The organism is Bartonella sp. AA18HLJMS, from assembly GCF_042197245.1.
In the GTDB taxonomy this organism is placed as follows: Bacteria; Pseudomonadota; Alphaproteobacteria; order Rhizobiales; family Rhizobiaceae; genus Bartonella.
In genome coordinates, this window is sequence record NZ_JBHIRP010000003.1 from 1 (window position 1) to 115,343 (window position 115,343).

85 protein-coding genes, 6 tRNA genes and 3 pseudogenes (1 of these 94 running past the window's edge) are annotated in these 115,343 nt (G+C 36.6%); 45 read left to right on the forward strand and 49 right to left on the reverse strand.

Going from position 1 to position 115,343, the window contains the following annotated elements:
• The 3 genes and pseudogenes from ACFINW_RS02945 to ACFINW_RS02955 all read left to right on the forward strand — a co-directional run.
• On the forward strand, positions 1-237 hold a 237-nt coding region (locus tag ACFINW_RS02945; RefSeq protein WP_375673780.1), incomplete at its 5' end, for a hypothetical protein.
• A gap of 543 nt (positions 238-780) precedes the next feature.
• Positions 781-1,089: pseudogene (locus tag ACFINW_RS02950) on the forward strand (hypothetical protein); the annotation flags it as partial.
• Between the two features lie 326 nt (positions 1,090-1,415).
• A complete protein-coding gene (locus ACFINW_RS02955; protein WP_375640362.1) occupies positions 1,416-2,438 on the forward strand; it encodes a tyrosine-type recombinase/integrase in 1,023 nt (340 codons plus the stop codon).
• Between the two features lie 352 nt (positions 2,439-2,790).
• On the opposite strand, the gene ACFINW_RS02960 is transcribed toward ACFINW_RS02955, so the two are convergent.
• The 4 genes from ACFINW_RS02960 to folE form a co-directional block, all read right to left on the reverse strand.
• Complete coding sequence (locus tag ACFINW_RS02960; protein WP_015856440.1) at positions 2,791-3,297, reverse strand: hypothetical protein; 507 nt, start codon at positions 3,295-3,297, stop codon at positions 2,791-2,793.
• 137 nt (positions 3,298-3,434) lie between these two features.
• Entirely contained in the window at positions 3,435-4,607 is a 1,173-nt protein-coding gene (locus ACFINW_RS02965) for an alpha/beta hydrolase (protein WP_375607121.1), read from the reverse strand.
• 192 nt (positions 4,608-4,799) lie between these two features.
• Positions 4,800-4,884: transfer RNA gene (locus ACFINW_RS02970), tRNA-Leu, on the reverse strand.
• A gap of 137 nt (positions 4,885-5,021) precedes the next feature.
• Positions 5,022-5,633, reverse strand: coding sequence for a GTP cyclohydrolase I FolE (gene folE, locus ACFINW_RS02975; protein ID WP_375640367.1), 612 nt, complete (start codon positions 5,631-5,633; stop codon positions 5,022-5,024).
• Between the two features lie 125 nt (positions 5,634-5,758).
• Here folE and ACFINW_RS02980 point away from each other — a divergent pair, with 125 nt between their 5' ends.
• From ACFINW_RS02980 to thrS, 3 genes are all read left to right on the forward strand, one after another.
• Positions 5,759-6,187, forward strand: coding sequence for an iron-sulfur cluster assembly scaffold protein (locus ACFINW_RS02980; RefSeq protein ID WP_375621296.1), 429 nt, complete (start codon positions 5,759-5,761; stop codon positions 6,185-6,187).
• On the forward strand, positions 6,188-6,538 hold the full coding sequence (gene yidD, locus ACFINW_RS02985; RefSeq protein ID WP_375607118.1) for a membrane protein insertion efficiency factor YidD: 351 nt from the start codon (positions 6,188-6,190) through the stop codon (positions 6,536-6,538).
• Between the two features lie 111 nt (positions 6,539-6,649).
• Positions 6,650-8,626 carry a threonine--tRNA ligase gene (gene thrS, locus ACFINW_RS02990; RefSeq protein ID WP_375640371.1) on the forward strand — a complete coding sequence of 659 codons (1,977 nt, stop codon included), beginning with the start codon at positions 6,650-6,652 and terminating at the stop codon, positions 8,624-8,626.
• A gap of 1,034 nt (positions 8,627-9,660) precedes the next feature.
• On the opposite strand, the gene ACFINW_RS02995 is transcribed toward thrS, so the two are convergent.
• From ACFINW_RS02995 to ACFINW_RS03015, 5 genes are all read right to left on the reverse strand, one after another.
• Positions 9,661-10,164 (reverse strand): MerR family transcriptional regulator, encoded by a 504-nt coding sequence (locus ACFINW_RS02995; RefSeq protein WP_375621298.1) that lies wholly within the window; start codon positions 10,162-10,164, stop codon positions 9,661-9,663.
• Positions 10,165-10,360: 196 nt separating this feature from the next.
• Positions 10,361-10,675 carry an integration host factor subunit alpha gene (locus ACFINW_RS03000; protein WP_273791377.1) on the reverse strand — a complete coding sequence of 105 codons (315 nt, stop codon included), beginning with the start codon at positions 10,673-10,675 and terminating at the stop codon, positions 10,361-10,363.
• A gap of 77 nt (positions 10,676-10,752) precedes the next feature.
• The gene (locus ACFINW_RS03005) at positions 10,753-11,727 is read right to left on the reverse strand and encodes a beta-ketoacyl-ACP synthase III (RefSeq protein WP_375611575.1); all 975 of its coding nucleotides are present in this window, start codon (positions 11,725-11,727) and stop codon (positions 10,753-10,755) included.
• A 49-nt stretch (positions 11,728-11,776) separates the two neighbouring features.
• Complete coding sequence (gene plsX, locus ACFINW_RS03010; RefSeq protein ID WP_375611574.1) at positions 11,777-12,847, reverse strand: phosphate acyltransferase PlsX; 1,071 nt, start codon at positions 12,845-12,847, stop codon at positions 11,777-11,779.
• A 149-nt stretch (positions 12,848-12,996) separates the two neighbouring features.
• Entirely contained in the window at positions 12,997-13,554 is a 558-nt protein-coding gene (locus ACFINW_RS03015; protein WP_375611573.1) for a DUF177 domain-containing protein, read from the reverse strand.
• Between the two features lie 221 nt (positions 13,555-13,775).
• On the opposite strand from ACFINW_RS03015, the gene ACFINW_RS03020 reads away from it, so the two are divergent.
• Complete coding sequence (locus ACFINW_RS03020; protein WP_375607172.1) at positions 13,776-14,255, forward strand: outer membrane protein assembly factor BamE; 480 nt, start codon at positions 13,776-13,778, stop codon at positions 14,253-14,255.
• 75 nt (positions 14,256-14,330) lie between these two features.
• Here the strand turns inward: ACFINW_RS03020 and nusB are convergent, their stop codons facing one another.
• The 6 genes from nusB to glyA all read right to left on the reverse strand — a co-directional run bounded on the left by nusB (position 14,331) and on the right by glyA (position 18,870).
• Complete coding sequence (nusB, locus tag ACFINW_RS03025) at positions 14,331-14,801, reverse strand: transcription antitermination factor NusB (protein ID WP_375621299.1); 471 nt, start codon at positions 14,799-14,801, stop codon at positions 14,331-14,333.
• A gap of 2 nt (positions 14,802-14,803) precedes the next feature.
• Positions 14,804-15,259, reverse strand: a complete 456-nt coding sequence (locus ACFINW_RS03030; protein ID WP_375673782.1) for a 6,7-dimethyl-8-ribityllumazine synthase — start codon at positions 15,257-15,259, stop codon at positions 14,804-14,806.
• Between the two features lie 81 nt (positions 15,260-15,340).
• Complete coding sequence (locus tag ACFINW_RS03035) at positions 15,341-15,958, reverse strand: riboflavin synthase (protein WP_375621301.1); 618 nt, start codon at positions 15,956-15,958, stop codon at positions 15,341-15,343.
• Positions 15,940-17,070 carry a bifunctional diaminohydroxyphosphoribosylaminopyrimidine deaminase/5-amino-6-(5-phosphoribosylamino)uracil reductase RibD gene (gene ribD / locus ACFINW_RS03040; RefSeq protein ID WP_375613062.1) on the reverse strand — a complete coding sequence of 377 codons (1,131 nt, stop codon included), beginning with the start codon at positions 17,068-17,070 and terminating at the stop codon, positions 15,940-15,942. The genes ACFINW_RS03035 and ribD overlap by 19 nt, the downstream gene beginning before the upstream one ends.
• A complete protein-coding gene (gene nrdR / locus ACFINW_RS03045; protein ID WP_375611570.1) occupies positions 17,063-17,545 on the reverse strand; it encodes a transcriptional regulator NrdR in 483 nt (160 codons plus the stop codon). The genes ribD and nrdR overlap by 8 nt, the downstream gene beginning before the upstream one ends.
• 11 nt (positions 17,546-17,556) lie before the next feature.
• On the reverse strand, positions 17,557-18,870 hold the full coding sequence (gene glyA / locus ACFINW_RS03050) for a serine hydroxymethyltransferase (RefSeq protein ID WP_375621302.1): 1,314 nt from the start codon (positions 18,868-18,870) through the stop codon (positions 17,557-17,559).
• Between the two features lie 322 nt (positions 18,871-19,192).
• On the opposite strand from glyA, the gene argC reads away from it, so the two are divergent.
• The gene (gene argC / locus ACFINW_RS03055) at positions 19,193-20,125 is read left to right on the forward strand and encodes an N-acetyl-gamma-glutamyl-phosphate reductase (RefSeq protein ID WP_375621303.1); all 933 of its coding nucleotides are present in this window, start codon (positions 19,193-19,195) and stop codon (positions 20,123-20,125) included.
• Between the two features lie 20 nt (positions 20,126-20,145).
• On the opposite strand, the gene ACFINW_RS03060 is transcribed toward argC, so the two are convergent.
• The 4 genes from ACFINW_RS03060 to hfq all read right to left on the reverse strand — a co-directional run bounded on the left by ACFINW_RS03060 (position 20,146) and on the right by hfq (position 24,976).
• A complete protein-coding gene (locus tag ACFINW_RS03060) occupies positions 20,146-21,222 on the reverse strand; it encodes a COX15/CtaA family protein (protein ID WP_375640538.1) in 1,077 nt (358 codons plus the stop codon).
• A 146-nt stretch (positions 21,223-21,368) separates the two neighbouring features.
• Complete coding sequence (locus ACFINW_RS03065) at positions 21,369-23,195, reverse strand: hypothetical protein (protein ID WP_375611566.1); 1,827 nt, start codon at positions 23,193-23,195, stop codon at positions 21,369-21,371.
• Positions 23,196-23,339: 144 nt separating this feature from the next.
• The gene (gene hflX, locus ACFINW_RS03070) at positions 23,340-24,683 is read right to left on the reverse strand and encodes a GTPase HflX (protein WP_375611565.1); all 1,344 of its coding nucleotides are present in this window, start codon (positions 24,681-24,683) and stop codon (positions 23,340-23,342) included.
• Between the two features lie 53 nt (positions 24,684-24,736).
• Complete coding sequence (gene hfq, locus ACFINW_RS03075; protein WP_005773461.1) at positions 24,737-24,976, reverse strand: RNA chaperone Hfq; 240 nt, start codon at positions 24,974-24,976, stop codon at positions 24,737-24,739.
• 655 nt (positions 24,977-25,631) lie between these two features.
• Here hfq and ACFINW_RS03080 point away from each other — a divergent pair.
• The 8 genes from ACFINW_RS03080 (at position 25,632) to mazG (ending at position 39,333) form a co-directional block, all read left to right on the forward strand.
• Positions 25,632-30,191, forward strand: a complete 4,560-nt coding sequence (locus ACFINW_RS03080) for a hypothetical protein (protein ID WP_375673784.1) — start codon at positions 25,632-25,634, stop codon at positions 30,189-30,191.
• 1,002 nt (positions 30,192-31,193) lie between these two features.
• Complete coding sequence (locus ACFINW_RS03085) at positions 31,194-33,512, forward strand: NADP-dependent malic enzyme (protein ID WP_375611563.1); 2,319 nt, start codon at positions 31,194-31,196, stop codon at positions 33,510-33,512.
• 189 nt (positions 33,513-33,701) lie between these two features.
• Positions 33,702-33,986 (forward strand): acyl carrier protein, encoded by a 285-nt coding sequence (locus ACFINW_RS03090; protein WP_005773457.1) that lies wholly within the window; start codon positions 33,702-33,704, stop codon positions 33,984-33,986.
• A gap of 10 nt (positions 33,987-33,996) precedes the next feature.
• Entirely contained in the window at positions 33,997-35,172 is a 1,176-nt protein-coding gene (locus ACFINW_RS03095) for a beta-ketoacyl-ACP synthase (RefSeq protein WP_375640382.1), read from the forward strand.
• Positions 35,173-35,187: 15 nt separating this feature from the next.
• Entirely contained in the window at positions 35,188-36,462 is a 1,275-nt protein-coding gene (locus ACFINW_RS03100; RefSeq protein ID WP_375611561.1) for a beta-ketoacyl-ACP synthase, read from the forward strand.
• 57 nt (positions 36,463-36,519) lie between these two features.
• Complete coding sequence (locus tag ACFINW_RS03105) at positions 36,520-37,548, forward strand: zinc-binding dehydrogenase (RefSeq protein ID WP_375613072.1); 1,029 nt, start codon at positions 36,520-36,522, stop codon at positions 37,546-37,548.
• 6 nt (positions 37,549-37,554) lie between these two features.
• On the forward strand, positions 37,555-38,484 hold the full coding sequence (locus ACFINW_RS03110) for a lipid A biosynthesis lauroyl acyltransferase (protein ID WP_273791402.1): 930 nt from the start codon (positions 37,555-37,557) through the stop codon (positions 38,482-38,484).
• A gap of 33 nt (positions 38,485-38,517) precedes the next feature.
• On the forward strand, positions 38,518-39,333 hold the full coding sequence (mazG, locus tag ACFINW_RS03115) for a nucleoside triphosphate pyrophosphohydrolase (protein WP_375621309.1): 816 nt from the start codon (positions 38,518-38,520) through the stop codon (positions 39,331-39,333).
• A 70-nt stretch (positions 39,334-39,403) separates the two neighbouring features.
• On the opposite strand, the gene ACFINW_RS03120 is transcribed toward mazG, so the two are convergent.
• Entirely contained in the window at positions 39,404-39,769 is a 366-nt protein-coding gene (locus ACFINW_RS03120; protein WP_375618518.1) for an iron-sulfur cluster assembly accessory protein, read from the reverse strand.
• Positions 39,770-40,377: 608 nt separating this feature from the next.
• Here ACFINW_RS03120 and ACFINW_RS03125 point away from each other — a divergent pair.
• A tRNA-Pro gene (locus tag ACFINW_RS03125) sits at positions 40,378-40,454 on the forward strand.
• 252 nt (positions 40,455-40,706) lie between these two features.
• On the opposite strand, the gene ACFINW_RS03130 is transcribed toward ACFINW_RS03125, so the two are convergent.
• Positions 40,707-41,174 carry an Hsp20 family protein gene (locus ACFINW_RS03130; RefSeq protein ID WP_375611558.1) on the reverse strand — a complete coding sequence of 156 codons (468 nt, stop codon included), beginning with the start codon at positions 41,172-41,174 and terminating at the stop codon, positions 40,707-40,709.
• Positions 41,175-41,432: 258 nt separating this feature from the next.
• Here ACFINW_RS03130 and ACFINW_RS03135 point away from each other — a divergent pair, with 258 nt between their 5' ends.
• The 3 genes from ACFINW_RS03135 (at position 41,433) to ACFINW_RS03145 (ending at position 43,724) form a co-directional block, all read left to right on the forward strand.
• A complete protein-coding gene (locus ACFINW_RS03135) occupies positions 41,433-42,350 on the forward strand; it encodes a serine aminopeptidase domain-containing protein (RefSeq protein WP_375621311.1) in 918 nt (305 codons plus the stop codon).
• 839 nt (positions 42,351-43,189) lie between these two features.
• Positions 43,190-43,552, forward strand: a complete 363-nt coding sequence (cpdR, locus tag ACFINW_RS03140) for a cell cycle two-component system response regulator CpdR (RefSeq protein ID WP_005773448.1) — start codon at positions 43,190-43,192, stop codon at positions 43,550-43,552.
• Between the two features lie 97 nt (positions 43,553-43,649).
• Positions 43,650-43,724 (forward strand) — tRNA-Val (locus ACFINW_RS03145).
• A gap of 1,873 nt (positions 43,725-45,597) precedes the next feature.
• Here ACFINW_RS03145 and ACFINW_RS03150 read toward each other — a convergent pair.
• The 5 genes from ACFINW_RS03150 to ACFINW_RS03170 form a co-directional block, all read right to left on the reverse strand.
• Positions 45,598-45,674, reverse strand: a tRNA-Arg gene (locus ACFINW_RS03150).
• Between the two features lie 39 nt (positions 45,675-45,713).
• A complete protein-coding gene (locus ACFINW_RS03155) occupies positions 45,714-46,019 on the reverse strand; it encodes an ETC complex I subunit (RefSeq protein ID WP_375611556.1) in 306 nt (101 codons plus the stop codon).
• An 89-nt stretch (positions 46,020-46,108) separates the two neighbouring features.
• A tRNA-Pro gene (locus ACFINW_RS03160) sits at positions 46,109-46,185 on the reverse strand.
• Positions 46,186-46,896: 711 nt separating this feature from the next.
• A complete protein-coding gene (gene hdaA, locus ACFINW_RS03165) occupies positions 46,897-47,586 on the reverse strand; it encodes a DnaA regulatory inactivator HdaA (protein ID WP_375640386.1) in 690 nt (229 codons plus the stop codon).
• Positions 47,583-48,794: an AI-2E family transporter gene (locus tag ACFINW_RS03170; protein ID WP_375621313.1), complete on the reverse strand. Its 1,212-nt coding sequence runs from the start codon at positions 48,792-48,794 to the stop codon at positions 47,583-47,585. The genes hdaA and ACFINW_RS03170 overlap by 4 nt, the downstream gene beginning before the upstream one ends.
• 158 nt (positions 48,795-48,952) lie before the next feature.
• On the opposite strand from ACFINW_RS03170, the gene purM reads away from it, so the two are divergent.
• Together purM and purN are read left to right on the forward strand one after the other, a co-directional pair.
• A complete protein-coding gene (gene purM, locus ACFINW_RS03175) occupies positions 48,953-50,044 on the forward strand; it encodes a phosphoribosylformylglycinamidine cyclo-ligase (protein ID WP_375640395.1) in 1,092 nt (363 codons plus the stop codon).
• Entirely contained in the window at positions 50,041-50,652 is a 612-nt protein-coding gene (purN, locus tag ACFINW_RS03180) for a phosphoribosylglycinamide formyltransferase (protein WP_375640400.1), read from the forward strand. The genes purM and purN overlap by 4 nt, the downstream gene beginning before the upstream one ends.
• A gap of 282 nt (positions 50,653-50,934) precedes the next feature.
• On the opposite strand, the gene ACFINW_RS03185 is transcribed toward purN, so the two are convergent.
• Positions 50,935-53,469: a response regulator gene (locus ACFINW_RS03185; RefSeq protein WP_375640405.1), complete on the reverse strand. Its 2,535-nt coding sequence runs from the start codon at positions 53,467-53,469 to the stop codon at positions 50,935-50,937.
• A gap of 217 nt (positions 53,470-53,686) precedes the next feature.
• Here ACFINW_RS03185 and ACFINW_RS03190 point away from each other — a divergent pair, with 217 nt between their 5' ends.
• Positions 53,687-54,163 (forward strand): hypothetical protein, encoded by a 477-nt coding sequence (locus ACFINW_RS03190; protein WP_375621317.1) that lies wholly within the window; start codon positions 53,687-53,689, stop codon positions 54,161-54,163.
• 52 nt (positions 54,164-54,215) lie between these two features.
• Here the strand turns inward: ACFINW_RS03190 and dksA are convergent, their stop codons facing one another.
• Together dksA and ACFINW_RS03200 are read right to left on the reverse strand one after the other, a co-directional pair.
• Positions 54,216-54,632 (reverse strand): RNA polymerase-binding protein DksA, encoded by a 417-nt coding sequence (dksA, locus tag ACFINW_RS03195; protein WP_015856486.1) that lies wholly within the window; start codon positions 54,630-54,632, stop codon positions 54,216-54,218.
• Between the two features lie 308 nt (positions 54,633-54,940).
• Positions 54,941-55,480, reverse strand: a complete 540-nt coding sequence (locus ACFINW_RS03200; RefSeq protein WP_375611549.1) for a flavin reductase — start codon at positions 55,478-55,480, stop codon at positions 54,941-54,943.
• A gap of 146 nt (positions 55,481-55,626) precedes the next feature.
• On the opposite strand from ACFINW_RS03200, the gene rpe reads away from it, so the two are divergent.
• The 10 genes from rpe to ACFINW_RS03250 all read left to right on the forward strand — a co-directional run bounded on the left by rpe (position 55,627) and on the right by ACFINW_RS03250 (position 64,730).
• Positions 55,627-56,313, forward strand: a complete 687-nt coding sequence (rpe, locus tag ACFINW_RS03205) for a ribulose-phosphate 3-epimerase (RefSeq protein ID WP_375640409.1) — start codon at positions 55,627-55,629, stop codon at positions 56,311-56,313.
• A complete protein-coding gene (gene purB / locus ACFINW_RS03210) occupies positions 56,313-57,620 on the forward strand; it encodes an adenylosuccinate lyase (RefSeq protein WP_375613148.1) in 1,308 nt (435 codons plus the stop codon). The genes rpe and purB overlap by 1 nt, the downstream gene beginning before the upstream one ends.
• A 68-nt stretch (positions 57,621-57,688) precedes the next feature.
• Complete coding sequence (locus tag ACFINW_RS03215; RefSeq protein ID WP_375611547.1) at positions 57,689-58,237, forward strand: RBBP9/YdeN family alpha/beta hydrolase; 549 nt, start codon at positions 57,689-57,691, stop codon at positions 58,235-58,237.
• Between the two features lie 173 nt (positions 58,238-58,410).
• Positions 58,411-59,175 carry a phosphoribosylaminoimidazolesuccinocarboxamide synthase gene (gene purC / locus ACFINW_RS03220; protein ID WP_273791179.1) on the forward strand — a complete coding sequence of 255 codons (765 nt, stop codon included), beginning with the start codon at positions 58,411-58,413 and terminating at the stop codon, positions 59,173-59,175.
• A 78-nt stretch (positions 59,176-59,253) separates the two neighbouring features.
• Positions 59,254-59,493: a phosphoribosylformylglycinamidine synthase subunit PurS gene (gene purS / locus ACFINW_RS03225; protein WP_375640410.1), complete on the forward strand. Its 240-nt coding sequence runs from the start codon at positions 59,254-59,256 to the stop codon at positions 59,491-59,493.
• 11 nt (positions 59,494-59,504) lie between these two features.
• Positions 59,505-60,176 (forward strand): phosphoribosylformylglycinamidine synthase subunit PurQ, encoded by a 672-nt coding sequence (purQ, locus tag ACFINW_RS03230; protein WP_375613086.1) that lies wholly within the window; start codon positions 59,505-59,507, stop codon positions 60,174-60,176.
• 293 nt (positions 60,177-60,469) lie between these two features.
• The gene (gene purL / locus ACFINW_RS03235; protein ID WP_375640412.1) at positions 60,470-62,680 is read left to right on the forward strand and encodes a phosphoribosylformylglycinamidine synthase subunit PurL; all 2,211 of its coding nucleotides are present in this window, start codon (positions 60,470-60,472) and stop codon (positions 62,678-62,680) included.
• 57 nt (positions 62,681-62,737) lie between these two features.
• A complete protein-coding gene (locus ACFINW_RS03240; protein WP_375611543.1) occupies positions 62,738-62,971 on the forward strand; it encodes a BolA/IbaG family iron-sulfur metabolism protein in 234 nt (77 codons plus the stop codon).
• Positions 62,972-63,069: 98 nt separating this feature from the next.
• Positions 63,070-63,402: a Grx4 family monothiol glutaredoxin gene (gene grxD, locus ACFINW_RS03245; RefSeq protein ID WP_375606638.1), complete on the forward strand. Its 333-nt coding sequence runs from the start codon at positions 63,070-63,072 to the stop codon at positions 63,400-63,402.
• A 71-nt stretch (positions 63,403-63,473) separates the two neighbouring features.
• Positions 63,474-64,730, forward strand: coding sequence for a multidrug effflux MFS transporter (locus ACFINW_RS03250; RefSeq protein ID WP_375611542.1), 1,257 nt, complete (start codon positions 63,474-63,476; stop codon positions 64,728-64,730).
• Positions 64,731-65,196: 466 nt separating this feature from the next.
• Here ACFINW_RS03250 and parC read toward each other — a convergent pair whose 3' ends face one another.
• Together parC and aspS are read right to left on the reverse strand one after the other, a co-directional pair.
• The gene (parC, locus tag ACFINW_RS03255; RefSeq protein WP_375673786.1) at positions 65,197-67,446 is read right to left on the reverse strand and encodes a DNA topoisomerase IV subunit A; all 2,250 of its coding nucleotides are present in this window, start codon (positions 67,444-67,446) and stop codon (positions 65,197-65,199) included.
• Between the two features lie 773 nt (positions 67,447-68,219).
• On the reverse strand, positions 68,220-70,013 hold the full coding sequence (aspS, locus tag ACFINW_RS03260; RefSeq protein WP_375673788.1) for an aspartate--tRNA ligase: 1,794 nt from the start codon (positions 70,011-70,013) through the stop codon (positions 68,220-68,222).
• 132 nt (positions 70,014-70,145) lie between these two features.
• On the opposite strand from aspS, the gene rnd reads away from it, so the two are divergent.
• Positions 70,146-71,300 (forward strand): ribonuclease D, encoded by a 1,155-nt coding sequence (gene rnd / locus ACFINW_RS03265; RefSeq protein ID WP_375673790.1) that lies wholly within the window; start codon positions 70,146-70,148, stop codon positions 71,298-71,300.
• 644 nt (positions 71,301-71,944) lie between these two features.
• A pseudogene (locus ACFINW_RS03270) lies at positions 71,945-72,130 on the forward strand (DNA-binding protein).
• A 273-nt stretch (positions 72,131-72,403) separates the two neighbouring features.
• Here ACFINW_RS03270 and ppx read toward each other — a convergent pair.
• Positions 72,404-73,921, reverse strand: a complete 1,518-nt coding sequence (gene ppx, locus ACFINW_RS03275) for an exopolyphosphatase (protein WP_375611538.1) — start codon at positions 73,919-73,921, stop codon at positions 72,404-72,406.
• A 6-nt stretch (positions 73,922-73,927) separates the two neighbouring features.
• Positions 73,928-76,108 (reverse strand): RNA degradosome polyphosphate kinase, encoded by a 2,181-nt coding sequence (locus ACFINW_RS03280; RefSeq protein ID WP_375673791.1) that lies wholly within the window; start codon positions 76,106-76,108, stop codon positions 73,928-73,930.
• A gap of 323 nt (positions 76,109-76,431) precedes the next feature.
• Between ACFINW_RS03280 and ACFINW_RS03285 the strand changes: the two genes are divergently transcribed.
• The gene (locus ACFINW_RS03285) at positions 76,432-76,680 is read left to right on the forward strand and encodes a zinc-finger domain-containing protein (protein WP_375623967.1); all 249 of its coding nucleotides are present in this window, start codon (positions 76,432-76,434) and stop codon (positions 76,678-76,680) included.
• A gap of 52 nt (positions 76,681-76,732) precedes the next feature.
• Positions 76,733-77,980, forward strand: coding sequence for an FAD-binding protein (locus ACFINW_RS03290; RefSeq protein ID WP_375630173.1), 1,248 nt, complete (start codon positions 76,733-76,735; stop codon positions 77,978-77,980).
• 191 nt (positions 77,981-78,171) lie between these two features.
• Here the strand turns inward: ACFINW_RS03290 and dnaE are convergent, their stop codons facing one another.
• Positions 78,172-81,639: a DNA polymerase III subunit alpha gene (dnaE, locus tag ACFINW_RS03295; protein ID WP_375640542.1), complete on the reverse strand. Its 3,468-nt coding sequence runs from the start codon at positions 81,637-81,639 to the stop codon at positions 78,172-78,174.
• 402 nt (positions 81,640-82,041) lie between these two features.
• Between dnaE and recG the strand changes: the two genes are divergently transcribed.
• Complete coding sequence (recG, locus tag ACFINW_RS03300) at positions 82,042-84,150, forward strand: ATP-dependent DNA helicase RecG (RefSeq protein ID WP_375640443.1); 2,109 nt, start codon at positions 82,042-82,044, stop codon at positions 84,148-84,150.
• Positions 84,151-84,505: 355 nt separating this feature from the next.
• On the opposite strand, the gene glmS is transcribed toward recG, so the two are convergent.
• The 5 genes from glmS to ACFINW_RS03325 all read right to left on the reverse strand — a co-directional run bounded on the left by glmS (position 84,506) and on the right by ACFINW_RS03325 (position 90,051).
• Positions 84,506-86,329: a glutamine--fructose-6-phosphate transaminase (isomerizing) gene (gene glmS, locus ACFINW_RS03305; protein WP_375640447.1), complete on the reverse strand. Its 1,824-nt coding sequence runs from the start codon at positions 86,327-86,329 to the stop codon at positions 84,506-84,508.
• A 173-nt stretch (positions 86,330-86,502) separates the two neighbouring features.
• Positions 86,503-87,852, reverse strand: coding sequence for a bifunctional UDP-N-acetylglucosamine diphosphorylase/glucosamine-1-phosphate N-acetyltransferase GlmU (glmU, locus tag ACFINW_RS03310; protein WP_375610449.1), 1,350 nt, complete (start codon positions 87,850-87,852; stop codon positions 86,503-86,505).
• Between the two features lie 14 nt (positions 87,853-87,866).
• Positions 87,867-88,655 carry a cytochrome c biogenesis CcdA family protein gene (locus tag ACFINW_RS03315; RefSeq protein WP_375640546.1) on the reverse strand — a complete coding sequence of 263 codons (789 nt, stop codon included), beginning with the start codon at positions 88,653-88,655 and terminating at the stop codon, positions 87,867-87,869.
• Positions 88,656-88,698: 43 nt separating this feature from the next.
• Positions 88,699-89,688 carry a carboxypeptidase regulatory-like domain-containing protein gene (locus ACFINW_RS03320; protein ID WP_375630184.1) on the reverse strand — a complete coding sequence of 330 codons (990 nt, stop codon included), beginning with the start codon at positions 89,686-89,688 and terminating at the stop codon, positions 88,699-88,701.
• Positions 89,689-89,727: 39 nt separating this feature from the next.
• On the reverse strand, positions 89,728-90,051 hold the full coding sequence (locus ACFINW_RS03325) for a HesB/IscA family protein (RefSeq protein ID WP_375613096.1): 324 nt from the start codon (positions 90,049-90,051) through the stop codon (positions 89,728-89,730).
• A 108-nt stretch (positions 90,052-90,159) separates the two neighbouring features.
• On the opposite strand from ACFINW_RS03325, the gene ACFINW_RS03330 reads away from it, so the two are divergent.
• From ACFINW_RS03330 to ACFINW_RS03340, 3 genes are all read left to right on the forward strand, one after another.
• Positions 90,160-91,362 carry a deoxyguanosinetriphosphate triphosphohydrolase gene (locus ACFINW_RS03330; protein ID WP_375630171.1) on the forward strand — a complete coding sequence of 401 codons (1,203 nt, stop codon included), beginning with the start codon at positions 90,160-90,162 and terminating at the stop codon, positions 91,360-91,362.
• A 30-nt stretch (positions 91,363-91,392) separates the two neighbouring features.
• Positions 91,393-93,150 (forward strand): arginine--tRNA ligase, encoded by a 1,758-nt coding sequence (argS, locus tag ACFINW_RS03335; protein ID WP_375640451.1) that lies wholly within the window; start codon positions 91,393-91,395, stop codon positions 93,148-93,150.
• A gap of 151 nt (positions 93,151-93,301) precedes the next feature.
• Entirely contained in the window at positions 93,302-95,818 is a 2,517-nt protein-coding gene (locus ACFINW_RS03340; protein ID WP_375640454.1) for an SPOR domain-containing protein, read from the forward strand.
• Between the two features lie 180 nt (positions 95,819-95,998).
• Here ACFINW_RS03340 and ACFINW_RS03345 read toward each other — a convergent pair whose 3' ends face one another.
• On the reverse strand, positions 95,999-96,274 hold the full coding sequence (locus ACFINW_RS03345; RefSeq protein WP_375630168.1) for a hypothetical protein: 276 nt from the start codon (positions 96,272-96,274) through the stop codon (positions 95,999-96,001).
• Positions 96,275-96,578: 304 nt separating this feature from the next.
• Between ACFINW_RS03345 and ACFINW_RS03350 the strand changes: the two genes are divergently transcribed.
• On the forward strand, positions 96,579-97,685 hold the full coding sequence (locus ACFINW_RS03350; protein WP_375630167.1) for a branched-chain amino acid aminotransferase: 1,107 nt from the start codon (positions 96,579-96,581) through the stop codon (positions 97,683-97,685).
• A 105-nt stretch (positions 97,686-97,790) separates the two neighbouring features.
• On the opposite strand, the gene glpX is transcribed toward ACFINW_RS03350, so the two are convergent.
• A complete protein-coding gene (glpX, locus tag ACFINW_RS03355; protein WP_375621330.1) occupies positions 97,791-98,777 on the reverse strand; it encodes a class II fructose-bisphosphatase in 987 nt (328 codons plus the stop codon).
• A 141-nt stretch (positions 98,778-98,918) separates the two neighbouring features.
• Positions 98,919-100,235, reverse strand: coding sequence for a homoserine dehydrogenase (locus ACFINW_RS03360; RefSeq protein ID WP_375621331.1), 1,317 nt, complete (start codon positions 100,233-100,235; stop codon positions 98,919-98,921).
• A 1,341-nt stretch (positions 100,236-101,576) separates the two neighbouring features.
• Here ACFINW_RS03360 and ACFINW_RS03365 point away from each other — a divergent pair.
• The 3 genes from ACFINW_RS03365 to ACFINW_RS03375 all read left to right on the forward strand — a co-directional run bounded on the left by ACFINW_RS03365 (position 101,577) and on the right by ACFINW_RS03375 (position 105,201).
• Positions 101,577-101,651: transfer RNA gene (locus tag ACFINW_RS03365), tRNA-Glu, on the forward strand.
• A gap of 789 nt (positions 101,652-102,440) precedes the next feature.
• Positions 102,441-103,655 (forward strand): NADP-dependent isocitrate dehydrogenase, encoded by a 1,215-nt coding sequence (locus ACFINW_RS03370; protein ID WP_375621398.1) that lies wholly within the window; start codon positions 102,441-102,443, stop codon positions 103,653-103,655.
• Positions 103,656-103,773: 118 nt separating this feature from the next.
• Positions 103,774-105,201: an MFS transporter gene (locus tag ACFINW_RS03375; protein WP_375640459.1), complete on the forward strand. Its 1,428-nt coding sequence runs from the start codon at positions 103,774-103,776 to the stop codon at positions 105,199-105,201.
• Positions 105,202-105,245: 44 nt separating this feature from the next.
• Here the strand turns inward: ACFINW_RS03375 and ACFINW_RS03380 are convergent, their stop codons facing one another.
• From ACFINW_RS03380 to ssb, 7 genes and pseudogenes are all read right to left on the reverse strand, one after another.
• Complete coding sequence (locus ACFINW_RS03380; RefSeq protein WP_375621400.1) at positions 105,246-106,445, reverse strand: MFS transporter; 1,200 nt, start codon at positions 106,443-106,445, stop codon at positions 105,246-105,248.
• 1,213 nt (positions 106,446-107,658) lie between these two features.
• Positions 107,659-108,777, reverse strand: a complete 1,119-nt coding sequence (gene tgt / locus ACFINW_RS03385) for a tRNA guanosine(34) transglycosylase Tgt (RefSeq protein WP_375613106.1) — start codon at positions 108,775-108,777, stop codon at positions 107,659-107,661.
• Between the two features lie 1,462 nt (positions 108,778-110,239).
• The gene (locus ACFINW_RS03390; protein ID WP_375613107.1) at positions 110,240-110,752 is read right to left on the reverse strand and encodes a peptidylprolyl isomerase; all 513 of its coding nucleotides are present in this window, start codon (positions 110,750-110,752) and stop codon (positions 110,240-110,242) included.
• Positions 110,753-110,770: 18 nt separating this feature from the next.
• Positions 110,771-111,364, reverse strand: a complete 594-nt coding sequence (locus ACFINW_RS03395; protein WP_375640464.1) for a peptidylprolyl isomerase — start codon at positions 111,362-111,364, stop codon at positions 110,771-110,773.
• Positions 111,354-111,873, reverse strand: a pseudogene (gene coaD / locus ACFINW_RS03400) (pantetheine-phosphate adenylyltransferase). Before coaD ends, ACFINW_RS03395 begins: the two are co-directional and overlap by 11 nt.
• Positions 111,874-111,897: 24 nt before the next feature.
• On the reverse strand, positions 111,898-114,681 hold the full coding sequence (gene gyrA, locus ACFINW_RS03405) for a DNA gyrase subunit A (protein ID WP_375640469.1): 2,784 nt from the start codon (positions 114,679-114,681) through the stop codon (positions 111,898-111,900).
• A gap of 241 nt (positions 114,682-114,922) precedes the next feature.
• A protein-coding gene (gene ssb, locus ACFINW_RS03410) for a single-stranded DNA-binding protein (RefSeq protein ID WP_375606669.1) crosses the window boundary here: on the reverse strand, positions 114,923-115,343 show its 3' portion. The gene runs 86 nt beyond the window's last position; the window shows 421 of its 507 coding nt (coding positions 87-507); its start codon lies beyond the right edge, outside the window; the stop codon is at positions 114,923-114,925.

Sequence of the window (115,343 nt, forward strand, 5' to 3'; positions counted from 1 at the left end):
ATTCTCAAAAGAGAACTTTGGCGTAAAAATACACAAAACAATACAGATTGCCCCCGCTTTGCACTATTCATGAAGCACTCTTTAAAAGAACTTCATGGAACCGCTAATAAACCCACTCAAAACAGCCACTGCCCTATGACGCTTTTAACAAAAGCACATGCCTCTGTGACCCAAAAAGTGACACCCAAAAACTGCTTTATTTTAACTGCTGAAGATCTCTCCCCCACATTTATATAAAGAAACCTCTAAACAAAACTGTTTAGCCCGTCAATGGTTAATACATCAATATCCCCATAAATATAAAGGATAAATTTGCTCAACCATATCCGCTTGCATTCATAGAGTGAACCTTCAAAAGACGCCTCATCTATGAGTTTTAGGGGTTTTGAGTATTTTGAGGGTTCTTTTTACCCCCCTTTATATATTTTTTTTCAATCGAAAAATAAAAATCATTATATTTCAATATATTAGCATTTTAGAGATACAATCTATATTAAAACACAACCTATAAATACAACCCGCGGTATATTTTTGAAGGTATTTTGAGGGTGTGAGAAACCTTCAAAACCTATCTATAAAATGCATCAAAATACTCATTCTGATATTTTAAAGCACATAGTGCATTTGTCTTTTTTTCATAAAACGAATAGCAGATTTCACTATTTTGCTGATCTGATCTCTCTCATAGGCTGTGGATAAACAGCATTTAAAAAACTTTTTGAAAAAATTTATCCGCTTTTGAATGACTTTACCTCTTCTGATACTCGCTATTTATTCTAAATGGATTTAATTGAATTCATTATTAAAGCATTAAAAGATTTTGCTGATATCAAAGCAGGTACCTTAGGCGGCTTTATTGAAAAGGAAGATAACCTCTCTCATGAGTGCAATTGCTGGGACTATGATGAGGCTCTTGTGTTTAAAAATGGTCACGTTTATGAAAATGCTAGGGTTTATGGCAATGCCAAGGTTTCCTATCATGCCAAGGTCTGGGGTAAAGCCTATGGCAATGCAAAATTAAACAGTCAAAGTAAAGTAAGTGTCGTTCCAAAAAAATGTAAGGTTTATGAAAACGATAATGTTGTCAATATAACTGATAAAACAGAATAAAAATAGATATGGGGGGCGTGCCTTTTTTATGGTGTATAAACGCATATAAAACGCATTGCTATAAACATATCATAAAAGAGAGAGTAAAATAAAAAAAAGCCGCGCCAAGTGATATGACGCGGCTTTCAAATAGCGATTCTTATTGATTAAAATGAATCATCCACAATGGAGTAATCAGTGCATATATACAAAACGTATCATATTGCAAGTGCTTTATGAGAGATATAAAACTTATCAAAAGGAACGTAAATGTTGCGTATGATCTTTAATCACTCATTTGAATTACAGAGCCTATAAACGCTTTTATGGCTATCAAACAAATTACTCAACATGGCAAAATTGTATGGTATGTACGTATTGGTCATGGACCACGCATTAGAATACGCGGTACCTATGGAACGCAAGAGTTTGTTGATAACTACAAAAGCGCACTTGCCGAGTTACAAGGGCTTATACTTCCTAAATCAAAAACTGGTAAACTTGTTGAAGGTTCATTTGCATGGCTGCTTAAACAATACTTTAACAGCTCTAATTGGCATAGCTACTCTAATACTACAAAGAAACAAAAAGAATACATTCTTATGAAGATATGCGACTCCATAGGAAATATTCCATACCAAGCAATTGAAAAGAAACATATCATAGCCGGTGTTGAACGGCGCAAAGATACACCAGCAATAGCTAGAAACTTTCTGAAAGCCCTTAATGGACTTTTTAATTGGGCAATTGATCAAGGTCTTTTGGAAAATAATCCAACTTTAGGCGTCAAAAAACCTCCTCTTAAAAATAAAAGCGGCTTTCCTGTTTGGACAGAAGAAGATGTTGAGAAATATTATCAAAGATGGTCCCATGGTACCCATGAACGCGTTTGGATTGATATTCTTCTGTATACGGGCTTACGTCGTGGTGATGCGGTTCGCATTGGCTGGAAAGATGTCAAAGACAATATTATTCATCTCAAAACAGAGAAAAGTAAATTCCAAACAGATGTTTTTCTTCCTATTTTACCGGAATTAGCCAAAACGCTTGAAGCTGGTCCTATTGGAGTAGAAACATTCATTTGTGGTAAAGAAGGTAAAAAACTAGTTAAAGAAAGTTTTGGCAACCTTTTTCGAGAGACTTGTAAAGTAGCAGAAATCAAAAAATCAGCACATGGCTTAAAAAAATTAGCAGCAACACGCGCAGCTAACTCTGGTGCAATAGTATCACAACTCAAAGCAATTTTTGGCTGGACAAATGATGCTATGGCATCTCTTTACACAAAGAGCGCAGATCGCAAAAGGTTAGCTATAGAGGCGATAAAAAAGCTTCAAAAAGATGAGGGATAGAGGCAAAAAACTCAATAGAATCAAGATTCACCTTTTCCCTTATATTAGACATAACTATTTTATTTTACTTGCTTTTTATTTGCCTAATGAATATACTAACAACTTCATGACATTGGTAAAATTATCCGGCGGGCTATTATTAAAAGAATCAGAAAGTTTTTTGTAAAATTCTTTCCACAAACATTTTTTTCAATAAAGCCACCTAATTAATCAGCCTTAACTTTAGCAAAGATATAAGGCATGTGTTTCATTTATTAAAGCAAATTCTTTTCTTTCAAAAGGTTATAGCCTTCTATCTAACAGCGTTTTTGCTGTAAAATTCAAATTATCTATCTACTCAACTAAAGAACTTTTATTGTTTAGCTTTTGTGCTTTTTTCAAAGAGATGTGGGCTTTCAAGAATAAGCTTTTCTCGTGCTTTTTGTAACTGTTTAATGACTTCATCAATCTTTGACGGAGAACAAAAAGATTCTTGGCTATTCAACAAATGCAGCCTCTCCTTTCCCTCATATAAACATTGCATCTGAGATTGAAGTATTCTAACTTCTTGAAAAAAAAGACGTCCTGTTTCCTTAAAACCATTATTAAGTGCAAAAAGTTGATCAGAAATGGATAGCAGAATTTGTTTTAAAAAACGCTCATTTTCTTGGCGTTTACGATATTCTAAAATAAGAGCATGGCTTATCTCATCTAACTGTTTTTTTGTAGAATCAATTTGACGCAATAAATTTGGTTTTTCCCCCATATCACCTTTTCTCACCTTCACAAGCATAGCATGAATGTCTAATAACTTAATTGCGGAATGAGACAAATAATCAACAACTGTAGGCGTATTAACATAGCGTTTCCGTGCAATCATCACAAACTCACCTAATGACTGTTTTTTACATTCATCCCGCTATTTATTTTTCATTTTACAAGACCATTCTAAAGAAAGTGCTAAAAAATATTACCTCCAATACATTATTCGATGGAGCCCCTTCTCTCTTTTCACGATCAACGTGGAATCCGTGGAGAGAGAAAACGTACAGGTGTATAAAGGATAAGATGTGTTGTTTTTTCCAACACACTACTACCATCAGCAAGAAGGGCTTGACTAGGTGACAATTCTGTACCTTGCATAATTGTGGAAGCCAAAGAACCTTCTCGAGAAAGAGCCATCAACGTTGGCGAAGATGCAAAGACATTGTGTGCTCCCCCATCCACATGAGAAAAATCAAGAACAGCTATTCCATTTTTACGCAACATTTCAATATCTGAGCCATCGCCCACACGATGATGTCCACCCGTAAGACGTCCTGAAACCGCAAGAGCTTTATCTGCTCTGGATACTAAAATAGCGGTTGGCTGCGGAAGTTTTTTTATATCATTAAGTTGGCGCTCAAATACATCAACATCAATATCTGGTGCAGCCATTAATAAACTTGTAATACGACGAATAGGCCTATATTTTCCCTGTAACGCTAACGTTCTAAATGCTTCCATTATAACAAAATTGCCCATAGAATGTGCAATAACCGAAATTTGATCAGCATTGGTTTCACTAATAAGTGTTAAAAGCTCTATCAATCCGTCACGGGCAAAATTAGCACTGTCACGATCATAAATATAAAGAGGAACTGATCCGGCCGAAGGCCAAGAATAATGCACAGCGACAACATTTAAAGAATAATCGTGTGTAAACTGTGCTGTACGAAATGTACCATCTGCAAAATTATTATTATACCCATGGATAAAAAGAAAAATTTCTCTTTTTCCTTTTGGCTTTTTTGCTAAAGCAGCATTTAATTGCTGTTTAAACTGTTCTTTATTATCGTATTTTTGCAATGCTACTGCTGCAAAATACTTATCATGTGTAGGTTTATAGGCATTTATTTCAACAACTCCCTTTACATGTTGCTGAGGAATTCCTACGTCAACACGATTATAATGAACTTTATTTGATCGCTCTGCACCATAAGGTTGAGCGTAATTATTTTGCATCATACGACTCGTTGCAACATACACTGGAACGATGGCTTTTGGAGAAACTGGTTTCCCTTCAACTTCCCTTTCTACGGCAGTCATAGAAGGTGTTGCATGCACCCCATGCCAAAGTACAGCACGTGAATCACTACACGCTGATAATAAAGAAATACAAATAAGAAGTGTTAAATATCTCAGAATCATTATACTTCTCACTGCAACTTCACCCCACCTTATAAAAATATAACATTTCAAATGCATAGATAAAGTAATAAAAAACGAAATATTATTGGCAACACACCAACAAATAACATACAAAAAGATTTTTCTATAATGCCTATAAATCCCCTCTCTCTAACATAACTTCATCTCACTATGGAGAGACTCACTGCGAACTGGTGCGGTCGAGAAGACTCGAACTTCCACGGGTTGCCCCACAGCGACCTCAACGCTGCGCGTCTACCAATTCCGCCACGACCGCACGTGGAAAGAAAAAATCTTGGTTTTTAGCCTTTAACAAATCATAAAGAAAGGTACAAGCCAATTTTCTTTTTCTCATAATTTATTTTATCCGGATGCTTTATAACTTAATAGAGATTACGAGAAATATGGGCTTTACTATGACCTTTGAACCATCATCATAAAATGTGCTTGTGCCGCTTGATCTTTTTCATAATAACCATGAAAGTTTTTTGTAATTGTTGTAGAGCCCTGTTTTTGGATTCCTCTCATAGCCATACACATGTGCTCAGCCTCAATCAATACTGCTACACCATGAGGCTTCAGATACGTTTTTAACGCGTGAGCCACTTGCGCTGTCATAGCTTCTTGAGTTTGTAAACGACGAGCAAAAATATCTACAACACGTACAATTTTTGAAAGACCAACAATTTTTGCATTAGGAAGATATGCTATGTGTGCTTTCCCAATAATTGGGATCATGTGATGCTCACAGTGTGAATAAAAAGCTATATTCTTTACGATTACGGCTTCATTGTATCCTGAAACCTCTTCAAAAACTGTACCTAAGGTTTCTTTAACCGATTGACTATAACCATTAAAAAGCTCGCGATATGCCTTGGCTATACGTTTTGGAGTATCTAAAAGCCCTTCTCTATTTGGATTTTCCCCTATCCATAAGAGTAATGTACGAATCGCTTCTTCCACCTTTTCAATACTCGGACGCTTTTCTTCAGATAAATTTGTGTCTTCTTTAACAACATTACGCATTCAAAAACTCCAAGCTTACTCTATACAAAGCATTTGCTCCATACCTATCTCATTTTGTATAATCTCTATATAAGCGAATTAAAAGTTTAAACAATCACGACTTTCAAAATTTCAGGCAATAGCGCATGATTGATACTATCTATAATGATAAAATACTTAAATATGCTGCACATATAGGCAAAATTGGACGTCTTAATAATCCTGATGCAACATCAAGAAAACATGCACACCTTTGTGGTTCGACAATCACTGTAGATTTAAAAGTGGAAAATGGTATTATTACCGATTTTGCTCACGAAATACATGCATGTGTGCTAGGGCAAGCTTCAGCTTCACTTTTAGCATCTCATATCATCGGACAAACAACTCAAGATCTTAAAATATTGCGTGAAGTTATCTACCAAATGCTAACGCAAAATGGTCCTTCTCCTCAAGCTCCATTTGAGGATTTTTCTTGCTTACAGCCCATTAAAGACTATAAAGTGCGCCATGCAGCAACACTACTACCCTTTGATGCAATGATAGACTGCATTCAAAAAATTGAAGAAAAATAAATGTTCAAATCACAATCTAGACAAAAAAAGTTGACTCGGAATTACACAGGCACTTGGCAAAAAACACCCGGACGATTATTGGGTATTTTCTTAATACGTTTCTATCAAATAACACTTTCGAGCCTTATAGGTAATCAGTGCCGCCATGCTCCGACTTGTTCAGAATATACATATGAAGCGATAGCACGCCATGGGCTTTGGGCTGGTGCATGGATGGGACTCTTTCGTATCATGCGTTGTGGGCCCTTTGGAACAGATGGCTTTGATCCAGTCCCTCCATCGCTTGGAAATTCTTGCTGTTTTTATAAACCTTGGCGTTACTGGAAAATTTCTGACAAACACAACAAATAATCCTTTTCTTTTTTCACATGTATTGATAAAAAATTAGTCTATAAGCTTTTTACTCAATTTTCACGAAACCATCCGCAATCGTTAGCGGAATTGGATTAAGAGGGTTTTTTTATGTCTTGCTCTATTTCTCTTTTTTTTCCCGATGGTTCAAAACGTAATTACCCCGCCGAAATGACAGGCTTGGAATTAGCAGAATCTATTTCTAAATCACTTGCAAAAAAAGCAGTCGCCTATAGTCTTGATGGTATCACGCGAGACTTATCGGATCCATTGGGACAATCTGGTCAAGTAGAGATTATTACCCGAGAAGATTCACGCGCTCTTGAGCTCATAAGGCATGATTGCGCCCATGTCCTTGCTGAAGCAGTGCAAGAGCTCTTTCCTGAAACGCAAGTAACAATAGGTCCTGTCATTGAGAACGGATTCTATTATGATTTTGCACGCCAACAACCTTTCACATTAGATGATCTCACCGTCATTGAAAAGAAAATGCGTGAAATTATCCAACGCAATAAACCTTTTAGAAAAGAAATTTGGTCTCGTGAAAAAGCAAGAAAAGTTTTTTCTGAGAAAAAGGAATTTTATAAAGTTGAACTTATTGATAGCATTCCTGAAAATCAAGATTTAAAAATCTATTATCAAGGGGAGTGGTTTGATCTTTGTCGCGGACCGCACATGCAATCTACAGGGCAAATTGGGAATGCTTTCAAATTAATGAAAGTTGCAGGAGCTTATTGGCGTGGCGATGCCAATAATCCAATGCTCACGAGAATTTATGGAACAGCATTTGCAAATGAAAATGACTTAAAAGCCTACCTCCATATGCTAGAAGAAGCTGAAAAACGTGATCATCGCCGCTTGGGACGTGAAATGGACTTATTTCACTTTCAAGAAGAAGGGCCAGGAATGATTTTTTGGCACAAAAAAGGTTGGAAAATGTTCCAAAATTTGATCAGCTATATGCGTAGACGCCTTGATGATCATCAATATGCTGAAGTTAATGCACCACAAGTTCTCGATAGGTCACTCTGGGAAATATCTGGCCATTGGGGTTGGTATAAGGAGAATATGTTCAAAGTAATTTCAGCAGAAGAAGATTCAGATCATGGGAATGTTTATGCCCTTAAACCAATGAACTGCCCTGGTCATGTGCAAATTTTTAAACATGGTTTAAAATCTTATCGTGATTTGCCTATTAGACTTGCTGAATTTGGACTTGTTCATCGTTATGAGCCTTCAGGCTCTTTACATGGTCTTATGCGTGTGCGTGGTTTTACACAAGATGATGCGCATATTTTTTGTACTGATGAACAATTAGCCGATGAATGTCTCAGTATTAATGATCTTATTTTATCAACTTATGCCGATTTTGGTTTTAAAGAAATTAGTCTTAAGCTTTCAACCCGTCCAGAAAAACGAGTTGGATCTGATGCATTATGGGATCATGCAGAAAGTATCATGGAATCTGTCCTTAAAACGATTGAAACAAAATTTGCAGGACAAATCAAAACAAGCATCCTTCCAGGTGAAGGAGCATTTTATGGTCCAAAATTTGAATATACATTAAAGGATGCTATCGGTCGTGAATGGCAATGTGGAACAACACAAATAGACTTTAATCTCCCTGAACGTTTTGGTGCATTCTATATTGATAAAGATTCAGAAAAACGTCAACCTGTTATGATCCACCGTGCTATTTTGGGATCAATGGAGCGTTTTCTTGGTATATTAATTGAAAATTTTGCTGGACATATGCCACTTTGGCTTGCTCCTGAACAAATTGTTGTTGCAACAATTACATCCGAAGCAAATGAATATGCCCAAAAAATAACAGCAAAACTTAAAGCTGTTGGGCTTTCCGCAACAATAGATCTCCGCAATGAAAAAATTAACTATAAAATACGAGAACATTCTTTACAAAAAGTCCCCGTAATTTTGGTATGTGGCAAACGTGAAGCTGAAACAAACAGCGTAAATATGCGCCGCTTAGGAAGTACAAATCAAACCCTTTTATCTGTAGAAGATGTGATTAAACAACTCTCAAATGAAGCAACACCTCCAGATTTGCAACGTGTAATAAATGCATAATATCACGGAAGATGGTAATACGTTAATTTTTTACTATAAATTTTCAGTTTTGTACAAAATGAAATAATTTGATATTGTAGTGTGTTTTTGTTTCATGCACAATGACCTGTCACCAGAAAGAATAACGTGCTCTTTCTCTACAAGGTGGATTGGTGAAAAAGTTGAATATAAGCTATGAGCTGTTTAAATGCAAAAATCATAGACAATTGAATATTAATAATAACATTAATCTTTTACCTTTATAATGAAAAAATTCTGCTATTATCATGGATAGATCATTACAATAATTATAGAAACATCAAGCAAGAAAACTGAAAACAAGATTATATTTATTAATAAAAAATATGTAAAATTAGCTGAACAATGATATTTCTTATTCGTAAGATAAGCCCTTATAAAAAGGACAAGATATTGATTTATAATGATAATATATCGTTATTCATATTAAATAAGGTTTCGAATATCATAGGCTTCTCTTATTTTTAATATTTTTATGTTGAATCTATCAAAATCATTTTCTTGCACGAAACAAGCGGAATGAGTGCGTGGATAAAAATTATTGAGAAAAGACTTTTAAAATGCCTACAATGAACCGCCTAAAGTGCTAAGAATTGTTGCAGTCATTGAGAACAGGCTATAATTATAATGATGATGCCGACTTGAACCTTCATAAGTATAAAAATAGCGGTACTCAACGAGTTTACCATTAATCATTCACGAGGCATTATGGTAAAATAAGATTAAGAAGCCTTAAGAAACATCTCTTTAAAACAAGCACATGAATTGGTAAGCTAATGGCATCCTACATCCCGCAATCTACACTGATGAGATATTACCTTAATTTTTATAAAGCCAAATCAAAAAAAATGGCAAAACTCAGCGTTTATTCTTTCTCTTCTTCATGTTTTACCAAATAAAAAACTCGTTAAATATACACATACGATATATGACTACTCGTTGAACGTATAAAATTCTGGGCACATCCATAAAACATCTAAATATCTACGAAACACATATAAAATAAAAAAATATTATTATCGTGCTCTATCAAGAACACGCTTACATTCAATGAGTTCAAACAGAATTTCTTGTAACAATGCTTTATCAGTTTTATCTTTGTAAAGATTCACAGAACCGACAGATGTTTCTCCCTCATTCCTCATGAAACTCAAAAGCCCAAAAGAAGATTTCTTAGGCTTATTGCTAGCATTTTCAGAAGTTTGTACTGCATGTTTCTTCTCTATGACCACATTCATAGCATCAAGATCACCATTACCCAATGCAGTCACAAAAGCAACACCATTTTCTTTCAAAAGGCGTTGCACACCTTTTATCGTATAACCCTGATCATATAGTAACTGCTTAATACCATTGAGCAAATCAACATCGACCGGACGATAATAGCGCCTTCCTCCCCCACGTTTCATTGGTTTAATCTGCCTAAAACGTGTTTCCCAAAATCTTAAGACATGCTGCGGAAGCTCCAATAACTCCGCTACTTCGCTAATTGTGCGAAAAGCATCAGAGCTTTTATCCATTTTGTAACACCTTATTTAAAACAAAATAAATTACTTCACAATGACTCATTCTGTCTCAATTTCTCAACAAGATTAGTCAAAAATAAGACCATCATTGATACCTTACTCACCAGTCTTTTTCTAAAAAATAAAGACCCTTATTTTATACATTTCTTTAACAAATACCAAACATACCATGGCATTTATTTATGAGATATCATTTTTTCTGTTTTGCACGATGCGAATCTAAAATTCTCTGTTTAAGGACATTGGCAGCCTTAAACGTCACAACACGTCGCGGCGGAATCGGTGCTTCAACACCTGTTTTTGGATTGCGTCCAACACGTTCATTTTTACTGCGAACCTGAAAAGTTGCAAAAGAAGATAATTTAACCGCTTCACCTCTTACAAGTGAGTTGCAAATCTCATCCAAAACCAATTCGACTAAAGCTGCTGATTCAGTATGTGACAAGCCCACTCTTTTACAAACTACGCTCGCTAAATCTGCACGCGTTACTGTCTTACTTGTCATTATAACCACCTATTAAAATATTAAAAATTACAAAATGACTTATACGTTTTCTTGAAATATGGTCAAGTAGCCATAATTTACCAACGAATAAGAATTGCTCCCCATGTAAATCCACCTCCCATGGCTTCTAACATGATAAGATCTCCTTCTTTTATTTTTCCATCGCAAACAGCTGTTGTTAAAGCCAACGGAACTGATGCAGCAGACGTATTACCATGTTGATCAACGGTAATCACAACTTTATCTAGTGAAATTCCCAGCTTTTTAGCAGATGCTTCAATAATGCGCTTATTAGCCTGATGAGGTACAAACCAATCTAGTTGTGAAGAATCCATACCTGCAGCTGCAAAACAATCATCAACCACATCCGTTATCATACCAACAGCATATTTAAAAACTTCTCGTCCTTCCATACGCAAATAGCCTGTCGTTTGTGTTGTTGAAGGTCCACCATCAACATATAGCTTATCTATATAAGCACCATTAGAACGCAATTTCGCAGACAATATACCACGCTCAAAAGCAATACCCCCCTCAGTTTCTAGTGCTTCCAAAATAACAGCACCAGCACCATCACCAAACAATACACATGTCGTACGATCTTCCCAATCTAAAATTCGAGAAAATGTATCGGATCCAATAACTAAAATTCTTTTAGCTCCCCCACACCGTAAATAAGAATCTCCTGTTGTTAAAGCAAAAATAAAACCAGAGCAAACAGCTTGAATATCAAAAGCAAATCCATGGCTCATTCCCAAAGCATGTTGAATTTCAACAGCAGAAGCAGGAAAAGTACGATTCGGGGTGGACGTTGCTAAAATAATACAATCGATGTCTTTTATTGTTAAACCAGCATTTGTAAGTGCTGCTTGCGCAGCCTCAACTCCTAAAGAAACAGTTGTTTCATTTTCACTGGCAATATAACGTTGGCGTATTCCTGTACGCTGAACAATCCATGAATCTGACGTTTCAACAAACTTTGCAATCTCTTCATTTGATAAACTTCTTTTCGGCAAAGCACTTCCTACACCACGTATAATTGACCGAATCATTCAGCTCTTACCTTTTCTTCAAATTTTTCATTTCTATTATAAGAGCTTATCATAAGGACTCTCCATTCATCACCACTTCATCTTCTTGGTCAAAAAGTGTTTCTTTATTTTCATGAAATCGCCGTAAATCAGCCGTTATTTTTTGTAAAAGTCCATTATTAACCATTTTATAACCAACGCGGATAGCAGAAGCAAAGCCATTAGCGTTAGCACTGCCATGACTTTTTATAACAACACCATTCAAACCTAAAAGCACTCCTCCATTCACCCTATCAGGATCCATTTTATGTTTCAGTATACGAAAAGCACCCCGTGATAAAAAATAACCAAGAGATGTTAAAAAAGAACTGCGCATTGCAGAGTTTAAAATCTCTCCTATCTGTCGCGCGGTTCCTTCTGCGGTTTTTAAAGCAATATTACCAGAAAACCCCTCTGTCACAACAACATCGACTGTTCCTTTTCCAATGTCATTGCCCTCAACAAATCCTTTATATTCCAATCCTTCTAATTGCACTTCACGCAATATCATTCCTGCTTTTTTTATTTCATAAAGTCCTTTAACCTCTTCCACCCCCACATTTAAAAGCCCAACACTTGGTCTTTCAGTGTGATATAAAGCGCGAAACATACCTGCTCCCATAACCGCCAAATCAACCAACTGACTAGCAGAGGCACCAATTGTTGCTCCAATATCTAAAACAATACTCTCACTGCGCAGTGTTGGCCAGATACCCGCAATACCAGGACGTTCAGCCTCTGCAAGCATTTTCAAACAAAAATAAGACATGGCCATGAGTGCACCCGTATTACCAGCAGAAATGCAAGCATCAGCTTCACCATTTTTTACCGCTTCAATGGCGTACCACATTGATGATTTACCACGTCCATTACGAAGTGCTTGGCTTGGCTTTTCATCCATGCGTGTATAACTTTCTGTAGGGCAAAAGCGCGATACAGAATCCAAACAGGGATATTTTTTTAAAACCGGACGAACAGCCTCCTCTACTCCATAAAATAGAAAATAAATATTTGATAAATATTTTTGTACAATTGCTGCTCCTGCAATAGCTGCTTCTGGACCGTAATCACCGCCCATGACATCCACAGAAATTCTAATCACGCTTGCATATCCCACATCTTCTCATTTACATCTTTAAATACATATTATGATTTTTAGCTCCTGAATACTCACACAGCACATCTTGCGAAAATCGCTCCGCAGAAAATACCGTTTAGCATACAATAGATATTTTTTGTATGCTTTTACAATCACTTCCAATTTTTCAAAACAGAAAATGGAGAGAATTTTCGCTCTGCTTCTTCTAAATTTTCAACCATATTCATCTTTATCCCTTCTTTACGTGGATAATGATTAATAGACAACTCAAAAAACTCTTCCATGATTGCGCCAATATCAATTTTATCATCATAAAACACTTCAGGAGTATCAAGCCCCTCCACATCTAAAAACAATTCCCCTGTATCCTCTGATATTTGGGGCTTCATCAAATTTGAATCTTCAGGAACAAAAACAACCTCAATATTTTCACAAAGGATATTTTCTAATGGTTCTAATGTAACAACACATAACTGTAGTATACGCGCTTGCAACAGACCTTTTATACGCACTCCGCGTTTTTTCCACGGGAAAATATGGAATTTTCCCTCACAAGATTTTACTTCAATTAAATCATGGTTCTGGGCTAAATGTGTACATTCTTTTTTGTTTGCACAAAAATGAACCCTTATACCTTTAGCAGGTAGAGAACGTACAGATATTGGATAAGCCAAAGCAAATGTCATTTGAGGAACATTTTGAACATTCATTGACAACTCCCAAACATAAAAACGCGTAAAGCACTATGTTTTTATTTATCTCAAGTATTTATGCATTTTTTTCTTTTCTAAAGAAATTCTATATGGCATAATTTGCTTTATAACAGGGAAACTCAGTGTAAGCTACGGTAGATTAAGTTAAAATTAGAAAAAACTTGAGGTTGCCTTCTTGTCCTACATCTCAGTATAAAAAGGAGATACCATTGTTTCAAATGCCTCACATAATAGCCTTAATCAAACGTAAATTATTGATTGGTCTATCAATAGCAAGCATAGGAATGCTTGCTGGGTGTAGCCTTCTTGATTCTTCAGGTTCGAGCCAAATTTATAGAGAGGGCTATGTTCTTGATAAAAATGCTCTAAGTTCTATCTCTATTGGCTCAAGTCAAGAGCAAGTTCTTTTAACTTTAGGGACCCCTTCATTAAAAACAAAATATGATAATGAAGTTTTTTATTACATCTCACAGACACGTTATCGTGGGATGCAGTTTATGAAAACAAAGATTATTGATCGCAAAGTTTTAGCCATTTACTTCAATAAAAATAATCAGGTTGCAAAAGTTGCAAATTACGGATTACAAGACGGTCAAGTGTTTGATTTTATTACACAAACAACGCCAACTGTAACGAAAGAACATCCTTTCTTAATTCAAATTATAAAAGGCCCTGCGAATTTGCCACCCCATAACTAAATTATATAGTCTGCATACCGTTTCAATATTATAGGTCTGATAATATCAGATCTATAATAGGGGGATTTGTAGCTCTTAGAGACGGACTTTTTTTGCCATACTGTCGAGAACTGCATTAACAAGTTTTGGCTCATCACCTTCAAAAAACGCCTTTGCTATGTCAACATATTCATTCATGACAACTGCAACGGGAACATCTTTACGGTTGATCAACTCCCATAAACCTGCTCGTAAAATTGCTCGCAATATAGAATCAAGACGTGAAAGAGACCACTCTGCAGAAAGCTGTTGATGAAGCAGCGGATCAAGCTGCTTTTGATCTTTTACAACACCCGTTATAATAGCCAAAAACCATTGAAAATCAGCTTCAAGATATTGGTCTCCATCAATATCTTTTCCCAAACGATAAGCCTCATACTCAGCTGCCGTTTCCATCACCCCCGAACCCACGATATCCATTTGATAGAGTGCTTGAACTGCAGCGAGTCTTGCTGCTCCACGTTTATTGGCTGAACGCGAAAAATGTCTGCTTTTTATATCAGCCATATTTAACGATTATCTCCAAATCTCTTTTTTAGAGCGATCATACATAAAGCAGCTTCAGCCGCAAAACCACCTTTATTTTTATCATCTAGTTTTGCACGCACCCATGCTTGTTCTTCATTTTCAACAGTCAAAATACCATTTCCAATAGCCAAGTGCTGACGAACAGTTAAATCCATCAATGCACGACAAGAATCATTAGCAACAATTTCAAAGTGATATGTTTCACCCCGAATAACACAACCAAGAGCAACATAACCATCATACGATATCTTGTTTTGTTCAGCAAAAGCTATTGCACTTGGTATTTCTAATGCTCCAGGAACCGTTACAACATCATAACTTGCTTCAGCTTTTTGCAAAGTATTCACTGCACCTCTCAAAAGCGCATCAGAAATCCCCTCATAAAAACGTGCTTCAACAATCAATACGTGAGGCTTTTTACGTATCTCTTTCATCATAATGGAATTCCACAAAAAACGAATCAAAAAAATCAAGGTTATAAAGCATAAAATTCTGAAAACAATCAATAGAGTGTTGGCTTATTCACCTTCTCTTTTTAAAGTAAAAAGCTTTGCAGCATAACGAGCAAGTTGATCAATTTCCAAATTGACCCGATCTCCAATTTTAGCTTGTCCCCACGTTGTCATTTCAAGTGTATGGCGAATAATAAGAACATCAAAAACACAATCCTCAACACCATTAACAGTCAAAGATGTCCCATTAAGAGCAATAGATCCCTTATTAACAATGAAAGGCATAAATTGTCTTGAAACTTTTAAATAAAAGCGAATTGCATCCCCTTCATTTTTTTGATCAATGATTTCAGCCAAACCATCAATATGACCAGAAACTAAATGTCCTCCCATTTCATCACCCAATCGAAGCGAACGTTCCAAATTAACAAAAGTTCCTTTTATCCATTGTACAAGATTCGTTAAACGTAATGTTTCTTCCCACGCCTCGACAACAAACCAATTGGAATCTTCTTGCTTTAATCCTCGCTCTACAATTGTCAGACAAATTCCTGAACAAGCAATTGACGCCCCAATTGCTAAGCTTTCTATAGCATAGCGGGTAGAAATCTTTAAACGAATCCCCTGCTTTAAAGGTTGAACATCTTCAACACAACCAATATCCGTTATAATTCCTGTGAACATAATGTCTTACGTCTCCACTTATAAAAACGGTCATTTCCAAACATTCTTGTCTCAATCTCATGAAACTGCGAGAGATAATTTCCAAAATGAGGGGCTTCAATACGATTTTTGCCTAAAACAATGGGGGTATGAAAACATATCAAATGATCAACACAACCAGCATTCAAAAATTTTTCCCCTGTCTTGACACCCCCTTCCAATAAAACACTATTAATCCCATGTTTATAAAGCATCTGTAAAAGAGCAAAGGGTTCTACACAACCATTATTCATCTCGACCGAATAAACAGACACACCATATTGCTCCAATGCATTTTTTTTGCTTTTCTTTGAAATATCCACATCACAAATAACCCATGTAGGAATTTTTATGGCTGTTTGGACAACTTTTGCATCAAGGGGGATAGATAAATCTGCATCCAAAATAATACGAATTGGTGAGCGCATCTCCATCCCTGGCAAGCGGCAATTGAGTTGTGGATCATCTGCTAATATAGTACCAATACCAACGAGGATAGCATTATTTTGAGCACGTAGAATATGCGTATGGGCATGAGAAAGTGTTCCACTAATTTTTACGCTGCCCTTCTCTCTTTTTCCAACACCATTATCGGCAGAAATTGCCATTTTAAAAGTGACCGCACAGCGTTGTATCTTCCTTATGCACCAATGCGTCCATAAGGATTCAAAAGCCTCTTCAGCTAAAATGCCCTCAACCACTTCAATACCCGCCGCTCGCAAAAGAGCAATACCATGACCATCAACACGCTTGTCACAATCAGTCAGCGCAACAACAACTCGAGAAACACCTGAATCAATAAGCGCATTCACACACGGCGAAGTTTTTCCATAATGCGCACAAGGTTCTAAAGTAACATAAGCTGTCGCTCCTTGAGCCAAAGAACCTGCCATGTGTAAAGCTTGCACTTCCGCATGAGGACTCCCATGAATAGCTGTTACGCCATAGCCAACAATAAAAGCCCCCACAGCACCATTATCGTTTCGCACAATTAACGTACCAACGGAAGGATTCTCACCTGTAAGACCGACATGACGTTCTGCTAAACGAATAGCTGCAGCCATAAACCGTTCATCTTGCACTTTTTTATTCATCAAAACGAGATTCTGTATCCGCGATACCCTTTGACAATTCATCTATAACATCGTGAAAATCGCTTGCATTACGAAAATCTCGATACACAGAAGCAAAACGAATATAAGCAATATCATCAATTCTTTTCAATGCTTCCATCACAAGATGCCCAATTTTTTCTGAAGAAATCTCTGGTTCTCCCAAACTTTCAAGCTGGCGTACAATGCCAGAAATTGCTCGTTCAATATGATCAGGATCAATATTGCGCTTACGTACAGCCACATCAACTGATCGCATTAACTTATCACGATCGAAGGGTTCACATCGTCCACTTTTTTTAGCAACCAAGAGCTCACGCAACTGAACACGTTCAAAAGTTGTAAAACGACCACCACAAACGGAACACACACGGCGGCGGCGAATCACTGCCCCCTCTTCTGCTGGACGAGAGTCTTTGACCTGTGTATCCTCATATTGGCAGTAAGGACAGCGCATCCTTTGTATCCTTAACGAGTGGTAAGATAAGAGTAAAGAGGAAATTGATTCGTTATATCTTTTACCTTTTTCTCAACAGCCATTTCAACGGCATGATTATCTTCATCACTTTTTGCACTCCGAAGACCATCAAGAACTTCTGAAATCAGATGACCAACTTGAATAAACTCTTTTTCTAAAAAACCACGCGTCGTGGCAGCAGGTGATCCCAAACGAATTCCCGATGTTATAGATGGCGTTTCAGAATCAAAAGGAATGCCATTTTTATTGCAGGTAATATGAGCGCGTCCCAAAGCCAATTCAGCACGTTTACCTGTTAGATTTTTGGAACGTAAATCAACCAACAACAAATGATTATCTGTACCACCAGAAACAATATTAAAACCATTACCCTGTAATGTTTTTGCTAAAGTTTTCGCATTAGCGACAACATTGGCACTGTAACTCTTGAAAGAGGGACGCAAAGCCTCCTCAAACGCAACAGCCTTTGCGGCAATCACATGCATTAAAGGACCACCCTGAAGACCAGGAAAAATTGCAGAATTAATTTTTCTGGATAAAGCCTCATCATTTGTCAATATTAAACCACCACGAGGACCTCGAAGCGACTTATGTGTTGTTGTTGTTACAATATGCGCATGTGGAACAGGTGAAGGATGCACGCCACCAGCAACAAGACCAGCAATATGAGACATATCAACGAGTAAATGAGCACCGATTTCATCTGCAATTTCACGGAATCGTTTCCAATCCCATAGCCGTGGATAAGATGAGCCCCCTGCTATAATAAGTTTTGGCTTACGTTCTTTTGCAAGCTGCTCAACCTCATCCATATCAATAATCTGATCTTCTTGACGCACACCATAGGAAACAACATCAAACCATTTTCCTGACATATTAACAGGTGAACCATGCGTAAGGTGACCTCCAGCATTTAAATCCAACCCCATAAATGTGTCACCAGGCTGAAGTAAAGCTAAAAAGACAGCTTGATTCATTTGGCTACCAGAATTAGGCTGTACATTCGCAAACGCAGCACCGAAAAGCTGTTTTGCCCTTTCAATAGCTAAATCTTCAACGACATCAACAAATTGACACCCACCATAGTAGCGCTTTCTTGGATAACCTTCTGCATACTTATTGGTTAAAACAGACCCTTGCGCTTCAAGGACCGCTCTTGAAACAATATTCTCTGAAGCAATCAGCTCAATTTCATGTTGTTGACGCTCAAACTCCCCTCTAATTGCGTCAAAAATTGCACCATCAACAGTTTGTAAATTATCATTAAAAAAGCGCTTTTGTGCGTCATTTTCTTGCTGAGTCATAAAACACATTCCTAACATAAAAAAATAAAGTCAAAGAACGATAACACAGCAAACCATGCAAACCAAACATTTTAAACTACTTACACTCAAAAATAATGAGGCAAATATTTATCTTATTCTTTGTTATAAAAACAGCGAAAAACTTTCCTCTCGAGAATAGTAAAAAATGAGATTACATTTCTTTTTTTACACTCTTATTTGTTTACACCTTTTACAAAAAATATCTATAATCTAAAGAAATTCAATAATTTAATGATTAAAAATAATTTATAATGTGAAAAGCTGAATATAATAGGCAAAGTTAATACGAAGGCAAATAAGAATGCTAACCAAAGTTTTTATTGATGGTGAACATGGCACAACCGGACTACAAATACAAAAACGCTTAGAAAGGCGTACAGATTTAAAACTACTCTCTCTTGCTCATAAAGATCGCCATAATGTTCATCTGCGACAAGACTATCTTAATCAAGCCGATATTGCTATTTTGTGTCTTCCAGATGATGCTGCACGCGAAACGGTTCATTGGCTTCAAAAAAATAAAAACATTAGGATTATTGATAGCTCGACAGCCCACCGTGTTGCACCAGACTGGGTTTACGGTTTTCCTGAAATGACAGCAGGACAAAGAAAGCGCATCCAAGCAGCACATTATATAACCAATCCCGGATGCTATCCTACCGGTGCCATTAGTTTGATTCGCCCACTCCGTGAAGCAGGACTGCTAGACGCCGATTATCCCATCTCGATTAATGCAATCTCCGGCTATACCGGTGGTGGAAAACAGTTGATTTTACAAATGGAAAATCAATCTCAACAAAATATTCAGGGCAATTATTTTATCTATGGTCTTAATCTTGAACACAAACATGTGCCAGAAATCAAGATCTATGGACAAATCAATCAAACCCCAGTTTTTATACCAAGTGTGGGTCGTTTTCCCCAAGGAATGATTGTGAATCTTCCTCTGCATCGCCATTTATTCACAAAATCAGCAAACTGTTCTGATTTGCGCGAAATTCTTGCAAACCATTACGATGGACAAAATACCATTTTAGTTGCATCACAAGAAGAAACTGTTTCACTTGAAAGACTTAATCCAGAGTGTTTAGCCAATAAAGATGGTATGAAACTGTTCGTATTTGGAAATGATCGTGAAGGTATTTTTAATCTCAGCGCCATATTCGATAATTTAGGAAAAGGCGCATCAGCTGCAGCTATCCAGAACCTCGATTTAATGCTTGCAAGCGACTAAACCTCCCTACCCACAAACTTTTATTCAACAACGCGATATGCCCCTTTCGTTGCTCGCCAGTGTGCAACCGCAAAACATAACACGGCTAGTGCCATACTTTGATGAATGAGCCCTAAACTTATCGGAACCTCATGTAACACTGTTAAGATACCCAAGACTGCTTGGATAATAATCATAACACAAATAAGAAATGCACGACGAGAATGAGTTGAATGTGGAACATTTTTTTGTACATAGAAAGCATGAACAACTGAGACAATAAATAAAAAATAAGCAAAAAACCGATGAATAAATTGAACCATTAAGGAATTTTCGAATAAATTAAGCCAAACAGGACGATGCTGCAACAATCCATCAGGAATAATCTGCCCATCCATAAGCGGCCATGTATTATAGACTTTTCCAGCATGAAGCCCTGCAACCAAAGCTCCGAAATAAATCTCTATCAAGACGAGAATAACAAGCCATGCCGCAAAATATTGCACCTTTTTATTTGCTGGCTTTTCTGAATATTCTGCAAGCCCTCGAGATAAATAAGTAACAAAAACAATAACAAAACATGCCGTTATAAGATGAAATGCCAAACGATATTGGCTCACACTTGTTAAATTACTTTGCCCAATCCCTGAAGCAACCATCCACCAACCAATAAAGCCTTGAAAGGCGATAAGAATAGGTACAACAATAAGCGGGAGTAAGATATTTTTTTCAACACGCTTAGTCGCCCAAAACCAAATGAGCCCCAATAAAGCGACAAGACCAACAAGACGCCCAAGAACACGATGCGCCCATTCCCACCAAAAAATGACCTTAAAAGCACTTAAGGTCATATCAGGATTAAGCAGCTTATATTGTGCTATTTGTTGATATTTTAAAAATTCCTCTTGCCATTGATCCTCACCAATCGGTGGAATAACGCCGTGTATTGGCTTCCATTCCGTTATAGATAATCCTGATCCCGTCAAACGAGTAGCGCCACCTACTAAGACAATTGCCAAACAAAGCAATAAAATAGAGTAAAGCCACACCTGTATATGTTTTCTATTTTCCTTTTGCACAGGCGTTAAAATGCTATTGTTTAATCTCTTTATTGCCATATCTGATTGCCCCACGCTTCTCTCCAACTAAAATGCATTTTAAAATTTAAACATTAACTCTTTGTCTATTTTAGTATGTACTACAATTTTAGCAAAAAACAAGCGTACCACTATAACATGCGATACATATTTCTTTTTTACGAAGCTTATGATGCTACAACGCGATAAACAGTCTTTGGAAAGCTGTCTACCATACGCATCATCCATTCTTGTTCATTAAGAACAGTATTACAAATATAATAGTCTGTTAGCTCTGCAAATTGCTCAACCCCATATTTTGGTTCGCTTGCCATCTCTAGGATGATAAAATCATATTCTTTTTTAAATTCTTGTAATATATGAAAAATATCATTTGAAAAATCTTGTGCTGAAATAGCACTTGTTAACCCCTGAGGAAGAATATCAACCCCCGTATCATAATCACGGTAAATAACATCATGCAACTTGGCATTGCCCGTTAAAATATCACTCAGTCCGCGATGTGGGCCAATGACTTTCTCTATTTGTTGACCAGAAATATCGACCAACAAAATTGTTTTGTTCTCTTTTGTGAGATGAAGTGAAAGCTTTGCCGCTGTCCGTGCAGCTTCTGGTCCAATGATTGAAATAATGGTTGAAGCACGCCATTTCAAAACATCAGATAATCCCTCTATCGTAATAAAAGCTTCAAAATTTTTCATTTCTTGAGAGACTAAAATACTCTCATTCTTCTTAAGACCATTTTCTTTTGATCTCAAATCCTCTTCTGAGATTTGGTCTTTTTTCCTTTTAAAGCACGGATAGAATAACAATATTCCTAGCAAAAGAGTAAGGAAGCTGGCCAATGCACTCACAAGAATATTTTTTCCATAAAGAGCCATAAAAGAAATTGGTGCTAACGTTGTTGGCACGACCACGTGGATATTTGTATTTTGTAAGAGAAAAGGATCATCACTCAATCTCCGATATGAATCAATAATTTTTTCTCTTCGTTGAGCAGACTTGCTCATCGCTTCATTTTGGGCATCGACTGCTGCTTTTATTTTATTTTCAAACTCGTTAAATATTTCATTCAAAGATTGGGATTGATCTTTTACAAAAAAACTCACCCTTTTTTGAAGCTGTTTTTCTAATTCCGTTGCAATAACCTCATCTGAATGAACTTGATAAACGATTTGTAAAATTTTATTTTTTAATTGATGAGAAACTGTCTCTAATTCTGCAGTCATCGCTTTAATTTGAGGATGTGTCCACCCTAATTGTGCAGCCATATGTGCTCTTTGTGTTTCCAAGAGATCACGTTTAGATTCCAGAGCAGCAATTGCTGAATTGCCTGCAATAAACGATAAAGACAGTAAAGACTGCCCATTTTCACGCATCATGTTAATCGTTGAATTCAAACTTGTTAAATGAATACGTTTTAAAGTTGCTTGCGTTAATTGCATCGAAAGATCATAAAGCTCTGTTTGTTTTACACCACGCTGAATAAAAGAATCAATAGATTTACGAAATTCCTGCACGATATTAAGGATTGCAATATTATCATATTGTTTGTCTTCTAATTTATCATTTAACAAGAATTGTTTCTGTTTTATGATTGCTTGTGAAAATGCGGAAAACCAAGTTTCCAACCCACGTTGAGCTGCTTCAAGTGTCTCGGCTTCAAAAGTAAGATCGATAAAATCACCATGACGCGATAAACGGATATTTTCATGATTTTTTTTCTTATAAGAAGCACTTAAAGAAAAATTCGAATCATTGAAGAACATAGGCTGTGAAAACAAAAAGGCGATAACATTGTCTTGCTTTTTAATTGGTAATGGCTTTCCTACAGAATCAGATAATGAAAATGTTAAAGTTGCTTGGTAACCACGGGGCTGGACAAAATAATACAACCAAATCAAAGATACACATAGCATTTGTAATAGCAAAACAATCAAAATGCTTCGCCATACGGTACGTACGAATAGTCTTTTATTACATGTAAGACTCATCTTTATTTTAACCAGCAAAATACTTCTTCATATTGTTTTATTAAGAGAAAGTAGTAACTATCCTCTTAACTTGCTGTCATATTATTTTGAGATAATAAAAATATAAAATTTAAGCACAAATGTTCAACAATAGCTTTAAAGAACTTAATTCATATTTTTTTTGAGGCTCTCTAGTTGTTTTTTTGCTTCAGAAGTAACAACCGCTCTAATGGTAATAGACCCATCATCATGCCCTTCTTGCACTATTTCCGCAGAGTTTTCATAAAACCAATCAATAAGCGACATTTCATGAGGTTGTAAAAGATATTCAATGCTTTGCACCTCTCCAAAAATTCGCTTTTCAATGGCTCTTAATAATTGATCGAGTCCATCCCCCTTAAGTGCTGATACCATGAGAGCAGGATTTAATCGCGTCTTTGCGCTTGTTTGTAAAACATTCAATGCTTGCTCATCTAACATATCAATCTTATTCCAAACTTCTATGATATGCTCCATATCATCAATATCGATATCAAGACTTGAAAGCACTTCTAAAACATCTTGGGCATGTGCTCGATGATCAAGATCTGACATATCTCTTACATGAAGAATGAGATCTGCTTCAACCACTTCTTCAAGGGTTGCTCTAAAAGCTGCAATCAAATTCGTTGGCAAGTTAGAAATAAACCCTACAGTATCAGACAAAAGAACAGTTTTTCCATGGGGAAGCACAACTTTGCGCAAAGTCGGATCAAGCGTTGCAAATAACATATTCTTTGCTAAAACATCTGCACCGCTTAAACGGTTAAAAAGAGTTGACTTTCCTGTATTCGTATATCCTACCATTGCTACAACAGGATAAGATGTTTTTTTCCTTTTTGCTCTATGAAGTGCACGTGTTTTAATAACCGTTTGCAATTCGCGGCGAATACGAATAATTTTCTCTTGTAAAAGACGCCTATCTGCTTCAATTTGCGTCTCACCAGGTCCACCTAGGAAGCCACGCCCCCCCCGTTGCCTTTCCAAGTGCGTCCAACTCCGCACAAGCCTCCCTTTTTGATAGGACAAACGCGCTAACTCTACTTGCAAAACTCCTTCTTTTGTTCGTGCACGATCCCCAAAAATTTCAAGAATCAAAGCCGTTCTATCGATAACTTTGCAATTCCATAATTTTTCTAAATTACGCTGCTGTACTGGCGTTAAAAAGTGATCTACAATCGCAAGCTCAATAGAATATTCATCTATATAACAGGTTAACGCATCTACTTTACCTTTTCCAAAGAGAGTCGCAGAGCGAGGCGTTGCAATATTAATCGTTTCATAATTAACAACTTCTAACCTTATAGCACGCGCTAACCCCAATGATTCTTTAACACGAGAAGATATAGAACACTCTCTCAAAGAGCTTTCACTTCTATTTTCTTGAAAAATCGGTATCAGAACAAGTGCGCGCACCTGTTCTGTATTCTGCGAAAATACCCCTCCTAATCTCTCATTTTCATTTATCATAGCAATCTAAGTACTTTTAAATGGGATAAGAGGTCTATCTTAAAATGATATGTTTACTCAGGACTTTCACCCTCAAACATCTGTACAGGCTGTCCAGGCATAATCGTAGAAATAGCATGCTTATAAACCAATTGCGCGTGTCCATCTCGGCGCAAAAGAACACAAAAATTATCAAATGAAGTTACAATACCCGTGAGTTTAACGCCATTGACAAGAAAAATTGTAAGGGAAATTTTTTGCTTACGCACCGTATTTAAAAACACATCTTGCAGGTGTTGTGATCGCTCTGCCATTATTCTTACACCTTTATCTAGATTGCATAAAAATATTCGTGCATGCATATCGACTGAAAAATATCCAATTGTCAACGTAGAAGCTTAAAAATTCAGCAACAAACAACTGAAATTAGAGAAAAAACGGCTCTTTAAGACAATAATAAAGTACAACTTACGAAAAGCTATATTAAATTAAAAATTTTTCTACGTTTACTTTTTTATGAGCTTACAATTCAAAGGGATACTTTTATACATCCTAAGCTATTACGGACTATATGTGATGATGAATCTGCTTCGTTTAGAATCAATAAAAGTAAGCGGACAACAACATTTATTAACGATTATCGATATTAAAGAAAGGCATTCGCACCTTACTGTATATATAACCGCTATTAAATTGTCCTTATTTCAAAGACTGCCGGCTTATAAAGCTTTCTATAAACACAAGTTGTAAACAGTATTTTTGTTTTAGTTAGATTTAAATAATAAATTGTTTTTACTATATTTTATAATATTTTTAAACAGGGTACAAGAAACCGCGTTAACTTTATCTTGATAAGTTTTTAAAATTTTTCCCTAAGCATATTCCTTTCTAAATAATTAACAGCTAGTATGTAGAAATTATGTGGAAGAGGACGTATCCCTTTTCCGGCTGTAAGAGTACGAGGCGAGTATGGCACGCAGAACAAAATTGCAAACATTTGAAGTTGAAGTTGAAGAAGCCCTCACAAAAGCTATGAACTTTGATTTCGATGACACAGGATTTGAAACGATATCATCCAATAATTCTGAAAATGTTGTTAATGTCGATGATCTGATTCAAAAAATTGCAATGGCAGAAGAAGAATTTTTTGCTGAAAACGGTACGTCAACTTTTGTTTCTAATATTCATGATGAAGCTGTTATTGATAAATCCGTTGTTGAACAGCTTTTTGCTCCAAAACCTTCACCTGATATTTCAGGTGGAACTGTTCATAATACATTATTGCCTACAAAACTTCTTCCCGCAAATGATGATATAACAACCCCTGTAAATTTTGGACCATTCAAGCAGCGTTCTTCCTCTCGAGTCTACTGGTACACAACAGCGCTTAGTGCTTTATGGGCAACGGGAGGAGCTTTTATTGCGCATAAGCTCGCACCTACCGGACTCAGCTCCTTATCCAATATCAGCACTTTTGTTACCTCCCCAACAGGACTTGCTGTAGCAGCCGGAACAGCAATTCCTATCCTTATATCTTGGGGCGTTGCTCAATTAACAAAACGTTCAAACGACTTGCATAATATTGCGCTTCTTATGACCAATGCTGCACAGCGCCTTAGTGAACCACAACATCTATCTGAAAAACAAGCTATTGCTATAGGGCAAACCATTCGTGAAGAAGTAGCGGCAATGAACGAAGGTATTGAACGTACTCTCGGACGTGCTGTTGAACTTGAAGCAATCATACAAGGTGAAGTTCACAATCTAGAACAAGCCTATGCTGAGAATGAATCACGCATTCACACATTAATCAAAGAATTAAGTAACGAACGTATAGCCATTTTGAATCATGCAGATCGCGTACAATCAACAATTAAAGGAACCCAAGAACAACTGAGTGATGAATTTGGTTTGGTTACCTCTAACATTGTAACCAATGTTGAAAAGCTTGCACAAACCCTTTCTCAAACTTTACAAAAACAAGGCGAAGACCTCGTTGAAAAACTTTCCTATGCTGGTGATGGCGTAACAAATCAGCTTGTTGAAAAATTTAACAAAACAACAACACAAATTCAGCAGAAAAACACGGAATTTTTTCATGAATTAGGAAAAAACTTCGATGGCTTTGCAAAACGATTTGATCATAATGAAAAACAAATAGAAAAAACTTTTAATGAAACAGCTGAAAAAGCAGAAGTACATGTTGCTAAAATTGCAACACATATACAAGCAGTAACAGATCAAACTTTGCACGCTGTTGATGAAAAGTTTAAAGCCTTGGATAAAGCTCTTATTGATCGTAATAATCAATCTCTACAGAATTTTGATGAGAAGATCTTAAAGCTCGACGACCAAGCACATAAACTCTCTTCTAAATTTGATAACGTAACCTCGCAAGCAATTGGAGCCTTTGAACAACGTTTAGCAACTGTTGATCTTTCTCTTAAAGAACATAGTGATTCCATCATTGATTCCTTTATAGAACGCAGTCAGGCTTTAGAGGATAATGCTGAAAAACTTGGTAACTTCTTGGAAGCTCATGTCTTGAAAATAAATGAGAACCTCCAAGAAAAAACAGCAGACATTACCCATGCATTTACAAATGGACGTGAAGCTATTCTTTCTGCAATTGATAAAAGTAAAGAAAGTCTGAGAGAAGAAATTCAATATGTCGACAATGCCATTGTTGATATCATACAAGAACGTTCACAAGATTTTAAAGTACAACTTTCTGATCAACGAGCTCTTATGGCAGACATGCTCGATAACGAGAAAAATAAAATTGCGGATACATTAAGAAATCAAATTGATGTTTTGTCCCAAAATACTTCTCATATTGAAAGAGTTTTGGCTGATAATGTTCAAGTCGTTGATAAACAAGCTGAAAATCATATTACAAACATCATCCAATGCACTGAAAAGTTACAAGATGTCATTGTACAAAGTTGTAATACAACCCAAGATGCTTTAGAAGCACAAGCGAGAAATATTGATATCCGTGCCGATGCTCTGCGCGATTCTTTAGCGATTAATAGTTTTTCTCTCAATGAAGTTCTTGCCGATCAAGCACGCACACTTGAACAACGCATGGAAACAATCCATAATCTCATTGCAAAAAGTGATATACGTGTCGATGTTGCATTGAAACAACAAATAGATTTAGTTGAGAGTGCAATTGTCGCCAATAATAAAAACATTACTGAAACGGTTCAAGATCATATCAAAAACCTTGAAAGCCATGCCGAAATTTTAAAAAATACGCTCTCTCAATCGAGTGGTGTTTTCTTTGAAACCCTTGAAACACGTATGGAATCATTCGATACAGATCTAGAAGATCGTGCACACAAAATTTTTGAACGGACAACAACGCTAGAGGAAACATTATCTGAAAAATTTAGCCAAATCTGTGAAGCCATTGATATGCAAACATCTGTTATTGAGGAACGTTCTGACACATTAAAAACGTCTCTCATGATTAGTAATGAGCAAAGTCAGATAATTCAACAAGCGCTGGAAAGCAGTGTTGACAATATGCGTGTAACCTTAGAAGACTCTGTTAATACAGTGACAGCTAACCTGCATAATAAGATTATAAAAGCTTCTGATATTCTTTCTTCTACGAGTGAACAAATTCTTTCATCTGTTACAAATGTTACTGCACAAGCAGAAAATATTCTCTCAGAATCAGGCAATCGCATTGTATCAAATGTCAAAAAAACTGTTTATGATACCAGTGAAAAAGTTCTGTCAGTTCTGTCTGAACAAACAGCGCATACTGTCGAAGCTTTCGCAACAGCCAGCCATAATGCACAAGCATTATTGAATGAAACTATTCACACATCAACAACAGCAATAGAACAAGTTCTTAATGAACGCTGTGATGTTCTTCATCACTCTATGCAAAATCTTAAAAATAATTTAGGATATCAGCTCTCTGATGTAACGAGCCGTCTGGAAGATGCTGGAAATCAAACAACAACACAAATTTCACAACATGTTGGAAAAATAACAGAGCTTACAAATCACTTAAATCAAGCAGCGCAAAATACGACAGAATCAATTGATTCTTTAACACAGCATATCGGTGAACAACTCTCTCTTTCCACACAAGATGCTGAACAAAGAATTTATGCGCATAATGAATCTTTAGTGAATAGCTTAACCAAAGCTAACTCTGAAACACTTCAAACAATAACGATTATGAAGGAAGAGCTTGTTAATAATGTCTCATCCATCTTAACACAGTTGAATCAATCAATTTACAATTTTCAGGAAAATAGTAATGTTTTATTATCGGCTGTTCAAAATATTGATGGGCAGTTTAATGAGAGTACGAATAATTTTTTCCGCAACACGGACCAAGTAGCAGAGCGTTTGTCAGCTTCAAATCAAGCGCTCAATACTAATGTTGAAATTCTGCAAGGACTTTCAAAGAGTACCTTTGAACAAATTAATCATATAACGAGCAGTTTTGGTGAACATGCAAAGACACTTTCCCAAACTATTCATGTTCTTGAACAGTCTGAAAATTCACTTAGTGCAACACTTGAAGAAAAACATAATACGCTTTCTGTATTAAGCGATGCTCTTGTTTCAAAGTCTCATGAAATTAATCAAATGATTGGGCATTATGAAAAAATCTTCAACTTAGCACTTGAACGCTCTGATAAGAATGCGCGTAACTCCACAAATTCATTCCAACAATCACTTAATAAGCTTGTTAGTGAAGCATCAACGCGTTTTTCAGAAGCAGCAGAAGATATACGTAGCTCGGCTGATGAAGTTCGTTTAGAGCTTTCAAAGATTAATAATGATATCAATGAAAATGTAAAAAAACTTCCAGAAAAAACAAAAGAAACAACGCAAATAATTCGCACAGCTTTGAATGAACAGATTACAGCGTTACAAGATTTAGTCAGTGTTATACAAAATGATCAAAAGAGCGCACAAAAACAGCTAATATCAGCATTTCCTACATCATCAATGTTTAATCAAAAAAGTGACAGTTCCACTGAGTCTGTTAAAAAGATTGTGCCACCTAAGCCTATTTTGCAACAAGATCAAAGCAAAAAAAGACCAAATAAATGGGTATCAAATCTCTTAGAAAGAGCTTCACGTGAAGAAACATTCTATGATGCTCCCCCTAGTGATGATGTTTTAACATCAGTGCAAACAAAACCATCTCCTGCAAACTGCTCTCTTAATTCATTAGCTTCTGGTATAGTGCAAGCTATTAATCACAATGCCATTATTGAGCTATGGGATCATTATCAACGTGGACAAAAAAACATCGTAACAGAACGCCTTTATACCTTAAATGGACAAAAAATATTTGAAATGATTAAGAAAAAATATATGAGCGATTTTGGGTTTAAACGTTCAGTGAATCAATATGTTACAGATTTCGAAAAGCTCTTACGTGATATATCGCGCAGTTCTGGCTCTTCCAACTCAGTTCGCAAGTACTTGATATCAGATACCGGAAAAGTTTATACTATGCTTGCTCATGCAAGTGGTCGAATCCAATAACAAATAAGAAAGTGGAAAAAGATATTTTTTCCACTTTCTCTCTCCAGTTGTTTTAATGGCTCATCATAGAATGCTTTTTTTTCAACTGTAGCTTTGTACTTCAAAGGTTGGGATAATTGGCATGCGGTTTTCTTTGATATCCTAAGCAATAACCCTAAAGAAGCGTAATGGCTTATCAAACAACGTATCATTCTAAGAATGATAAAGCATGTTTTCTATTTCCTTATCTTTTTCTTAACTCCTTTATTTTTCATAGTTTCATAAAGGTACAAAATCGGTAATAATTATTTTTATTAATTGTGAAAAAAATTCATGCTTTTGTATTAAAATAGCTCATAGAAACACTTCTATTTATTTTTTTAATGTTTTTTATCCACATATTACTCTCGTTTGAATTATGTAAGTAAATATTTTTTATTATATTAGATGAGTTTGAGCTAAAAGAATCTTATTGTATTCAAATTTCTCATTCAACATACGAGATGTTTCATTATAAATTATAAAGTTTGCATTATTAAGAGTTCAATTGAATAATAAACAAAACAACTCCCATTTTTAAAGTTCCAATTTCCTTTTAAATAGCTGCAAAAATAATTTATAAATTGCAAATTGTTATTTAAAATTTCTTCTACCTCCCTATAGAAATTTAAATAAAGAAGATGAAGTTAATAGAAAACACTCTTCTTTTCTTTCCTTAAGTTGTAAGCATTGCAAAAAAAATAATGGCTTGGTAATGTAATTATTAGTAATATTTTATTCGTTTGTAGACTAATCAATTTTTACGGGTTTTATTAAGGAAAGAAAAAACTAATCGTGCTGCTATTAATGAAATTATTCATGCACACAAACAAAAAGAATCATCAAACTGGTTTTACGATCCAGAAGAATTTTCTCATACTCATGCATTTTGATATTCAGAGAAATGAGGATTTATTAGTGGACAAAACCTTATCGTAGATGGAACATCTCATATACACATACGCTAACTTGGATATCATAAAAATGTCTAGAGAACGAAATAGTGATTTCAGTTCACCAAAAGCTGAACTTGACAGTGCCGCACTTTTTTATCACCAGTACCCTAAACCTGGAAAATTGGAAATACAAGCAACAAAACCTCTTGATAATCAACGTGATTTAGCTCTTGCTTATTCTCCAGGTGTTGCTGCACCATGTCTTGCAATTCATGAAGATCCTAATCTTGCTGCTCAATATACCTCCCGTTCTAATTTAGTCGCTGTTATATCCAATGGAACTGCTGTTCTTGGTTTAGGAAATATTGGTCCTCTTGCTTCAAAGCCAGTTATGGAAGGTAAAGCCGTTTTATTCAAAAAATTTGCGAATATTGATGTCTTTGATATTGAAATTGATGCATCCGATATAGAACAAATGGTACAAACGGTATCGACTTTAGAACCTACATTTGGTGGTATTAATCTTGAAGACATTAAGGCTCCTGAATGTTTTGACATCGAAGAAAAGCTTCGTGCTAAAATGAAAATTCCAGTTTTTCATGATGACCAACATGGAACTGCCATTATTGTTTCTGCGGCTGTATTAAATGCCTTAAATCTTTCAGGAAAAAAAATTGAAAATGCAAAAATAGTTACCTCAGGTGCAGGTGCTGCTGCCCTCGCTTGCCTTAATCTTTTGGTTCGTCTTGGGGCAAAAGTTGAAAATATTTGGCTTAGTGACTTAGAGGGAGTTGTTTATGAAGGTCGCAAGACCCTTATGGATCGTTGGAAAATCAATTACGCACAAAAAACGGACGCACGAACTTTATCTGATATTATTGATGATGCGGATATTTTTCTAGGCCTATCTGCAGGTGGTGTTTTAAAGCCTGAATATCTTAAAAGAATGGCTCAAAATCCACTCATTTTAGCACTGGCTAATCCAGTACCAGAAATTATGCCTGAAGAAGCACGCTCTATACGACCAGATGCAATGATCTGCACAGGACGCTCTGATTATCCCAATCAAGTTAATAATGTCCTTTGTTTTCCCTATATCTTCCGTGGTGCATTAGACGTAGGTGCTAGTGCAATTAATGAAGAAATGAAAATGGCCGCTGTTCATGCGATTGCTGCCCTTGCACGTGAAGAAACTTCAGATGTTGTAGCACGTGCATACTCAAAAGAACCACCCAATTTTGGACCAGACTATCTAATCCCCTCTCCTTTTGATCCGCGTTTAATACTGCGTATTGCCCCCGCTGTTGCTAAAGCAGCAATGACAACTGGTGTTGCCATTCGTCCCATTGAAGATATGGAGGCCTACTACGATATCCTCAATCGATTTGTCTTTCTTTCTGGTTTAACAATGAAACCTGTTTTTGCTGCAGCAAAAACAGCAAAACGTAAACGCGTCATCTATGCCAATGGTGAAGATGAACGCGTCCTTCGTGCAGCACAAGTTGTCATTGAAGAACAAACAGCAACGCCCCTCCTTATCGGCCGTCCACATGTCGTAGAAGCAAGATTGAAACGCTTTGGTTTAAGAATTCGTCCTGGTATAGATTTTGAATTAACAAACCCTGAAGATGATCCACGTTTTCGTGATTATGTTAATTTATTTTTTCATTATACAGGGAGGCGTGGTGTTACGCCTGAAATGGCAAAAACAGTAGTGAGAACATCAACAACGGCTATTGCTGCCCTTGCCGTTATGCGTGAAGAAGCAGATGCAATGATTTGCGGCTTAGAAGGACGCTTTGAACGTCAACTTGAATTGATTGAACAAATTATCGGTCTTGATCCTCATGTTCACCGTTTTTCTGCTATGAGTTTGCTTATCTCTCAACAACGTACTCTTTTCCTCACAGATACTTACGTCAATGAAAATCCTTCTGCAGAAGAAATCGCTGAAATGACTGTGTTGGCAGCTCAAGAAGTTGAAGCATTTGGAATAACACCAAAAGCAGCCTTATTATCACACTCAAACTTTGGTTCTAAAAACACAGAAAGTGCGCGTAAAATGCGACGTGCAACAGAAATTCTTGCCAAATTACACCCTGATTTAGAAGCAGATGGTGAAATGCATGCTGATGCTGCCCTTTCCAAAGTTTTTCGTGATCGTGTTTTTCCTAATTCTCGTCTTAAAAGTGAAGCTAATTTGCTTGTCTTTCCAACACTTGATTCAGCCAATATCACGCTCAACACTGTTAAAAGCCTCACAAATGCACTCCATGTTGGTCCTATTCTAATCGGGGCAGCACGTCCCGCCCATATCTTAACGCCTTCAGTAACTTCTCGGGGAGTTGTTAATATAACAGCCCTTGCTGTCCTTGCTGCCAATAGAAAAAATAGTCTTGTAAAATAAATGCGCAATAAAATTTCAAAGTTTTTTAAATATTGAGATATAGTATTTCATGTACTGTAAACCTCTTTTCTCTATAGATAAAGACAGCTATATTCTGGATTAAGTCTTTTTTTTAAAGAGAAAAAAGGCTAGAAGAACAATATTAAATGTATTTTGAATTTACTAACTCTATAATAAGGAATCCGTACATTGCCTTCCACGTTTGATAAAGTTGCTGATATCATTGCAGAAATCAGTGAAATTGATCGCAATACAATTACACCTGAGAGTCATACAATTGACGATTTAGGAATCGACAGTCTTGATTTTCTTGATATTGTTTTCGCTATTGATAAAGCTTTTGGAATAAAAGTCCCTCTAGAACAATGGACACAAGAAGTCAACGAAGGTACCGTTGCAACAGAAGAATACTTTGTTCTTAAAAACCTTTGTGCAAAAATTGATGATCTCGTTGCCTTAAAACAGGCGGAGTAGTTTTTTCGCCATGCATGATCAATCTGTATTCATCACTGGTATAGGTCTCATAAGCTCTCTGGGGGAAGGAACTGATCAACATTGGAATCTCTTAAATGATCCAATCCGTACACCAAACCTAGATTATACAACTTTTTCACCTTACACGGTTCATAAATTGCCCGAAATTGATTGGAGTTTACAAATTCCTAAAAAAAGTGATCAACGGCAAATGGGAACATGGCAGCGTCTTGGTACCTATGCGGCTGGTCTTGCTCTTGATGATGCCGGCATGAAAAATAATGAACAACTCACTTCAACAATGGATATGATCGTAGCGGCAAGTGGGGGAGAACGTGATATTACTGTTGATACACAGATTCTTTCTAAAGCGCGCGCTGTTGCCGATCATGCTTCTATGTTAAATGTTGCTCTTTCAACTGAACTTCGTCCAACATTATTTTTGGCACAACTTTCAAACCTTTTGGCAGGAAACATTTCAATTGTTCATAAAGTCACTGGATCATCTCGTACATTTATGGGAGAAGAAGGCAGTGGTCTTTCTGCACTTCAAATTGCTGTAGCTCGTATTAAATCAGGTCAAAGCACCCATGCTCTTGTAGGAAGTTCCTATAATGCACAAAGTTATGATATGTTGTTGGCGCATGAGCTTGGTGGTCTTTTAACCCATAATGGATGGAGCCCAGTGTGGGATCGTGGAATCTATCCAGGCGGCGGTGTCATAGCAGGTTCTGGTGGGATCTTCCTAGTTATTGAAAGTGGAGAACATGCCAAAAAACGCAATGCACGTGCTTATGCTGAAATTAGCCAAATTATTACAGACCAAACAGATAGAACCAAAATTCCACTTAGAGATTCAATTGCAACAATATTAAAAACTGCGGGCGCTAAATCTGCCTTAGCCATTTCAGCAGCCTCAGGAGCTCACGAAGCAACAAAAGCAGAACAAAATGCTCTTGATAATGCTGATCTATCTTACCGTGGCATTACAACATTATTTGGTTATATGCGGGAAGCACAATTTCCTCTAGCTCTAGCTCTTGCAGCACTTTCAATTGAAAAAAAACATTGTTTTCCAGCGTTAAGTCCTCATGAAAAACCTTTTTCTAAAGAAGTACGTGAAATATTTGTTACAACTATTGGTATAAAAAGAGCTGAAGGTATTGTGCGTCTTACAGCTGTTTGAAGGGGAATTTCTATAGTGAAATATCATGATCATTTTGGGCGTCCACTTGTAGCAATAACTGGTGCAGGCATTGTCACATCACTGGGACAAGGGAAACATGAAAATTGGCAAAAATTAACAAGTGGTGTAAGTGGTATCCACAAAATAACACGTTTTCCCGTTGAGGGATTAAATACATATATTGCTGGAACAATTGATTTTCTTAAAGAAAGTACACTTGGTGCTTCAGCTCTCTCTGAGAAGCTTGCATATCTTTCTGCTGAAGAAGCTTTAGAACAAGCTGCTATTGATAAAAAAAAATTTAATGGACCACTCTTTCTAGCTGCTCCTCCTGTTGAACTTGAATGGAAAGCACGTTTTAGTCTTGATCAAGAGGAGGAATTCAATAATGAGCCTTCTTATGCACATCTTCTTAAAGTCTGTAAGGATAAACTCCATGAGACGCTTTTTGAAGCCACACAATTTGGTGCAATTGCAGAAAAACTTCAAAAAACATTTGGCACAAAAGGACTTCCTGTTACACTTTCCACTGCCTGTGCATCTGGTGCAACAGCAATTCAATTAGGTGTTGAGTCTATTAGACGGGGAGAAACAAATCGAGCTCTCATAATTGCGACAGATGGATCAGTTTCAGCAGAATCTCTCATCCGTTTTTCGTTACTATCTGCTCTTTCAACTCAGAATGAGCCTCCAGAAAAAGCAGCAAAACCCTTTAGCCGTGATCGAGATGGTTTTGTTATGGCAGAAGGCTCAGGCGCTCTTGTTCTTGAATCTCTTCAAAGCGCATTAAACCGTAATGCTACAGTTTTAGGAATTTTAGCTGGCTGTGGAGAAACCGCCGATGACTTTCACCGTACACGTTCAAAACCCGATGCATCACCAGCAATTGAATCCGTTCGCAAAGCTTTAAACGATGCAAAAATAACCATCAATGAAATTGACTATATTAATGCCCACGGAACTTCAACACCTGAAAATGAGAAAATGGAATATCTTGCATTATCAACAGTATTCGGTGATCTTTTAGAGCATATTCCTGTCTCTTCTAATAAATCAATGATTGGGCATACATTAACTGCTGCTGGTGCAATAGAAGCGGTTTTTTCGCTTTTAACCATTCAATCGGGAATACTCCCACCAACAATAAATTATGATAATCCTGACCCTACTATCCCCTTAGATGTTGTTCCTCATCATAGCCGTAAGTCCTGTGTCAATGCGGTTTTGTCAAACTCATTTGGATTTGGTGGTCAAAATATGAGTCTTGTTATCACTGCATATAAAGGATAATCCTGTAATAATAAAATTTTATAACGCTAACCAATAATATATTTAAGGGGGATGATAATGCGTGCACTGCAACTCTTCGATGATCGTCGGCTTGAAATCACCAATATTTCCCCGCCATCTTCACCTAGTATAGGTGAAGTAACTGTGCGGATAAAAGCCGTTGCTCTTAATCATATTGATGTATGGGGATGGCGTGGCATGGCTTTTGCGAAAAGAAAAATGCCACTCATCATTGGTGCAGAAGCCTCTGGTGAGGTTATACAAATAGGAGATGGCGTTGAACATCTCCAACTTGGACAGATTGTCTCAATTTATGGTGCACAAACCTGCGGAGTATGCCAAGCTTGTCATGAAGGACGGGATAATCTTTGCAGTAATGTAAAGGGAGTCTATGGTTTTCACCTTGATGGATTTGCGTGTGAGCTTGTCAATTTGCCAGCACGTTTATTAGTTCCATCACCTCCCCAATGTGATGAATTGCAAGCAGCAGTTGCTCCAATTACTTTTGGTACCGTAGAACATATGCTTTTCGATAACGCAAAACTACAAGCAGGAGAAACAATCCTAGTACAGGCTGGTGGCTCAGGTATTGGTTCTGCAGCCATTCAACTTGCAAAACACATGGGCTGTACAGTTATCACAACTGTAGGTTCAGATGAAAAAATTGCAAAAGCACACTCTCTTGGGGCAGATCATGTGATTAATTATCGTAAAGATCGTTTTGAAGGTGTAGTGCGTAAATTAACCCAAAAAAAAGGTGTTGACGTTGTTTTTGAGCATGTTGGTGTCGATACATGGAACGGTTCTCTGTTATGTATGAAAAAAGGAGCACGCTTAGTGACTTGCGGTTCTACCTCTGGTGTTTCAGCACCAATAAATCTCATGCAATTATTCCAGCAACAGCTTAAGATATTCGGTTCATTTGGCTGCCGTATGGAAAATATGAAAAATGCCATGCAAAAAATGGCACAAAAAGCCGTACACCCTGTCATTGATACAATTGTTGGGCTGGATGAAATTGATACAGCTTTAAAACGAATGGAGAGTCGTGATGTTTTTGGTAAAATTATCCTTAAAATCGATTAAATCATGATGAAGCTTTCTCTTAAAAATCTCATATATCGTATTAAAATTATAGCTAAAAAAATATCCTACTTGTTATGGGCATATCTACTCTTTGGTTCTTTATTTATTCTAAAATGTTTTCCAGCCAAAATGGGAATTTCTTTTTTTGCTTGGTTAGCAAAAAAAATTGGTCCCCTTGTACATCGTCATCAAATCACACTTGCAAACCTTAGGAGTGCATATCCAGAAAAAACAGAGCAAGAACTCCGTGCGATTGCAATAGAAATGTGGGAAAATATAGGACGTTTCCTAGCTGAATATATTTTTCTTGATAAAATTTTTGATTTTGATCCTCATGCAGACGAGCCAGGTTTCATTGAGGTTAAAGGCATTGAAATATTTGAGCGATTAAAAAATGAAAAAAAACCACATATTTTTTTCACCGCACATACTGGCAATTTTGAACTTCTGCCTATTTGTGCACAAAGTTTTGATCTTAATGTTACGGTATTATTTAGACCACCCAATAATCCCTATGTTGCCAAACGAATCCTTAAAGCACGACAAACTTCTATGGGACATCTTGTTCCCTCCAAGGCCGGTGCAGCATGGGCATTAGCAGCCAAATTAGAAGAAGGTGAAAATGTTGGTATGCTCGTTGATCAAAAATTTCGCCGCGGTATCATGGGAACATTTTTTAACAGACCTCTTAAAACAAACCCCTTAATTATAAAACTTGCTCGACAATATGACTGTGATATTTATCCAGCACGTTGTATTCGTTTGCCTAGTGGACGTCATCGTTTAGAGTTATATGAACATGTAGAACTTCCACGTGATGAAAAAAATGATATCGATATAGCTGCTTCTACACAAAAATTAAATGATATTGTTGAATCTTGGGTCCGTGAATATCCTGGACAATGGATGTGGTTACATAGACGTTGGGACATCTAACATAAGCTCTATTGCTTACAAAGGAAGTGCAAAATGTTGGCCTCAAAAGATATCAAAGATCTCACTGCAATTATCACTGCATTACGAAACTCTGATAATGGTTGTATCTGGCATAAAAAACAAACTTTTGAATCCCTCATACCCTATATGCTCGAAGAAGTTTACGAAGTCATTGATGCCATTGAACGAAAAAATCGAAAGGATCTCTGTGAAGAACTTGGGGATCTTCTTTTACAAGTTGCCTATCATGCTACCATAGCACAAGAAGAAGGCAGCTTTACTTTTGAAGATGTTGTTTATGCAATCACGGAAAAAATGATTCGACGCCATCCTCATGTTTTTGGAAATGCCGAGCAAAAAAAACGAGGATTTATAAAAGAGGAGTGGGAATATATAAAAAAAAGAGAACAGGTTGAACAAAAAAGAATGTGCGAAGAAAAAAACAACAATTCCTCCATAAGCATACTCGCAACAGTAAAACAAATCCAGCCAGCAAACCAAGAGGCACTTGCTTTACAAGAAACAGCAGCTAAAGTAGGTTTTGATTGGCAAAAAAGTGATAAAGTTTTTGAAAAAATAGAAGAAGAACTGGAAGAGCTCAAAGAAGCCATCAAAAATAAACAAAACTCAGAGATAGAAGCAGAGTTTGGAGATCTCTACTTTATACTTCTTAATCTCGCGCGCCACTTAGCGATTGATTCACAAAAAGCATTAAAAAAAACGAATATAAAATTTCGAAATCGTTTCGCCTATATTGAAGAAAAGCTATCCACTCAATCTAAAACGCTCACTGACGCATCCTTGAATGAAATGGAAGCACTTTGGAAGCAAGCTAAAAATGAACGATAAAAAATAGTAGATTTCTTCTACCTAAAAGAACAAGCCCCTCTAAAATTACTAAATTATAATTTAGCTCAGCTCAATTTGTTTTATATTGATCCTGCGTAGCAGGACGAAGTTCCACCGATTCGCCACACCCGCATGCTGATACTTGATTAGGATTTTTAAAGACAAAACCAGACCGAAGCGTTGTCACTTCATAATCCATCTGCGTCCCTAATAAAAATAATACCGCATCATGTGCTACAAAAACACGGGCACCATTCACTTCAACAACATCCGCATCTATCCCCTTTTCTTTGACAAGAGTAATTGTATACTCCATCCCTGCACAACCACCTTTTTTGATACCAACAAGAATACCCTGTGCATCTTTTGCATCCATAATCGCTTTAACACGATCCACTGCTGCTTGCGTCAAATTTATTACCGAAAAACGGCTCATCCTTTACTCTTTTCTTAGTTCAATAGACACTTTGAAAGTTTTTCCTCTACAATATTTTATCTGATATTTTAGAAAAAAAACAACAAAACATGAATTAAAGCATTCTGATCTTGCATATTTCGGTAAAAATACATACCCGTAAAATGAGATTTGTGATTATACAATCCAGAACTTACAATTTTTTATCCATATAAAATGAAAATACCTCGTCTATAAGACTCTAAAAAACGAAAACTTTTCAAAACCATACATTCACTCCTCTTCTTTTGAAAATCTTTATCTTTTTAGAAAAGTAACGATTAGGTAAGAAAAAAATATACCTTCAGCACTCATTTGCTCCAATTCATACCCCTAAATTCACCAATCTTACCCCCTCCTCACAATCTCAAAAGTAATTAAATGCATACATCTATTAACTATAGAGCTAAAAATTTAATGATCACAAAGAATTTTACAAATTCGTTATTTATCTTGAATTAACAACAAAATATTGATGTCCAAAATTTTTACTTTCAAAAGCTCTAAGTGCAAGAGCATTTTAGATTTTATTCTGTTTATTTTTTCTCTTGCCTTTAAAGAAACAGTCATTTAATCGTTTTACACGAACTCGGAGCGTAGCGCAGCTTGGTAGCGCACTTGACTGGGGGTCAAGGGGTCGTGGGTTCAAATCCCGCCGCTCCGACCATTTTTAAAATGCTATAAAATAAGCTTACTTAAAAAGTGAATTATTATGCATTTCAATTGCACACACATGAACTTCTTCTTCAACGTAGAATAATGTGCAATGATATTTTATCAAAAATTCGAGATAAGCTGTTTTATTAAAATGCGCTTCGTTCTTAGGAAAACACATACGAAACGCGAGACCTTTTGCCTCGCGTTTTTTATTCTTCAGAAAAATTTATAATTATCCGATCTCATATTTTCTAAATTTTCTTTACACGATAACGTCGCTGTTATCATTTTTTGTAATGGATGGTGACATCTGTACGGTTATCTTTTTGGGTTTTAATTCAGCTGGCATTTCCCTTTTAAGCTGAATATGAAGAAGCCCATCTCCAAGTTCTGCCCCAATAACCTTAACATGATCAGCCAAATGAAAACGCCGTTCAAAAGCACGCGAAGCAATACCTCGATAAAGGAATTCTCGCTCTTCATCATCATTTTTAGACTTTCTGTCTCCCTTAACGATCAGCTGGTTACAATGCGTTTCAATATCAATTTCATCTTGAGAAAAACCAGCAACAGCCATAGAAATTCTATAAGAATCTTCAGTTAAACGCTCGATATTATAAGGGGGATAAGAAGAAACTTCCTCTGGTTGTGTTCTAGAATCAAACCAGTTAAAAAGATGATCAAAACCTACTGTGGAACGATAAAATGGTGAAAAATCTACTTGACGCATAATATTGCCCTCCTCTAGAGCGACTATAATTTATAACTAATTCACAAAGTTCCCATATGGCAAACTTACTTGCGAACCTGCAGCCCCATCATGGCAACCGCACTATATTATCTAGTAATCGTTTTTCTTTATTTCAACTCTTTGGGACCTAAATTGATAAAAACTATCTAAAAAGCAATATACCCCTTTTTTAATCCTCTTTCTTTATTACATAAATGTCAAAGTACTAAGTGGCAAATACACTGTAAAGGATTTCAATTGGAAACACCTCTTTATCCCATAGACTGGGGTTCCACTTCTCTTAATATCCATCATGATACTCTTAAAATAGCAATAGATCACGAAATTCGTTTTGCTATAACATATCCTGAGGTGGAAAAATCTAAGGGAACAATTGTTATTCTCAAAAGCTACGCAAATACTTTAGAAAAATATTTTTTATTAATAAATGAAATTTCTAAACGCGGTTTTCATACAGCAATATTTGACTGCTTTGATCAAGAAAAAACATCCTTCAAGATAAGAAAACAAAGCCGACATCATTGTTTTGATATAAATAATGATATTAATGACTTATATAAATTTCTTAAAAGTATTGTTTATCCTAATTGTCCGCCGCCTTACTCTATGCTCGCCTATGGCATAGGTGGATTGATAGCACTTAGCGGATTAGATCTCATTAATCATCAGTTTAATAGATTGCTCTGTGTTTCTCCCCTTTTTGCTCCATTCGGCAATAAAACGAATGGTTTTCAACATAAGTTAACACAATTTCTTTCTGATATAGGTCTTGGCTTTATACCAGCGAAAGATAGTAAAAAATTAAACAAGACAAAACAAAAAAATATACAATTGGGACACATACATAAAGTGCCGCTCCCTTCCATTAAGCCCCCAACATCCCAATGGATGGCTTCAGTATTTAATGCGATTGATTCTATGAAGAGAAATGTACTTCATGGAGATTTACGAATCCCAACACTCTTTATTCTTGCCAATCAAAACAATATTGCAAACAACATTGAAGTGCGGCAATTATGCCAACACACACGTCTAACAGAAAGTATTACTATTACAGGCGCTGAACTGGATACAATTATGATTAACGAAGATTATAAAAAACAATTTTGGGCTGCATTTGATGCCTTTATTCCCGATAATGTATCTGTAAAATAACATTAAACCTTAATTTCCGCTCCGCCCCATCAAAAAAGAAAGTTTCTACGAGCATTGGATCTACAAACACTTTTAAATATAATAGATTTTTCTTTCCAACCACTCATATGATTTGTTTTCTAGCCTTTACAGGCAAGCCATAACCTAAATATTCACCACGCATTCTACTAAAAAACTAATATACAAAGTATATCATTACATTAAACAATATTATTTACATCATAAAAAATAACTTAATAAAAAAACTATTTATATAAATAAAAATAATAAATCTATCTTAATATAACATGATACATATTTACAAATAAAGCATCAAAATACTATTTTTTATCTGTTATTAAGTGATAATTTAATATTATTCTAGAAAAAAATAGTTTTCATCTATTTAAGGAAAAAACTGGAAATAAAGCACATTTATAATATTTATTACAAATCTCTATAAAAACAAATAACTATAAAATTTCTATTTCTTAGGAGAACTTTTTAAAAACAATAAATTAACATAATATTCTTCTAATTTCTCGATATATGAAAACCCTACAATAACGGTTTTCATAAGTTTTTTAATGGAATTCTGATAATAATCAGTAACTTTAAAAGAAAAGATAGTAAAGAATCATCTTAGTAGTTTTAGAGACCCCCTTCTTTTTTCAAAATCACATATATTTCGAATTTAACCAACTCACAACGAATATGCTGTATTTTGAATCAGAATGTAAGAATTAACCATTTTGCCATTCATTTCAATTATGAGCATTTTACCATCTTTTTTATAAATACTCTATATTGTATAATTGATGCGGCAAAACTCTGACAAATGGAGCCATTGGAATATAATCATGAAACGAATCCTGCTCGCAGAAGATGATAACGATATGCGTCGCTTTCTCGTAAAAGCCCTAGAACGTGCAGGCTACGAAGTCGCCGACTTCGATAATGGTATTAGCGCATATGAACGTTTACAAGAAGAACCATTTTCCCTTCTCCTGACTGATATTGTGATGCCAGAGATGGATGGAATCGAACTCGCACGACGTGCTACTGAGATTGACCCTGATTTACGAGTAATGTTCATTACAGGTTTTGCAGCGGTAGCACTCAATTCAAATAGTGATGCCCCTCCTGATGCAAAGGTTCTCTCTAAGCCATTTCACTTACGTGAACTCGTCAATGAAGTTGAAAAGATCCTTATCGCTGCTTAAAAAGTATTTTTTAAAGTTATTTGCATCTGTTGAAAGAGAAAATTAAATTAGGCATTGACGTTTGGCATTCTATATGGTGTATGCAACATCAATGAATGGGCGTGTAGCTCAGCGGGAGAGCACTACGTTGACATCGTAGGGGTCACAGGTTCAATCCCTGTCACGCCCACCATTCAACTTTATAGTATAAATAAATTATTGAGTTATCGTATTCTTCCAAGGTACGGGATGCGTAAATAAAGATTCGGAAATAAGATTGTGCAACATGCCTCTACAAAGGGCATACTTTACGGAGTGTTTCTAATATTTTTTACGTTCTGATAGCGCCTCTTGGGGGAAGCCATTTAAAAGTATCACAAACGTAATAACAGCCTCATTTTGCAACAGATTAGAAGTTTGATTTTAAAATTCTTTCCACAAGCATAGGCTTCCGTTCTGAAAAATATTGTTTGTTTCCTGATCTATCCACTGTTTTTCTTAATTCTTTCATGTCTATTGGTATACAACTTGTTGTCCAAACAGTTAGATATAACCACAGTCACTTCGATAGATATAAAACACTTAACCTTAGAGCTGTATTTTGAGTTTACCAATTACAGATTATAATAAAATATTAAAAAGAGTAAAAAACACGATAAAAGCAAATTTTTTCATTCTAAAAATACATTGATTTATAATCATGTTTTATTGTTTGCTATGTTGAATGAGAAATCCGAATATCGTAATGTTTTCTTATTTCAAACCTATTTATATTGAATCAAACAAAACCGTCTCTCTTACACGTCATAAGAGGAATTAGTATTAAGTAAAAATTGTATAAAAAAGCACAAAAACGCCGATAAATGCCTCAAGTACTGAGATCTATTGCAACATCGGAGGCTGACAAATAGGCAAAGTGTATGATAATGTCAGCTTATTTCTTCATAAGTGTAAAGATGATGGAGCTCAATGGATTTATCATTGTACCATTCACGAGCGCCAGCGTGAAGTGAGCTTTAAGAGATATCTCTTAAAACAAAGCCTGTAAAATGGCATTCTCTTCACACTGTATTCCTATTGAAATAATGATCACCTTGAACCGTGTGAGTTTAGATCTTCAGAGCTCATCTGCATAACATTTTAATGTGATTGTTATCCAATATTAAAATACTTCTCACATGATGTACAAGCTATAAAGAAATAAGAAAAAACATTTGAAAATGTAAATATGAAATCTAAAAATTTAACTCTAAGATACAACCTATCTTCATTCATATAAATATACAGTGTATATTCTTAAACCTATAAGACTAAGAAAACCTAAACATTGATGAAACCTACAATCCTACCTGAAAAACAGTGACAATCATGTTAAATCAAATTGTCCGCAAGTGTCTCTCACTGAAAAAAACAATATCTTATCTGGACGGCACATATAACATCTTTTTATACGAAAAAACTATAAAGAAGTAATTTGTTATGAATCACAGCTTCCAATACAAGAAGATATTTTCACCTCTTGTGCCATCTGTAAATTCTCATCATAAACAGATATCGTTTTTATTCTTCAATGTTTCATAAACTGTTCTAAATCGAATCCATCATGCCTTGTATCTAATCAAAATCGATCTTACCAAAGATCATGCAAAAAAACGTAATAATATTATTCATAAAAAATAAAAAAAATCACAATAGATGTTTTTTGGCAATTTCACCAGCATTAGCAGCAATGCTTAAATCTAATCTAAGAAATAAAATATTCATTTTCAGAAAGATGAAAAGAAGCTCTTAAAAAATAATTTTTACAATCTGTTTCCTAAAGCATGTAATGTAGTAGCAACACGCGGCACGAAAATGCAATGCTATAAGTTTCAATAATCAAAAACAATTATTACTGAAAAAAGATAAAACAGCATTATTTTATACTAAAACAGTCAACAGAAAACGTGTAGCAACAAAATAAACCAAAAAACATCAAAAAGGTTCGGGATTATACAGAAAAATAAGCTAATAGAATAAAAGGAAAACTCTCTAACTTTTTATAGCCTATAAATATCATTTAAACATGGTGATCCCGACAGGATTCGAACCTGTGACCCACGGCTTAGAAGGCCGTTGCTCTATCCAGCTGAGCTACGGGACCCAACTGATTATTTTATCAATTCAAAATAGCATCTTCAATTCAATGTGTCCAAGAATGCTGCCGATCACTGCGAAAATTATCAGAATAAGAAATAGCACGTCGAATCGATGTATGTTTCTTTTCTACACGGTAAGAGATAGCATTCTTACGTGCAAAAGCAATCGCTTCTTCCTTCCTATTAAATCGAATCTTTACCTGATTATTCATATCAGACGTTGCCGTGTAGCCCATAAGAGGTTCAAGCATTTTTGCTTTCATTGGCTCATACTCTAGAATCCAAAAACCTGTATTCCCCTTACCTGACTGCATAGCTGTCTTAGCAGGACTATAAATACGTGCGATCATGCCTTTTTCCTTCAGATTACACAACGCTTGGATGATAGTTTCTCACCACACGTACCCAATTGGGTCATTCTCACACACTCAATCAAATATGGTCGGAGCGATAGGATTCGAACCTACGACCCCCTGATCCCAAATCAGGTGCGCTACCAGGCTGCGCTACGCTCCGCCATTTACATTTACTTGATGCACATTTCCTAAAATTTTCACAACAGAAGTGCAAGAGAAAAACACACTTTTTTTAAATTTTGTTGCATTTCTTTACAAAAAAGCACATTTTTTAATTTTTTCCCCTACTCAATAACAAATTTATTGACAAATAGTAGAAAATAACCTCCGTAAAAAATCCAATCTATATTAAAAAAGAATGAATTTCTCTATAAGAACTTCATAATTTTTATCCTGTTTTAAGCAAGCTCTCACTGTATCAAAACGCATTTCACAGATACAGTTTTAGAAAAAAACGACTTAAATATCATAGATAAATTTTCCCAAAGAGAACATAAGCCAAAGAATTCAGCTGTATTAAGCTTTTTTCTCCTCTTTTTCTATCTTCCCAAGGACTCTTTTATTAAAAACTCTAGAATCTGCGACAATTCATATTCATAAACAACAAACATTTTTTCAAAGCACAAAGGTTTCATTATAAATAAAATAAAGCGCTCTTTTTAGAAAAATTTTCAAATGCGAAGATGAAAAGAATTCAACATCATACAATAAAATCTCAAAGTTATTTAAAATAAACACATGACAAAAGTAAAAAACACTATTTTTCTCTCTTATATAGATATCCAAAAAAGAAAAAATTTAAATGACTTGTCTTTTCACATATTGAAACGATAATAAAAGGACAGAATAAGTAAGCCATGATAAGGAGTATTTACGGATTTCTTCTATTTAAAACTTCAGCAATAACAGCACGTGTTATTTTTCTTTTTCTTTGTAATGCCAACTGATCAACAGAATCAATAACACGCTTCAATGAAAATAAAGAACGTTCACAACGGCTTACAAGATAGTAAACCGTATCTGGATGTACAATAAGTTGCCTATCGGAAAAAAGCTTAAAAGCAACAGCTGTTAACAATGCATCATCAGGCTGATTAATTTCAACGAACATCACCGAATTAAGACGACTTTTTAGATCATTTAACGTTAAATTCCAAGCGGAAGGAAGTGTTCGTGCCGTCATCAATAAAGTAGCTTGTCGTGCATCAAGATTTCTTTGCTTAATACTGTTAATTAAATGAAAAAGTTCTGTCTCATTGATTTCACCTGTATCAATATCCTCTATTAAAAATGATCTTCCTAAAGAAGCCATAGTAACAGCCTGACCAAGTTCATTGTACTGAATCCTGAAAGCATCTGCTTTTTGGAGCCATATATTAGAAAAGTGCGTTTTTCCAGATCCTTCTTTACCAACCAAAACTGCAATAGGTAAGCTCCAATTGGGCCAGTGATCAATAAGCTGAAAAGCCATACGATTGCTTTCCGTTACCACTAAATCCTCAAATTGAAAAATCGGATCATAAGGAAAATTTAAAGATAATTGCGTTTCACGCCCATTCATTTTAGCGACTCCGAATTTCCGCTTCGCGAATACATCTGAGAACTCAGATAAGTATGAAGAGCAAAACGAACTAAAACGCCAACAGCCGCTGCCGCAGGAACAGCAACAAGCATACCAGTAAAACCAAAGAGTGAAGAAAAAGCAAAAAGTGAAAACATCAACCATACGGGATGTAATCCCACTGATGAACCCACAAGCTTGGGTTGAAGAATATAACCTTCAATAAATTGACCAATTAAAAAAAGTGCCATCACAACAATGATTCCCCCCCAATTATTGGGATAAAACTGGACCCATGCAATACCAACAGAAAGGACCAAACCACTCATTGTGCCGATATAAGGAACAAAGCTAATAAGACCAATAAACATACCAATCAAAAGACTAAAATTGAGTCCTGCAATCGTTAAACCAATAGCATAATAGCCTCCCAATATGAGACAAACTGTTCCTTGTCCACGAACAAAGCCTGCAATAGCTCTATCCATTTCATGAAAAATACTACGGACGGTTTCAAGATGATCACGCGGTATTAACGAATCGATTGCTGTTACCATACGTGGCCAATCTAATAACATATAAAATGCCACCACAGGTGCCACAACAAATAGGCTAACGATATTAACGATAGATTTTCCTGACTTTAAAAGTGAATTCAAAAGAGACGTAATAAAATCCGAACCTTCGCCCAAAAATCCTTTAATATTATTCCGTAATTCATTTGGATCACTTCCAAAATAGCGCCTTAACCAATCAAAATCATGCTCAACAAAAAAGGTTTGAATACGATTAATATAAACAGGTAAACCATCACTCATAAATTGCTGTATTTGCCAACTAATAACAGGAATCAAAATAACTAAAGCAGCAACAAAGGTAATAACAATAAATAAGGTAATAAGGACAGTCCCAAACACACGACGAATACCAAATTTTTCAAGTAATTGAACAATGGGATTGAGAAAATAAGCCAACACAATCCCTGCCACAAAAGGAAGCAAAATCGATCCAAAAACAAACATAAAAAGAATGAAAAAAATCAGCGTACCAAGCCAAAAAAAGATTTGTCTTTTCATATTATTCGGCAACGGTAATTGAGTATACGCTGGCACATAAGTCTTATAACGATCACGAGATGTATTCTCACTCACTTTCTTTCTCATAAGTTGCCAAGAAGACTGTCCGTGATTATCTGATATCTTGCTCATAAAATATCCTAAAAAAATCTTCACAAAAAATTATAAACAACTTCAAAATAAGCTACAAGAAAAGTTGCTTATTTTCTTATCAATATCTCTTGCAGAGAGAACTCTATCATGGCATTGCATAATATCAAAACCTGATTTTCCATTAAAGGAAGGCTCCAATGAGCAATCAAGATCTTATAAAGAATAAATCCAAAGTCGGCCTTACCTACGCAAAAGCCGGTGTAAACATCGATATGGGTAATGCCATGGTAGAAAAAATAAAACCCTTTATACGCGCTACAAAACGAGCCGGAGCAGATGCAGAAATTGGTGGGTTTGGTGGCCTTTTTGATTTAAAAGCCGCTGGCTTTACAGATCCTATCCTCGTAGCAGCCAATGATGGTGTGGGAACAAAATTAAAAATTGCTATCGAAGTAGGTCACCATAATACTGTAGGTATTGATCTCGTTGCTATGTGTGTCAATGATTTACTTGTACAAGGAGCTGAACCGCTCTTTTTTCTGGATTATTTTGCAACTGGAAAGCTCGACCCTGAACAAGGGGCTGCGATTGTTTCTGGTATTGCAGAAGGATGTAAACAAGCCGGTGCTGCTCTTATTGGAGGAGAAACTGCAGAAATGCCAGGAATGTATGCAGAGGGAGATTATGATCTAGCCGGTTTTGCTGTAGGAGCATGCGAACGTAGCAAGCTACTCCCTTCAAAAGATTTGATAGAAGGTGATGTTATATTAGGTCTAAGCTCCTCTGGAATTCATTCCAATGGCTTTTCGCTTGTTCGACGAATCATCCAGAAAAATTATCTCAAATGGAATGACCCTGCCCCTTTTTCCCCTGAAAACAGCCTTGGTATAGCACTTCTTACACCAACACGCATTTATGTAAAATCGCTTCTTCCTATCATGCGAAAATATGAAGGGATTAAAGCTCTTGCTCATATTACGGGTGGAGGCTTTCCTGAAAATATTCCACGTGTCCTTCCATCTTCTCTCTGCGCTGAAATTAATCTTTCTACCATCAATGTTCCAGCAGTATTTTCATGGATTGCCAAACAAGGTAAAATAGAAGAAAGAGAAATGTTAAGAACATTCAATTGTGGTATTGGCATGATCATTATCGTAGCACAGCATGCAGCTGAAACAATTACACAAGCTCTTGAAAGAAAAGGAGAAACTGTAACTCCCCTTGGTATTTTAACAAAATGCCAAGATCAAAATAAAGGAATACTTTATCAAGGGGTACTGCATTTATGAAAAAACAAATCGTCGTTTTCATTTCTGGTAATGGGTCCAATATGGTCGCCCTTGCTCAAGCTAGTCAACAAAAAGAATATCCTGCTGAAATTGTCGCGGTTATTTGCGATAATCCGCGTGCAAACGGTATTGAAAAGGCGCAAAACCATAACTTACCTATTCATATTGTTGATCGTAAAATTTACAAAACAAAAGAAGAGCATGAAGAAGATATTTTTACGATTTTAGATCAATATAAACCAGATTTTCTCTGCTTTGCAGGGTATATGCGTCTTATCTCACCACGTTTTGTAAAACTTTATGAAGGACGAATTTTAAACATTCATCCTTCTCTTTTGCCTTCATTTAAAGGCTTAAACACACATGAAAAAGCTTTACAAGCAGGTGTAAAAATCACGGGTTGCACTGTTCATCTTGTTACAGAAGACATGGATGCAGGAAAAATCCTTGCCCAAGCAGCCGTTCCAGTCTATCCCCATGATACTGCTGAGTGCTTAGCAGAAAGAGTTCTTAAAGTAGAGCATAAACTCTACCCTGAAGCTTTAAAAGCATTTATTGAAGGAAAGAGCAAAATAGTCGATACGCAACAACAGCTTTTATCTTTTTGAGTGTATCAACAATCTATTAATCAGCATATTTCAATGCTTTACACATAGTTTCTGCTCAGTATCTACAATTGAAAATCTCTATGAAATGTTGACATAATAGAGCCCATCTCTTCATAAATTTTTGCACAAAACATGTGATTTTTTGAATTTTATTTCATTTTCAAAATTCTTCTTCTTTATTTAGTTCTATGACATTATCATAAGCTCTATTTATCAAAATGCTCTCGTCTTTAGCCTAAAAAATCTTAAAATACGCAATTTTTCTATTGCATAAATTTTTTCTCATGATGAAAGTGTTTCTTTAACTGTTACAGCTAACTGTTTGAGTGTAAAAGGTTTAGATAAAAAACCAAAAACAGCATCTTGTGGAAGATTTTTAGCAAAAGCATCTTTTGCATATCCAGAAACGAAAAGAAATTTGATACCAGGATAGTTTTTACGGACTTCCTTCAATAAAGTGGGCCCATCCATTTCTGGCATCACCACATCGGAAACAATAATATCAACATCTCCTTTTTGTTCCTCAAGAATAGAGAGTGCTTCCGCCCCACTTGCTGCCTCTAAAACCGTATATCCTCTCATTTGAAGAGCTCTTACCCCCCCCATTCTGACCGCATCTTCATCTTCAACCAATAAAACAGTCGCAGATCCTGTTAAGTCTATATTTTTATCTTTCTCTTCATCTTTTTCAATCTTTTGAGAAATTTCTCCTTTTATATTGGGGATATAACGGGGAAGAAAAATATGAAATGTTGCTCCTTCACCTTCTTTACTTTCACAATAAATATACGCACCGCTCTGCTTGATAATTCCATAAACCATTGATAAACCAAGTCCTGTTCCTTTTCCAACTTCTTTTGTTGTAAAAAATGGCTCAAACATTTTTTCTTGTATAGCAGCAGATATACCAGCCCCTGTATCTGAAATAGTCAATTGCACATACTCGCCAATTGCTAATCCAAGATGATTAAATTCAGCACTTTGTTGCTTTGTAATATTATTTGTTGCAATCGTAACAATACCTCCATCTAACATGGCATCACGCGCATTAATAACCAAATTCATAATAACACGCTGAAAAGATGCTTGATCAACTTCAACGCTCCACAAATCTCTTCCATGGATAATTTTTAACTGAATATTATTCCCCAAAAGTGGTAAAATAAGATTGCGGATATCTGATAAAAATTCAGTAAAATCGACTTCTTCAGGTCGAAGTGTTTGCTTTCTAGAAAAAGCTAATAATTGCTGGACAAGAGCAGCTGCACGATTAGCATTGTTTTTAATATTGATCAGATCAGCATGAGCAGGATCAGAACTACGATGCGTATTTAAAAGAAGATCACACGACATTAAAATTGCTGTTAAAACATTATTAAAATCATGAGCAATGCCGCCAGCCAATTGTCCTACAGCTTGCATCTTCTGACTTTGCATCATTTTATCTTCAAGAGTTTTTTGTTCGGTTGTTTCAATCACAGAGATAATAAGCAAATCTTGCAATGCATCACCGTGATAGGGCGGTACAGACATAATATGGAGCCGTAAATGGCATTCTTCATTTTTTTCTAAAACAGTTTCTAGAGAAACAAAATAATTTTTATTTGTCGCAATTCTCTGAAAAGAACGCTCTAACTGCACACAATCACGACGAGAAATAACATCATAAAAATTGACAGCTTTGTCCATACATCCCGTGAGTGATGAAAAAGCTTTATTCATATGAACCAATTGCCCTGCATGATCCACCACGGCTATTGCAAAAGGACTCGCATCAAAATATTCTCCTAATATACTGGGTAATTTTAATTGATCATCCTCTTCTTTTTGTATTTGTTGTGGAATGATCACAACACGATAAATGGCTTCCTCTTCTAAGAGAGAAGAAACAGATATAAGACAATGGAATATTTTCTCACAAGTCGTGTGTGAATTTAAACATAACGAAAACCTATAAGGTAAAGAGTAACCTGAACTTTGATATCTGTTGGTTTGTAAACAGATATCACTCCATGAGCTCTTAGCACCAACGCTATCAAATAACGAATCAAAATTATGTTGACCAATTGAGAAATTCGCTAAATCAATTGAAAACCATTCTGCAAAAGTCGCATTGGCATAAAGAATAGTTCCTTGTCTATTAACGGATACAAAACCAATAGAAGCTTGATCCAAGTGATTGATAGCCTCTTGAAGGTTCGAGAAAAAAACTTCTCGCGTTTGTTGTAAGTGCGAAATATCAGTAATACGCCAAAATAAAAGCTTTTTTTTCTGTTTTGTGATAGGTTGAATGGAAATATTATACCAAACAGATTTTTTTAATGTAGAATCGGTAAAAATTGGCTGTTCTACTCTTAATTCCTCTTGCGCTGCAAGATTATTACAGGCTGCAACCTTTAAGCGATACGAGAGTGCACCGGCTCCTGGCAGATCTGCAATAACCCTATAACAAGACACTTCAGGCTTATAGGTCAGAATTTTTCGATAGTTTTGATTAGAATAATAAACAAAACCAGAAAGATCAGAGATTACAATTGCATCATCGCTCCTATTAAAGATGCTAAAATCAAAATCTTCATGCGACCACACATGATATCTTAAAATTCCCATTCCACACAAAACGAGTGTTGCAACACCGATCATTGCTAGAATCAAAAAAGATATTGATATCGCCTGTTGCAAATAGTTTTGTGGATAAAAAAAACCTAAAATACCCACAATGAAAAGAAAACCTAATACAAAAACAACACCAAAAATCACAACTCTCCAGTGAAACGAAGACGCTGATCTTTCATTATTCTGAAAATCTTTATCCATCTCTCTTTGCCTTAGCTTATAGCTATTTCTTATGTCACAAACTTCCTTTATATTCGTTGTTATGTTGTTATAAAGTATATACTATGATATTATCTAAGATAAGCTCGCTTAATATTCAAAAGTTTATTTCTTACATTATAAGTGAATCTTTTGAGGGTATGTTTATAACTTTATCTCAATAAAAAATAATATTTCCATCCAAAATGGGAGAAAATCTATGTATATCTGGTTATCAGAGCAGATAGGTGTATCTGCTGCAAACATAACGATAAGCTTTCTGCTTTTTATAATAACAATCGCAGCTATTACCGTAATTATCGTGTTTTTACGTCGCTTAAGTACAGGAAGATACAGCATTAATAGAAAAAAAAGTCTATCACGATTAGCATTATGTGAAGTAATTTCTATAGATCGAGCACGCCGCCTTGTTTTAGTCCGTTGCGATAATAAAGAACATTTGCTCCTTATTGGCGGATTAACAGATGTAGTTGTAGAATCCGATATTACTGATACATCAAAAATACAAAAAAGAAAAATACACACACATCTAAATTCCGCCCCTCCAGAAAGAAACGATGTATCGGATAAAAGTCCCTCTCCTTTTACGAATCAAGCGGTAAAAGATTCAGCCATCACCGCCGAAATTGAGGGGCGGCAAGAACCATCTTTATTCATTCCTACCCATCAAAAATAAAAATATACAATTTTATCACCACGAATTTCGTTTGTTTATCATCTCAATAACCTTAATCATCGCGATAAACTCTTTCACGTCGTTCGTGACGTTCTTGCGCTTCCAATGACAAAACGGCTATCGGCCGAGCCTCAAGACGCTTGATACTAATGGGTTCGCCGGTTTCTTCACAAAAACCGTATGTCCCATTATCAATGCGCTCTAAAGCAGCATCTATTTTTGAAATAAGTTTCCTCTGACGATCACGAGCACGTAATTCGATTGTACGATCAGTTTCACAAGAAGCCCGATCAGTCAAATCGGGCTGACCAACATTCTCTTCCTGCAAATTTTCCAAAGTCTCACGAGCTTCTTTTAATATATCATTCTTCCAAGAAACCAATTTAGCACGAAAATATGCCTTTTGCCGCTCATTCATAAAAGGCTCATCTTCACTAGGGCGATATTGACCATCAATCTCTTCGCTCATGCAATAAAAAACCTCCACATATGCTATGTGCGGTCTATATATTGTGCAATACCCATCAACACAAGAGTAAAATGTTTTTTCATAACAATCGACGAATATATCTAAATGCACTGTTTAGGTTTGATCGCTTTTTTATGTAGATTGAATTCTTGATCAAATCTCATCCAGAATCATTTTTCTCGCTTATTGAAAAACTTTAAAAAGAAGGAAATCAGATATCAGAGCCATCCCTCCCCTACTCCCTACATTGTTAAAAATCTAAATGAAGCAACAATAAATCATTTCATCAATGCAAAAAAATAAAATCTTTATAAAGGCAAAGTGTGATATTCACGTTTCAAATACATCAAAGCATCTTTTTCTTTATTACAGTTGATTGCAACAACCTCACCAATCAAAACACAATGGGTTGCGTGTTCGTGCCAACAAATCAAACGACAATCAAACGACGCTAGAGCGTCTGAAAGACTAGGCGCCCCCGTTTGCAAAGCTCCCCATTGAGCAACATCAAAACGCTCATTTTGTGTAGAATTGCAACGCCTCGAAAAAACATCCGCTAATGAGCGATGTTTTCCTGCCAAGCTATTAACACAAAAATTTCCATTCTCCATAAACACCTGATTCTTTAAATTATGACGCATGAGACAAACAAGAAGGGTTGGAGGATCATCAGATAAAGAACAACACGCCGAAACAGTCACCCCACGTCTTCCCTTAATACCATTTGTTGTCACAATATGCACAGCTCCTGCAAAAAGACTCATGGCATCTCGATATTCTTGGGAAGAAACCGCAATAGTATGTTTATGTTGAAGTTCAGGCATCAAATATGTTTTATGATTCGACATATCTTTCACTTATAAAGCTTTAAAATTTCAAGCAATCTTTCCATAAAAAGACCTATAATACATATTTTTTCTTTTCCGTCATAACACAAAAAATATTTGTGTATACACAGTGATATGATAAAAACTGCCAATCTAAGGAGATTTTAATGCCCCATTCTCATCTCATTTCGCCTTCTCTCTTGGCTTCTGATTTTTCTAAACTTGGACAAGAAATGTTAGATGTTGTTGATGCTGGTGCAGATTGGCTTCATCTTGATATTATGGATGGGCACTTTGTTCCTAACATCACCTTTGGTCCTGAAATCATCAAAGCTCTGCGCCCATTAACAAAAGCAATATTTGATGTCCACCTGATGATCGCACCAGTAGACCCTTATTTAGAAGCTTTTGCAAAAGCAGGTTCAGATATTATAACTATTCATGCTGAAGCAGGTCCACATCTTCATCGTTCATTACAAACAATCAAAAAAATGGGGAAAAAAGCAGGAATCGCACTCAATCCAAGCACCCCTGAACATGTACTTGAATATTTGCTTGATCAATTAGATCTCATTCTCATCATGACGGTCAATCCCGGTTTTGGTGGACAAAGTTTTATTCCAGAAATAAAAGATAAAATTAAGCGCGTTAAAAGCATGATTGCAAACCGCCCTATTGATCTTGAAGTTGATGGTGGTATCACCGTTGATACAATTGGGATAGCTGCAAAAGCTGGTGCAAATGTATTTGTCGCAGGCTCTGCAATTTATAAAGATGGCAATAAAGAGCTTTACAAAACACGTATTAGTGCATTGCGCCAAGCCGCAATCCTCTCACAACAAGGAAAAAAATGATGATCGCACGTTATTCCCGCCCTGCAATGGTAACAATTTGGTCTCCTGAAACAAAATATCGTATTTGGTTTGAAATTGAAGCCCATGCCTGTGATGCTCTTGCTCACTTAGGGATTATTCCGAAAGAAGCCGCCAAAGTCATTTGGGAAAAAGGGGCAGCAGCTAAATTTGATGTCAATCGTATTGATGAAATTGAAGCAATTACCAAACATGATGTTATCGCATTTCTAACCCACCTAGCTGAATTCATTGGACCAGAAGCACGTTTTATCCACCAAGGTATGACATCATCTGATGTTCTCGATACAACGCTGAACATTCAATTGATGCGTGCGAGTGATATTTTGCTAGAGGATATAGATCAACTTCTTGAAGCATTAAAAAGACGTGCTTTTGAGCATAAAGAGACAATCACCATTGGGCGGAGTCATGGCATTCATGCTGAACCGACAACATTTGGAATCAAGTTTGCTCTTGCATACGCTGAATTTTCTCGTTGTCGCAAACGTCTTCTTGCTGCACGAGAAGAAATTTCTACTTGCGCGATTTCAGGAGCTGTAGGAACTTTTGCTAATATCGATCCACGCGTTGAAGAACATGTAGCAAAAGCCTTGAAAATGCGTACTGAACCGGTTTCCACCCAAGTAATACCAAGAGATCGTCATGCTATGTTTTTTGCAACACTTGGTGTTATTGCTTCCTCTATTGAAAGGCTAGCAATAGAAATACGCCATTTACAACGAACAGAAGTTCTTGAAGCAGAGGAACATTTCTCACCTGGGCAAAAAGGTTCATCGGCAATGCCTCATAAACGTAATCCAGTTTTAACAGAAAATTTAACTGGATTAGCCCGTATGGTACGTGCATTTGCACTCCCAGCCATGGAAAATGTAGCTCTTTGGCATGAACGTGATATTTCCCATTCATCTGTTGAGCGTTATATTGCTCCAGATGCGACTATTACACTTGATTTTGCTCTTTCTCGCCTCACATCTGTCATTGAAAATCTCATTGTCTATCCAGAAAATATGCAAAAAAATCTCAATAAATTCCGCGGTCTTGTTCACTCACAACGGGTTCTTTTGGCACTCACACAAGCAGGGATTAGTCGTGAAGATTCTTATCGGATTGTACAACGAAATGCGATGAAAGTTTGGGAACAAGGAAAAGATTTTTTAGAAGAACTCCTCAACGACAAAGATGTTACCAAAGCTTTAAGTGAAGAAGAACTTCGCGAAAAATTTGATCTTTCTTACCACACCAAACATATCAATACGATTTTTAAACGTGTTTTTGAAGAACAATAAAGCGACATAGAAAACCAAAATCCATTCAACCTATGATCAAAAATCTGTTGTAACAAAGAAAACAATTCATGAAAGCAAATCAACTCGATATTCTTATTGTTCCTGGCTACAAAGGATCTGGTCCAGATCATTGGCAAACACGCTGGGAAAAAAAATTGTCGACAGCCAGCCGCATTGAACAACTCCATTGGTCAAAGCCTGTTTGTGAAGAGTGGGTTAACAAAGTTAAAACCGCCATCGCAAAAGCTCAAAGGCCTGTTATGCTTATTGCTCATTCATTAGGAGTTCCCAGTGTTATTCATGCAACTGTACAAAATACAGAAAAAATTTGTGGCGCTTTCTTTGTTGCACCTCCAGATGTCGCCAATGAAAAAATACGTCCCAAACATTTAATGACATTTGGCCCCTATCATCGCCAAAAGCTTCCTTTTCCTTCTATTGTCATAGCCAGTCGCAACGATGAGTTTTGTCAATTTTCAGTAGCAGAAAAAATTGCCAATGATTGGGGATCACTCTTTGTTGATGCTGGGTATTCTGGCCATATTAACGCAGAATCCGGACACGGACCTTGGCCTGAAGGGCTTATGGTCCTCTCTCACTTTCTTGCAAAAATTTGATCCAAAAGAGGTGATCTTCTTTCTCATCGCTTATGTATCTTCACCTTTGGGTAAACGTGTAATGATAAAAATTATAAAAGTATCATAGCAATATCATTGAGAAATTCTATCAATTAGGATAGTATCATTTATCAATGTTATTAAAAACCTCTCAAGATAAATAGAGAATCATGATGAATCGTCGCCACCGTATTTATGAAGGCAAGGCTAAAATTTTATATGAAGGACCTGAACCAGGGACTTATATTCAATTTTTTAAAGATGATGCAACTGCCTTTAATGCAAAAAAACATGAAATTATCGACGGAAAGGGCGTTTTAAACAACCGAATTTCGGAACATATTTTTAGCCATCTTGGACGTTTGGGCATCCCAACACATTTTATCAAACGTATAAACATGCGCGAACAGCTTATTAAAGCGGTGGAAATCATTCCGTTGGAAGTTGTTGTTCGCAATGTTGCTGCCGGCTCTCTTGCTAAGCGTTTAGGACTGGAAGAAGGAACCCCGCTTCCGCAATCCATCATTGAATTCTACTATAAAAATGATTCTCTCGATGATCCTATGGTAACGGAAGAACATATCACAGCTTTTGGATGGGCTGTCCCACAAGAGATAGAAGATATCATGCAACTTTCAATTCGTATTAATGATTTTCTTTCTGGGCTTTTTGCCGGTGTTAACATCCAATTAATTGATTTTAAAATGGAATTTGGTCGCCTGTGGGAAGATGAAACAATGCGCATTGTTCTTGCTGATGAAATCTCTCCTGATTCTGCACGACTATGGGATATGCACACACAAGAAAAAATGGATAAAGACCGTTTTCGTCGTGATATGGGAGGGCTTATTAATGCCTATCAAGAAGTTGCCAAACGTCTTGGTATTATGAATGAAAACGAACCAACACGACCAAGTGGTCCCGTTCTCGTAAAGTAAAAACAAGGTAAAAAACATCACCTTATACAAACACCCCTCTTCAAAGGAGAGGTTCTTTTAACAAGCAGGAAGCAAAAAATGAAAGCACGCATCACGGTTACTTTAAGAGAAAGCGTTCTTGATCCACAAGGAGAAGCAATTATCGGTGCTTTAAAAAGTTTGGCTTTCGAAGGCATTCAATCTATTCGTCAAGGAAAGGTTTTTGATATTGTTCTTGATGATTTACCTTCTGAAACTGCAAAGAAAAAACTTGAACAAATGTGTGAAGAGTTACTCGCAAATACTGTCATCGAAAATTATACAATCGAACTTCTGTAAGTGAAACGCTCATGAAAACTGCCATCATTCAACTTCCTGGATTAAATCGTGATCGAGATATGGTTGCAGCATTACATCATATAACGGGAGTTGAGCCACTAAAAATTTGGCAAACAGAAACAACAATTCCAGATGTAGATGTTATTATTATTCCTGGTGGTTTTTCCTATGGCGACTACTTAAGATGTGGTGCGATTGGAGCGCGAACTCCCGTCTTAAAAGCCATTCGTGAAAAAGCACAAGAAGGTACGACAATTATAGGTATCTGTAATGGATTTCAAATTTTGTTGGAAGCAGGATTATTACCCGGTACTTTAATGCGTAACGCTTCTTTAAAATTTGTTTGTCGTGAAATCAAGCTTGAAGTCGTCAACGCCAAGACAAAATTTTCTCGATATTATTCTAAAGGACAAATTATTCGTTGTCCTGTTGCCCATCATGACGGAAATTATTTTGTTGATAGTGAAACATTGAAACAAATGGAAGACAATGAACAAATTGTTTTTCGCTATGCAGAAAATACAAACCCGAACGGCTCAATGAAAGATATTGCTGGTATTGTTAATAAAGCTGGTAATATTCTTGGTATGATGCCCCATCCTGAAAACTTTATTGAACCCGCCCACGGAGGTACTGACGGTCGTTTACTTTTTCAAAGTGCTTTAGAGTTAGTAAATGGATAATGCTGCAAAAATACTCGCGCTCCATAATTTAAAAAAATAAGGATTTATACCATTTCTTGCTTCATAAAGCTATAAACAAAGCTCTTCACAAACAACAATGGATATTATTTTCTAAACACATAATTATTTAAGACCATTTTTAGTCTTAAATCCCACCAAACAAACGGACAAAATCTTCAGCTTACTGTCTATAAATATTTTTATTATTAAACAACATGATTGTTTATAATATAAGCTGCTAGGTTAAAAAAATAAAAATACTAAATTTCGATTAATTTGACGGATAAATACTCATGAAGCCTTGCAATAACATCACTATTACATCAGAACTCATTGCACAACACGGGCTAAAAGAAGATGAATATCAACGTATCCTAACGTTAATTGGTAGAGAACCAACATTTACTGAACTAGGAATTTTTTCTGCGATGTGGAACGAACATTGTTCCTATAAATCATCTAAAAAATGGCTAAAAACTCTTCCGACAGAAGGAAAATATGTCATCCAAGGACCTGGTGAAAATGCTGGTGTTGTCGATATTGGCGAAGGACAATGTGTTGTTTTCAAAATGGAAAGCCATAACCACCCTTCTTATATTGAACCTTATCAAGGTGCAGCGACAGGTGTTGGTGGTATTTTACGTGATGTCTTTACAATGGGAGCCCGTCCTGTTGCTGCTATGAATGCATTGCGATTTGGTGCTCCTGATCACCCACGAACACGCCATCTTGTTTCTGGTGTTGTTTCTGGAATAGGTGGTTACAGCAATTCTTTTGGTGTTCCAACGGTTGGTGGAGAAGTAAATTTTGATGAGCGTTATAATGGCAATATCCTTGTTAACGCTTTTGTCGCCGGTATTGCAAAGACAGACGCCCTTTTTTATTCTAAAGCACAAGGTATTGGACTCCCTGTTGTTTATCTGGGTGCAAAAACAGGACGTGATGGTGTCGGTGGAGCAACAATGGCTTCTGCTGAATTTGATTCTTCAATCAGTGAAAAACGTCCAACCGTTCAAGTCGGTGATCCTTTTACAGAAAAATGTCTCCTTGAAGCATGTTTAGAGCTCATGGAACTTGGAGCCGTGGTTGCTATCCAAGATATGGGGGCAGCAGGACTCACCTCTTCTGCCGTTGAAATGGGAGCAAAAGGAAATCTGGGGATACAGCTTAATCTTGATACAGTTCCTGTTCGAGAAGAAAACATGACAGCCTATGAAATGATGCTTTCTGAAAGTCAAGAGCGTATGCTCATGGTCCTTAAACCAGAACTAGAAAAGCAAGCAGAAGCAATTTTTCATAAGTGGGGACTACATTTTTCTATCATTGGAAAAACAACCGATGATTTACGTTTTCGTGTATTTCATCAAGGGGAAGAAGTTGTCAATCTTCCCATCAAAGAGCTTGGTGATGAAGCGCCTGTTTATGATCGTCCTTGGAGTGAGCCGGCAAAAAAAACACCCTTGAAAGCAGAAGACGTCAAAAAAGTTGAAAATCTTGGTGATGCGCTTCTGTGCTTATTGAATTCTGCTGATCAAAGTTCTCGGCGATGGGTTTATGAACAATATGATACCCTTATCCAAGGAAATAGCCTTGTTTGTCCAGGAGGTGATGCAGGCGTTATCCGTGTAGGAAACAACAGCAAACGTGCTCTTGCTTTTTCTTCTGATGTAACACCTCGCTATTGTGAAGCAGACCCTTATGAAGGGGGTAAACAAGCTGTCGCAGAATGCTGGCGAAACATTAGTACGACAGGTGCAACACCACTGGCTGCTACAGATAATCTCAATTTTGGTAACCCTGAAAAACCTGAAATTATGGGACAGCTGGTTTTTGCTATTAAAGGTATAGGAGAAGCTTGTAGAATCCTTGATTTTCCTATCGTTTCAGGCAATGTTTCTCTTTACAACGAAACAAATGGGGAAGCCATTCTTCCAACCCCCACAATTGCTGGTGTAGGCCTTCTTAATGATTGGTCTAAAATGGTAACAATAAGTGGTATGCAAAATGGAGATATTCTTGTTTTAGTAGGAAATTGCGGCTCCCATTTAGGACAATCAATCTATGCACGTAACATTTTAAATATTGATGCAGGCGCCCCCCCACCTGTAGATTTACAACTTGAAAAAAAGCATGGTCAATTTGTTCGAGATGTCATACATCGTGGTTTTATTCACGCCGCCCATGACCTTTCTGACGGAGGATTAGCGATAGCACTTGCTGAAATGGTGATTAAAGCAGGTAAAGGAATCAAAGTAAAGTTAAGCAATAAATCACCCCATCATGCAGAACTTTTTGGAGAAGACCAAGGACGTTATCTTTTAGCCGTCAAACCTCACTCTCTTAATAGTCTTAAAGAGCTCGCACAAATCAATACAGTTTCTTTAACAAAGCTAGGTCAAGTTGCAGGTGATGCACTTGATATAGATAAAATACTAAAACTTTCTATAGACAAACTCACAAAAGCCTATGAAAACTGGTTTCCACAATTTATGGGTGAAGAGTAAAAATTGTTTTTTCTCTTAAACAGCCTTTATAAAAATGAACAACATAGGAGAATAATGATGGCAATGAGTGCCCATGCAATTGAAACGCTTATTCGTGAAGGCATTCCTGATGCTACAGTAAGAATTCGTGATCTTGCTGGAGATGGGGAACATTATGCTGCAGAAGTTATTTCTGAAAGTTTTCGTGGTAAAACCCGTGTTCAACAACATAAAATGGTCTATGATGCCCTTAAAGGCAATATGGGAAATGACCTTCACGCCTTAATGTTGCAAACAAATGTCCCAAAATAATCTAAAATTTCTTCTTGCATTCACACATTTAATACGATTAAAAGCAGTATGAGTATAAATTACACACTGATAAAAATCTGAAATATCGAGGGATAAAAATGACCACTGTTCATGATTTTATTGACAACGAAATTAAAACAAACGACGTCATTTTATTCATGAAAGGAACACCTGACGCTCCGCAATGCGGGTTTTCAGGACAAGTTGTTCAAATTCTTGATTATTTAGGATTGAATTATAAAGGGATTAATATCTTAACTTCTAACGAATTGCGTCAAGGGATTAAAGATTACTCAAATTGGCCAACAATTCCACAGCTTTATATCAAAGGTGAATTTATCGGAGGCTGTGATATTGTTAAAGAGATGTTTCAAAACAATGAGTTACAGGAACTTTTGAAAGAAAAAAATATTCCATGTAATCAATCATAGGTATCTTTCATTTTATTCAGACTCTTAAAAAGAGCTGTTTTCAGACGAAATTTTTATTTCAAGGATGCCATATGTCATATTCAGTCGATGAACAAACGCATAGAGATGCGATTAGAAACAAAATTGGCTATAAAGAATTTGTTATTCTTATTGCTTCGCTCATGGCTATTAACGCTATAGCTGTTGATATTATGCTGCCAGCTATGCCCGATATTTTAGACGGCTTAAATGTTCTCAATGAAAATGATCAACATTATATCATTTCGAGTTATCTTATTAGCTATGGTATTGCTCAAATATTTTTCGGTCCAATAAGCGATAGGTATGGACGACGTAAACTTATTCTTCTCGGGCTTGCTTTTTATTCATTTACGGCGATTGGCTGTGCCTTTGTAACTGATTTTTCTCTCTTACTTATTTTACGTATCTTGCAAGGAATTGGAGGGGCTGCTATGCGCGTGCTCACAGTTTCCGTCGTACGTGATCTCTACAGTGGTCGAAAAATGGCAGAAGTTATGTCTATTGTTATGATGGTTTTTCTTGTTGCACCAATGGTTGGTCCCGCAACAGGACAGATCATTTTACTGCTCGGACATTGGCAATATATTTTTATTTTCATGGCAATGATTGGTTTAGGACTGATGATTTGGATTCAACTGCGCTTGCCTGAAACTCTTTATGCGCAACGCTCTCTTTCCTTTTCTTCAGTTAAACACAACTTATGGATTGTAATAACCAATCGCACAACACTTTGCTATACACTTGCAACGTCCATTATTTTAGGCTGTATCTTTACCGCCGTTAATACATCACAACAAACATATGAAGGGATCTATAATCTAGGACTTTGGTTCCCTATTGCTTTCGCAGTTGGTGCTGCATTTCAAGCTCTATCATCATTCTTTAACTCTCAACTCGTTGGACGCCTTGGAATGCGGCGTATTGCTCATACTATGCTTTTGCTCTTTTGTGCCACTTCATGCATTTGGTTTATTGGGTCCATCTTAGCAGGTGGTGTTATCCCTTTTCCTTTTTATATGACGTTATATTGTATATTAATGTTTACCTGCGGTGGTATTATGGCCAATTTCAATACACTCGCTCTTGAACCTGTAGGAGAAATAGCTGGAACAGCTTCTTCTGTATCCGGCTTTCTTCAAACATCTATCGGTGCAGGACTTAGCTTTTTTATTGCCCAACAATTTGATGAAACAACCATCCCAAACTCAGCAGGATTTTTCTTTCTGAGTCTCACTGCCATACTTCTCGTCTTATGGGCTGAACGTGGTCATCTTTTTAGACAATATCATAGTAATCCTAACGAATAAATATTACTACGAAAGATTAATAACATCTCTCTTGAACAATAAGAAAATAAACCTATCAGACAAAATAAAACATCTCCAAATAGAACATTCTTGTGTTAAACATTCACATTGTTTGTTTAAAGGTACAGCTCTCGAAATATCAAATCATTTCACGACAGCACCCATAAATGGTATAATGTAAAAAAACAAACATACTATTGTTGCAACAACTCTTGTCTGTGAAACGGTTTATTAAAAAATATTTTTATTCTTTTCTTCAATAGTTTTTATGAAGACGGGCTGGTCTCTCATCTCATGACAGGCAAACAAACAGTTTTGATTGGTTTAACCTAAACAAGATCGAAATAAGAGAAAAACTTACGCTTTAGGTCTTTCGTTCAATATAAAAAATAATAAATTATCTTTATAAATTAATATCTTACACAATCATAAAACCATAGGGAACTTTCCCATTTATAAAATACATTTAATTGATAAATTTTCCTGATTTTGGAAATCCTCTTGGAACCAAACGCCCGACGCCCGCACGCATTCCCATCCATTCAATGAGATCATCAGCTTGACGGTTAAAGATTCGTTCAGCTGTATCTTGCCAACTTAAGCCTTCTGATAAATTAAAAGTCTTGGCATCAACAACACCACCTTCTTTATAACGCTGTAAACGAACACCTTTACCGCGATTCATTTCTGGTATTTGTTCAATAGAAAAAATAAGCATTTTACGGTTTTCACCGACTACAGCAACATGATCACCATTTACCGGAACACAAAGCTTTACCTTATCAGGAGCTTTCACATTCATCACTTGCTTTCCTTTTCGTGTATTGGCGATCACTTCTGCAGAAGAAACAATAAAACCATTACCGTGAGATGAAACCAAGAGCAATTTTTCCTCGGCGTGATGCACAAACGCTGTGAGAACATCGTGCTCATCATCCATATCAACTAAGAGACGAATAGGTTCACCATGTCCCCGCCCTCCAGGTAAATTATTTGCACCAATAGCAAAAAACTTCCCCCCCGTACTGATCAGCACAATCTTGTCGGTCGTAAATGCTGGAAAGGCTAACTTTAAACTGTCTCCTTCTTTAAAAGAAAGTGCTTTATAATCGTTCAAGTGTCCCTTCAAAGCACGCATCCACCCCTTTTCAGAAATAACAATAGTAATCGGTTCTTTTTCGATCATTGCTTGTTGAATATCATCAAGATCATGTCTTGGTACCTCTTCAAACGTCGTACGTCTTTTCCCCAAGAGTGTTTCAGGACCAAAAGTGTTTCGAACTTTTTTGATTTCTTCTGAAATTATTTTCCACTGTTTTATAGGAGAAGCTAATAAATTCTGTAGTTTTTCTTTTTCAGCTTTCAAACTTTCAAATTCTTTACGAATTTCAAATTCCTCAAGTTTACGCAAAGAACGCAAGCGCATATTAAGAATAGCTTCAGCTTGATTTTCTGTTAATTCAAACCGATTAATCAGCTTCTTTTTCGGTTCATCCTCTTCACGAATAATCTGAATGACCTCATCGAGATTTAAATAGGCAATAAGATATCCATGAAGAATTTCCAATCGGCTATCAATTTGATCAAGCCGATAATAAGAGCGACGAATAAGCACTTCTTGACGATGTTCAAGCCATTGCTGCAAACTTTCTCGCAAAGAAAGAACATTGGGTATTTTTCCCAAAGACAAAACATTCAGATTAAGGGGAAATCTTACTTCAAAGTCAGTCAATTTAAAAAGAGACTCCATAAGGAGCTCCGGATCAACCGACCGATTTTTAGGAACAAGCACGATTCTGATATCTTCTGCTGATTCATCTTGAATATCCTCAAGCATTGGCAACCGACGTGCAAGCAACAATTCCGCAGTTTTTTCAATAAGGCGTGACTTTTGAACTTGGTAGGGAATTTCAGTTACAACGATCACGTAAGAACCACGGCTACCAGGTTCCTGATGCCAACGTGAACGCAAGCGAAAGAATCCACGCCCAACACGATAGGATTCCTCAATACTTTTTTTAGGTTCAACTAAAATTCCCCCCGTCGGAAAATCAGGACCAAGAACGAATTGATTTAATTCCTCATCATTTACATCGGGATGCGCAATCAAATGGAGCGCTGCATCACAAAGCTCAGCAACATTATGGGGTGGAATAGATGTTGCCATACCAACAGCAATACCAGAAGAACCATTTGCTAAAAGATTAGGGAAAGCTCCTGGTAAAACAACCGGCTCTTCATCTTCCTCATTATAGGTTAAACGAAAATCAATAGCATTCTCATTAATTCCTTCAAGTAACAATGCAGCCACTTCAGTCATACGTGCTTCCGTATAACGCATGGCAGCAGCATTATCACCATCAATATTACCAAAATTGCCTTGCCCATCAACCAACGGATAACGAACAGCAAAACTTTGAGCCAAGCGCACCAAGGCATCATAAATAGACGCATCCCCATGAGGATGAAATTTTCCCATGACATCACCAACAATCCGCGCACATTTCGCATAAGACTGTCCAGGATTTAGTTTGAGAAGACGCATCGCATGAACAATCCGCCGGTGGACCGGCTTCAATCCATCACGTACATCAGGCAATGCACGGTGTGTAATCGTAGAAAGTGCATAAGCCAAATAACGTTCCTGTAAAGCAGAACGTAATTCTATTGGTTCAATATGTTCTTTATCAAAAGGTAAATTCATTTTATCAGACATAGATTAAAACAACAATTCCCACAATAATAAGAAATTATTTTATAGGATTTATTTAATGAAATCTTCTATGAGTCGACTTTTTTATTAAAAGTCAATTACATAAAAACAAACGCTGCAATTAGAACATGAACAGAAAATTATATCAATTTGAAAAATTTATACATGTCCTCCCCCCCTTGTCCTAAGTAATTTATTGAAAGCTTTGTCAAATTCGACGATAATTTAACTGCCCACAAAGAGTTATTTCATCTTTTTCTGAAATGACAAAAGCACCTTTCAAACATCATCTTTTATTATAAAGATAAATTGTATAACAACCCCATTCAGTTTTTCTACGAAAAACCAAAAAAATGTTCAAAGCTTATGAAATTTAAACTTTTCAGAGTAAGTCCATAGAATGGAAAACCACATTATTCTCATAAAAACGAAGAGACACAATTCTCTGCTACAACGTTGTAAAAACTTCAATAAAAAATAAATAATATATTGACACATAAAGATAATTCATTTTTTTCAACTAAAATGAGACTCCCGAATATTATAGAGTTCTTTCATTTCTAATTTATTCATGATCAAGCAATCATAATCATTTCCTCACCTATCACAAGTGGAAGAGCCACTATAGAAACAAGGAATAAAAATGCCTCGTAAAGAATCAACACAATAGCGTTTTCCTATCTAAATTTCACAAACAGCCACACACACCGATGGCTCTTGAAAGGCATCAAAACTTCATTCTACGTAGAAAAGATGAAAACAATCCATTATCAACTTTATGAGCTATTTTTGTGAGTAGGAGCCATGCGGATTCCTAAATCACGTAATTGTGTAGGAGAAACATCAGACGGAGCACTCATCAAAAGATCAAGCGCCTGTTGATTCATAGGGAATAAAGCAACTTCACGCAAATTTTTAACACCTTGCAACAGCATAATAATGCGGTCAATTCCTGCAGCCATACCACCATGTGGTGGAGCCCCATAATGGAATGCACGATAAAGACCACCGAAACGATCTTTCACAACTTCCTTAGAAAGTCCTACAAGTTCAAAAACTTTAAGCATCATTTCTGGTAAGTGATTACGAATTCCACCTGATGCAATTTCATAACCATTGCAAACAAGATCATATTGAAAAGCTTTAATAGTAAGAGGATCTTGGCAGGCAAGGGCATTTTCTCCCCCTTGAGGCATGGAAAAAGGATTATGTCCAAAATCAATCTTTTTTTCATCTTCATTCCATTCAAAAAATGGAAAATCAACAATCCACGCCAAAGAGAAACTATCTCTATCAAGAAGATCTAATTCTTCCCCTATCCTTGTGCGTGCTGCTCCGGCAAAAGATGAAAACTTTTTTGGATCGCCAGCTACAAAAAAACAGGCATCCCCACTTTCAAGACCAAGCTGTATACGGATTGCTTCAGTCCTCTGTTCACCAATATTTTTGGCGATAGGCCCTGCTCCTTCAAATTTTCCTTCTTCTTCACGCCAGAAAATATAGCCGAGCCCTGGTTGCCCCTCGCCTTGTGCCCATACATTCATACGATCACAAAAAGCACGACTTCCACCCGTTTTAGCTGGAATAGCCCACACTTGTGCATTCTCATCATTCGCTAAAATTTGAGCAAAGACTTTGAAACCAGAATTATAAAAATGCTGAGAAACATCTTCCATAATGATCGGATTACGTAGATCAGGCTTATCAGAACCATATTTTCGCATTGCTTCATCATAGGAAATGCGAGGAAAGCTTTGTGTCACAGTCTTTCCATCTGCAAATTCTTCAAAAATAGAACGCATAATAGGTTCCATAGTTGCTAAAACATCTTCTTGCTCAACAAAACTCATTTCAACATCTAATTGATAAAATTCACCAGGAAGACGGTCGGCCCTTGGATCTTCATCTCTAAAACATGGAGCAATCTGAAAATAACGATCAAAACCTGACATCATCAACAACTGTTTATATTGCTGTGGCGCTTGCGGTAACGCATAAAATTTTCCCTGATGAACACGACTTGGAACCAAAAAATCACGTGCGCCTTCCGGCGATGAAGCTGTCAAAAGTGGCGTCGTAAATTCCGTAAAACCATTATTTTGCATAGCCCGTCTCATAGCCGCAATAATTTCAGTCCGACGCATGATATTTTTGTGCATAGTCTCCCGACGCAAATCAAGAAAACGATATTTTAATCGAATATCTTCTGGATAATCAGGCTCACCAAAAACCGGTAAAGGAAGCTCATCAGATTTTGAAAGAATTTCTACCTCTTGTGCAAAAATTTCAATCTCACCTGTTGGAAGCGCTGCATTAATAACCTCATCAGCACGTGCACATACCTCCCCATCCACACGAATAACCCATTCAGAACGCACTTTTTCAATAACTTTAAAAGCTGGTGAAGCAGGATCAGCAACAATTTGTGTGATTCCAAAATGATCACGTAAATCCACAAAAAGAATCCCTCCATGATCACGAACACGATGAACCCACCCCGAAAGACGAACTTGTGTTCCTACATCACATCTACGAAGAGCCGCACAATGATGACTGCGATAACGGTGCATGTTTTTTGCCTTTGATTATAATATTCACATGCGCTACAAACGCTTTTTAATAACCATTTGTCAAGATATGAGAATAAAAACTCAAAAATAAAGTCAATAAAGCACAAATTTAATTTATCGAATTATAATAAAATGATGAATCTTATTACACAAACAACAGATCTTGAAATTGCACTTAACGCTCTACGTACCTCTGATTTTGTAACAGTCGATACTGAGTTTATTCGCGAAACAACTTTTTGGCCTCAACTGTGTTTAATCCAGCTTGCATCACCAGATGTCACAGTTTTGATTGATCCCCTAGCACCAGATATTGATTTACAACCTTTTTTTGACCTTATGATCGATAAAAAAGTTGTAAAAGTTTTTCATGCTGCGCGCCAAGATATTGAAACAATTTATCATCTTGGAGGTGTTATTCCTTCCCCTCTCTTTGATACGCAAATAGCAGGATCAATTTGTGGATTTGGTGATTCTATCTCCTATGATCAAATTGTACAACGCTGTACAGGGCATCATCTTGATAAATCCTCCCGCTTTACAGACTGGAGTTACCGCCCTTTGTCTGAAAAACAACTGCTCTATGCACTTTCCGATGTAACTTACTTAAGAGATGTTTACTTGTTATTGAAAAAAAGGTTAGAGAAAAATCAACGAGCTCACTGGATGGATGATGAAATAACAATCCTTTTAAATCCTAAAACCTATGATATGCCAGAAGATGAAGCATGGAAAAAAGTGAAAGGAAAAATTAAAAAGCCACGTGAACTTGCTGTATTACAAAAGATAGCAGCTTGGCGGGAACGTGAAGCACGAAAATACAATATGCCACGTCGTCATATCATAAAAGATGAATGTCTTATAGAAATAGCAACCCAACAACCAAAAGATGAATCTGCATTAAAACGGTTGCGCAGTCTTAATAAGAATTGGGATAAACTCTCAATTGCTCAATCATTAATCAAAGCTGTCCACGAAGGCTTAGAAGTGGATCTTTCTACTTTACCCCCCATTCCTAAACATAATCCACTCAATGATACGACAGCCGCTGTTATCGATCTGCTCAAAGTGTTATTAAAAATTGTTGCAAATGAAAACAGCATTGCCCCTAAAATTATTGCAACATCTAATGATTTAGAAAAAATTGCCAATGGAGGAATAAAGAAAAATATTCCCGCTATGAATGGCTGGCGCTATGAAATATTTGGTAAAAAAGCCGAACAACTGCTAAAGGGCCAGATAGGGTTTTACTTTAACGATGGAAAAATAAGCACAAAACAGCTTTAATTTACATTTTCATTTTGAAAAATCCATTACGCTACTCATTATCTACATCAATTGGTATGCCCTATAGGCCAACGCAAACAGGATAAATAAAGCCTACTTCTGACAAAGTTAAAAAATTAAATAGTAAACTCTTATTAAAATGATAGCTAAATCTTTATCAGGTCAATTAAATAGAAATCCCATTAAAAATAATCTAAAAAAACAGACAGTTCCTTATTTAAAAGTTTTGAAAAAAAAAGTTCTGATAATAAAAGCGCATTCATTACAAAAATAGCAGCCTAGAAATAGGAACAAACAAAGATATAATGCCTCACGTCACCATATCGTATTAAAAACTACCAAGATTGCAATCTAACAATCAAAAACGAGCCAGCATAACAACTAAAATACCTAACAAAAGCAATATATTGATTTCTAACGATAATCTAGCGTTATTTATATTGAATTAGACCTCCGAATATCGTAAGATTCTCTCATTCCATCTCAATAAGACTCATAAAGTTTCACATAAGAAATTATATGATAAAGCGCTGTTTTTTTATAAATTAAACACCTTTCAAAGGATTCGAAAATCATGGTTAATAAATAGTTGTGATTTATTTCTATTTTTTATAGTGAAAGGATTTTATAATGACTGAAATGATATTCTTTTGACAGACCGTGAAAGTGCAAAACTGTTTCATATGAGTATTTCAACATTCCAGCGTCATGTAACCAATAGATCTCTCCCAAAATCTTTAAAACTTGTTTTTTATCGCGTTGGTTACAATCGTAATCTTATCAAGATAATCGAGCAAGCTAAACAGAAACGTTATAACGACGCAGCATAAAAAGAAAACCCTTTCACGTAAAAATGGACAAAACTTTTCATTTTCACATGAAGCTTATGAAGTGAAAAATCCATCCTGTGATGCAAGTAACAGAATAAAAAATTATGTTTTCTTTTATGAATGCTCAGGCATTACAAATGCTTTGCGTGGTGTCTAGCAGGGGCGTTATGGAACAAGTCCTATTGTCCAGCTCATGATGATAGGCTACCTAGTTTATCCCTCGTCAATGGCCCTATTATTAAGACATAAAACACGAATAAATTAGGAAAAAAATCAAAAAATTTCAAAAGCGAGAGGTTGTTTTATTATTTTTGATAACTTCTGTAATCGTCCAAGAGGACGTTCTCCTAATAACCCAGCGTAATTCTTTGGGATCTGCAGGATAATATGATCTGCTTTTTTATGCCACAATAAATGAGGTAAAATTCCTGCAACAGAAGCACTAAAAAGATGAGCAATACGCATAGTTTCGCCAAGAATACGTGCTTTTTCAATTATATTTTGAGTTGCTAATTGAAAAATGGGAAGAGATTCTTTATCAACCAATAAACTCGTATTGCGAAAAAAAACAGCAAGTGCCGCATAAAGGCGCCCTTCATGAGAAATTCCTGGATAAGATCCTAAAGCTATTTGATTTGCTGCTTCATTGCCTCGATAATCTGGATGTATACGCCAACCAATATCCGCAAGAAGACAAGCGGCTTGACGATAACGGCATTCATTTTCGGTTTCTGAAATTCCAAAAACTTCAAAAGCATTCGTCGTAAAATCAATGAGTTCTTCTGCTTGTTTTGGTGAACGTGCCCGTAAAATAGCCATTTCTGTGCATGCTGCAATGAGAGGGTCTGAAAGTCGAATCGCCTGCGGCAATCGTGAATAAAGAAAACCTTCACGAACGCCAGCACCAGAAAAGATTATCTTTTCAAACTCCATACACTGAATGAGTTCAATAAGAACTATTGCCCCATAAGATAAAAGTTTTCGACGATTCTGAGAAACCGCTGCAATCCCTCTCATATTATCAATATTGCCACGTGCTACAAGACGTAAAAAGTTCTCCATTTCAACGGCATCAACTTCATAGCCATGCATAACAGGGAGCCGATAGTGTTTCATTGCCATATGGAGTTTTGCCAAATTACGCCATGTCCCCCCTACTGCATAAAAATAACGTGCTATACCTTTACGAGCACGAACAACAGACGATTTATAAAATTGCTCATGTACAATTTTTGTAGCTACAGCACTATCATTATTTGACATATACTGTAGCCTTAAACCACCCAATGGGAGCGTTATCCCTTCACCAACATCAGAATGATCAATATCAATCAGCTCAAGACTTCCACCACCAAGATCCCCAGAAATACCTTTTGGTTGATAAAAAGTAGACACAACTCCATATGCTGAATACATAGCTTCTTCACTTCCTGAAAGAAGATATATTTTATTTTGCAAAATATCTTCAGCATGCTGAATAAACGCTACGCCATTCTGTGCATCTCGTGCTGCTGCTGTTGCTAAAGTATAGACCTCATCTGCCCCAATCTGTCGACAAAGCGTACGAAACCGTTTCAGTGTTTGCAACGCCATTTTCATCGATTTTTCTTCTAAAAATCCTGTTTTCGCCACACCATGACCGAGACCACAAAGAATCTTTTCATTAAATAAAACTGTTGGTGATCGAACAAGCCCCTCATAAATAACCAACCGAACAGAATTTGAGCCAATGTCAATAACAGCAACAGGCTTACGCCCTTTTAACCGACCTTGAGCATCTCTATATGTCATTGGATTTTAGTCTTTATGTATTTCGGCTTGTTGCCGATGCAACGCAACCAAGCGCGAAACAGAAGACTCAAAAGACTCATTTTCCCCCGCAAAACTTGTATTGGCCATAAAATACTCCTGCGCATTAAATAGACTTTCACCTATCTGCGGTGTAATACGTTTTGATGTTCCATCCTTAAGTATATCAAAGCTTTGTTGATTATCAATGATATTAGCTAACATAATCTGTAAAAGAATTTTGTGACGCACTATTTTATTAAAAACCGGAACTAATATTTCAATACGATAGTCCAAATTACGAGGCATCATATCAGCAGAGCCTAAGTAAACGAGTGCATTTTCATTAGGCAAATCTTGACCATTCCCAAAACAAAAAATGCGACTATGTTCAAGAAAACGCCCAACAATTGATTTTACACGAATATTATCCGAAATTCCTAGAATACCAGGCCGTAAACAACATATCCCCCGCACAACCAAATCAATTTGCACCCCTGCTTGACTGGCACGATATAAAGCATCAATAATTTCAGGATCAACCAATGCATTAACTTTCATCCAAATAGCAGCAAACCTTCCCTGTTGTGCATGAACAATTTCTCCCTCAATATGCTCTAAGATACGACCACGCAATGTTAAGGGTGAAAAAGCAATCTTCATTGTTTCATTTGGACGCTCATATTGCGCAATATAATTGAATAATAACGCAACATCATGAGCGATATCATCATCCGTGGAAAAAAAAGAAAGATCGGTATAAGTTTTAGCATTAATGGGATGATAATTTCCTGTTCCAAGATGAACATAAGAGCGAAGACGTTTTCCCTCACGTCTTACAACCAATGACATCTTAGCATGCGTTTTTAATGCAATAAAACCAAAAATAACTTGAACCCCAGCACATTCAAGATCCCGGGCCCAACGAATATTTGCTTCCTCATCAAAACGTGCTTTAAGTTCTACCAAAGCAGTCACAGACTTTCCCTGTTCAGCTGCTTCAATCAAAGCGCCAACAATTGGACTATCATTTGATGTACGATAAAGTGTTTGTTTTATTTCTACAACATCAGGATCGCAAGCAGCTTGACGTAAAAATTGGACAACAACATCAAATGTCTCATAAGGGTGATGAATCACAATATCATTTTCACGAATAGCCGCAAAACAATCCCCATGATGTTCACGAATACATTCTGGAACACGAGAAATATAAGGAATAAATTTAAGATCATCGCGGGGAATAGAAACAATTTCTGATACCGTATTAAGCGCTAAAAATCCGTCAAGGACATTAATACAATTATCAGGAACAGCGAGACTATTCGCTATAAATTGGCGTAAACTCTCTGGCATTTTTGCGTCAAACTCAACTCGAATAACCTGCCCACGGCGCCGCCTTTTTAGAGCAGTTTCAAAAAAATGAACAAGATCCTCAGCTTCTTCTTCTACTTCAATATCGCTATCTCGGATTATTCTAAATGTACCAATTCCTTTAACCTCATAGTTAGGAAATACATGTTTAATAAAAAGGCAAATAACATCTTCAGATGCGATAAAACGAAAATGATTACCTTCTTGAGGAAGAAGAACGAAACGCCTTAAAAGCATTGAAATAGACAACAATACTGTGTGTGAATTCTGATCAGTTTCTCCAGACAATTGAAGCCCAATAGAAAGCCCTAAATTAGGAATAAACGGAAAAGGATGAGTAGAATCAACAGGTAAAGGTTTTAAAACAGGAAAAATTGTCTCAAGAAAATATTTTTCAAGCCATGATTTTTCAATTTCTGAAAGATCATCAGAACAAATAATTTCAATATCATTCTTTTTTAATTCATCACGTAAAACATTCAATTCTCGTAGTTGGTGAGCCTGCAGCTTTGAAATCTCAGCTAATACAATATCAAGTTGTTCCTGTGGAGTGTGCCCATCTGCACTGCACGCTGTAACGCGAGCACGAATTTGAGCTGCTAGTCCTGCAACACGAACCATAAAAAACTCATCAAGATTTGCAGCTGAAATAGAAAGAAATTGTAGACGTTCTAATAAAGGATGTTTCGAATTAGCCGCTTCCATCAAAACACGATTATTAAATTGTAGCCATGAAAACTCTCGATTAATAAACCGTACCGGATTTTTCATTGTTATATTCGATATAGAAATTTTATTTACCACCCTCTGTTCCATATATCCTAAATAATTTTCTTTTATATTTTCTAAAATCCTTGACGAAATATCTCACATAACATTTGATTATGTTATCATCATAATAATATATCAATGCCTAACTTCCCTCATCATTTTTCCATTTAATATTTAAAAATACTTGGAATTATTGCTATGCGCAAAGCACTAAAAGTAAGACAACTATTCTAATATAGCATAAAAGAGTAAAAATTTGTCTTAAAAAGCAGCTTGCATTATTATACGCTTTATTACAAACTCACGCCTATAAAATAGAAGAGCCCAATCATAGCTGATGAGAAAATTTATTCTGGAGTTTGTACGCCATGGCTGATCACAACATTCCTCATTTTCAAAATGACCTTGGATATAAAACAATCGAAATTGGTGTGAAAGAATTTATGTGTGTAGGCGCTACACAACCATTCGATCATCCTCATATCTTTATCGATATGGGAGCAGCAGATGAGAAAATTTGCCCTTACTGCTCAACCCTTTATCGTTATGTTCCCTCGCTATCATACGATCAAACAAACCCAACAGGATGCTTATATCATCCAGAAAAGCTATTATAATTGCGTTTTTTGGCTTTCTTAATAACCCCTCTTTTAATTCTGCTTGTTTAATATGAAATCATTTGTGGAACAATCACCCATCATCGTTGGAGGAGGAATTGCTGGTTTAAGCACTGCTTTAGCACTCGCTCATAAAGGAATTGCAAGCACCATTATCGAAAAGTGTAAGCAACTTGAAACGATAGGCGCTGGTATTCAACTGACACCAAATGCAACATCTATTCTTGCTCGCTGGAAACTTCTTAACAAACTCACTGAAGTCGCGACAATCCCATATTTTTTTGAGTTAAAAGATGGATTATCTTTAAAAATACATCTACGGGCTCATCTTATTAATCTAACAGAAAAATATTGGAAAGCCCCTTATATGACGATTCACCGCGCGGCTTTACAAAAAATTTTATATAATGCAGTGATTGAAAATCCTTTGATCAAATACAAAGCAGGCGAAACGATTGTATCTTCTACCCAATCGGCAACCAACATTAAAATCACGACAATAAAAATAGATACGGCAACAGAACAGCTTTATTCAACGCCCCTCCTGATCGGATGTGATGGCGTTTGGTCAACATTACGGCAACAATCTCCTTTTCATGAAAAAGCAAATTTTAGTGGCTTTATTGCTTGGCGTGCAACAACAACATCTGATAATCTTCCTCAAAACTTTCGTTCTTCATTGCAAAATATGAAGACAATTACGGCTTGGATGGGACCCAAAAATCATCTTGTTGTCTACCCCATTCAATCGTCAGAAAAAATTTTTAATTTTGTCGCCATTACGCATGGAGAAAATTCAAAAGAAGGATGGGCCCATAAAGGAGATAAAGAAAAACTCAAATCTCTTTTTAAAGATTGGAATTCAAAAATCTTACAAATCTTCGATCATATTGATGAATGGAGTTATTGGCCACTTTTTCAAATGAAACAAAATCGTTTTATCGGTTTAGAGAGACAAGTATTTGTTGGCGATTGCGCACATGCTGCCTTACCTTTTGCAGCACAAGGCGCCGCTATGGCAATCGAAGATGCCGCCACATTAGCAAAAGCACTTTCATTGAAAGATTTTTCATTAACGAAAGCACTTTCGCTTTACGAAACAACACGCACCCCGCGTATTGCAGCAGTAAAAAAACGCGGAGATTTCAATAGATTAGCCTATCACGCAACCGGTCCCATAGCAATTGCACGCAATCTCATGATGAAAATTCGTACACCAGAGAGCATTATGTCAGATCTCAATTGGCTTTACATGTATGATGCGATGAATTCTATAAAAAATAATGATAAAAACTTATAAAATTCTTCCGGCACTTTGAATATTACGAAAGAACGAGATTTTTTTAATTTTATGACACTAAAAAATATCATAATTTACTCTAATAAAAGCAATATTTTTCGAAACCTACAATCCGATTTTAAAAGCTTAATTTTTAGCTCTCCTAAAAGCAAAAACACCACTCAAAATCAGCTCCCATCTTTAATCTTTCTTTAACTCAATTCTACATCAACAACACCCTGAATTAATTTCATAGCATTTGCGACATGTGAATTTACCTTATATCGCTTAGGAAGCGCAATTTCGACTTCTCGCAATCCATCCTCTTGAATTAAAATAAGCCCAACCTCTCCATTCCCCCCAAGATTTAAATTTTGTTCAATTTGTGGAAGCATATCAACTGTTTTTATAAAGAGACGCATCATTTTATGCTGTTGTAATGATTCATTTTCCAAAGACTGAATTGTTTCAATTCGCAAACTAACTCCTTCAGAACGATTTTCTGCGCTCACCGTAATAATAAAAGATTTTCCGGGTTCTAGCATCTCTTCATAATCCGAGAGTGCCTCAGAAAAGAGAACTGCTTCATATTGTCCACTTGTATCAGAAAAATGAATAATTCCCATTTTTTTACCAGATTTTGTTTTGCGCACGTTTTTTGCCACAACAGTTCCAGCAAGCCGTGCAGCCGTTGCTCCCCCTTTAACGGCATTAGCAAAATTACCCCAAGTCTGAATGCGTTTTTTGTTTAGAATAGCTTGATATTCCTCCAAAGGATGCGCAGAAAAGTAAAAACCTATAGCTTGAAATTCTCGATAAAGTTTCTCAGCCGGCAACCAAGGGGTTGTTTGCGATAAAATCAATGGTTCTTTTAATCCGCCTGCCATTCCAAATATATCAACCTGCCCGCTAGAATTGTCATCGAGAATACGAAGTGCACGCGCATGAAGGGTTCCAAGATTGGCTAATAAAACCTCACGTGCAATGTTAAAACAATCAAAAGCACCAGCACAAACTAAACTTTCCATCGCACGCTTATTAACAATACGAGGATCAACACGCGCACAAAAATCTTCCAAATCCTTAAAAACCTTATTCCCACGACAAGAAACAATATGATCTACAACAGTTTCTCCCACACCTTTAATGGCAGCAAGAGAATAATAAATACAGTTATCACCAACCTCAAAAACACGATGAGATGTTTGTATAGAAGGTGCAATAACTTCAATACCCAACCTTAATGCTTCACGCCGAAAATCATTGAGCTTATCTGTATTCGTCATATCATATGTCATTGAAGCAGCTAAAAACTCAACGGGATAGTTTGCTTTCATATAAGCTGTTTGGTAAGAAACAATTGCATAAGCAGCAGCGTGCGATTTATTAAAACCATAATCGGCAAATTTTGCTAAAAGATCAAAGATAATATCAGCTTGATCTTTATCCACACCACCTGCAACGGCTCCATTAACAAAACGCGTACGCTGTTTTTGCATTTCAGCATGAATTTTTTTTCCCATAGCACGACGTAATAAATCGGCTTCCCCAAGCGAATAGCCAGCAAGCACCTGAGCAATCTGCATCACCTGTTCTTGATAAACAATAACACCTTGTGTTTCTTTGATCAGATGATCTATTTTAGGATGAATAGAAGCAATTTCCTCTTCCCCATGTTTGCGTGCATTATAGGTTGGAATATTCTCCATTGGACCTGGACGATAAAGTGCAACCAGCGCAATAATATCTTCAATACGGTCTGGCTTCATTCCAATCAACGCCTTGCGCATACCAGAACTTTCCACCTGAAACACGCCAACCGTTTCACCACGTGCCATCATAGCGTAGGTTGCTTCATCATTCAGAGGAATATTTGATAAATCTATTTTAATCCCCTTTCTGGCAACAAAATCGACTGCCATTTTCAAAACAGTAAGCGTTTTTAATCCAAGAAAATCAAATTTTACCAGCCCCGCTTGTTCAACATATTTCATGTTAAATTGTGTAACAGGCATATCAGAACGAGGATCACGATACATCGGGACAAGCTCCCAAAGTGGACGATCTCCGATAACAATCCCAGCAGCATGAGTTGAAGCATGACGATAAAGTCCCTCCAACTGAAGCGCTATATCTAATGCGCGTCCAACAACGGGATCTTTTTTCTTTTCTTCTTCAAATTTAGGTTCATCCTTAATAGCATCTGCTAATTCTACCTGACTTCCTGGGGTGGCAGGAATTAATTTTGTAAGATAATCCACCTGACGATAAGGAACTTCTAAAACACGCCCCACATCACGCAAAACTGCACGTGCCTGTAACTTACCAAAAGTAATAATTTGAGCAACTTGATCACGTCCATATTTTTTTTGAACATATTGAATAACTTCTTCGCGCCGCTCTTGACAAAAGTCGATATCAAAATCTGGCATCGAAACACGATCTGGATTCAGAAAACGTTCAAAGAGAAGAGAAAACCGCAAGGGATCCACATCAGTAATCGTCAATGCATAAGCAACAAGTGAACCAGCACCAGAACCCCGGCCTGGTCCAACGGGAATGTCATGAACCTTTGCCCATTTTATGAAATCTGAAACGATAAGAAAATATCCAGAAAATTGCATACGCGTAATAACTGAAATTTCATAATCAAGCCGCTGTTCATAATCTGCAATCGTATACCCTTCAGCCAACCCTATTGTTTCAAGCCGAATCTTCAAACCATCTTTAGCCTGATTTAATAACTCACTATCTTCTATTTCTAAAGTAGTTTCTGAATTAACAGATTGTTCTATAAAACGAGGCAATATCGGTTTTCGAAGAGGCGAGGCAATATGACAACGCAATGCAATTTCAACACTATTTTCCAAAGCTTCTGGAAGATCAGAAAACAGTGTAACCATTTCATCTTGTGACTTCAAATAATGATCTGGTGTCACACGTTTGCGATCTGGATTAGAGACAATTTGTCCTTCTGAAACAGCCATCAGCGCATCATGCGCTTCATACCCTTCTCTTTGCAGAAAAAAAGCTTCATTCGTTGCTACAAGAGGAATTTCATGCGCATAAGCCAATTCAATAAGATCAGCTTCTACTCTCCGGTCATAAGAGCCATGCCGTTGTAACTCCACATAAAGACGATCAGCAAAAGATTTTTTCAAATAAATTAAGCGCTCAACAGCATGTTCTTTTTTCTCTTCTGCCAAAGAAAGATTAATAGGTCCTCCCTTTCCACCCGTTAAAGCGATTATGCCTTCACTGTGTTCTGACAACCAATCAGCTTTAATATGAGGAGGATCAGTATCACACTTATCAAGATAAGCACGGCTCACAAGACGAACCAAATGAGCATAACCGGTTTCGCTAGCAGCCAAAAGAACAATAGAGCAAAAATCTGAAGGATTACGCCATTTAGCCAAACGTGAATGATCATTTTCATCACAAAAATCAACAGTAAGCTGACAACCAATAATAGGTTGGACCCCATGAGAAAGACAATGCTGTGAAAATTCCAAAGCACCAAATAAATTATTGGTATCGGTAATAGCAACCGCTGGTGCATGATCTGAAATCGTCTGTTGAATAATTTGGGGGATTTTTAAAGCCCCTTCGAGCAAGGAATAAGCTGAATGCACTCTCAAATGAATAAAGCGAGGAAGAGAATTTTTGTTCTCTTGCATTTGCATTTTATTTTTTACCACTCTCACAATTTCCCACTACAAAATAAATGCTAAACAGCACCCCTTATAAAAGAAAAAACTTCTGTTTATCATCAAACTTTAAAGCTATAAATTCATCATCCTACATAGGAGCAATATCCCAATTTTATTAATATTTATAAGAGAGTTCTATCAAGAAAATGCTTCTATTCACAGCAAATAAACACCTAAAATAAAAAGAAAAACAATATACCTCATCTAAGCACTTTAATTTTTGACCATTTAATTGTATTTTTCTTTAAATATTAATTTCTCTTCCTAAAGTTCAATGTGTAAATAAAGCAACCTCCTCTTTATGACTTTATCCCCAAAAAGCTCTTCTAAAGGTCTAGAAAAAACAAAAAGGGCAGGTTAAATTTGCTCATGCCTCCAAGTCTTCTTACCCCACTTTTTAATTCTATCCGAACTCTTTCTGGTATTACACCTAAAGTCTATGGTTTATTGACCAAACTCTTAGATGTTAATCCCACACAACGCGAAGCAACCCTTATTGACCTTCTTCAATTAATGCCCCATTCCGTTATAGACCGCAGAATGCGTCCCAACATTACTTGTGCAAAAGAAGGAGATACTGTTACGCTCGAAATTATCATCGATCAACATCAACCACCACCCCGTGGTCACAACCGAATTCCCTATCGTGTTATTGCCCATGATCACACAGGAAAAATAAATTTAGTCTTTTTTCATGCTCAACCTCTTTGGCTAAAAAAACAACTCCCCGAAGGAAAAAAAGTCATTATATCAGGAAAAGTTGAATGGTTTAATGGACAGCTTTCAATGGCGCATCCAGACTATATTGCCCCAAGCGAACAATCAAATCAGATACCTCTGATCGAACCTGTCTATCCCTCTACTGCCGGACTAACTGTAAAGACACTAAGACGCGCCATACAAAACGCTCTTGATTTTATTCCTCTTCTACCAGAATGGATAGATGAAAATGTAAAAAAGCAGCAAAATTTTCCTTCTTTTTCCGTTGCTTTACGCCGTATCCATGCGCCCATTAACCCCAATGATCTATCCTTAGAAAGTACAGCACGCAAACGTCTTGCCTATGATGAATTGCTCGCTTGTCAATTGGCACTAGGACTCGTGCGTTTGAAAACTAAATCTCTTGTTGGCACTTCTCGACCATCAACAGGAATTTATACTAAAAAATTGCTTAATATCCTCCCCTTTCAACTCACAACCGGACAAAAAAAAGCAGTAGAAGATATCGCAAATGATCTTGCTTCACCAGAACCGATGCTAAGACTACTTCAAGGTGATGTAGGCGCAGGAAAAACTGTTGTTGCATTGATGGCAATGGCACAAATTGCTGAAAATTCAGGACAATCAGCTTTAATGACACCAACTGAAGTGCTTGCTAGGCAACATTTTGCCACCATCGCTCCTCTTGCCGAAAAGGTCGGATTACAAACAACGCTTTTAACAGGACGAGAAAAAGGGAAATTGCGGACAAATATCGTGAATGATATTCTGTCAGGTCAAGTTTCTATTGTCATCGGAACCCATGCTCTCATACAAAACAGTGTTACTTATAATAATCTCGCTTTAACCATTATCGATGAACAACACCGTTTTGGTGTCCATCAACGTATCGCTCTTACAGAAAAAGGCAATAAAGCTGATATGCTGGTTATGACCGCCACGCCCATTCCGCGCACACTTGTCTTAACAGCTTTTGGTGATATGGATGTCTCTAAAATTACCGAAAAACCAATGGGACGACAACCCATTACAACAGCAACGCTTTCTTTGAAACGTCTTCATGAGCTTATAGCGAGAATCGCAATTGCATTAGAAAAAGGAGAAAAGCTCTATTGGATTTGTCCTTTAGTAGAGGAATCGACAGCTCTTGATCTCACTTCAATTGAAAACCGCTTTGCATTTCTCCATGAGCGCTTTGGAGCACACGTTGGTATGATCCATGGAAAAATGTCTACAGCAGAAAAAGAAGCCGCTATGGCATCTTTTAAATGTGGAAATACACGTATTTTAGTTGCAACCACAGTCATTGAAGTGGGAGTAGATATTCCAGATGCTTCGATCATTATCATCGAACACGCGGAACATTTTGGCCTTTCACAATTGCACCAATTACGTGGACGTGTAGGACGAGGCGATAAAAAGTCTTCCTGCATTTTGCTCTATAAAGATCCACTGACTAAAACAGCAGCAACACGCCTTAATATTATCCGCAATACAGAAGATGGTTTTGAAATCGCTGAAGAAGATTGGCGCCTACGAGGCGAAGGAGAGCTTTTAGGTACAAAACAATCTGGAGTCCCTGAATTTCATATAGCAAACCTTGCAGTTCATAGCGATCTTTTGTCAATGGCAAGAAAAGATGCTCGTTTATTTTTACAACGCGATCCTCATCTTTCTTCTGAGCAAGGACAAGCTTTACGGTTGCTCCTTTATCTTTTCGGACACAACGATGCTGCACGCCTCTTACGAGCAGGATAACAAAGACCCTCTAATAAAAAACTTAAATATCTCTCTGTTCAAATATGGTTTTTTCTTAGAATTACCCATAAATGATCTACGCAGTCTCTTACCATCTTTATGCTTCATGAACGAATAACAAATCAACTGCATTAAAACAGTAGAAGCAATATTGCGTCTTTTTTTACCATTATGTTCACATAGCTGATCCATTTTTTGATAGGTAAGAAGATATTTTTCGTTTTATCGTAAAGGATTGAGAAAGAAAAAAACTGTCTACAGCATTCTCGTTCAACAGAGAAAATGAAAAAATAAGTTTCATTATAAATCAATTTCTTACACTTGATTATTCTCCAAAAGATTCAGAAATATACTTTTATTCAACCGTGACTGATTTTGCTAAATTACGGGGTTGATCAACATCTGTTCCTAATAAAACAGCCGTATGATAAGCGATTAACTGAACAGGGAGTGCATAAATAATAGGAGAAATAAATTCTGGAACATCTGGCAAAGTGATCGTTGATAAAGTCTTAAGACAAGCCACATCTGCTCCTTTTTTATCGGTTATTAAAATAATACGACCATTACGCGCTACCACTTCTTGCATATTAGAAAAAGTTTTTTCAAACCACCGATCATAAGGTGCAACAACAATAACGGGTATTGTCTCATCCACCAGAGCAATTGGTCCATGCTTTAATTCACCTGCCGCATAACCTTCAGCATGAATATAAGAAAGCTCTTTCAGTTTAAGAGCTCCCTCCAAAGCAATCGGATAAGAAGTTCCACGTCCCAGATAAAGAACACTTTTTGCATTCACCAAATCACGACAAATACATTCAATTTTTCTCTCTAATTTTAAGACCTCATTTAAAATACGTGGAACTTCTGCCAACTGTTGAACCAATTGCTTTTCTATTTGAGCCGAGAGATAGCCACGTTGTTTAGCCGCACTAAGAGCGAGTGAAGCAAGCGTTGCCAATTGACAGGTAAAAGCTTTTGTTGAAGCAACACCTATTTCCGGTCCAGCAAGTGTTGGGAGAATAAAATCAGCCTCCCTTGCCATTGTTGATTGCTCTACATTCACAATTGTTGCTGTTTTTACACCCCGCTCACGACAATAACGCAAAGAAGCCAATGTATCAGCTGTCTCACCAGATTGAGAAACAAACAGCGATAACACATCAGACGTTATAGGAGGTTCACGATAACGAAACTCCGAAGCAACATCATTATCAACACTTAAAGCGGCAAATTTCTCAAACCAATAGCGCGCAACTAAGGTTGAATAATATGCCGTTCCACAACTCGCAAAAAGAAGCCGATGAATATTTTTCCAATCAATCAAATTCTTAAGCGGTCGAACGACATAATTTCCAAGATCAAGATAATGTGCCAAATTATGAGAAATCACTTCAGGTTGTTCAAACATTTCCTTGTGCATAAAATGACGATGATTACCCTTAGAAATCAATAAAGCCCCTTCAAGTAATGTCGTCACAGGACGTTTGACCGGTTGGTTATTAGCATCATAAATTGTAACACCTTCCCGTGTGAGAACAGCCCAATCCCCATCTTCCATATAGCTAATATAATCAACGAATGGTGCCAAAGCTATGGCATCTGACCCCACAAAAAATTCATCTTTTCCATAACCAATTGCCAGAGGTGGACCAGAACAAGCCGCAATCATAAGGTTATCTTCACCTTCGAAAATAAGAGCAATAGCAAAAGCCCCCTGCAGCCTTTTCCAACTGGTACGTATGGCTTCTTGCGGAGAAAGACCATCTTTTAATGCACGCGTTATTAAATGTGCAATAACTTCCGTATCCGTCTCTGTTTCAAAGATACAACCATCCTCTATGAGTTCCTTTTGCAGTTCTACAAAATTTTCAATAATACCATTATGAACAATCGCAAGCTTTTCAGTCACATGGGGATGCGCATTGCGTTCAACAGCAATTCCATGCGTAGCCCAACGGGTATGACCAATCCCTAAACTTCCCTCCAGAGGTGTTTTTTTTAATTTTTCTTCTAAATGAACAAGCTTCCCCTCAGCACGTACACGATAAAGATGCCCATTATGGACCGTTGCCACCCCAGATGAATCATACCCTCTATATTCAAGACGTTTTAACCCCTCAACCAAAGAGGACGTAACACACCTCTTTCCAAGAACTCCAATAATTCCACACATTAAAAAGCTCCAACCCACATCTTAAGATTCAAATTTTACAAAACAATCCAACAGCCTTTATTTAAAACTATAAATAATAAAAATAATTCAAACATGGAATACGGCAATCTTTAAGAATAAATCTTCCATCCATCGTTAGATTAACACGAAACAAAAGAATAAGCTGAAAATAATCATTTTTTCTGTTTGTTTTCTAACAAACGCTCTCGAAATTTTGTCGCATAGCCCTCTTTTATAACCTGTCGTGCACGCCCAAAAGCCATACTGTTCATAGGAATATTTTCAGTAATAACACTTCCTGAAGCAACATAAGAGCCATCCCCTATTACCAATGGGGAAACAAGTGCCGTATTAGACCCAACAAAAGCATGATCACCAATCATGGTTTTATATTTGTTAAATCCATCATAATTGCAAGTAATCGTACCGGCTCCAATATTGGTATGTGCACCAATTTCGGCATCACCAATATAACTTAAATGATTGATTTTAGAAGATTCTCCTACCTTAGCTTGTTTGACTTCACAAAAATTTCCAATCTTTACGGACTTAGCCAACTCTGTTCCAGGACGCAAACGTGCATAGGGACCAATCTGTGCATCTCTACCAACCACAGCACCTTCGAGATAACTAAATGCATGAATAACCGCACCAGATTGTACTTTTACGTTTAACCCAAAATAAACATTTGGTTCTATCACCACCCCTGGTGCAATTTCTGTATCATAAGAAAAATAGAGTGTTTCTGGCTTTAAGAGTGTAACACCCGATAACATTAAATCGCGCGCTTTACGTTTTTGCCACAAAGAATCAGCCTCAGAAAGCTCAAAACCGTTGTTAATTCCTACAATATCTTCAAAAGGAACTTCAACAACACGCACATCTAATCCTTCGCGTGTTGCAAGAGAAGCAATATCTGTTAAGTAATATTCTTTTTTCACATTATTATTACCAACTTTCTCTAAAAGAGAAAGTGCATGTTTTCCACGCATAGCGAGTATTCCACCGTTACAAAAAGAAATCTTTTTTTCTTCATCGCTAGCGTCTTTTTCTTCTACAATTGCAATCAATTGACCATTTTTCTCGAGAAGACGTCCATAACCTGTTGGATGTTTGGTATGAAAACCTGCAAAAACAACATCTGCTCCATCAGCAAGCTGTGCACGCATTTGGTGCAATGAATCTTGCTGAATGAGAGGAGTATCCCCAAAAACAATGAGCACATCATCCACCTCCTTTTGCAAAGCTAAACGAGCAGACAAAACAGCATGGGCAGTTCCTAAACGCTCTTTTTGTTCAAAAATCATTACATCTTTTACAAATGACTGAACAACGTGCATAACCTCCTTAGCACCATATCCCACAACAACCGCTAATTGTGAAGAGCCTGCCAATTCTATTTGTTTTAGAACATGGCATATAAGAGGCAATCCAGCAATTTTATGAAGTACCTTAGGCAGAGACGATTTCATGCGCGTCCCCTCACCTGCGGCAAGAACAATAGAAAGACAACTTCTAACCATAAAAACACATAAGACTAACGAGGAAATCCAAAAAAATTCATAATACTGTGCCAACGAATATCTTCAATATAACTCAACGAAGGATAATGTTCTAAAAGCCAAAATGAAAGATCCTGCATAGAATCTGTTAAAAACAAAATCCCTGTAAGAATAAGAAAAACACCAATGATTTTTTCAACTTTTCCTAAATGAATACGAAAAGCTCCTAAAAATCGCATAAAACTGCTCGAAAATAAAGCTGCTAACATAAAAGGAATAGCAAGACCTAATGCATAAACCGCTAAGAGAACAGCTCCCTCTCCCACAGTTTCTTTTGTTCCAGCAAGCGTTATAATAGGCCCTAAAATGGGGCCAATACACGGTGTCCAACCAAAGGCAAAAGCTAAACCAATAATATACGCGCCTAAAGGACCAGCAGGTGTTTTATGGGTCTGAAAACGCGCCTCACGAAATAAAAAAGCGATCTTGAAAATCCCCAAAAAATTTAAACCAAAAATAATAATGACAATTCCAGCAGCAAGGGCAAACCAATCACGATAATAACCGATGAATTTCCCAATTGTACTAGCACTGGCACCTAAAGCAACAAAAACAGTCGTAAACCCAAGAACAAAAGCAATAACAGAAGATAATAAAGCCCACCGGATAAAAACTTTCTCATCAGGCTTTTCTGAACGAAAATCATCAATACCAACCCCTGCCATATAGCACAAATAAGGAGGAACTAACGGCAAAACGCATGGTGACAAAAAAGAGAGTGCCCCAGCAAAAAACACACCAACTGTTGAAATTTCAATCAAAATTCATACCCCGTCTTTCATCATAGTTTACCCCCATGAACAATGATCAATCCACATCTTCATCAATTTGTTGCATATTTTCTTCATTCGCTATCACACTTATATCTTCATCATGACCAGAAACGACTGAAAAAACTTTTTGATAGATTTTATCTTTATTTTTAGCAATTGCAATATACTCTCCCTCTGCTAACACGAGTGAAACATACGCACCAACTGTTTCATAAACGATATCACCAGAATCATTGGCAAGAGACCAACTTGTATCTGCAAGCGCTTCTCCTCCTTCTTGTCGCACCAACTTTAAGACAATCTGAGCGGCCTGATGTTCAAGAGTAACTTCTGTTATTTTACCTGCATCCACTTGAATATCGGAACGAGCCGTCGCATTAATAGAACCATAATGGGAAGCAACATGGTAGCGGCCAGCTTTTAAACGCACAACTGAGTGGGGTTTAACATTTGATATAATCACTCCCGTATCATCATTTTCTTTTTCATCCTCATAAATGGTAAAACGGAGTTCCTTTTCATTCATTACGCCATTGAGCAGTGTTGCATTTAAAATGACACCACCAGCCTCAAGATTAAAGTTTTTTACAAGACTCTGCCCATTTTCTAAACGAATATGGCGCACAGCACTCATATGACCAAATGAGACATGAACAAGATAATTTCCTGGTTCGAGATTAAAACGTGCACCTCCCCCCTTATAGGTTGCCACTAATGGTAACTTATTATCAATCCCTAGAATAGGGGCATAAACCCGCCAGACAAGCCCTTTTTCAATATCCGGATGACTATTTGTTAATCGAGCATTCAAAATGAGTTGTGTTTGAGATGCTAAGTTTTCATTTTCCTGCTCTTGAGTCTTTACAATAAAACTCCTTGATTGTCTCTGCTGCAGATCTTGCCCTTCTCCTGCTTCAGAAAAAGCACAGTGACTCCAAGTCAATAAAGCAAGCACCACGCACAACCATACACATCGGTGCACTATTTTTATAAGAATACCCATTTTTGCATTGTTGACCAACATGATCTTTTTTTCAAGAAACAATATCACACAGCCATCATTTTAAATTGAGAAACTTACACCACAACCACACGATGAAACAGCATTGGGATTGTGGATTTGAAAAGACTGCCCCATAAGATCATCAACAAAATCAATCTCAGCTCCTTCCATAAAAGGAAGTGATAGTAAATCAATAAACACAACTGCCCCGTCTTTTTTGAGAACGAGGTCATCTTCACACATTTCAGAAACCAAGTCATATTTATAAGAAAAACCAGAACACCCACCACCTTCAACAGAAATACGTAATGCTATTTTATCGGTTTCACGCAAAAGTATCTGTGCAATTTTTTTGGCAGCAACATCTGAAATTTTCACATTCATTTTATATATCCTTGCATTAAACCATCAAGAAAGAGTATCCTACACTCAAAGAGCAGTTTATTTCTCATAAACCACTCTCAATTTTAAGATGATAATAGACAGCTTGCAATGGATATAGGAAATATCAACTTCAATTACCAATCTCGAGCAGTATACAGTGCTCATCCACAAACAAGCCGTGGTCGATTATACCATGAAACGATGAGCACCACACGCTCACCTTTTCAACGAGATAGAGATCGTATTATCCATTCTAATGCATTTCGACGTCTTAAACATAAAACGCAAGTGTTTATTGCTGATGAAAGCGATCATTACCGTACTCGCCTAACCCATTCCATAGAGGTTTCTCAAATTGCAAGAACATTAGCCCGTGCCCTGTGTCTTGATGAAGACCTTGCCGAAGCCATTGCCCTTGTTCACGACTTTGGACACACACCCTTTGGCCATGCAGGAGAAGATGCTCTTAATGAAGCCATGGTACATTATGGCGGCTTTGATCATAATGCACAAGCATTACGCATTGTAACAAAACTAGAACAGCGCTATGCAAATTTTGATGGACTTAACCTTACATGGGAAACCCTCGAAGGACTTGTAAAGCATAATGGTCCCCTTTTAGGTCCTCACGCGAAGAATAAGGAGGTTCCTATCGATATTTTACAATACAATGTAAAGCAAGACCTTGCACTCGATTGTTTTGCAGGACTAGAAGCGCAATGTGCTGCTATTGCAGATGATATCGCATACAATGCGCATGATATTGATGATGGTCTACGTTCGCAATTTTTAACACTCGATCAATTTGAACATGTTTCACTAACAGCAGCAATATTAAAAGATATAACAGATGAGCATCCCCAGCTCGACCAAACGCGTCGCGGTTACACGCTTGTACGAAGACAAATAACAACCATGGTTGAAGATGTTATCAAACAGTCACAAAAAAATTTAGCACGCATCAAACCAACAAGCATAAACGATATTCACCAAGCAAAACAAACTATTGTCACCTTTTCACCGACAATGACCGTTTATGAAAAAGAACTAAAAAACTTTTTATTTAAAAATCTTTACTACCATGAACAAGTTCTTAGTCGTCGCAATGCAGCAAAATGCATTGTACAAAAATTATTCAATTGTTATTATGAAAATCCAAATACAATGCCTGAAAGTTGGCAGAGCAAAACAGTGCACTTAAAAAATCAAGAGTTAGCACGTTTGATTGCAGACTTTCTTTCAGGCATGACGGATCACTACGCTCTACGTGAATATCAGCGTTTATTTGACCATACAGATAATTTCGTTTAATGGCTTTTGGCATCATCATGGAAGCTAAATATGAATATCTTTAAAAACTTCGAAAAAAAAATTAAGAGATCAATTGAATTATCTGATATAAAAGGAAAAAATGGAGAATCTCTAGATTTATCAAAAATCACTGTTGATCCTCCGCGTGATTCCTCCCATGGTCATTTATCAACCAATGCTGCTATGGTGCTTGCAAAATCTATTGGAAACAATCCACGTGCACTTGCAGATAAAATCATAGAACTTCTTAAAAATGATTCCTCTATCGAAAATATAGATGTTGCCGGTCCTGGTTTTATAAACATAAAACTTACAAAATTATTTTGGCAAGATGCTATAAAATCTATGCTTGAATTAGGCACTTCTTATGGTCGTATTCCAATGGGACAAGGAAAATGCGTCAATGTTGAATATGTCTCAGCAAATCCGACAGGGCCAATGCATGTAGGACATTGCCGCGGAGCCGTTGTTGGAGATGTCCTTTCCAATTTGCTACAATTTACGGGCTATAACATTACAAAAGAGTATTATATCAATGATGCGGGTCAACAAATCGAAGTCCTCGCCCATTCGGTACTATTGCGCTATCGTGAAGCTCTTGGGCAAGAAATTAATGAAATTCCAGAAGGACTCTATCCTGGAGAATACTTGATACCATTGGGTCAATCGCTTGCTCAAGAGTTTGGTGACCAACTCCTCACGATGGATAAAGATGAAGCCTTATCTCTTGTGAAAGAACGTGCAATTCATGCAATGATGTCCATGATTCGCGAAGATTTGGCTGCTCTTAATATTTATCATGATATCTTTTTCTCTGAGCGAATGCTTTATGCAGATAATGCACGCGCCATTCGTAACACCATCAATGACCTCACTTTAAATGGTTATATCTACAAAGGAAAACTCCCCCCTCCCAAAGGACAAAATACAGAAGACTGGGAACCAAGCGAACAAACTTTGTTCCGTTCAACAAATGTCGGTGATGACCAAGACCGTGTTTTAGTCAAATCTGACGGTTCTTACACTTATTTTGCTGCTGATGTTGCTTATTTTCGGGATAAATTTAATCGTCATTTTGATGAAATGATTTATATTCTAGGCGCAGACCATGCTGGCTATGTAAAGCGGCTAGAGGCAATGGCAAAAGCAATTTCTGGGGGTAAAGCTAAATTAAGTGTCTTCTTGTGTCAATTGGTAAAACTTTTTCGCAACGGTCATCCTGTACGCATGTCAAAAAGAGCAGGATCTTTTGTCACTCTACGGGATGTTGTCGAAGAGGTTGGGCGTGATCCTGTGCGTTTTATGATGCTATACCGTAAGTGTGAAGCACCTCTTGATTTTGATTTTGCAAAAGTAACAGAACAATCAAAAGATAACCCCATCTTTTACGTACAATATGCAAGTGCACGTTGTCACTCAGTCTTTCGTCAAGCACAAGAAGCGCTTCATATTAAAAGCTTTTCAAATGATACATTGATTGCCCATCTTCATCGATTAACAGATGACCATGAAATATTGTTAATACGCAAACTTTCTGAATATCCACGTATTATTGAACAGGCCGTAATTCATAAAGAACCGCATCGATTAGCGTTTTATCTTTATGACCTTGCCTCCAGCTTTCACACCCATTGGAATAAAGGGAGTGAAAATCTCAATTTACGCTTTATTCAACCTGATGATAAAGAGTTATCCTTTGCAAGATTAGGATTGATACAAGCTGTTATCAATATTTTATCATCAGGGCTTACCATCATAGGAGTCGAAGCACCCATAGAAATGCGTTGAAAAAGTTCTATAAATACATACAATAGGTACTCTATTGATAAACTTTTTCATGTATCCTTGCATGAGAGGGGGAAAATTTATAATTTTAATATAACAAATCAAAATCAACCATTGATTGCACGTAAGTGCAAACCATCATGTGAGAAAAGCTATGAGCGATAACGATCGCAAAAATCTACACGAAACAAAACACGATCATGAACACCATGATCCTTTAGAAAGGCTTACGCGCATTTTTAATCCGCACAAACAAAGCGGAAACCAAAATGAGCAATCTTCTTTAAAAACAGAACGATCAACATCTCACCCCGAAACATCATCCCATGATGATGATTTTGATTTCTCCTTTCTAGAAGAGGAACTTGAAAAAAATTTAGCACATGACTTACCGTTTGATGATCAAAAAAAACAATGGGACTTGCATACAACCAGCAACGCAACAGCCTCAGATATTGCACAATCTTCTTCTTTCAACCATTCAAAACAAAATAATTTATCTGAAGAGAAATATTCTTCACCTAGCAGTCATGATGAAGAACAAATTTTAGATGAGCTTTCTCCATTACCAATCCCAAAAAATCAATCACATCAACAGAAAAAAACAGCAACCAGTGCTGATCCTTTTCTTGAAAAAAGTAATCTTATGTCACAATCAGAATCAGAAAATTTCTTTTTTGATAAATCTGAAAGGCACGAAAATAAGAGAGAGACGCCAGAAGATGTTGAACAAACCAATCGTTTTTCACAAATAAATTCACAACAACCTGAGACTACGAATATACAAAAAACTTATGAGGACAATCAAAACCTCTATGACACTCCTATAAACCATCCCTATAAAATTTCAGCTGATCAAGAAAATTGGATTAAAAAGGATTATCCTAATGTCTCCTCTTCTACAGAGGAAAATGAGTTTTTCTCATCTTCTAATCTTGTGTCAAAAAGACAAAACACTGCAAGAAATCAAACAACAAGTACCTTCTCCTCACCTTTAGATTCTCCACCAGTTGATAGACAATCTTATTTAAAGGGGGCTTCACAAGAAGATCATACAACCAATTATCCCCATTTTTTTGCAGAAAACCCCTCACAACAAGAAACTTATGGCGAAAAAGTTCCGATATATGATGAGGCTCGAGCCCAATACATCAATAACGGCGAAGGTGCCTCTAACCCAAATAGAGAAATTTCATATAATGAAAATAATTTAGATGAGTTTCTTTCCTCATCCCCCTCTTTAAATACAAAACAAACGGATGGCTTTTTTGCCCATAACTATACGCACAGAGATACTCCCCCTCCCAATGTTGATACTTATAAATTTTCAGAGGAAATCGTAGAAAAAACTGGTCCTATTATGGTTCCAGAAGTCCCGTACGAAGCGCCAGAATATGATGTGCCAACTAATGGTGGTTTAGAAGAAGAATTTGCTGATGTACTCAATGTAGGGAATGTCCCAACGGATAATTTTTCTCAAAAACAACAGAAAAATGAGGTTTTTAGTGAAGTTTTTCATCAGTCTATGCAAAATTCAAAAGAAGGTGTTTATATAAACTCTAAAGAACAAAATTCCGACTATTTTTCTTCTGCCAATATGGAATATAATTTTCCCTCTTTTAGCGAGAATTCATCATACACAAGCTCAGATGAGGTTCCCACGCCTCCATCAGCTCCTCCTCCCTTAAAAAGTTTTATTTTTGGTAAAACTTTCATTAAAGGTTTTTTTATACTTATTTTAATAGGACTTGGGTTTGCTGGTTATTCTCATTTTTTTATGCCATCACAAAAAAATGAAGAAACGATCATTATCCACGCTGATAATACGCCTTTTAAATTCAAACCAGAAACAACTGGAACGAAAAATGATGTTGCACATAATTTAGATATCTATAAACAAACAACTGAACAAAATGAGAAACAAGAAAATACACAACAATTTCTTATTGATAACTCTGAACAACCTGAAAATTTAAAAGAATTAAACCCTGAAGAATCTTCAAACGTTTCCTCATCGTCTTTAAATGAATCTGATGTTGAAGATGCAGTCACAGAAGCCATAAACCATACTATTCCAATGCGAGAAATACAAACTGTTATTGTCAATCAAGATGGTACAGTTACACTAGCCCCCGCGCATCAAACAAACAGCAAAACTGCTGCTCAATCTGAAGAAAGCATTGATCAAACTTCTAATGAACTTCAAGATCCGTCCCTTGTTTCGTCGCATGATTCTGATATAAACGACCAAGAAAGAGATCATGATCTCAAAAATAATATTGATAAAATAATCGCAGAAAATAATTCTAGCTCAAATATTGAAGAAAAATTTATCCCTATCCCTTCTCATGCAGAAAGAAATACACAAGTTGAAACACCAGCCGCGTCTCGCCCCATATCACCAAACAGAGTCGCAGCACAAAATTCAGAAAGTTATTACGTACAACTTGCATCTCAACCAACGTATGAGCTCGCTAGAAATTCTTTAAAAAATATGAAATCTAAATTTGGATTCCTTATCGGTGCCCGTTCTTTAAATATTCAATCCGCTTTTATACCAGGAAAAGGTACTTATTACCGTGTTCGACTTCAAGCGCAAGACCGTAATGAAGCCATAATCCTTTGTGAATCCATTAAAAGTTCTGGTGGAAGCTGCTTCATCACACGCTAAACCAATAATGCAACGGTTTTAACAACCGTTGCATTATTTATTTCCATACCATTTAATTACTTATCAAAAACTTCAGAAATTAAAATCGTCCTATCTTTTTCGCTTATCTGTTTGCACTGACTTTATTCTTTAATCTACGTCGATTTTCGCCCTATCTAAAAGATTATATTTACGAAAAAATTACTCCGTACCCTTATAGGTATAAGGTACAGGAGGAAGCGAATTTAAATCTTTTTTCGGCGTTGTTACACTTTGGCTTGTTTCTGGGGTATTATAACGCGAACTATGTTCAGGAGATTTTGCAAAAAAAGATCCTAAAAAACCAAAAATAAACCAGATAATAACCATCGCAAGAAGAATAGCAAAAATACCCTTAGCTATTGAAACACGTTGTTCACTATCTCTTCTTTCTGCTGCCATACGTTCTTCATATGTGTGATAATTTTTATCAATCATAGTGGATTCCTTTTCTCAATTCCCTTACCTTTAAATTTCTAGAAAATATGCATATATGAAATTATTCAGATACTTATTGTGAGAAAACGATAATTATAGACAAAAGTTCCAGCTTACTTCATAAAGTTGAGAAAAAGAGGTAGGGATAGAATTAAAATACTTACCATACCTTTGAATTCTATAATAAACCCCTTTGTATTCTATAATAAAACATTGACACAAAGGTTTTGTTAATAATAGAGTTATAATCAAAATATTTCATTATTTTTATTAATAAAAATGAAACATACTCAAAAGGTTTTTTATGAAATCTCCCATATCATCGCTTCCCTTTAAAATAGAAAAACACCCATCTCCTCTGTCAGAAGAAAAATATGAAGAAATTTTAAAAAGTCCCGGTTTTGGTCAATTTTTTACAGACCACATGTGTACTATTCAATGGACTGAAGACAAAGGCTGGCACAATGCCATCATTTCTCAATACAAAGCTTTAGAAATTAACCCTGCAAGTACCGTTTTACATTACGGACAGGAAATTTTTGAGGGTTTAAAAGCATATCGTGCAAAAGATGGACGCATCTTGCTCTTCCGTCCTGATGCCAATGCACAACGCTTTATAGAATCAGCACAACGTTTAGCTATGCCAGAATTGCCAAAAGATATTTTTCTGGATGCCGTTCATCAATTAGTAAAGATTGATCAAAAATGGGTTTCTGATCAGCCCAACGCTAGCCTCTATATCCGTCCATTTATGTTTGGCAATGAAAACTTTTTGGGAGTCCGCCCTTCTCAAGAATATCTTTTTTGTGTCATAGCCTCTCCAGTTGAATCCTATTTCAAAGGAGAAGAAAAATCTGTCAGCGTCTGGATTGAAACAGATTATAGTCGTGCTGGTCCAAGAGGAACAGGGGCTGCCAAATGTGGTGGAAACTATGCAGCAAGCTTACTTGCACAAAAAACTGCAACTGAAAATAATTGTAGCCAAGTACTCTTCCTTGATATGATTGAACATAAATGGATTGAAGAACTTGGTGGTATGAATGTCTGCTTTATTATGGACAATAATACACTTGTAACCCCCCCACTTAATGGAACTATCCTTCCAGGGATAACCCGTGATTCAATCTTAAGGTTAGCTCAACAAATGGGATTAAAAATAGAAGAGCGTCCTTATTCTTTTGCAGCGCTTCAAGAAGATGCAAAGAGTGGACACCTTAAAGAAGCCTTTGCTTGTGGTACAGCTGCCGTTGTCACATCAATTGGTCGTTTTAGATATAAAGGGGGAGAATTTATTATTGGAAATGAAACAGTTGGAGAAGTTACAAAGCAGCTTCGTACACAATTGGTTGGCATTCAAAAAGGGAACATAGAAGATAAAAATGGCTGGGTACATTCTGTCCAGCTCTCATAATATTTAAGGTATTCTCATATCTATAAACGCTTCCATGAAAGTAGATTCATGGAAGCGTTTTTCCTAGAAAAACTCCCTCTATTTTTAGTGACAAAAAAGAAAGCACTAATCAAATTTCGAATGATTTCTATGCTTTGCTTTAATATTACGGACTGTACCCGTATAGGAGCGCATTACGAGAGTTTCCGTTTGAATGTAACGAGATGTAAATTTAACACCAGAAAGCATATTGCCATCTGTCACCCCTGTTGCTGAAAACAAAACATCACCCTTTGCCATTTCTTCCATTGTATAAACCTTATTGGGATCACTAATCCCCATTTTAGCTGCACGAGCAATTTTCTCTTCTGTATCTAGCAGCAAACGACCTTGCATCTGTCCTCCAATGCAGCGCAAAGCAGCAGAAGCTAAGACACCTTCAGGTGCTCCACCAATCCCCATATAGATATCAATACCTGTTTCTTCTGGATCAGTTGTATCAATAACAGCAGCCACATCTCCATCCCCAATCAAGCGAATCGACGCCCCTGTCGCTCGTACTTCATTAACCAATTTTTCATGACGAGGTCTATCCATAATACAAACAACAATCTGATTAACAGTCACTCCTTTAGCCTTCGCAAGAGCATGTATATTATCGGTAGGACAAGCATCTATATCGACTACTCCCTTTGGATAACCAGGACCAATAGCAATTTTGTTCATATAAACATCAGGGGCATAAAGGAGATTACCCTTTTCAGCAATTGCAACTACTGCCAAAGAATTGGCAATATTTTTAGCACAAAGTGTTGTACCCTCTAGTGGATCAAGTGCAATATCGATCGCCAATCCACTTTGAAAACCTACTTTTTCTCCAATATAAAGCATAGGCGCTTCATCCCGCTCACCTTCACCAATCACCACTGTACCATCAATAGGCAATCGATTAAGTTCCTGCCGCATTGCATCTACAGCAGCTTGATCCGCTGCCTTTTCATCGCCACGTCCGCGCCAGCGTGCAGCAGCAACAGCAGCACGTTCAGTAACACGTACCAATTCAAGCGTCAAAATACGATCAAGTCCATTTAAAATCTTCTGAGTTGTGGGCATATGAAAAAATCCTACCGAATGAATACCAGAAAAATATGAGTCCTTATTAAATACTAAGAATAAAGTTTTTTGGCAAAGATGAAAATTTTCCACAAGAGATAAAAGAACTCAAGCGTGCTTTTTTTATTATCAAGAAAGTTATCAATTCTTTGCCATAGGTTCAATACGAATAAATTGAGATTTTGCAACAAGATGTCCATCTTTTTCAATTTCTGCAAGTGCCTGTCGTACATTCACCTCTGTTGTTTCATGCGTAATTAAAATAATTGTTTTTTCAATTTGATCTTCTACAAAAGATCTTTGAACAATCGACTCCAATGAGATGTGATTATCAGCCATATGCCTTGCGACCGCGGCAAAAACACCAGTACGATCATGAACATTTAAACGAATAAAATAACCACCTGCATGATGCGAAATACGTGCTTTTTTATGAGGAGTAAGTTCTAATGCTGGACGTCTTAAAACAGGTGCATACTGAAAACCAGAACGCGCTTTTGCTATATCAGCCAAATCACCAATAACGGCTGATGCTGTTGCCTTTCCTCCGGCGCCAGGACCAGAAAACAGTAATTCACCTAATAAATCACTTTGAATAGAAAGAGCATTGGTTACACCATTTATCTGTGCAATCATTGAGGATGCTGGTACCATTGTTGGATGAACACGTTGCTCTATTCCAGAATCCGTTTTTAATGCAACCCCTAAAAGCTTAATCCGATACCCCAATTCATCAGCTGCTCTAATATCAATTTGCGAAATATTATGAATTCCTTCAACATAAACATCATCTAACGAAACAGCTGTTCCAAATGCCAAGCTTGTCAACAAAGCTAATTTATGAGCAGTATCATTTCCCTCAATATCAAAAGCTGGATCTGCTTCAGCATACCCAAGTCTCTGTGCATCTGCTAAACAATCTTTAAATGAAAGACCTTCCGTAAACATGCGTGTTAATATATAATTACAGGTTCCATTGAGAATACCATAAATTCGCGATATGCGATTACTAACAAGTGATTCTCTCATCGCTTTGATGACAGGAATCCCCCCTGCAACAGCTGCTTCAAAATGAAGAAAAACACCTTTTTTTTCTGCAATTATAGCCAGCTCTACTCCATGTCGAGCAAGAAGAGCTTTATTGGCTGTTACAACATGATGTCCCGCCTCAAGCGCTCTCTTAACAGCGGTATACACCACATCCAATTCACCACCAATTAACTCTACAAAAACATCAATCTCATCAGAAGCAGCCAACTCCACAGGTGAATCAAACCATTTTATATCACTGAGATCAAGTCCACGATTGCGGCCTTTATCGCGCGCACTAACAGCAACAACTTTGATGAATCGCCCACATTGACAAGCTAAACTATTCGCTTTTTCACATAGAGTTCGAACAACTGAAGTACCAACTGTACCAAGTCCCGCAACACCAACTTTTAAAGCTTCTGCCATTATTAACCACTGATCCCTATCTTCACTGAAAAATCGTTTAAATGATGTGCCAATCAACACAAAAAGTACTTATGTTCATAAGAACAAAAGAAATACCCTGCTCTATTCACTTCATGTTCTCCAATAGAATGATCCCCGCTTGTTCAATCAACATTCCTAAAAATATAATATTTATTGTCTTCAAAGATTTCAGAATCTTTATAAAACATCTAATTCAGAATGAAAATCTGTAAAACTGATAAATGCAAGTTGCCATAAAGAAAAGTTCTAAAAAATAATCAATAACAAGTTAAAGAATATTAAGGATTAGTAAGAAAGAATAAAAACATCTCTTCTAAATTAACAAATACGGAACAAAAAACATTCTTTCATATGATAAATTAAAAGAATGGATAAAACAAATTAGATCAGTAAATAATAACACATTCCTTCCTACCATTCCATAGTTTGAAATATAAATCTTTAATGCAAAAATATTAATGAACCCATATATCAAAATAGAATCTTACATTAAATTAAAAAACAAGAATTAATATTTGTATACCATAATTCTGAAATATTATAAATATGGAGAATAAATTTACAAAACTCGAATATTTTATCTAAACTTATTGCCACCTCTTTGAAAAACTAGCGAATTGAAATGAGAAAAAACTCAATCTACCCTTTATCCACGCTAATTCATTTTCAAATCAAGAACCTTCCCAATATGTAAAAGAGCAAATGAATGGTTTTTAATTTTAAAAATTTTACAGACATGTAAAAGTAAATATAAAAAAATATTTTTTTCATATATTCTATAAAAATTGCTTTAATATTTTCATTTTTATCATACAGATATCTATTTATATTTTTTTAAACTGCAAATAATCTATGGATTATTCATCAAAAAACTTTTGTATGATTGGTATTATTTATTAATTTGGTAATAAATATTGTCTTTCTACTTCATAAATTATACAGTTTTTGTTTTATGATAAGCTCGAATGAGAAATCTTCTGTATAAAGGCTCTTTCAAGCAAGTTAAATAATATTCTCATGTGGTGAGCAAAGATAACAAGCGATAAAATATGCAAAAAATAAATACATAAAAATGCTGTTTTTGATCATTTTTGCCTACTCCTCAAACTGAAAATATCATTCCCTGAGATGATTCCCACATCAAAATTTTCTATCAATCATGATAACTTTATATTTTTTCTACAAAAAATCTTAGAAAATAAAATGATCCAAACAGGAATCGCTCAAAAATTATTCAATAAAACACTCTTTTTTCAAAAAAAATGACACAGAGGGCTTGCGAAGTAAAAAGATCCTCTCTATAAGCCTCATCATTGGTTTGCGCCCATCGTCTAGCGGTTAGGACATCGCCCTTTCACGGCGGAAACAGGGGTTCGATTCCCCTTGGGCGTACCATGTTTCTTTTTTATATGTGTAATATATTCATTTTATTTGTGTTTTTAAAAATGAGGAATGCATAAATAAAAATGAGGGAATAAGATTTTAAAAGGTATCTCTTCGTAAAAAGGATACAAGAATCATTAGGTAACTAATTTCTTTGTTGCATTTCGAGGATAGTGCTTTACAGCACACAGTTAATAACAATAAGAATCGATAAAACATAAGAATTAGAAGATTCTAGCTCGCGATACGGTAATTTATAAGTCATATTTTCGCGTCTGCTGTTAATTTTTAAATTAAAACCAGCCGCATCATTTATACGTTTTTTCCAACCTTCAAAACTGAAGTTTATCCCAAACGCATTTTATATGAAGCATTTCTAATTACAGTGCCTTTGTTATCACATTAAACTTTTTATAAACAAACAGACCATAATCTTAGAATTGGAATAGCAATATAAAAATAGTTTCTTATTCACCTAACACAAAAAATCAAGAAACTATAATTCAGAATACGATCAACTTATTAAATGGAATCTCTGATAATAAAAATGCACAATCCCTGTCCCCCGGTGATCTAACTACCTTATCCATTAAACAGATTCTTCATCAATCATAGAATAATTATAGATTTGCAACACATCACTTCTTTTCAAAGATTAAACCCTCCACCAAAATTTTACACTCTATTGATAATATATTCTAAAAGCTCATATTTGAATGCTTTTTTCCCTTGTTTTTACTTTTCATTATAAACTTGAAAGTGTTATACAAGTAGTATTGCTTAAAAGAAAAAGGATTTCTAATGGTAAAGATCAAAGTAGAAAACCCCGTTGTTGAACTTGATGGGGATGAGATGACCCGCATCATCTGGAAATATATCAAAGATAAATTAATCCATCCCTACCTCGACATTGATCTAAAATATTATGATCTTTCCGTCGAAAATCGTGATGCAACCAATGATCAGGTAACTATAGATTCTGCCAATGCTATCAAAAAATATGGGGTTGGTATAAAATGCGCAACCATTACACCTGATGAGGCACGCGTTAAAGAATTTAACCTAAAAAAAATGTGGAAATCACCTAATGGTACAATCCGCAATATTTTAGGAGGAGTCATTTTTCGCGAACCCATTATCTGTAAAAATGTCCCTCGCCTTATTCCTAACTGGACAAAGCCAATTATTATCGGACGTCACGCTTTTGGCGATCAATACAAGGCAACAGATTTTAAATTTCCAGGCAAAGGGAAATTAAGTATTAAATTTGTAGGTGATGACAATCAAGTTATTGAACATGATGTTTTTGATGCTCCAAGCGCAGGGGTTGCCATGGCTATGTATAACCTTGATGAGTCAATTCGTGATTTTGCCCGCGCATCCTTTAATTATGGACTACAACGGAATGTTCCAGTTTATCTTTCAACAAAAAATACCATTCTAAAAACTTACGATGGTCGTTTTAAAGATATCTTTCAAGAAATATTCGATACGGAATTTAAAACTGAATTTGAAAACCGTAAATTATATTACGAACACCGTCTTATTGATGATATGGTTGCTTCTGCATTAAAGTGGTCAGGTGGATACGTATGGGCATGTAAAAACTATGATGGTGATGTCCAATCTGATATTGTTGCCCAAGGCTTTGGTTCTCTGGGTCTCATGACTTCTGTTCTCATGACACCTGACGGCAAAATTGTTGAAGCAGAGGCAGCACACGGCACCGTAACACGCCATTATCGTCAACATCAAAAGAATGAAGAAACATCAACGAACTCTATTGCATCTATTTTTGCATGGACGCGTGGACTAGCGCACCGTGCTAAACTAGATAACAATGAGAAGTTAAAAAACTTTTCCACGACATTGGAAGAAGTTTGTATTAAAACCGTCGAAGAAGGTTTTATGACCAAAGATCTCGCACTTTTGATTGGGCCTAAACAAAAGTGGCTTTCTACAACAGGTTTCCTCGATAAAATTGATGAGAATCTCAAAAAAGCAATGGGCAGTTAAGTTATTACTTAAATTAAAATTCAAAGCTCTAAACAGAGCTTTGAATTTCTCTTGGCAAATTCAAAGAAGTACCTTATAAGTAAAAAGAGGATAGATTTTTATTAAATAGCAAAAAACAGTGAAAAAACAGGGCTGGTCTGCGCTTTTATTGGGTAAAAATGGTCTTTGCTTTTTAACGTTTACAGGTGGAGTTGTGTTACACGCCACCAACGTTTATATTGTTATTACTATTTTACCCTCTCTTATGAATCATATTGGCAGTGAAATATATTATTCTTGGGTGGCTACTGTCTTTATTACAGCTTCACTCGTGGGTACTTCACTTGCAACAAAAATATTAGGGAAATTAGGTCCTCGCAATGCGTATGTTATTTCTGGACTTATCTTCACCCTAGGCACTTTTATGTGCAGCATTTCTTCATCTATGCCATTGTTTTTAATAGGACGCTTTATCCAAGGATTTGGAAGTGGTTCTTTGTTATCCCTATCCTATTCCATGGTACGGATTGTTTTCAGCCCATCTTTATGGTCACATGCATTAAGTATTATCTCTGGAATGTGGGGAATATCAACCTTGTTAGGACCAGCAATCGGGGGGCTTTCTGTATATTATGGGCTATGGCGAGCATCCTTTTTGATCATTGGCGTATTAGCTATATTTTTCTCACTCATCGCCTTTAAATTTTTACCAAAAAAGAATGAAAACGATGTTCCAACACCCCCTCTTCCTCTTCTCCAGCTTTTCACACTCTCCTTATTGATTTTTATTATTTCTGTTGGAGGGGCTATGGAGTCTACAATAGCAAAAATTTGCGGATTAGTTATCGGACTTAGTCTTCTCTTTGTTCTAGCAAAAATCGAATCATCTACCCCTCATCCTATGTTGCCCCGCAAATCCTTTTCTTTCTCTTCTGAAATCTTTTCTGTTTACGCATTGATACTTGTTATGACAACAGTCGTATACAGTATAGAACTTTATTTTCCACTTTTTCTTCAAGAGCTTCATGGGCAAGCTCCACTTGTTGCTGGTTATATAGCAGCACTTATGAGCATAGGGTGGACATGTGGAGCCATCTCAAGTGCTGGTGTCTCCACAAAAAAAATTCGCAACATCATTGTATACTCGCCCCTATTAAAACTGTTAGGCATAGTGATTCTTTTATGGCTCATCCCAACAGAAGTTTCCGCGCTTGAATATATTTTTATTATTTGCTTAGCACTGTTTTCTATTGGAATCAGTGCGGGTATAGCATGGCCACATTTGCTCACAAGGATCTTACAATGTGCAAATGATGAAGATGCTCTCCGTGCCAGTGAATCCCTTACCTCTGTACAACTATTTTCAGCGGCCTTAAGTGCAACTCTAGCAGGAGTCATCACCAATCTTGCTGGCCTCTTTAATCCTGGAGGAACAATAGGAATGATCTTAGCAGCAAAAACTCTTCTTATAGTGCTCATGGGTCTTTTATTTTGTCTTGCTATTCCATTAGCACTGCGCATTTCTTACTGCATATTGAAAAATCCAACAGGACATTCCAATAACTAAAAATAAATAGAAAAATTCCTTCTTCATTTAAAAAATGAAAAATATTAAGCATGCTTCTCCATATACCATGAGACGCAAAAAACCATTAATCCACACAAAGTTAGAACACTTCCTAAAACAGCTGTATATTCATAACTATAGCCCAATTTTAAAACTAATGCTCCAGATTCTGCACCAAGAGCGTTGGCAATATTAAAAGCAGACTGCATTAATGCTCCTGCCAAAATCTGTCCCTGTAGTGCAACATCCATAATTTTTGTTTGTATAGAAGGCATAGCAGCAAAAGAAGTTCCAACAAAAAAGCATCCTATTGCCGCTGTTAACGGAGCATAGGATAAAAAGAAAAAAAGAAAAAAAACAAATACGCTCCAAAGCATAGAAAAAAATATCATCGGCGAAATACCAATTTTAACGGCCAATTTAGGCCCCAAGAGATTTCCTACCACCATACCCAATCCAACTAACGGCATGATAAATGGTACCAACTCAAGTGAAACACCAGAAATATGCATTAATGTTGGCTTGATATAAGTGAAAACAGAAAATAATCCTGACGCTCCCACCGACACCATCAACAAAAGAAGCCACACCTGCTTTTGCTTTAATGCACCCATTTCTTGCAAAGGATTCGTTTTTGGAAAACTTGAATTACAAGGAAAAAAATTCCAAACAAGCAAACAACATAATAAAGCGATCATCCCCACAAGGACAAAAGCAATCTGCCAACCAATAAGTTGACCAATCCAAGTAGCACTGGGTGCCCCCAAAACGGTTGCAATTGTTAAGCCAAGCATAACATATCCAACAGCTTTAGAACGTTCTTTCATTTCTACCATTGAAGAGGCAACCATAGCCGCAAGTCCAAAATAGATTCCATGAGGAAGTCCACTGAGAAAGCGTAATACTACTAATATGCTAAAATCAGAAACAAAGGCACTAGCAATATTTGCTAAGGCATAAAAAAGCATCAAGCCTATCAAAACAGTTTTGCGTGATACCTGAGCTGTTGCCACAGCTAAAAGAGGTGCTCCAATCACAACTCCTAATGCATAAGCAGAAATATATTGACCAGCGGTAGGAATATCAACATAGGAACTTCGTGCCATCTCTGGCAGTAGCCCCATTGCAACAAACTCTGCAGTACCAATAGCAAAACTGCCCACGGCAAGAGCTAAAATTATTAAACGTCGTATTCTCGAATCAATTCCCAATACAAGAACCTTTTGTTGATAAGAATCCCTCATATCATCACTTCTGAATAGGAGTTTTAACTGTAAATATCTGTAATACACACAAACAAAAATTCAAAACATTGTTATACGCATGCCCAATAGTCCCTAATAAAGTTTTAGAAATATTTTGATATATAAAGCATTTTATGGAGTTTTAAGTAAGATTCTTTAATGGAAAATCTTTGAAAACCTCAAGATCATAGACGTATTCACCTATTTCTATCAGATCTGCCAGATAATAAACTTTGTCTCCTCTTTTCAGCCATTGTAATTTTACAGTGAAAGCTTTATTTTGCAACGATATACTACATCCTATAAATAATTCTAAAATTTGCCGAAGAATGCATTTCAAACAAGTGAATAATATCTCATCATTATCTTGATACAAAGATAAAACTTCTCCCCCAAAATTATTGTTGCTTTATTTTTGCTACCTGAATATAGACCCTCCAAATCGATAAGTTATAATTTCAACTTTACGCCATTCTTATAAATTATTATAGAGTCTTTTAAAAATTCTCATGATAATAGTGCTTGGTTTCTAGATTTATTAAATACCCTCTTTTAGACATCTTTACCCCTCTCTCACAGAGAAATCGCATCAGATATCTAACTCACTATCTGTAAATTAAAATATTCACGTAAATATATTATGATTATTTTCAGATAAATTCTATAAACAAAGCAAAAAACAAATATAATAAATTTTGTATAAGTATATTTATTTATATTTTATAAATATGACAATTACCGTGATTAATATTTAAATTTATATATAAAAACTTAAAAAATAAAATTATAACATTTTAAATGTTGTAATTTTATTTTAGTTTTATTTTAATTTTTCTAAAAATTTATCTGTTCGATTGTATATAATCCATTCTTTACCTTTAGTAATAAAAAACACAAAGTAGCTCATAAAAGTACAATTTTCATACTTCTTTAAGAGTTCGCTAACGCCTCATTAACATTGTTGCTGTAAACAGTCATCAGAAACAGAAAAACTGTTTTTCTCCGGATCAGGTAGCGCGTACCGGAGTAACAGTTTCTGTTTTATATAGTAATTAGAAAAGAATATGTACCCTATAAAACCGCACTGTTATATCTTAAGATAGTGGAATTTTATAATTTTGGAAGATGTTTCTAATTTCATATTTTTAGCTAAATTTGTAAGTGCGAGAATAAATTCAATAAAAAAATGAGGTGCTATATTACGATTAATATTTTAGCGTCCTTGTGCCCATAGAGCACGCGTTTCAGCGCAAAAATCGGCATAACAGCCTTCCTCAATGGCATCACGAATTCCCTGCATAAGTTGTTGATAATAAAAAAGATTATTCCAAGTCAATAACATCCCCCCAAGAGATTCACCAGATTTAATCAAATGATGCAAATAAGCACAACTATAATCATGTGCTGCTGGACAAAGTGACTGTGGATCAAGAGGAAGTGGATCTTCTGCATAACGCGCATTACGCAAATTAATTCTACCAAAGCGGGTAAAAGCTAAACCATGACGTCCTGCACGCGTCGGCATAACACAATCAAACATATCAACACCACGAGCAACACTTTGTAAAATATCATCAGGTGTCCCTACTCCCATAAGATAGCGTGGTTTATCCTCTGGTAAAATCGGACAAGTAGTATCCAATACTGCTGTCATAACACTCTGCGGCTCACCAACAGCAAGCCCTCCAATAGCGTAACCTTTTAAATCGATTTCTTTTAATGCTTGAGCAGAACGTTCACGCAGTTTCATATTATCACCACCTTGAACAATCCCAAACAATGCTTTATCTGGCTGATCTCCAAAAGCTGTTTTACAACGCAGCGCCCACCGCAATGAAAGTTCCATAGCTTCTTCCATTTCTTTTTCAGTTGCGGGTAATGCAATACATTGATCCAACTGCATCTGGATATCCGCACCAAGAAGTTCTTGAATTTCGATAGAACGCTCTGGACTCATTTCATAGTAAGCTCCATTAATGTAAGAGCGAAAAATCACACCTTGTTCAGTAATTTTACGGATTCCCGCCAATGACATAACCTGAAAGCCACCAGAATCGGTTAAAATAGGTCCGCTCCAGCGTGAAAATTCATGTAATCCTCCCAAACGCGCAACACGTTCAGCTCCTGGACGTAACATTAAATGATAAGTATTCCCCAAAATGATATCTGCACCAAGATCACGAATTTGATCCATATACATAGCCTTAACGGTTCCTGCCGTCCCAACAGGCATAAATGCGGGTGTACGAACACATCCTCGCCCCGTTATAATTTCGCCTCGACGTGCATACCCATCTTGAGCAATTTTTCTATAATGAAATGTCTTTATCATAACTCTCGTCTTTTTGATTCCATCAATGCATATCTCTATAGAAAGAAAAAAGATATCCCCTTACGAGCATTGTCAAAAGCTTTATGAATTAATTTTTGATTCGCTCAATATTGTAACCAGCATCAAAAATTAAACGAAATAAAAGAACATTTCTTATTAAGAAATCACCATAATAAAAGTGATAATCTAACTCTAGAAAAATAGTAAAATCCTTATAATATCATACCACAAAATACCTACGCTTAACGCACTAAAGCCTTAACAGAACTGCAAAATTATTATCACAATAATTTCATCTTCACATACTTCCATAAGCAGTAACTTTGTACCCATAGAAGAAAATTTTGAACGCATTGTACAGCTTACATATTCTTTAACTTTTACAGATAAAAATTTTTCATCTACTGGGCACAGCGATCCTCACGCTTAATAAAAGCGCAAATGAGCATAATCACTTATCCACTCACAATATTGAGATAGCTCTTGGCATTTAAGATAATTCACAAAAGAAATTAACGTGTAAATAAAAATACTTTAAAAAACTAAAAATGCTTTTTGTAAAGATTCTCAAATACCAAAAGCTCTATCGTACCATTAGAGGCTGAAAAAGCGTATGATGGTACCCGCTTGCTCCGTCATAAGCTTTAAAGAAGGTGGTGCATAATAGATTTTATACTATTTATAGCTTTAAAACTATACATGCCATGAATATCATCGTGGAAGTGAACGTTGATATGTACTGAGAAATGCTTCTTAAAAAAACACGTAAATACGCAACACAAGTGTATTCCGTTTGGAGCATTCCTCTATTAAAAAACGAGAAAAATAAAAGCGTAAGTCCATGCATAATCTTCATTATTTAAAAGATATTGCGTTAGATACTTTTAAAAAAGTAAAGTTGAATTAAAAAGGAGATGGCAAGACTAGCCATTTGTTTCACTTCTGCGCCTTTATTATATTCTTCTAAGATTAAACCGTCTTCTTATTTTAAAGATTACGCCAATATATATAAATGCTGGTTTTCCACCTTGCTAGGAAAACTGGATGAGCTAGTAAAGCTCTTATCCGTCTTAATATGTGTTTCAAACATGCTTCTGCATTAGGATTGGATGTTGATTTACGAGCAGAAACAAAAGCACACGCTCTCTTAGGAAAGTAACATCATAAAACCATTAAGACCGACAATGGATTGAAGAGAAATGCCGAATTTTTTATAAAACACTTTGCCAAACAACAACCATAATACAACAGACTTTGCGTTTTCTTATTCTGACAGGTGTTTGTACAAATCCGTTGCGTTATATTCTTCAGGAAGATCCGATTGAAGAAAATATATGGACAATGCTTAGCTCGAAATTATAAAAGGTAAGCGTGATACTACAAAAGAGTTTCGTGTGCCTTTATTGATCAGAAAAGAGTATTTTTTCTTAGAAACTTACAATTGAAATCAGTATAGTTTATACTATTCTACATCCGCAGCAATAATGGCTTTGGTAATTGAATCTGGATCTGCAACAGGTTCACCACGTTTAATTTTATCAACATTTTCCATACCTTCAACAACCTGCCCCCATATGGAATATTGACGATCAAGCCACGGAGCATCTGCAAAACAAATAAAAAACTGAGAGTTAGCAGAATTTGGATTCTGACTCCGTGCCATAGAAACTGTACCACGCTTATGAGAAAGATTTGAAAACTCTGCTGTTAAATTTGGTTTTTCTGCCCCTCCCATACCAGCACGTGATAAATTGAATTTTTCACTATCCTTCTTTCCAAATTGCACATCCCCTGTTTGCGCCATAAAACCATCAATAACGCGATGGAAAATAACATTATCATAAGCACCTTCCCGTACCAGTTCTTTAATACGTGTAACATGACAAGGTGCCAAATCAGCAAAAAGCTCAATAACAACTCTGCCCTTTGTTGTTTCAAGAATTAAAGTATTCTCTGGATTTTTATTCTCAGCCATATGGAAAGCTCCCTTGATTCATTTCTCAACTTGTAAAGTAGCAGCATTAATAACATCAGGATTTTTTACAGATCCATTATTACTTGTCGTACCTTTTTTTATTTTATCAACAACATCCATCCCCTTTATAACCTCTCCAATAACCGTATACTGACCGTTTAAAAAATCAGCATCATCAAAACAAATGAAGAATTGAGAATTCGCGGAATCCGGATCTTGTGATCGTGCCATCCCAACTGTGCCACGCTTAAACGGCTGTTTTGAAAACTCCGCCGGTATATTGGGATAATTTGAACTACCCATACCAACGCGTTTCAGATCAAAATCTCTACTGCCTTTTTTTCCAAATTCTACATCACCAGTTTGCGCCATGAAATTAGGAATAACGCGATGAAACACAACATTATTATAGGCCCCCTCCTCTGTTAATCTTTTGATTTGCGCAACATGCTTTGGCGCCAAATCAGGACGCAGACGAATAATGACATCACCATCTTTGAGAGATAAAACAAGAAGGCTTGCATCACTTGCTGGGCTAGAATTACCAGCGACTGCAGACAATGAAAAAAAACAAAACACACATATCAAAACAGCAAAAATTCTACGAGACACAATTATTCTCCCCTAAAAGATTGGTATTTCGAGCTTAAAGCTTGTGCAACATTGGGCGGTACAAATGGTGTCACATCACCTCCCATAGAGGCAATTTGGCGTACCAATGTAGAAGTTATCGCGCGCCCAGAAACACTTGCCGGCAAAAAAACAGTTTGCAATTCAGGAGCCATAACACCATTCATTCCTGCCATTTGCATTTCATAATCAAGATCAGTACCATCACGCAATCCACGAATGAGAAATGAAGCACCAACTTCACGCGCCTTCTCAATGAGAAGGTTGCTAAATGAAAGAACCTGCAATCGATTAGAATCTGCACCAAATAAGTCTTTCCCTACCTGCGTAATGAAATCAACACGCTCTTCGAAGCTAAAGAGTGTTTTTTTGTCAGCCTGTATCCCTATAGCGACGACCACCTTATCAGCTAACACAAAACACCCTTTCAAAACATCAAGATGACCATTTGTAAGAGGATCAAAAGAACCCGCGTAAAGAGCAATTTTCATGACTTTACTCCTTCCTCTTAAAAATTATTTTTCTTCGCTCATATCAACTGTATCAGAATGCTTCTCACCTTCATCATCTAATGAACTCGTATCATCTTCAGGTTCAGAAATACGTTCAACCGATACGACTCTTTCACCTTTGGCTGTATTAAAAATTGTGACTCCCTTAGTTGAGCGCCCAGCAGTACGAATTCCCTCAACAGGGACACGAATAAGCTGCCCCCCATCTGATACCAACATAATTTGATCTTGCGCCTTCACCGGAAAAGCCGCTACTAATTTACCAATTTCAGCTGTTTTAGATGGATCTGTTGCGCGAATCCCTTTTCCGCCACGTCCCGAAATCCGGAACTCATAGGAAGAAGAGCGTTTACCATAACCAAACTCACTCACCGTCAAAAGCATTTGTTCACGTGCATGAAGTTCTGCATAACGTTCATCTGTTAACTCTGTTTCAGCCCCCCCATCCTCATCATCCAGAATGACAATATCTTCAACATCAGCATCTGCACCAGAAGCACGCCGTTCATTCATGACACGTTTAATATAAGCAGAACGCTCAATGGACGTCGCCTCGACATGCTCTAAAATTGTCATCGAAATGACTTTATCGCCTTTAGCTAAATTGATACCACGAACTCCCACAGAATTACGCCCAGCAAAGACACGAACATCAACAACTGGAAAACGGATACATTGTCCATTGGCTGTTGTTAGAACAACATCATCATGTTCTGTACAGGTTTCAACAGAAAGAATTTCATCTTCTTCATCAAGTTTCATTGCAATTTTACCATTACGATTAACCTGAACGAAATCTGATAATTTATTGCGACGCACAGTTCCACGTGTTGTCGCGAACATAATATCTAATGCACTCCAGCTCGCTTCATCTTCAGGCAAAGGCATAATCGTTGTAATACGCTCACCTTGTTGTAAGGGAAGCATATTGATCAAAGCCCGCCCACGCGATTGGGGTGTCCCCAGCGGCAGTCGCCAAACTTTTTCCTTATAAACAATCCCACGTGATGAAAAGAAAAGAACCGGAGTATGCGTATTGGCAACAAACAACCGCGTTACAAAATCCTCATCCTTCGTGGACATACCAGAACGCCCCTTACCACCACGTCGCTGTGCACGATAGGTATTAAGAGGTACGCGCTTAATATAGCCACTATGGCTTACCGTTACCACCATATCCTCTGGTGCGATCAGATCTTCACTCTCCATCTCAGCGCTACCAAAACCAAATACGGTACGTCGCGGCGTTGCAAATTCCTCACGAAGAGCACTCAACTCATCCTTAACAATAGACATAATGCGTACGCGTGATGCCAAGATCTCAAGATAGTCAGCGATATCCACGCCAATTTTATTCAATTCATCAGCGATTTCATCACGCCCAAGGGCTGTCAATCGTTGCAAACGCAATTCTAAAATAGCACGCGCCTGTTCTTCAGAGAGATTATAAGTACCATCCTCATGAATAATATGACGAGGATCATCAATAAGTTTAATCAAAGGCGCGACATCCATCGCTGGCCAGCGTCGCTCCATTAACTGTGCACGTGCTGTCTGCGGATCAGGAGCTTTGCGAATAAGCGCTATAATTTCATCAATATTGGCAACAGCAAGGGCAAGGCCAACCAAAACATGTGCTCGCTCACGCGCTTTACGCAAAAGATATTTTGTTCGCCGACTGACAACTTCTTCCCGAAAAGAAACAAATGCACGAAGCATATCAAGCAACGTCATCTGTTCGGGTTTTCCCCCATTCAAAGCAACCATATTACAACCAAAGGAAGTTTGCAGCGGCGTATAACGATATAATTGGTTTAAAACAACTTCCGCAACAACATCTTTTTTCAACTCAATAACAACGCGATATCCATCACGATCCGATTCGTCACGCAAATCAGAGATTCCCTCAATGCGTTTATCGCGCACCAATTCGGCCATTTTCTCAATCATTGTGGCCTTATTAACTTGATAAGGGATCTCACTCACAATAATTGCCTGCCGACCACTACGAATTTCTTCAATATCAACTTTAGCACGCATAATAATTGAACCCCGCCCTGTTTCATAAGCTGAACGGACACCAGAGTGGCCAAGGATAATACCCCCTGTAGGAAAATCCGGACCAGGAATAATTTCAATTATTTTATCGAGTGTGATATCAGGATTATCAATCAAAGCAATACAACCATCAACGACTTCACCAAGATTATGGGGAGGAATATTGGTTGCCATTCCTACAGCAATTCCCCCTGACCCATTAACCAAAAGATTGGGAAAACGTGCTGGCAAGACAACCGGCTCACGCTCACGCCCATCGTAATTATCCTGAAAATCAACAGTATCTTTATCAATATCAGCTAAAAGTTCTTCTGAAACTTTTTCTAAACGACACTCAGTATAGCGCATAGCTGCAGGTGGATCACCATCAACGGAACCAAAATTCCCCTGACCATCAATCAATGGATTTCTTAAAGAGAAGTCCTGCGCCATACGCACTAATGCATCGTAAATTGAAGCATCACCATGGGGATGAAATTTCCCCATAACCTCACCAACAACACCAGCAGATTTACGATACGACTTATTGAAAGAAAGCCCCATCTCATTCATAGCATGAAGGATACGTCGATGAACAGGCTTAAGACCATCACGGACATCAGGGAGTGCACGCGAAACAATCACGCTCATCGCATAATCGAGATAGGAGCGTTGCATTTCATCAATAATACTGATTGGTTCAATACCGGTCAGCACATCACGTTCTGGGTGTGGAGTAAGATCGGTCACAATTTAAAAACTTTCAAAAAAGAATCATTTCACTTTATTTATATCGGTTTATATCGAAAAATACACAAAAATGCTAATTTCTCTCCCATAACAAAAAAGAAATTTAACAATATTTTTCAAGATGTTATTAATTTATATTTTAAATTACCAATAATAATTAACAACTTTCACTTTGCTAAACTTCAAAAATCTAAAACAAACAAACCATAAAGCAATCATAATACTGCAACTTTAAAGCCTCTTAAAAAGGAACATCATCATCTAATTTGTGTGAAAAACTTTCTCCTAATTGGTTATTATTTTGACCAAAAGTATTTCTTTGATTTGAACTACTATTAGCAAAGTCACCACTGTAACTCCCCCCTTGACTTGCTCCCTGCTCTCCACCCGCTGCTCCGCGCCCATCAAGCATTTGTAATTCACCACGGTATTTTTGCAAAACAACCTCTGTCGTATAACGGTCATTTCCATTTTGATCTTGCCATTTTCGTGTCTGTAACTGCCCCTCAATATAAATTTTGCTCCCCTTTTTTAAATATTGCTCTGCAACTTTGACAAGGTTTTCATTAAAAATAACAATACTATGCCACTCAGTGCGTTCTTTTCGCTCATTTGTATTCCGATCGCGCCAACTTTCTGAAGTAGCAATACGCAGATTTGCC

What these genes read in the sequence shown, in the direction of transcription:
- ACFINW_RS03325 (WP_375613096.1), bottom strand. Translation starts at nt 90,051, where the DNA reads ATGAATGTGAAAATTTCAGATGTTGCTGCCAAAAAAATTGCACAGATA.
- purN (WP_375640400.1), top strand. Translation starts at nt 50,041, where the DNA reads ATGAAAAAACAAATCGTCGTTTTCATTTCTGGTAATGGGTCCAATATG.
- ACFINW_RS02980 (WP_375621296.1), top strand. Translation starts at nt 5,759, where the DNA reads ATGATTGATACTATCTATAATGATAAAATACTTAAATATGCTGCACAT.
- ACFINW_RS03200 (WP_375611549.1), bottom strand. Translation starts at nt 55,480, where the DNA reads ATGTCGAATCATAAAACATATTTGATGCCTGAACTTCAACATAAACAT.
- aspS (WP_375673788.1), bottom strand. Translation starts at nt 70,013, where the DNA reads ATGCACCGTTATCGCAGTCATCATTGTGCGGCTCTTCGTAGATGTGAT.
- glmU (WP_375610449.1), bottom strand. Translation starts at nt 87,852, where the DNA reads ATGGTTAGAAGTTGTCTTTCTATTGTTCTTGCCGCAGGTGAGGGGACG.
- ACFINW_RS03280 (WP_375673791.1), bottom strand. Translation starts at nt 76,108, where the DNA reads ATGGAACAGAGGGTGGTAAATAAAATTTCTATATCGAATATAACAATG.
- ACFINW_RS03130 (WP_375611558.1), bottom strand. Translation starts at nt 41,174, where the DNA reads ATGCGTCAAGTAGATTTTTCACCATTTTATCGTTCCACAGTAGGTTTT.
- grxD (WP_375606638.1), top strand. Translation starts at nt 63,070, where the DNA reads ATGACCACTGTTCATGATTTTATTGACAACGAAATTAAAACAAACGAC.
- ACFINW_RS03030 (WP_375673782.1), bottom strand. Translation starts at nt 15,259, where the DNA reads ATGATGAAAGAGATACGTAAAAAGCCTCACGTATTGATTGTTGAAGCA.
- ACFINW_RS03005 (WP_375611575.1), bottom strand. Translation starts at nt 11,727, where the DNA reads ATGATTCGGTCAATTATACGTGGTGTAGGAAGTGCTTTGCCGAAAAGA.
- ACFINW_RS02965 (WP_375607121.1), bottom strand. Translation starts at nt 4,607, where the DNA reads ATGATTCTGAGATATTTAACACTTCTTATTTGTATTTCTTTATTATCA.
- dnaE (WP_375640542.1), bottom strand. Translation starts at nt 81,639, where the DNA reads ATGCAAGAGAACAAAAATTCTCTTCCTCGCTTTATTCATTTGAGAGTG.
- argC (WP_375621303.1), top strand. Translation starts at nt 19,193, where the DNA reads ATGCTAACCAAAGTTTTTATTGATGGTGAACATGGCACAACCGGACTA.
- ACFINW_RS03340 (WP_375640454.1), top strand. Translation starts at nt 93,302, where the DNA reads ATGAGCGATAACGATCGCAAAAATCTACACGAAACAAAACACGATCAT.
- ACFINW_RS02960 (WP_015856440.1), bottom strand. Translation starts at nt 3,297, where the DNA reads ATGATTGCACGGAAACGCTATGTTAATACGCCTACAGTTGTTGATTAT.
- purS (WP_375640410.1), top strand. Translation starts at nt 59,254, where the DNA reads ATGAAAGCACGCATCACGGTTACTTTAAGAGAAAGCGTTCTTGATCCA.
- hfq (WP_005773461.1), bottom strand. Translation starts at nt 24,976, where the DNA reads ATGGCAGAGCGATCACAACACCTGCAAGATGTGTTTTTAAATACGGTG.
- glyA (WP_375621302.1), bottom strand. Translation starts at nt 18,870, where the DNA reads ATGACTCAGCAAGAAAATGACGCACAAAAGCGCTTTTTTAATGATAAT.
- glmS (WP_375640447.1), bottom strand. Translation starts at nt 86,329, where the DNA reads ATGTGTGGAATTATTGGAGTTCTTGGAAAGAGGTGTGTTACGTCCTCT.
- ACFINW_RS03060 (WP_375640538.1), bottom strand. Translation starts at nt 21,222, where the DNA reads ATGGCAATAAAGAGATTAAACAATAGCATTTTAACGCCTGTGCAAAAG.
- ACFINW_RS03065 (WP_375611566.1), bottom strand. Translation starts at nt 23,195, where the DNA reads ATGAGTCTTACATGTAATAAAAGACTATTCGTACGTACCGTATGGCGA.
- purL (WP_375640412.1), top strand. Translation starts at nt 60,470, where the DNA reads ATGAAGCCTTGCAATAACATCACTATTACATCAGAACTCATTGCACAA.
- ACFINW_RS03035 (WP_375621301.1), bottom strand. Translation starts at nt 15,958, where the DNA reads ATGTTCACAGGAATTATAACGGATATTGGTTGTGTTGAAGATGTTCAA.
- ACFINW_RS03085 (WP_375611563.1), top strand. Translation starts at nt 31,194, where the DNA reads ATGTCTAGAGAACGAAATAGTGATTTCAGTTCACCAAAAGCTGAACTT.
- ACFINW_RS03020 (WP_375607172.1), top strand. Translation starts at nt 13,776, where the DNA reads ATGCCTCACATAATAGCCTTAATCAAACGTAAATTATTGATTGGTCTA.
- ACFINW_RS03290 (WP_375630173.1), top strand. Translation starts at nt 76,733, where the DNA reads ATGAAATCATTTGTGGAACAATCACCCATCATCGTTGGAGGAGGAATT.
- ACFINW_RS02995 (WP_375621298.1), bottom strand. Translation starts at nt 10,164, where the DNA reads ATGGATAAAAGCTCTGATGCTTTTCGCACAATTAGCGAAGTAGCGGAG.
- folE (WP_375640367.1), bottom strand. Translation starts at nt 5,633, where the DNA reads ATGCGTAATGTTGTTAAAGAAGACACAAATTTATCTGAAGAAAAGCGT.
- hflX (WP_375611565.1), bottom strand. Translation starts at nt 24,683, where the DNA reads ATGATAAATGAAAATGAGAGATTAGGAGGGGTATTTTCGCAGAATACA.
- ACFINW_RS03105 (WP_375613072.1), top strand. Translation starts at nt 36,520, where the DNA reads ATGCGTGCACTGCAACTCTTCGATGATCGTCGGCTTGAAATCACCAAT.
- ACFINW_RS03170 (WP_375621313.1), bottom strand. Translation starts at nt 48,794, where the DNA reads ATGAGCAAGATATCAGATAATCACGGACAGTCTTCTTGGCAACTTATG.
- purB (WP_375613148.1), top strand. Translation starts at nt 56,313, where the DNA reads ATGATCGCACGTTATTCCCGCCCTGCAATGGTAACAATTTGGTCTCCT.
- ACFINW_RS03110 (WP_273791402.1), top strand. Translation starts at nt 37,555, where the DNA reads ATGAAGCTTTCTCTTAAAAATCTCATATATCGTATTAAAATTATAGCT.
- ACFINW_RS03155 (WP_375611556.1), bottom strand. Translation starts at nt 46,019, where the DNA reads ATGATCGCACGTATTTATAGTCCTGCTAAGACAGCTATGCAGTCAGGT.
- ACFINW_RS03015 (WP_375611573.1), bottom strand. Translation starts at nt 13,554, where the DNA reads ATGAATGTTCAAAATGTTCCTCAAATGACATTTGCTTTGGCTTATCCA.
- purQ (WP_375613086.1), top strand. Translation starts at nt 59,505, where the DNA reads ATGAAAACTGCCATCATTCAACTTCCTGGATTAAATCGTGATCGAGAT.
- ACFINW_RS03080 (WP_375673784.1), top strand. Translation starts at nt 25,632, where the DNA reads ATGGCACGCAGAACAAAATTGCAAACATTTGAAGTTGAAGTTGAAGAA.
- rnd (WP_375673790.1), top strand. Translation starts at nt 70,146, where the DNA reads ATGATGAATCTTATTACACAAACAACAGATCTTGAAATTGCACTTAAC.
- ACFINW_RS03370 (WP_375621398.1), top strand. Translation starts at nt 102,441, where the DNA reads ATGGTAAAGATCAAAGTAGAAAACCCCGTTGTTGAACTTGATGGGGAT.
- ACFINW_RS03350 (WP_375630167.1), top strand. Translation starts at nt 96,579, where the DNA reads ATGAAATCTCCCATATCATCGCTTCCCTTTAAAATAGAAAAACACCCA.
- ACFINW_RS03000 (WP_273791377.1), bottom strand. Translation starts at nt 10,675, where the DNA reads ATGACAAGTAAGACAGTAACGCGTGCAGATTTAGCGAGCGTAGTTTGT.
- dksA (WP_015856486.1), bottom strand. Translation starts at nt 54,632, where the DNA reads ATGAGCGAAGAGATTGATGGTCAATATCGCCCTAGTGAAGATGAGCCT.
- glpX (WP_375621330.1), bottom strand. Translation starts at nt 98,777, where the DNA reads ATGCCCACAACTCAGAAGATTTTAAATGGACTTGATCGTATTTTGACG.
- ACFINW_RS03330 (WP_375630171.1), top strand. Translation starts at nt 90,160, where the DNA reads ATGGATATAGGAAATATCAACTTCAATTACCAATCTCGAGCAGTATAC.
- purM (WP_375640395.1), top strand. Translation starts at nt 48,953, where the DNA reads ATGAGCAATCAAGATCTTATAAAGAATAAATCCAAAGTCGGCCTTACC.
- ACFINW_RS03250 (WP_375611542.1), top strand. Translation starts at nt 63,474, where the DNA reads ATGTCATATTCAGTCGATGAACAAACGCATAGAGATGCGATTAGAAAC.
- nusB (WP_375621299.1), bottom strand. Translation starts at nt 14,801, where the DNA reads ATGGCTGATATAAAAAGCAGACATTTTTCGCGTTCAGCCAATAAACGT.
- hdaA (WP_375640386.1), bottom strand. Translation starts at nt 47,586, where the DNA reads ATGAATGGGCGTGAAACGCAATTATCTTTAAATTTTCCTTATGATCCG.
- recG (WP_375640443.1), top strand. Translation starts at nt 82,042, where the DNA reads ATGCCTCCAAGTCTTCTTACCCCACTTTTTAATTCTATCCGAACTCTT.
- ribD (WP_375613062.1), bottom strand. Translation starts at nt 17,070, where the DNA reads ATGAATAAAAAAGTGCAAGATGAACGGTTTATGGCTGCAGCTATTCGT.
- ACFINW_RS03345 (WP_375630168.1), bottom strand. Translation starts at nt 96,274, where the DNA reads ATGATTGATAAAAATTATCACACATATGAAGAACGTATGGCAGCAGAA.
- ACFINW_RS03095 (WP_375640382.1), top strand. Translation starts at nt 33,997, where the DNA reads ATGCATGATCAATCTGTATTCATCACTGGTATAGGTCTCATAAGCTCT.
- ACFINW_RS03120 (WP_375618518.1), bottom strand. Translation starts at nt 39,769, where the DNA reads ATGAGCCGTTTTTCGGTAATAAATTTGACGCAAGCAGCAGTGGATCGT.
- ACFINW_RS03320 (WP_375630184.1), bottom strand. Translation starts at nt 89,688, where the DNA reads ATGTTGGTCAACAATGCAAAAATGGGTATTCTTATAAAAATAGTGCAC.
- ACFINW_RS03285 (WP_375623967.1), top strand. Translation starts at nt 76,432, where the DNA reads ATGGCTGATCACAACATTCCTCATTTTCAAAATGACCTTGGATATAAA.
- ACFINW_RS03190 (WP_375621317.1), top strand. Translation starts at nt 53,687, where the DNA reads ATGTATATCTGGTTATCAGAGCAGATAGGTGTATCTGCTGCAAACATA.
- ACFINW_RS03240 (WP_375611543.1), top strand. Translation starts at nt 62,738, where the DNA reads ATGGCAATGAGTGCCCATGCAATTGAAACGCTTATTCGTGAAGGCATT.
- parC (WP_375673786.1), bottom strand. Translation starts at nt 67,446, where the DNA reads ATGTCTGATAAAATGAATTTACCTTTTGATAAAGAACATATTGAACCA.
- mazG (WP_375621309.1), top strand. Translation starts at nt 38,518, where the DNA reads ATGTTGGCCTCAAAAGATATCAAAGATCTCACTGCAATTATCACTGCA.
- ACFINW_RS02955 (WP_375640362.1), top strand. Translation starts at nt 1,416, where the DNA reads ATGGCTATCAAACAAATTACTCAACATGGCAAAATTGTATGGTATGTA.
- thrS (WP_375640371.1), top strand. Translation starts at nt 6,650, where the DNA reads ATGTCTTGCTCTATTTCTCTTTTTTTTCCCGATGGTTCAAAACGTAAT.
- purC (WP_273791179.1), top strand. Translation starts at nt 58,411, where the DNA reads ATGAATCGTCGCCACCGTATTTATGAAGGCAAGGCTAAAATTTTATAT.
- ACFINW_RS03390 (WP_375613107.1), bottom strand. Translation starts at nt 110,752, where the DNA reads ATGGCTGAGAATAAAAATCCAGAGAATACTTTAATTCTTGAAACAACA.
- rpe (WP_375640409.1), top strand. Translation starts at nt 55,627, where the DNA reads ATGCCCCATTCTCATCTCATTTCGCCTTCTCTCTTGGCTTCTGATTTT.
- yidD (WP_375607118.1), top strand. Translation starts at nt 6,188, where the DNA reads ATGTTCAAATCACAATCTAGACAAAAAAAGTTGACTCGGAATTACACA.
- argS (WP_375640451.1), top strand. Translation starts at nt 91,393, where the DNA reads ATGAATATCTTTAAAAACTTCGAAAAAAAAATTAAGAGATCAATTGAA.
- cpdR (WP_005773448.1), top strand. Translation starts at nt 43,190, where the DNA reads ATGAAACGAATCCTGCTCGCAGAAGATGATAACGATATGCGTCGCTTT.
- ACFINW_RS03360 (WP_375621331.1), bottom strand. Translation starts at nt 100,235, where the DNA reads ATGGCAGAAGCTTTAAAAGTTGGTGTTGCGGGACTTGGTACAGTTGGT.
- ACFINW_RS03215 (WP_375611547.1), top strand. Translation starts at nt 57,689, where the DNA reads ATGAAAGCAAATCAACTCGATATTCTTATTGTTCCTGGCTACAAAGGA.
- ACFINW_RS03380 (WP_375621400.1), bottom strand. Translation starts at nt 106,445, where the DNA reads ATGAGGGATTCTTATCAACAAAAGGTTCTTGTATTGGGAATTGATTCG.
- nrdR (WP_375611570.1), bottom strand. Translation starts at nt 17,545, where the DNA reads ATGCGCTGTCCTTACTGCCAATATGAGGATACACAGGTCAAAGACTCT.
- ppx (WP_375611538.1), bottom strand. Translation starts at nt 73,921, where the DNA reads ATGACATATAGAGATGCTCAAGGTCGGTTAAAAGGGCGTAAGCCTGTT.
- tgt (WP_375613106.1), bottom strand. Translation starts at nt 108,777, where the DNA reads ATGATAAAGACATTTCATTATAGAAAAATTGCTCAAGATGGGTATGCA.
- ACFINW_RS03185 (WP_375640405.1), bottom strand. Translation starts at nt 53,469, where the DNA reads ATGGATAAAGATTTTCAGAATAATGAAAGATCAGCGTCTTCGTTTCAC.